103 protein-coding genes, 1 tRNA gene and 12 pseudogenes (1 of these 116 running past the window's edge) are annotated in these 111,962 nt (G+C 65.9%); 67 read left to right on the forward strand and 49 right to left on the reverse strand.

Features of this window, described 5'->3' with window-relative positions; all coding sequences use genetic code 11:
• The 11 genes and pseudogenes from C1I89_RS18975 to C1I89_RS19020 form a co-directional block, all read left to right on the forward strand.
• Positions 1-2,015: conjugative transfer ATPase (locus C1I89_RS18975; protein ID WP_102774191.1), on the forward strand; the 2,015-nt coding region annotated here is incomplete at its 5' end.
• A 24-nt stretch (positions 2,016-2,039) separates the two neighbouring features.
• On the forward strand, positions 2,040-2,804 hold the full coding sequence (locus tag C1I89_RS18980; protein WP_003149757.1) for a DsbA family protein: 765 nt from the start codon (positions 2,040-2,042) through the stop codon (positions 2,802-2,804).
• Positions 2,805-2,979: 175 nt separating this feature from the next.
• Complete coding sequence (gene radC, locus C1I89_RS18985) at positions 2,980-3,474, forward strand: RadC family protein (protein WP_003149760.1); 495 nt, start codon at positions 2,980-2,982, stop codon at positions 3,472-3,474.
• Between the two features lie 164 nt (positions 3,475-3,638).
• Positions 3,639-4,085, forward strand: coding sequence for a TIGR03757 family integrating conjugative element protein (locus tag C1I89_RS18990; RefSeq protein ID WP_102774542.1), 447 nt, complete (start codon positions 3,639-3,641; stop codon positions 4,083-4,085).
• Positions 4,086-4,198: 113 nt separating this feature from the next.
• Positions 4,199-4,834 (forward strand): annotated as a pseudogene (locus C1I89_RS18995) (TIGR03756 family integrating conjugative element protein); the annotation flags it as partial.
• Positions 4,835-5,329 (forward strand): annotated as a pseudogene (locus tag C1I89_RS35925) (integrating conjugative element protein); the annotation flags it as partial.
• Positions 5,326-5,682 carry a hypothetical protein gene (locus C1I89_RS19000; protein ID WP_003149767.1) on the forward strand — a complete coding sequence of 119 codons (357 nt, stop codon included), beginning with the start codon at positions 5,326-5,328 and terminating at the stop codon, positions 5,680-5,682. The pseudogene C1I89_RS35925 and the gene C1I89_RS19000, both read left to right, overlap by 4 nt.
• A gap of 15 nt (positions 5,683-5,697) precedes the next feature.
• Positions 5,698-6,021, forward strand: a pseudogene (locus tag C1I89_RS19005) (conjugal transfer protein TraG N-terminal domain-containing protein); the annotation flags it as partial.
• 4 nt (positions 6,022-6,025) lie between these two features.
• Positions 6,026-6,196: pseudogene (locus tag C1I89_RS19010) on the forward strand (TraU family protein); the annotation flags it as partial.
• Between the two features lie 9 nt (positions 6,197-6,205).
• A pseudogene (locus C1I89_RS19015) lies at positions 6,206-7,498 on the forward strand (integrating conjugative element protein); the annotation flags it as partial.
• Positions 7,464-8,552 (forward strand): annotated as a pseudogene (locus tag C1I89_RS19020) (conjugal transfer protein TraG N-terminal domain-containing protein); the annotation flags it as partial. The pseudogenes C1I89_RS19015 and C1I89_RS19020, both read left to right, overlap by 35 nt.
• Positions 8,553-8,567: 15 nt before the next feature.
• Here the strand turns inward: C1I89_RS19020 and C1I89_RS19025 are convergent.
• The 3 genes from C1I89_RS19025 to C1I89_RS19035 all read right to left on the reverse strand — a co-directional run bounded on the left by C1I89_RS19025 (position 8,568) and on the right by C1I89_RS19035 (position 10,272).
• On the reverse strand, positions 8,568-8,927 hold the full coding sequence (locus C1I89_RS19025) for a DUF3742 family protein (RefSeq protein WP_003149770.1): 360 nt from the start codon (positions 8,925-8,927) through the stop codon (positions 8,568-8,570).
• 73 nt (positions 8,928-9,000) lie between these two features.
• Complete coding sequence (locus tag C1I89_RS19030) at positions 9,001-9,633, reverse strand: RES family NAD+ phosphorylase (protein WP_003149772.1); 633 nt, start codon at positions 9,631-9,633, stop codon at positions 9,001-9,003.
• Between the two features lie 12 nt (positions 9,634-9,645).
• A complete protein-coding gene (locus C1I89_RS19035) occupies positions 9,646-10,272 on the reverse strand; it encodes a hypothetical protein (RefSeq protein ID WP_003149774.1) in 627 nt (208 codons plus the stop codon).
• A gap of 315 nt (positions 10,273-10,587) precedes the next feature.
• On the opposite strand from C1I89_RS19035, the gene mobH reads away from it, so the two are divergent.
• Entirely contained in the window at positions 10,588-12,480 is a 1,893-nt protein-coding gene (gene mobH / locus C1I89_RS19040; protein ID WP_102774192.1) for a MobH family relaxase, read from the forward strand.
• A gap of 47 nt (positions 12,481-12,527) precedes the next feature.
• Here mobH and C1I89_RS19045 read toward each other — a convergent pair whose 3' ends face one another.
• Complete coding sequence (locus C1I89_RS19045; RefSeq protein ID WP_004350625.1) at positions 12,528-13,523, reverse strand: AraC family transcriptional regulator; 996 nt, start codon at positions 13,521-13,523, stop codon at positions 12,528-12,530.
• Between the two features lie 411 nt (positions 13,524-13,934).
• Between C1I89_RS19045 and C1I89_RS19050 the strand changes: the two genes are divergently transcribed.
• On the forward strand, positions 13,935-14,729 hold the full coding sequence (locus C1I89_RS19050) for a crotonase/enoyl-CoA hydratase family protein (protein ID WP_004350627.1): 795 nt from the start codon (positions 13,935-13,937) through the stop codon (positions 14,727-14,729).
• A gap of 59 nt (positions 14,730-14,788) precedes the next feature.
• Here C1I89_RS19050 and C1I89_RS19055 read toward each other — a convergent pair whose 3' ends face one another.
• The 3 genes from C1I89_RS19055 to C1I89_RS19065 form a co-directional block, all read right to left on the reverse strand.
• Positions 14,789-15,160 (reverse strand): DsrE family protein, encoded by a 372-nt coding sequence (locus C1I89_RS19055; RefSeq protein ID WP_003149783.1) that lies wholly within the window; start codon positions 15,158-15,160, stop codon positions 14,789-14,791.
• Between the two features lie 110 nt (positions 15,161-15,270).
• Positions 15,271-15,648: a carboxymuconolactone decarboxylase family protein gene (locus C1I89_RS19060; RefSeq protein ID WP_004350630.1), complete on the reverse strand. Its 378-nt coding sequence runs from the start codon at positions 15,646-15,648 to the stop codon at positions 15,271-15,273.
• 76 nt (positions 15,649-15,724) lie between these two features.
• Positions 15,725-16,951 carry an MFS transporter gene (locus tag C1I89_RS19065; protein WP_004350634.1) on the reverse strand — a complete coding sequence of 409 codons (1,227 nt, stop codon included), beginning with the start codon at positions 16,949-16,951 and terminating at the stop codon, positions 15,725-15,727.
• A gap of 149 nt (positions 16,952-17,100) precedes the next feature.
• Here C1I89_RS19065 and C1I89_RS19070 point away from each other — a divergent pair, with 149 nt between their 5' ends.
• The 10 genes from C1I89_RS19070 (at position 17,101) to lnt (ending at position 29,335) form a co-directional block, all read left to right on the forward strand.
• The gene (locus C1I89_RS19070) at positions 17,101-17,412 is read left to right on the forward strand and encodes an ArsR/SmtB family transcription factor (protein WP_003149789.1); all 312 of its coding nucleotides are present in this window, start codon (positions 17,101-17,103) and stop codon (positions 17,410-17,412) included.
• 22 nt (positions 17,413-17,434) lie between these two features.
• Entirely contained in the window at positions 17,435-17,962 is a 528-nt protein-coding gene (locus C1I89_RS19075; RefSeq protein ID WP_004350638.1) for a rhodanese family protein, read from the forward strand.
• Positions 17,963-18,149: 187 nt separating this feature from the next.
• A complete protein-coding gene (locus tag C1I89_RS35325) occupies positions 18,150-19,145 on the forward strand; it encodes an MBL fold metallo-hydrolase (protein WP_258231480.1) in 996 nt (331 codons plus the stop codon).
• 48 nt (positions 19,146-19,193) lie between these two features.
• Positions 19,194-20,864, forward strand: a complete 1,671-nt coding sequence (locus C1I89_RS19090; protein ID WP_004350643.1) for a bifunctional protein tyrosine phosphatase family protein/NAD(P)/FAD-dependent oxidoreductase — start codon at positions 19,194-19,196, stop codon at positions 20,862-20,864.
• A gap of 518 nt (positions 20,865-21,382) precedes the next feature.
• The gene (locus tag C1I89_RS19095) at positions 21,383-22,939 is read left to right on the forward strand and encodes a cbb3-type cytochrome c oxidase subunit I (protein ID WP_003149798.1); all 1,557 of its coding nucleotides are present in this window, start codon (positions 21,383-21,385) and stop codon (positions 22,937-22,939) included.
• The gene (locus tag C1I89_RS19100; RefSeq protein ID WP_003149800.1) at positions 22,936-23,577 is read left to right on the forward strand and encodes a cbb3-type cytochrome c oxidase subunit II; all 642 of its coding nucleotides are present in this window, start codon (positions 22,936-22,938) and stop codon (positions 23,575-23,577) included. Before C1I89_RS19095 ends, C1I89_RS19100 begins: the two co-directional genes overlap by 4 nt.
• 8 nt (positions 23,578-23,585) lie before the next feature.
• Positions 23,586-24,392 (forward strand): c-type cytochrome, encoded by an 807-nt coding sequence (locus C1I89_RS19105; protein WP_023120493.1) that lies wholly within the window; start codon positions 23,586-23,588, stop codon positions 24,390-24,392.
• The gene (locus tag C1I89_RS19110) at positions 24,376-25,473 is read left to right on the forward strand and encodes a c-type cytochrome (protein ID WP_004350647.1); all 1,098 of its coding nucleotides are present in this window, start codon (positions 24,376-24,378) and stop codon (positions 25,471-25,473) included. The genes C1I89_RS19105 and C1I89_RS19110 overlap by 17 nt, the downstream gene beginning before the upstream one ends.
• Before the next feature lie 46 nt (positions 25,474-25,519).
• Positions 25,520-27,712: a heavy metal translocating P-type ATPase gene (locus C1I89_RS19115; RefSeq protein ID WP_223813029.1), complete on the forward strand. Its 2,193-nt coding sequence runs from the start codon at positions 25,520-25,522 to the stop codon at positions 27,710-27,712.
• A gap of 24 nt (positions 27,713-27,736) precedes the next feature.
• The gene (lnt, locus tag C1I89_RS19120; RefSeq protein ID WP_003149811.1) at positions 27,737-29,335 is read left to right on the forward strand and encodes an apolipoprotein N-acyltransferase; all 1,599 of its coding nucleotides are present in this window, start codon (positions 27,737-27,739) and stop codon (positions 29,333-29,335) included.
• Positions 29,336-29,488: 153 nt separating this feature from the next.
• On the opposite strand, the gene C1I89_RS19125 is transcribed toward lnt, so the two are convergent.
• Both C1I89_RS19125 and C1I89_RS19130 read right to left on the reverse strand, forming a co-directional pair.
• Positions 29,489-30,874, reverse strand: coding sequence for an ATP-binding protein (locus C1I89_RS19125; protein WP_003149813.1), 1,386 nt, complete (start codon positions 30,872-30,874; stop codon positions 29,489-29,491).
• Positions 30,871-31,539, reverse strand: a complete 669-nt coding sequence (locus tag C1I89_RS19130; protein WP_003149815.1) for a response regulator — start codon at positions 31,537-31,539, stop codon at positions 30,871-30,873. The genes C1I89_RS19125 and C1I89_RS19130 overlap by 4 nt, the downstream gene beginning before the upstream one ends.
• 180 nt (positions 31,540-31,719) lie before the next feature.
• Between C1I89_RS19130 and ccmA the strand changes: the two genes are divergently transcribed.
• From ccmA to C1I89_RS19210, 16 genes are all read left to right on the forward strand, one after another.
• Positions 31,720-32,331, forward strand: coding sequence for a cytochrome c biogenesis heme-transporting ATPase CcmA (gene ccmA / locus C1I89_RS19135; RefSeq protein ID WP_004350655.1), 612 nt, complete (start codon positions 31,720-31,722; stop codon positions 32,329-32,331).
• Complete coding sequence (gene ccmB, locus C1I89_RS19140; protein ID WP_003149819.1) at positions 32,328-33,014, forward strand: heme exporter protein CcmB; 687 nt, start codon at positions 32,328-32,330, stop codon at positions 33,012-33,014. The genes ccmA and ccmB overlap by 4 nt, the downstream gene beginning before the upstream one ends.
• Positions 33,015-33,026: 12 nt before the next feature.
• Positions 33,027-33,764: a heme ABC transporter permease CcmC gene (gene ccmC / locus C1I89_RS19145; protein ID WP_003149822.1), complete on the forward strand. Its 738-nt coding sequence runs from the start codon at positions 33,027-33,029 to the stop codon at positions 33,762-33,764.
• A complete protein-coding gene (gene ccmD, locus C1I89_RS19150) occupies positions 33,761-33,952 on the forward strand; it encodes a heme exporter protein CcmD (protein ID WP_003149824.1) in 192 nt (63 codons plus the stop codon). The genes ccmC and ccmD overlap by 4 nt, the downstream gene beginning before the upstream one ends.
• Positions 33,936-34,382 (forward strand): cytochrome c maturation protein CcmE, encoded by a 447-nt coding sequence (gene ccmE, locus C1I89_RS19155; protein WP_003149827.1) that lies wholly within the window; start codon positions 33,936-33,938, stop codon positions 34,380-34,382. Before ccmD ends, ccmE begins: the two co-directional genes overlap by 17 nt.
• A 3-nt stretch (positions 34,383-34,385) precedes the next feature.
• Complete coding sequence (locus tag C1I89_RS19160) at positions 34,386-36,347, forward strand: heme lyase CcmF/NrfE family subunit (protein ID WP_003149828.1); 1,962 nt, start codon at positions 34,386-34,388, stop codon at positions 36,345-36,347.
• Positions 36,344-36,868 (forward strand): DsbE family thiol:disulfide interchange protein, encoded by a 525-nt coding sequence (locus C1I89_RS19165; protein WP_003149830.1) that lies wholly within the window; start codon positions 36,344-36,346, stop codon positions 36,866-36,868. The genes C1I89_RS19160 and C1I89_RS19165 overlap by 4 nt, the downstream gene beginning before the upstream one ends.
• On the forward strand, positions 36,865-37,320 hold the full coding sequence (locus C1I89_RS19170; RefSeq protein ID WP_003149833.1) for a cytochrome c-type biogenesis protein: 456 nt from the start codon (positions 36,865-36,867) through the stop codon (positions 37,318-37,320). The genes C1I89_RS19165 and C1I89_RS19170 overlap by 4 nt, the downstream gene beginning before the upstream one ends.
• Positions 37,317-38,198: a c-type cytochrome biogenesis protein CcmI gene (gene ccmI, locus C1I89_RS19175; protein WP_003149835.1), complete on the forward strand. Its 882-nt coding sequence runs from the start codon at positions 37,317-37,319 to the stop codon at positions 38,196-38,198. The genes C1I89_RS19170 and ccmI overlap by 4 nt, the downstream gene beginning before the upstream one ends.
• A gap of 82 nt (positions 38,199-38,280) precedes the next feature.
• Positions 38,281-40,134, forward strand: coding sequence for a protein-disulfide reductase DsbD (dsbD, locus tag C1I89_RS19180; protein ID WP_004350664.1), 1,854 nt, complete (start codon positions 38,281-38,283; stop codon positions 40,132-40,134).
• A complete protein-coding gene (locus tag C1I89_RS19185) occupies positions 40,134-40,970 on the forward strand; it encodes a TlpA disulfide reductase family protein (protein WP_004350666.1) in 837 nt (278 codons plus the stop codon). Before dsbD ends, C1I89_RS19185 begins: the two co-directional genes overlap by 1 nt.
• 2 nt (positions 40,971-40,972) lie before the next feature.
• Positions 40,973-41,746 (forward strand): thiol:disulfide interchange protein DsbG, encoded by a 774-nt coding sequence (gene dsbG, locus C1I89_RS19190; RefSeq protein ID WP_003149839.1) that lies wholly within the window; start codon positions 40,973-40,975, stop codon positions 41,744-41,746.
• A 90-nt stretch (positions 41,747-41,836) separates the two neighbouring features.
• Positions 41,837-42,643: a sulfite exporter TauE/SafE family protein gene (locus C1I89_RS19195; protein ID WP_004350669.1), complete on the forward strand. Its 807-nt coding sequence runs from the start codon at positions 41,837-41,839 to the stop codon at positions 42,641-42,643.
• 42 nt (positions 42,644-42,685) lie between these two features.
• Positions 42,686-44,062, forward strand: coding sequence for a dihydrolipoyl dehydrogenase (locus C1I89_RS19200; RefSeq protein WP_004350672.1), 1,377 nt, complete (start codon positions 42,686-42,688; stop codon positions 44,060-44,062).
• Between the two features lie 31 nt (positions 44,063-44,093).
• The gene (locus C1I89_RS19205) at positions 44,094-44,417 is read left to right on the forward strand and encodes a hypothetical protein (protein WP_003149844.1); all 324 of its coding nucleotides are present in this window, start codon (positions 44,094-44,096) and stop codon (positions 44,415-44,417) included.
• A gap of 37 nt (positions 44,418-44,454) precedes the next feature.
• Positions 44,455-45,345 (forward strand): LysR family transcriptional regulator, encoded by an 891-nt coding sequence (locus tag C1I89_RS19210; RefSeq protein ID WP_004350675.1) that lies wholly within the window; start codon positions 44,455-44,457, stop codon positions 45,343-45,345.
• Positions 45,346-45,366: 21 nt separating this feature from the next.
• Here the strand turns inward: C1I89_RS19210 and C1I89_RS19215 are convergent, their stop codons facing one another.
• Positions 45,367-45,660 (reverse strand): helix-turn-helix domain-containing protein, encoded by a 294-nt coding sequence (locus C1I89_RS19215; protein WP_003149846.1) that lies wholly within the window; start codon positions 45,658-45,660, stop codon positions 45,367-45,369.
• Between the two features lie 119 nt (positions 45,661-45,779).
• Here C1I89_RS19215 and C1I89_RS19220 point away from each other — a divergent pair, with 119 nt between their 5' ends.
• Positions 45,780-46,436: a substrate-binding domain-containing protein gene (locus tag C1I89_RS19220; RefSeq protein ID WP_003149848.1), complete on the forward strand. Its 657-nt coding sequence runs from the start codon at positions 45,780-45,782 to the stop codon at positions 46,434-46,436.
• Between the two features lie 199 nt (positions 46,437-46,635).
• On the opposite strand, the pseudogene C1I89_RS19230 reads toward C1I89_RS19220, so the two are convergent.
• The 3 genes and pseudogenes from C1I89_RS19230 to C1I89_RS19240 form a co-directional block, all read right to left on the reverse strand.
• A pseudogene (locus C1I89_RS19230) lies at positions 46,636-48,228 on the reverse strand (tyrosine-type recombinase/integrase); the annotation flags it as partial.
• An 8-nt stretch (positions 48,229-48,236) separates the two neighbouring features.
• Positions 48,237-49,931, reverse strand: a pseudogene (locus C1I89_RS19235) (tyrosine-type recombinase/integrase); the annotation flags it as partial.
• 228 nt (positions 49,932-50,159) lie between these two features.
• Positions 50,160-50,235, reverse strand: a tRNA-Gly gene (locus tag C1I89_RS19240).
• A 244-nt stretch (positions 50,236-50,479) separates the two neighbouring features.
• On the opposite strand from C1I89_RS19240, the gene murB reads away from it, so the two are divergent.
• Complete coding sequence (gene murB / locus C1I89_RS19245; protein WP_102774193.1) at positions 50,480-51,526, forward strand: UDP-N-acetylmuramate dehydrogenase; 1,047 nt, start codon at positions 50,480-50,482, stop codon at positions 51,524-51,526.
• Between the two features lie 63 nt (positions 51,527-51,589).
• Here murB and dapB read toward each other — a convergent pair whose 3' ends face one another.
• Together dapB and C1I89_RS19255 are read right to left on the reverse strand one after the other, a co-directional pair.
• Positions 51,590-52,381 (reverse strand): 4-hydroxy-tetrahydrodipicolinate reductase, encoded by a 792-nt coding sequence (gene dapB, locus C1I89_RS19250; protein WP_102774194.1) that lies wholly within the window; start codon positions 52,379-52,381, stop codon positions 51,590-51,592.
• 16 nt (positions 52,382-52,397) lie between these two features.
• On the reverse strand, positions 52,398-52,934 hold the full coding sequence (locus tag C1I89_RS19255; protein ID WP_102774195.1) for an outer membrane protein assembly factor BamE: 537 nt from the start codon (positions 52,932-52,934) through the stop codon (positions 52,398-52,400).
• Between the two features lie 153 nt (positions 52,935-53,087).
• On the opposite strand from C1I89_RS19255, the gene fur reads away from it, so the two are divergent.
• A complete protein-coding gene (fur, locus tag C1I89_RS19260) occupies positions 53,088-53,507 on the forward strand; it encodes a ferric iron uptake transcriptional regulator (protein WP_062679813.1) in 420 nt (139 codons plus the stop codon).
• A gap of 102 nt (positions 53,508-53,609) precedes the next feature.
• Here fur and recN read toward each other — a convergent pair whose 3' ends face one another.
• Positions 53,610-55,271 carry a DNA repair protein RecN gene (gene recN, locus C1I89_RS19265; protein ID WP_102774196.1) on the reverse strand — a complete coding sequence of 554 codons (1,662 nt, stop codon included), beginning with the start codon at positions 55,269-55,271 and terminating at the stop codon, positions 53,610-53,612.
• 13 nt (positions 55,272-55,284) lie between these two features.
• Positions 55,285-56,184, reverse strand: coding sequence for an NAD kinase (locus C1I89_RS19270; RefSeq protein WP_102774197.1), 900 nt, complete (start codon positions 56,182-56,184; stop codon positions 55,285-55,287).
• A 140-nt stretch (positions 56,185-56,324) separates the two neighbouring features.
• Between C1I89_RS19270 and hrcA the strand changes: the two genes are divergently transcribed.
• The 7 genes from hrcA (at position 56,325) to dnaJ (ending at position 63,025) form a co-directional block, all read left to right on the forward strand.
• Positions 56,325-57,329: a heat-inducible transcriptional repressor HrcA gene (gene hrcA, locus C1I89_RS19275; RefSeq protein WP_102774198.1), complete on the forward strand. Its 1,005-nt coding sequence runs from the start codon at positions 56,325-56,327 to the stop codon at positions 57,327-57,329.
• A 45-nt stretch (positions 57,330-57,374) separates the two neighbouring features.
• Complete coding sequence (gene hemH, locus C1I89_RS19280) at positions 57,375-58,490, forward strand: ferrochelatase (protein WP_102774543.1); 1,116 nt, start codon at positions 57,375-57,377, stop codon at positions 58,488-58,490.
• The gene (locus C1I89_RS19285) at positions 58,480-58,716 is read left to right on the forward strand and encodes a hypothetical protein (protein ID WP_102774199.1); all 237 of its coding nucleotides are present in this window, start codon (positions 58,480-58,482) and stop codon (positions 58,714-58,716) included. The genes hemH and C1I89_RS19285 overlap by 11 nt, the downstream gene beginning before the upstream one ends.
• A 99-nt stretch (positions 58,717-58,815) precedes the next feature.
• A complete protein-coding gene (gene grpE / locus C1I89_RS19290) occupies positions 58,816-59,373 on the forward strand; it encodes a nucleotide exchange factor GrpE (protein ID WP_102774200.1) in 558 nt (185 codons plus the stop codon).
• An 8-nt stretch (positions 59,374-59,381) separates the two neighbouring features.
• Positions 59,382-59,786 (forward strand): thioredoxin family protein, encoded by a 405-nt coding sequence (locus tag C1I89_RS19295; protein WP_102774201.1) that lies wholly within the window; start codon positions 59,382-59,384, stop codon positions 59,784-59,786.
• A gap of 80 nt (positions 59,787-59,866) precedes the next feature.
• A complete protein-coding gene (dnaK, locus tag C1I89_RS19300; protein ID WP_102774202.1) occupies positions 59,867-61,792 on the forward strand; it encodes a molecular chaperone DnaK in 1,926 nt (641 codons plus the stop codon).
• A gap of 108 nt (positions 61,793-61,900) precedes the next feature.
• Positions 61,901-63,025 (forward strand): molecular chaperone DnaJ, encoded by a 1,125-nt coding sequence (gene dnaJ / locus C1I89_RS19305; protein WP_043543720.1) that lies wholly within the window; start codon positions 61,901-61,903, stop codon positions 63,023-63,025.
• 236 nt (positions 63,026-63,261) lie between these two features.
• Here the strand turns inward: dnaJ and C1I89_RS19310 are convergent, their stop codons facing one another.
• Both C1I89_RS19310 and C1I89_RS19315 read right to left on the reverse strand, forming a co-directional pair.
• Complete coding sequence (locus C1I89_RS19310) at positions 63,262-63,651, reverse strand: DUF4148 domain-containing protein (RefSeq protein ID WP_102774203.1); 390 nt, start codon at positions 63,649-63,651, stop codon at positions 63,262-63,264.
• A gap of 278 nt (positions 63,652-63,929) precedes the next feature.
• Complete coding sequence (locus C1I89_RS19315) at positions 63,930-66,686, reverse strand: M16 family metallopeptidase (RefSeq protein ID WP_102774204.1); 2,757 nt, start codon at positions 66,684-66,686, stop codon at positions 63,930-63,932.
• Between the two features lie 126 nt (positions 66,687-66,812).
• On the opposite strand from C1I89_RS19315, the gene C1I89_RS19320 reads away from it, so the two are divergent.
• From C1I89_RS19320 to C1I89_RS19330, 3 genes are all read left to right on the forward strand, one after another.
• On the forward strand, positions 66,813-67,412 hold the full coding sequence (locus C1I89_RS19320; protein ID WP_102774205.1) for a GNAT family N-acetyltransferase: 600 nt from the start codon (positions 66,813-66,815) through the stop codon (positions 67,410-67,412).
• Positions 67,413-67,602: 190 nt separating this feature from the next.
• Positions 67,603-67,980 (forward strand): hypothetical protein, encoded by a 378-nt coding sequence (locus C1I89_RS19325; RefSeq protein WP_102774206.1) that lies wholly within the window; start codon positions 67,603-67,605, stop codon positions 67,978-67,980.
• A 121-nt stretch (positions 67,981-68,101) separates the two neighbouring features.
• On the forward strand, positions 68,102-68,659 hold the full coding sequence (locus tag C1I89_RS19330; RefSeq protein WP_102774207.1) for a GNAT family N-acetyltransferase: 558 nt from the start codon (positions 68,102-68,104) through the stop codon (positions 68,657-68,659).
• A 311-nt stretch (positions 68,660-68,970) separates the two neighbouring features.
• Here C1I89_RS19330 and C1I89_RS19335 read toward each other — a convergent pair whose 3' ends face one another.
• Together C1I89_RS19335 and C1I89_RS19340 are read right to left on the reverse strand one after the other, a co-directional pair.
• Positions 68,971-70,143, reverse strand: a complete 1,173-nt coding sequence (locus C1I89_RS19335) for a vWA domain-containing protein (RefSeq protein ID WP_102774208.1) — start codon at positions 70,141-70,143, stop codon at positions 68,971-68,973.
• Between the two features lie 29 nt (positions 70,144-70,172).
• The gene (locus C1I89_RS19340) at positions 70,173-71,054 is read right to left on the reverse strand and encodes an AAA family ATPase (RefSeq protein ID WP_102774209.1); all 882 of its coding nucleotides are present in this window, start codon (positions 71,052-71,054) and stop codon (positions 70,173-70,175) included.
• A gap of 174 nt (positions 71,055-71,228) precedes the next feature.
• Between C1I89_RS19340 and C1I89_RS19345 the strand changes: the two genes are divergently transcribed.
• Positions 71,229-71,585 carry a c-type cytochrome gene (locus tag C1I89_RS19345; RefSeq protein ID WP_102774210.1) on the forward strand — a complete coding sequence of 119 codons (357 nt, stop codon included), beginning with the start codon at positions 71,229-71,231 and terminating at the stop codon, positions 71,583-71,585.
• Positions 71,586-71,594: 9 nt separating this feature from the next.
• Positions 71,595-71,957: a c-type cytochrome gene (locus tag C1I89_RS19350; protein ID WP_102774211.1), complete on the forward strand. Its 363-nt coding sequence runs from the start codon at positions 71,595-71,597 to the stop codon at positions 71,955-71,957.
• Positions 71,958-72,027: 70 nt separating this feature from the next.
• Here C1I89_RS19350 and C1I89_RS19355 read toward each other — a convergent pair whose 3' ends face one another.
• Positions 72,028-72,453: a DUF1841 family protein gene (locus tag C1I89_RS19355; RefSeq protein WP_102774212.1), complete on the reverse strand. Its 426-nt coding sequence runs from the start codon at positions 72,451-72,453 to the stop codon at positions 72,028-72,030.
• A gap of 202 nt (positions 72,454-72,655) precedes the next feature.
• Between C1I89_RS19355 and icd the strand changes: the two genes are divergently transcribed.
• Both icd and C1I89_RS19365 read left to right on the forward strand, forming a co-directional pair.
• Positions 72,656-73,912 carry an NADP-dependent isocitrate dehydrogenase gene (icd, locus tag C1I89_RS19360; protein ID WP_102774213.1) on the forward strand — a complete coding sequence of 419 codons (1,257 nt, stop codon included), beginning with the start codon at positions 72,656-72,658 and terminating at the stop codon, positions 73,910-73,912.
• A 122-nt stretch (positions 73,913-74,034) separates the two neighbouring features.
• Positions 74,035-75,288, forward strand: a complete 1,254-nt coding sequence (locus tag C1I89_RS19365; protein ID WP_102774214.1) for an O-antigen ligase family protein — start codon at positions 74,035-74,037, stop codon at positions 75,286-75,288.
• A gap of 13 nt (positions 75,289-75,301) precedes the next feature.
• On the opposite strand, the gene C1I89_RS19370 is transcribed toward C1I89_RS19365, so the two are convergent.
• From C1I89_RS19370 to kdpF, 10 genes and pseudogenes are all read right to left on the reverse strand, one after another.
• The gene (locus C1I89_RS19370) at positions 75,302-76,201 is read right to left on the reverse strand and encodes a 4-hydroxy-tetrahydrodipicolinate synthase family protein (RefSeq protein WP_102774215.1); all 900 of its coding nucleotides are present in this window, start codon (positions 76,199-76,201) and stop codon (positions 75,302-75,304) included.
• Between the two features lie 3 nt (positions 76,202-76,204).
• Positions 76,205-76,504, reverse strand: a complete 300-nt coding sequence (locus tag C1I89_RS19375; protein ID WP_102774216.1) for a hypothetical protein — start codon at positions 76,502-76,504, stop codon at positions 76,205-76,207.
• 142 nt (positions 76,505-76,646) lie between these two features.
• Positions 76,647-77,411, reverse strand: a complete 765-nt coding sequence (locus tag C1I89_RS19380; RefSeq protein WP_102774217.1) for a TorF family putative porin — start codon at positions 77,409-77,411, stop codon at positions 76,647-76,649.
• A gap of 110 nt (positions 77,412-77,521) precedes the next feature.
• Complete coding sequence (gene kdpE / locus C1I89_RS19385; protein ID WP_102774218.1) at positions 77,522-78,214, reverse strand: two-component system response regulator KdpE; 693 nt, start codon at positions 78,212-78,214, stop codon at positions 77,522-77,524.
• Positions 78,215-78,226: 12 nt separating this feature from the next.
• A pseudogene (locus C1I89_RS19390) lies at positions 78,227-79,099 on the reverse strand (ATP-binding protein); the annotation flags it as partial.
• A 34-nt stretch (positions 79,100-79,133) separates the two neighbouring features.
• Positions 79,134-81,170, reverse strand: a pseudogene (locus C1I89_RS19395) (DUF4118 domain-containing protein); the annotation flags it as partial.
• Positions 81,171-81,215: 45 nt separating this feature from the next.
• Positions 81,216-81,824, reverse strand: coding sequence for a potassium-transporting ATPase subunit KdpC (gene kdpC, locus C1I89_RS19400; protein WP_102774219.1), 609 nt, complete (start codon positions 81,822-81,824; stop codon positions 81,216-81,218).
• A 27-nt stretch (positions 81,825-81,851) separates the two neighbouring features.
• Positions 81,852-84,011 (reverse strand): potassium-transporting ATPase subunit KdpB, encoded by a 2,160-nt coding sequence (kdpB, locus tag C1I89_RS19405; RefSeq protein ID WP_102774220.1) that lies wholly within the window; start codon positions 84,009-84,011, stop codon positions 81,852-81,854.
• Positions 84,012-84,034: 23 nt separating this feature from the next.
• Positions 84,035-85,726 carry a potassium-transporting ATPase subunit KdpA gene (gene kdpA, locus C1I89_RS19410; RefSeq protein ID WP_102774221.1) on the reverse strand — a complete coding sequence of 564 codons (1,692 nt, stop codon included), beginning with the start codon at positions 85,724-85,726 and terminating at the stop codon, positions 84,035-84,037.
• Positions 85,726-85,815: a K(+)-transporting ATPase subunit F gene (gene kdpF, locus C1I89_RS19415; protein ID WP_102774222.1), complete on the reverse strand. Its 90-nt coding sequence runs from the start codon at positions 85,813-85,815 to the stop codon at positions 85,726-85,728. The genes kdpA and kdpF overlap by 1 nt, the downstream gene beginning before the upstream one ends.
• A 576-nt stretch (positions 85,816-86,391) precedes the next feature.
• Here kdpF and C1I89_RS19420 point away from each other — a divergent pair.
• Both C1I89_RS19420 and C1I89_RS19425 read left to right on the forward strand, forming a co-directional pair.
• Complete coding sequence (locus C1I89_RS19420) at positions 86,392-86,670, forward strand: DUF4212 domain-containing protein (protein WP_102774223.1); 279 nt, start codon at positions 86,392-86,394, stop codon at positions 86,668-86,670.
• Positions 86,670-88,760: a sodium:solute symporter family protein gene (locus C1I89_RS19425; protein WP_102774224.1), complete on the forward strand. Its 2,091-nt coding sequence runs from the start codon at positions 86,670-86,672 to the stop codon at positions 88,758-88,760. Before C1I89_RS19420 ends, C1I89_RS19425 begins: the two co-directional genes overlap by 1 nt.
• On the opposite strand, the gene C1I89_RS19430 is transcribed toward C1I89_RS19425, so the two are convergent.
• From C1I89_RS19430 to trxB, 5 genes are read right to left on the reverse strand one after another with little or no spacing between them, the layout of a single operon-like run.
• Positions 88,757-89,854, reverse strand: a complete 1,098-nt coding sequence (locus C1I89_RS19430; protein WP_102774225.1) for a hypothetical protein — start codon at positions 89,852-89,854, stop codon at positions 88,757-88,759. The genes C1I89_RS19425 and C1I89_RS19430 overlap by 4 nt on opposite strands.
• Complete coding sequence (locus C1I89_RS19435; protein ID WP_247747636.1) at positions 89,841-90,476, reverse strand: hypothetical protein; 636 nt, start codon at positions 90,474-90,476, stop codon at positions 89,841-89,843. The genes C1I89_RS19430 and C1I89_RS19435 overlap by 14 nt, the downstream gene beginning before the upstream one ends.
• Positions 90,473-90,802 carry a DMT family transporter gene (locus tag C1I89_RS19440; protein WP_102774226.1) on the reverse strand — a complete coding sequence of 110 codons (330 nt, stop codon included), beginning with the start codon at positions 90,800-90,802 and terminating at the stop codon, positions 90,473-90,475. The genes C1I89_RS19435 and C1I89_RS19440 overlap by 4 nt, the downstream gene beginning before the upstream one ends.
• Positions 90,799-91,473, reverse strand: coding sequence for a Smr/MutS family protein (locus C1I89_RS19445; protein WP_102774227.1), 675 nt, complete (start codon positions 91,471-91,473; stop codon positions 90,799-90,801). Before C1I89_RS19445 ends, C1I89_RS19440 begins: the two co-directional genes overlap by 4 nt.
• On the reverse strand, positions 91,460-92,419 hold the full coding sequence (trxB, locus tag C1I89_RS19450) for a thioredoxin-disulfide reductase (protein ID WP_102774228.1): 960 nt from the start codon (positions 92,417-92,419) through the stop codon (positions 91,460-91,462). The genes C1I89_RS19445 and trxB overlap by 14 nt, the downstream gene beginning before the upstream one ends.
• A 54-nt stretch (positions 92,420-92,473) precedes the next feature.
• Between trxB and C1I89_RS19455 the strand changes: the two genes are divergently transcribed.
• Positions 92,474-94,852 (forward strand): DNA translocase FtsK, encoded by a 2,379-nt coding sequence (locus C1I89_RS19455; protein WP_102774229.1) that lies wholly within the window; start codon positions 92,474-92,476, stop codon positions 94,850-94,852.
• Entirely contained in the window at positions 94,852-95,475 is a 624-nt protein-coding gene (gene lolA / locus C1I89_RS19460; protein ID WP_102774230.1) for an outer membrane lipoprotein chaperone LolA, read from the forward strand. The genes C1I89_RS19455 and lolA overlap by 1 nt, the downstream gene beginning before the upstream one ends.
• Before the next feature lie 42 nt (positions 95,476-95,517).
• Here lolA and C1I89_RS19465 read toward each other — a convergent pair whose 3' ends face one another.
• The 10 genes and pseudogenes from C1I89_RS19465 to C1I89_RS19510 all read right to left on the reverse strand — a co-directional run bounded on the left by C1I89_RS19465 (position 95,518) and on the right by C1I89_RS19510 (position 105,235).
• The gene (locus tag C1I89_RS19465; protein WP_102774231.1) at positions 95,518-95,934 is read right to left on the reverse strand and encodes a RidA family protein; all 417 of its coding nucleotides are present in this window, start codon (positions 95,932-95,934) and stop codon (positions 95,518-95,520) included.
• A gap of 29 nt (positions 95,935-95,963) precedes the next feature.
• Positions 95,964-97,418: an N-acyl-D-amino-acid deacylase family protein gene (locus tag C1I89_RS19470; RefSeq protein ID WP_102774232.1), complete on the reverse strand. Its 1,455-nt coding sequence runs from the start codon at positions 97,416-97,418 to the stop codon at positions 95,964-95,966.
• A 13-nt stretch (positions 97,419-97,431) separates the two neighbouring features.
• The gene (locus C1I89_RS19475; protein ID WP_102774233.1) at positions 97,432-98,304 is read right to left on the reverse strand and encodes a MurR/RpiR family transcriptional regulator; all 873 of its coding nucleotides are present in this window, start codon (positions 98,302-98,304) and stop codon (positions 97,432-97,434) included.
• Between the two features lie 13 nt (positions 98,305-98,317).
• A complete protein-coding gene (locus C1I89_RS19480; protein ID WP_102774234.1) occupies positions 98,318-99,319 on the reverse strand; it encodes an ABC transporter ATP-binding protein in 1,002 nt (333 codons plus the stop codon).
• Positions 99,316-100,323 carry an ABC transporter ATP-binding protein gene (locus tag C1I89_RS19485; RefSeq protein WP_102774235.1) on the reverse strand — a complete coding sequence of 336 codons (1,008 nt, stop codon included), beginning with the start codon at positions 100,321-100,323 and terminating at the stop codon, positions 99,316-99,318. The genes C1I89_RS19480 and C1I89_RS19485 overlap by 4 nt, the downstream gene beginning before the upstream one ends.
• A 2-nt stretch (positions 100,324-100,325) precedes the next feature.
• Positions 100,326-101,195: an ABC transporter permease gene (locus C1I89_RS19490; RefSeq protein ID WP_102774236.1), complete on the reverse strand. Its 870-nt coding sequence runs from the start codon at positions 101,193-101,195 to the stop codon at positions 100,326-100,328.
• Positions 101,196-101,201: 6 nt separating this feature from the next.
• Positions 101,202-101,999: pseudogene (locus tag C1I89_RS19495) on the reverse strand (ABC transporter permease); the annotation flags it as partial.
• Positions 102,000-102,090: 91 nt separating this feature from the next.
• Positions 102,091-102,315 (reverse strand): annotated as a pseudogene (locus C1I89_RS35610) (hypothetical protein); the annotation flags it as partial.
• A 21-nt stretch (positions 102,316-102,336) separates the two neighbouring features.
• The gene (locus C1I89_RS19505) at positions 102,337-103,896 is read right to left on the reverse strand and encodes an ABC transporter substrate-binding protein (RefSeq protein WP_102774237.1); all 1,560 of its coding nucleotides are present in this window, start codon (positions 103,894-103,896) and stop codon (positions 102,337-102,339) included.
• A 73-nt stretch (positions 103,897-103,969) separates the two neighbouring features.
• Entirely contained in the window at positions 103,970-105,235 is a 1,266-nt protein-coding gene (locus C1I89_RS19510) for an amino acid deaminase (protein ID WP_102774545.1), read from the reverse strand.
• Between the two features lie 146 nt (positions 105,236-105,381).
• Between C1I89_RS19510 and C1I89_RS19515 the strand changes: the two genes are divergently transcribed.
• The 5 genes from C1I89_RS19515 to C1I89_RS34585 all read left to right on the forward strand — a co-directional run bounded on the left by C1I89_RS19515 (position 105,382) and on the right by C1I89_RS34585 (position 109,576).
• Positions 105,382-106,173 (forward strand): deaminated glutathione amidase, encoded by a 792-nt coding sequence (locus C1I89_RS19515; RefSeq protein ID WP_102774238.1) that lies wholly within the window; start codon positions 105,382-105,384, stop codon positions 106,171-106,173.
• A 59-nt stretch (positions 106,174-106,232) separates the two neighbouring features.
• Complete coding sequence (locus C1I89_RS19520; protein WP_102774239.1) at positions 106,233-107,573, forward strand: replication-associated recombination protein A; 1,341 nt, start codon at positions 106,233-106,235, stop codon at positions 107,571-107,573.
• A gap of 42 nt (positions 107,574-107,615) precedes the next feature.
• A complete protein-coding gene (serS, locus tag C1I89_RS19525; protein WP_102774240.1) occupies positions 107,616-108,962 on the forward strand; it encodes a serine--tRNA ligase in 1,347 nt (448 codons plus the stop codon).
• Positions 108,963-109,182: 220 nt separating this feature from the next.
• Positions 109,183-109,431, forward strand: coding sequence for a hypothetical protein (locus C1I89_RS19530; protein WP_102774241.1), 249 nt, complete (start codon positions 109,183-109,185; stop codon positions 109,429-109,431).
• Positions 109,418-109,576, forward strand: coding sequence for a hypothetical protein (locus tag C1I89_RS34585; protein WP_168202239.1), 159 nt, complete (start codon positions 109,418-109,420; stop codon positions 109,574-109,576). The genes C1I89_RS19530 and C1I89_RS34585 overlap by 14 nt, the downstream gene beginning before the upstream one ends.
• 109 nt (positions 109,577-109,685) lie before the next feature.
• Here the strand turns inward: C1I89_RS34585 and C1I89_RS19535 are convergent, their stop codons facing one another.
• Entirely contained in the window at positions 109,686-110,006 is a 321-nt protein-coding gene (locus C1I89_RS19535) for a virulence factor (protein WP_102774242.1), read from the reverse strand.
• 302 nt (positions 110,007-110,308) lie between these two features.
• Positions 110,309-110,803, reverse strand: a complete 495-nt coding sequence (locus C1I89_RS19540; RefSeq protein ID WP_102774243.1) for a hypothetical protein — start codon at positions 110,801-110,803, stop codon at positions 110,309-110,311.
• A 184-nt stretch (positions 110,804-110,987) separates the two neighbouring features.
• Between C1I89_RS19540 and C1I89_RS19545 the strand changes: the two genes are divergently transcribed.
• On the forward strand, positions 110,988-111,185 hold the full coding sequence (locus C1I89_RS19545; RefSeq protein ID WP_181391022.1) for a hypothetical protein: 198 nt from the start codon (positions 110,988-110,990) through the stop codon (positions 111,183-111,185).
• 21 nt (positions 111,186-111,206) lie between these two features.
• Positions 111,207-111,962, forward strand: the 5' portion of a protein-coding gene (locus C1I89_RS19550) for an amidohydrolase family protein (protein WP_102774244.1). 426 nt of this gene lie beyond the right edge of the window; the window shows 756 of its 1,182 coding nt (coding positions 1-756); it begins with the start codon at positions 111,207-111,209; the stop codon falls past the right edge of the window.

The raw sequence follows: 111,962 nt of genomic DNA on the forward strand, positions 1-111,962 counted from the left end.
TTGCAGCGGACGTTCACGACTGGCTGCTGCGATGGTTCAACCCGCGCCCCACGCTGCTCGGTCCTGGGGCGGAGGACCGGGAGCGCTTCTACTCGCTGGCGCGCTACCCGGACGAGACCGAGGCCGGCGAGATCGAGTTGGCGAGCGGGCGGGATTTCAGCCAGCGGTTGTTCTTCGGGCAGCCGCGCTCGGACGTGGCGCAAGGGGCCTGGTACTTCGACGGCATGCCGCACCGCGTGCTGATCACCGACCGGCTGCGCATGCCGCCCGGCACGGGGCACCTGACCGGCGAGACCCGCAAGGGGGACGCGATCAACACGCTGTTCGACCAGATGCCCGAGGACACCTTGATGTGTCTCACGATGGTCGCCACGCCGCAGGATGTCCTGGAATCGGATCTGAACCACCTGGCGAAGAAGGCCGTGGGCGAGACGCTGGCGTCGGAGCAGACCCTCAAGGACGTGCACGAGGCCCGCTCCCTGATCGGCAGCGCGCACAAGCTCTACCGGGGCACGCTGGCGTTCTACCTGCGCGGGCGCGACGAGGCGGAACTGGATCGGCGCGGCCTGGACCTGGCGAACGTCATGCTCAACGCCGGCTTGCAACCGGTGCGCGAGGACGACGAGGTGGCGCCGCTCAACAGCTACCTGCGCTGGCTGCCGTGCTGCTACAACCCCGGCAAGGATCGGCGCCGCTGGTACACGCAGCTGATGTTCGCCCAGCACGCGGCGAACCTGTCGCCGGTGTGGGGCCGCGCCCAGGGCACGGGGCACCCCGGCATCACGATGTTCAATCGCGGAGGCGGCCCGATTACGTTCGACCCCTTGAACAGGTTGGATCGGCAGATGAATGCCCATCTGTTTCTGTTTGGCCCTACGGGCTCGGGCAAGTCCGCCACGCTCAACAACCTGCTGAACCAGGTGACGGCCATCTACCGGCCGCGGCTTTTCATCGTGGAAGCCGGCAACAGCTTCGGCCTGTTCAGCGACTTCGCGCGGCGCCTGGGCCTGACCGTGAACCGGGTCAAGCTGGCCCCCGGATCGGGCATCAGCCTGGCGCCGTTCGCCGACGCACGCCGGCTGATCGAAACGCCCAGCGACGTGCAGACGCTCGATGCCGATGCCCTGGACGAAGACCAGCCACCGGATGCCTCGGCCATGGAGGCGGATGAGCAGNNNGCCGCCGAACATTGCGTGGCGGAGAAGCGCACCGTGCTCACGCGCGATGTGCGCAATGCACTGCGCATCCGTGGCCAGGACCCGACGTTGCCCGAGATGCGCCGTGCGCGGCTGCTGGAGATGGCGGACGCGATGGACATGTTCTGCCAAGGCACGGACGGCGAGATGTTCGACCGCGACGGCACGCCGTGGCCCGAGGCCGACATCACGCTGGTCGATCTGGCGACCTATGCCCGCGAGGGCTACAACGCGCAGCTCTCCATCGCCTACATCAGCCTGATCAGCACGGTGAACAACATCGCCGAGCGCGACCAGTACCTGGGACGGCCGATCGTCAACGTGACCGACGAAGGTCACATCATCACCAAGAACCCGCTGCTCGCGCCCTATGTCGTGAAAATTACAAAAATGTGGCGCAAGTTGGGCGCCTGGTTCTGGCTGGCGACGCAGAACATCGACGACCTGCCACGTGCAGCGGAGCCGATGCTCAACATGATCGAGTGGTGGGTGTGCCTGTCGATGCCGCCGGACGAGGTGGAGAAGATCGCGCGCTTCCGCGAACTCTCGCCGGCGCAGAAGGCGCTGATGCTCTCCGCACGCAAGGAAGCGGGCAAGTTCACCGAGGGCGTCATCCTCTCCAAGAGCATGGAAGTGCTGTTCCGCGCCGTGCCGCCAAGTCTCTACCTCGCGCTCGCGCAAACCGAGCCCGAGGAGAAGGCAGAACGCTACCAACTCATGCAGCAGCACGGCGTCAGCGAGCTGGATGCCGCCTTCAAGGTGGCTGAGAAGATCGACCGGGCACGTGGCATCGAGTCGCCGACCCTGGACCTGCCCTGAATCTGCCGTACACCGGAGAACGCCATGGAACAGAAACGCCCATCCATTCCGATGCAGGTCCAGGCGTTCCGTCGTCGGCGCTGGCAGTTCCGCTGGCCCTGGGCATTGGCCGCGGTGCTGGTTGCGCTGCTGCTGATCTGGCTCGTGTCACGTTCGCCAGGCGGGTCCACACCTCAGACTTCGGCGCCAGTCAGCGACACGCAGGTGGCTGGGCCTCCGTGGCAGATGGGCAATCCGGAAGGGCGTTTCACGCTGACGCTCTACGCGGACCTCGAATGCCCGTTCTGCCGGTCCTATTTTCCAGTGCTCAAGCGTTGGGTGGCCGGCAATGCGGACGTGACCTTGCAATGGCACCACCTGCCGTTGGCCGCGCATGAGCCAGCCGCGTCCGCCGAAGCGCGCCTGGCGGAATGCGCGGGCGAAGCCGGCAGCCATGCCGCCTTTTGGCAGGCCGTCGAATGGGTCTATGCCCACACGCGGAGCGACGGCCAGGGCTTGCCTGAAGGGCTGCGCTACCCCGACCTCACTCCAGCGATCGAGCAGTGTCTGGCGAGCGAGCGGCCCGATGCACCGATCCGCGCCCAGACGGCGGAAGCCACGAACAGCGGCGTGATCGCCACGCCATCGCTGCGGCTGCACGATCGCGAAACCGGCAAGGCGATCCTGCTGCAGGGCCCGATCGAGGGCGATGCCTTGCTGTCGGCCATGGACATGCTCGCGGCCGGCGATCCCGCCGCCATACCCACATCGGAAATGCCTGCCGACGTCGTCGGCGACATGCCCAGGTAGCCCCGGTCTTCAAGGCTACGGCGCAGTCCGCTGCGCTGACCGCAACCCGTTCGCCTCGCATCCTGGCCGCGAACGATCACCGCCACCGCGGTGATGGATGCACCTTGTTCGTTCCCCAGGAGGGCTTGCCCTCCCCGGGCGCGCGCCCTCCGATCTCACCATTTGGAGGTTCGCCATGTCTTTCGTCGTCAATGACTCCTGCCTGGAGTCGCTTTCCGCCATCGCTGCCCAGCACGAGGACTGGATCATCCAGCAAGCCATTGCGCTGCTGGAGAAGCGGGTTTTCAAAGCGGGTCCGAAACTCCTCGACCCCACGGCCGTGCGCGACTACCTGCGCGTGAAGCTGGTGGCCGAGCCCAACGAAATATTCGTCGCTGTGTTCCTGGACAGCATGCACCAGGTACTGGCCTACGAGCCGCTGTTCAGGGGCACGATCAACGCGACTTCGGTCTATCCGCGTGTCGTTGTGCAGCGTGTTCTGCAGTTGAATGCGGCCGCGGTGGTCTTCGCGCACCAGCACCCCTCGGGCATTTCCGAGCCGTCGAGCGCGGATCGCATGCTGACCCAGCAACTGCAGGCCGCGCTGGCGCTCATCGATGTGCGGGTACTGGACCACATCATCGTCGGCCAGGGTGCCCCGTTCTCCTTTGCGGAGTCCGGCCTGCTGTAAGGGTTGTACTGCTTCGTTGATCAGCGCGGAGGCTTCGGCCTCCGCATTTTTCTGCGCGGCGACACAAGCAGGTATGCGGGGTGGCCGCGATGCGCATTGTTTGTTGGGGCCGCATGGGGTTCGGCGTTTGACTATGGCCCTGATCAACTTCCGGGGTGCAAGACATGCCAGGAGCTTTTACCCGGTTCGCACCAGGCTGGCGAACCCTTGGCCTGGCCATCGTGCTGCCGGCGTCGTTCGCGGCATTCAGCCCGGCCGCGTTCGCCGCCGACGTGGTGGTCGTCACCGACAGCCGCCACCCGGTCAAGACCATGGGCGGCGAGCGGCTGATCGAGCTGGACCGGGCATCCGGGCTCGAAGCAGAGCTTTCCGCAGATCTGCCAGCCGACCCCGATCGCGCAGCAGCCATCGTCCGGCAACGCCTGAACCAAGGCGGCACCGACCTTCAGCGCCGCATTGGCACCGCCTACCAGGGCATCACCGACGCATGGAGTTTGGGTGTCACGACCATCCCGGCCGTCGTGGTGGACCAACGCTATGTGGTCTATGGCGAGCCTGACGTGGCCCGGGCCGTGTCCTGCATCGAGCAGCACCGGAGGAGGCAACCGTGACCTATCGCCCATTCGACCTGCTGCGCCGCCTGCGCGTCGCCGTGGCCTCGCTGCTGCTGGTCAGCGCCACGGGCAGCTACGCCCTGAACACCGTCACCATCGTGTCCTCCGTCATGTCGCCGGACTGCCTGGAGTACCGGGTGGTGGGCATCTGCTACTGGCTGTATTGCACCTATGGCGGCTGCTCGGTGCGCACGTCCACCAAGGTCCGGCACTACGTCCCCGATGCGGTCGTCTCCAGCTACAGCAACACCGGAGAGAACCCCTGGGTCGAAGTGCGAGCGATGAGCATGCCGAACGCCTCGGCCCAGGCAGGCGGCGACGGCACCACCAACGAAGACCACGAAAACAACCTCGCCAAATTCAAGAACGCCGATGTCATCGGCCATCCCGGCGGCGAGGTGTTCAACCAGTTCGCCTCGTCCTCGGGCTATTTTTGCCAAGGCGCGGGAACGGCCTTCATGCCGTATCTGCTCAGCACCTTGGACACGCTGGCCTGGCGCTACAACGTGCCCGAGATGGCCTACCCGGAGGCGCTGATCCCGGGCCGGCGCGAGGTCGGTGCGCGCACCACGATGAACCTCTGGGGCAATGTCTATCCGCGCGGCGGCTTCCTGCACCAGACCGACGACCACAAATCCGGGGCGGTCGTGGCTCAGCGCGCCGGTGACGTCGTCACGCGGCGCGGGCAGTTGCACGTGTACCAGCCGCTGCTCGCCAACGCGCGTGATGGCTACTGGCCGGCCGGCGCGCNAGAGTACGAGGCGAAGCTGGAGGTCCTTCAGGAGCTGGTTTCCGGCACGCGCACTACCACCTTTGAGAACCTGCGCGAGGCTGGCAGCACGTCGCTGCCAATCACGCGTGGCGTGATCGAGGCGCTGCGCGACGAGCCGGACCAGGACCTTCTGGCGCGGCGCCTCGCGTCGGAGGTGGCGCTGTCGTCGGTGCTGGAAAAAGCGCTGCTGCTCCAGCGCACGCTGCTCACGGGCAAGAAGGAGCCCAACGTCGCAGCCAACGAACTCGCGGTCAAGGCCGTGAACCACGAGAGCGACACGCTCGACCGGGAGATCCGCAACCTGAAGACGGAGCTGGAGCTTCGGCGCGAGCTGGCAAACAACTCACCGATGGCCATCATCCAGCGGCACGGTACGCGCGCGGCAGGCTCGCGCGGCATCTACGAGGGTGATCCGGTACCCGACCGCCTCGACCAGTTGCAGAAGGGCAATCCAGGAGCCAGGCCATGAGCGCGGCGCGCATGACTTGGCGCCCCTTGCGCTGGCTGTTCAGCCGGCGCGCGGCGAAGGCGCTGCTGTGGACGGTGCTGATCGTTGCCGCCGCGGTCGCGGCCAACATCGCCGGCATCTACCTGGTCGGCAGCGTTGCCGGCTGGGAGCGGTGGCTCGCCGCCGCTGCGGGTTACTTATTCGTGTGGCGGCTGTGTCTATACGGGGCGACGGTGTACGGGTGGATCTGGATGCGCCGCCGGCTGCTGGTACGTGAGGACGACGCCCAGGCGCGGCACCGCCTGGTGCGCACCGAGATCGCAGGCGTCGTCGCCATCGTGGCGCTGGAAGCCAGCCTGTTGATGCAGGGCTGAGAGGAGATTCGGGCCATGACTCTGTTCACGACCGACTACCTGGAGTATTACCTTACGCTGGTGTCCTGGATCGTCAACAACGGCATCTGGGCCGTGCTGGTATCCAGCGGCGTCTTCGCGCTGCCTTTCGTGGCGATCATCGTGCAGGAGTGGTTGAAGGCCCGTGCAGAAGGCGCCGACGAGGGCAATAAAGGCGTGCTGAGCGCCGCCCGCATCGAGAACCGGGTCTTCGTCGCCATCGTGGTGGTGATGTTCGCGGGCATCCCGTTCATCGACGTGGACCTCAACACCATCCAGTACGACAGCTCGCGCTCGGCGCAATGCCAGGTCAGTGTGCCGCANCGGCAAGTGGCAGGAACTGACGCCGCGCCTGTCGAACACCTGCGTGGTGTTCCCCCACAGCGGCACGCTGACCCAAGCCCAGCAAGGCGACTACGCGTGGGCGCTGTGGCGTCCGTATGCGTGCTGCGAACGCCGGGGCCAGGTGTTCCTCGGCAGCGTCGATTTCCTCTGAGGTGCCACGATGAAGCGTCCTGAACCGAAGAACCTGTCCACCAAGGCGTGCCGCCTGCTGCGCCCGACGGCACTGGCCGGCACGCTCGCCCTGGTCTGCGGCCTGGCGTGGGCACAGGTCGGATACCAGAACAGCGGCCCCGTCATTGGCGATGACGTCATGTACTCGATCGGCGGCGGCAGCGCGGTGTCCATGGGCCGCGCGGCCGGCATGCGCTCCATCGGGGTCGGTGTGGGGTGGAACAGCAACCTGATCTGCGGCGACATGAGCATCCAGACCACGCTGCGCAATCAGCTCAACGGCATCACGAACGGCTTTCAGCAGATCATGAGCAACGTAATCCAGAGCGCCACCAGCGCGGTAGCGTCCCTGCCGGCGCTGATCATTCAGCGCGCCGATCCGGGCCTGTACAACCTGCTGACCAACGGCGTGCTGCAGGCGCGGCTGGACTTCGACCGCTCCAAGCTGACGTGCCGCGCCATGGCGGAGAAGATGGCCGAGACAGCGGGTGGCCAGCTTGGCTGGAGCCAGATGGCCGAAGGCATGGCCTTGCGTGACGCGGTTGGCAGCAACGATGCCGTGTCGGCCGTCGAGCAGGCCGAGACGCGCCGCGGCAACGACGGCGTGCCCTGGGTGGGTGGCAGCAATGCTGGTGGCGCAGGCCAGTCCGCCATCCGGGTGGTCGGCGACGTCACCCGCGCGGGCTACAACCTGGTCAACGGTCGTGGCGTGACGGACACATCCTCCATCGCGTCCGCCAGTTGTGCGAGCCTGTCCTGCCAGACCTGGACGTCGCCGCAGCAGGCGACCGAATGGGCCACGCGGGTCCTCGGAGAGCAGGTGCAGCGCACCTGCGACTCCTGCACCAAGACCGAGACGGTGCCCGGCGTCGGGCTGACGCCGCTGATCCAGGAAGAGTACGAGGCGAAGCTGGAGGTCCTTCAGGAGCTGGTTTCCGGCACGCGCACTACCACCTTTGAGAACCTGCGCGAGGCTGGCAGCACGTCGCTGCCAATCACGCGTGGCGTGATCGAGGCGCTGCGCGACGAGCCGGACCAGGACCTTCTGGCGCGGCGCCTCGCGTCGGAGGTGGCGCTGTCGTCGGTGCTGGAAAAAGCGCTGCTGCTCCAGCGCACGCTGCTCACGGGCAAGAAGGAGCCCAACGTCGCAGCCAACGAACTCGCGGTCAAGGCCGTGAACCACGAGAGCGACACGCTCGACCGGGAGATCCGCAACCTGAAGACGGAGCTGGAGCTTCGGCGCGANCGGCACGGACCTGCGGCAGATGCGCATGGAGATCGACGCGACTCGCATTGACGACCCAGTGTTGGCTCAGGAAGTAGCGGATTTCTCGCGGGATTGCTATGGGGCTGCGCGGGCGAAATTGTTCATGCAGCGGCCTCAACTCGATGAGCAGCAGCTGCACGACGTAACCTGGATCGGCTCACGCTTCTTCACGGACACGAACGGCTACTACGACACATACCGTTCCAGCACCCCGCGCGAGGACTGGCCCTATGACAGCACGCGCGACGCAGGGCTTGCGCAGGTGGCCAGCGGCGGCGGCTATCCGACCTGCAGGCAATGGTGGGCCGATGGCAGCAATGGACTGCGGGCACGCTTGCTGGGTCAGGTGGACCCGAGCCTGCTCAATCGCCTGGCGGGCTGGGCTGGCTTCCTGAGCCGTGCCGAGGTGGACGATTCGGTGATCCGCGCGATCGCGTCACCGCGACAGCAGAAGCTGAACCAAGGCAGCGTCTATACGGACTACGGTGGCCAGATCGAAATGACCGACCCAAACATCATCACCCGGGCGGCGGCCGACGTAGGACTGGCGGTAGGCTCGCTGGGCTACTTCCCCTCCATGGATGCAATGCGCCAGGCTCTTCCGATGGTGCTGGCGCTCTTGAAGATGGCGCTGGTTGTCTGCATTCCGGTGGTGCTCATGGTTAGCACCTACAACCTGAAAACACTCGTGACGGTCAGCGTGGTGCAGTTTGCGCTGTTCTTCGTGGATTTCTGGTTCCAACTCGCGCGCTGGATCGACAGCACCATTCTGGACGCGCTCTACGGATGGGGCTGGGGATGGAACCGGCCGCATACGAATTTCGATCCGGTCATGGGCCTCAACAATGCCTTCGGAGACATGCTGTTGAATTTCGTCATGGCGACGATGTTCATCGTGCTGCCCTTGTTCTGGGTAACCGCCTTGGGATGGGCGGGCTACGCCGTGGGGGGCATGTTGCAAGGGCTTGCTGCTGGTACGGCAGGCGCCAAAGCGGCCGGCGGCAAAGCCGCCGACATGGCCTTTGGCGGCGCTATGAAGTGGGCATCGACACCCAGCAAGAGGAAGTAGTGCCTTGCTTCTTCGCTAGGTCTCATCAGATGGATCATGTGAATCTATCCGATACTCATCGTGGGTATAGAGGCCAAAACCGGCGTGCCCGTGCCGCCACTCTGGTTCGGGCGGCTCCCATTCGACGGTATCGTGCCCCCGGGCCACAAACACCAGCGCGACCAGCAGCAACGCCAGCCAGAAAGCAACGTAGAGCAGCAGCCCCAGGACAGCCAGTTTGCCGGCCCACAGCAGCGCGGCGGCGGCAGCCAACGGCACACCCTTGGACACCAACCAGTTCGACGCCCGACGTTCGCTGCGCGCATAGGCGCGCCACCCGCGGCCAAGGGCGCGGCCGAGGCGTTCCGCAGTGCTGATGCGGGTCGTGGTGCTCATGGTCGTCTCCTGCTACTGAGGGATGCCTATTCCAATTTGGTCCATTTCATTCTGCTGCGGGCTTCAAAGTGCTTCATGACGCTTCGTCATCCGGTTCCACCGGGCCGGGGTCAGGCTCCACGTCGACGCGATACGTGGCAACGAAGTGCGGCCAGTCCACATGGTCCACCAGGTCGATGTCATCGACAACGCCTACCTTTGCTGCCGCACGCTCGAACAGGGCGATGCTCTTGGCGGGATAGTTGTTGCGCGACGGATAGAGCACCCCGTCGAACAGCGCTTGGCCGTCGTCTCCGAGAATTGCATGCACCTGGGCGGACACTTGCTGCGTGTGCGTGTAGTCGCGGCTGGCCAACTGCTCCAGGTTCAGGCCGAAGTAGCCCGCCATGACGCCCGGCGCCGTGAGGTCGGCCAAGAGCACATCGTCCATCACGCCTACTGCGCGCACCATCCGGGCCTGGACTTCTTTCAGCGCGATCGAGCGCTTCGTGTCCGCAAGCCACTGGTGCTTATGAAACACCGACTCCATCAGCGCCGTGGGCAGGTCGCGCCCCAGGTAGAGCACGCCGTAGGCCCGCGCCGGGTCATCGTAGCGATTGGTGCTGCTGCGGCCATAGTACAGCGGGCTGCCCCGATAGACGACGCGGCTCACATGCTGGAGCAGTTCACCGGCATCGATCAGGAACGAAGGCAGCTCGTGGCTCATGGCGATCTCGCTTCAATGCACCTGAACGCCCAGTACGTTGAACACGGCATCGGCCACGTCATCGATCGTGCTGTGCGTCACCGCATCCACCGGCGAGCGGCCGCCCAAGCCTTCGAGCGGTTCGGACAGCGCGCGGTAGATCGTCCAGGGGTCGATGCCCTCGACCTCCTGAAGCACGGTTTGGGTCAACTGCTGCTTTACCGGGTCGAGCTGCCAGTCGGGCAGCTTCTGACCGCGCGGCCCCACGTTCAGCGCCAACAGCCGACGGGCGAGGATGTCCTTGTAGATCTGCTGGCGCGACTTGTCCGCCAGCTTGGCGTACTCGGGGATCGGCAGGTTATGCGGCTGGTTGAAGGCTTCCAGCAACACGGCGCGGCCTCGCTGGACGTCGGTTTCAGTCGGTGCCCAGCGCGTTTCGGTGCGCAGCGCGGCCGCCTTGCGTGCCAGGGCCTGCCCCACCGTCTCTCCGTCCAAGTTGGCGGGCAGCTTCACCGCCTCCACGCGCTCGTGAATGAAAGCCTGCAACTCGGCCGCGAAAGCCGGCGCATCCCGGATTTCGACGGTATCCGCGAAGCGGCGCACATCCTCCACCGTGACGCGCGGCAGGCGATCGGCAATGAATTCAATGGCATTGGGCATGGTGATCTCCCAGGCAGGTTTGAGACAGGATTCACTCTAGTCTCTATTGTCGCTTTTGTCAACTTTGTCGCCTTTCGAGAACCTGCCCGGCGGAAGCGGCGTCCACTCAGCATAGAGCGCGACCAGCACCGGCTCGCCGTCCAATCCATTCCACCGAGTTCCCCATTGACGCTGGAATCGCATCCCGTGCCCCGCTATACCGAAACGGTGAAAGGCCAGAGGGCCGAAATGGCAAGGGAACGGGGTGCAAGGGGAAAGGCCCTACCTCGAAAAGGCCAAAAGGCCTCCCGATCGGCCCGTCATCAGGACACCCACATGCTTTCCCTGTTCCAGCGAAAACGGCCCGCGGTCGCTACCGCTCCAACGCCACCACCCGCATCCGACCTCCCGAAAGGGTTGATGCGGCCCGAGTCGGCCGCATCGCTGCTGGCCACCCCGCGTCGGCAGAAGCTGCTGGAGCACATCTGGCAGCGCACGTCTCTGTCGCGCAAGCAGTTCGCCGTCCTGTACCGCGCGCCGCTGGAGCGCTACGCCGAACTGGTTCAGGCCTTCCCGGCTTCCGAATCGCATCATCATGCGTACCCGGGCGGGATGCTCGACCATGGCCTGGAGATCGTTGCCTATGCCCTCAAGCTGCGGCAGTCCCATCTGCTTCCCATCGGCGCAAGCCCCGAGGACCAAGCTGCGCAGGCTGAAGCCTGGACTGCTGCGGTCGCCTATGCCGCGTTGTTGCACGACATCGGCAAGATCGCCGTCGATCTGCACGTCGAACTGGCCGATGGCTCGCTGTGGCACCCGTGGTACGGTCCGCTGCACCAGCCGTACCGCTTCCGCTACCGCGACGATCGCGAATACCGCCTGCACAGCGCGGCGACGGGCTTGCTCTACCGCCAACTGCTGGACACCCAACTCCTGGACTGGCTCAGTGACTATCGCGACCTGTGGGGACCGCTGCTCTACGTCCTGGCCGGCCAGTACGAGCATGCCGGTGTGCTGGGCGAACTCGTGGTGCAGGCCGACCGCGCCTCCGTGGCCCAGGAACTGGGCGGCGATCCGGCGCGCGCCATGGCCGCGCCCAAGCACGCGCTGCAACGCAAGCCGCTTGACGGGTTGCGCTACCTGCTCAAGGAAGAGTTGAAGTTGAATCAGCCCGAGGCCTCCGATGGCTGGCTCACCGAGGATGCCTTGTGGCTGGTGAGCAAGACGGTCTCGGACAAGCTGCGCGCGCACCTGTTATCGCAGGGCATCGATGGCATCCCTGCGAACAACACCGCCGTCTTCAACGTGCTGCAGGACCACGGCATGTTGCAGCCCACACTGGACGGGAAGGCGGTCTGGCGGGCGACCGTGACCAGCAACGCCGGCTGGACCCACTCATTCACGCTGCTGCGCCTCGCACCTGCGCTGATCTGGGAGGCTGGCGAGCGACCGGCGCCGTTCGCCGGGACGGTAGCGATCGACACGTCACCTGTCGAGAAGCACGCCGCTGCGGCATCGTCGCCGGAGGTCGCGGCGAAACCGACCCCAGGAGGTCAGGAATCGCCGCCATGGGAAGGCGGCAGCGCTGCTGACCCAATTATCGCCCCCCTGGCTGAGGCCATGCCCGACGTCATGGAGGATCTGCTGACGATGGTAGGAATGGGCGATTCGTCCGCCACACAGCAGGATGAGTCAACCATCCCCACCGAACTCTCTGCCACACGCCCTGAAGCACCACCACCATCGATCGTGGCATCTTCACCCTCATCACCGGCGCCCGCGGCCACACCAGCAGCGACAACGGTGCAGCCATCTGGCGAGCACTTCATGGCATGGCTGAAACAGGGGATTGCCTCGCGTCGGCTCATCATCAATGACGCGAAGGCACTCGTGCATACCGTCAGCGATACCGCATACTTGGTCAGCCCAGGAGTGTTCCAGCGATACGCTCAAGAGCATCCGCAGTTGGCAGCCATTGCCCGCCAGGAAAAACTGGAGCCGTGGCAGTGGGCACAAAAGCGCTTCGAGAAGCTGGCCGCGCACCGCAAGCAGGCCAGCGGCCTGAACATCTGGACTTGTCACGTCTCAGGGCCGCGCAAATCGCGGCAGTTGCACGGCTACCTGTTGACGCAGCCCGGTGCGTTGTTCGAGCGAGTGCCGCCCAACAACCCCTACTTGTGCCTCTTCAACGAGGAGGCGGGGCGTGAAGTCTCGCTGGCTGCGAAATGAGGATATCCAGTGGGCGCGGTCCGGATGCCCGCTCTTCGGTGCACAGGTCAGAGCGTAACCCCATGGGAAATGCCCTGCTGCGCCGCCCGGTATCGTCCGGGGGTCATACCCGTCCAGTGGCGGAACGCGCGGTGGAAGACGGCAGGGGCACTGAAGCCCAAAGCATCGGATATCTCCTCCAGTGAGCTGTCGTTGCGCACAAGGTGGAGGATGGCCAGATCCCTGCGCAACTCATCCTTGATGCCCTGGAACGACAGCCCTTCCTGCTGCAGCTTGCGCATCAATGTCCGCGAGGACATGTGCAGCCGGCTGGAAACATCGTCCAGCGTCCGTCCGAGATCCACATGCAGCAGCTCACGCACCTTCAGCCGGAGGGCGTGCTGGTGGTAGGAGGTGAAAATCCAGTCGCGCGGCGCCCGCTCCAGGAAGCTGCGCGCGTCGGACGCGCTGCGTTTCGGCCGGACCTTTGCGAGTTCGGCGTGAAAGGTGATCTGAGAGAGGGGTCCGCAGAAATCGATCGGGGCCGGAAACAGGATCGAATAGTCGGCTGCAAATGATGGGCGTGGAAAAGCGAAGGCCACACTGCGCACCGGGACCTCTCGGCCGGCGAGCCATGACACGATGCCGTGCGTCAGCTTCAGCATCAGTGCGTGCCCGAATCGGTTCCCCCCCGCTTTGGAAGACCGCGGGACAAGTTCCAAGCGCAAGGAGGCGTCTGCCTTCGTGAGACTCAGCCTGTAGTCGTCCAGCAGCAGGTTCCAGACCTGCGTGAAGCGATACAGCGCTACCTCGATGCTTGGCGCGTCCATGACCGCTCGGACGATGTACTTCAAAGCGCCGGTCCGTATGGGCCGGCTCCACAGTCCCATCATTTCATCGCCGGTGGCAGCGGCGCTTCGTCGGTACAGCCCGACCAGTTGATCGTGCGTCAGACGCGAGCCGGGGTGGCTGATGAATGCCTTCACGATGCCGGCCTGCTGCAGGCAGCGATCCAGGGCCTGGTCCGAGCACAGCGAGCGCAGGCTGCGCAGCAGGTCCTCCACCAGATCGCATGAGACCGTGGCCGCCGCGACGGCATTTGGGCTCGCAGGAAGTCCTCTTGGCGGCCTGACGAGATTGTCAGTTTTTGCAAATTTCACGGCGCTATTGGCAATTGAGCCCAGCATCCCCGGTAAGTAATCTACGGGCATGGAAAAGGTAAAGGCCCCTCAATAGTATCGGCTGCGAGGTTCGACCGCGATTCCGGCGGTCTCTCTGCACTTCGCGCCCAGGCCAGGCTCAGTGCGCAAGAATTGGCAACATTGGCATAGATCCTCGGCCTTGAACGGATGGTCCGCTTCAGTGCGGGCCATGCCGTCACCGCAGCGGCGAGGCGGCCGATGCCTGCCGGACCGAGCATATCGACCTGCCCGCCGCAGACCACCATGTTCATGACCCACTGCAAGGAGAACTTCATGTCCGAGCCCATTCTGCTGACCTCCGAACAAGACAACATCGGCATCGTCACGCTCAACATGGCGCACAAGCGCAACGCGCTCAATGAGGAAGCGATCGCCGCCATCGACGCCTATTTCTCAGCGGTGCCCAGCCACATCCGGGCCATCCTCCTGACGGCCAAGGGCGATCACTTCTGTGCCGGCCTGGACCTCAAGGAACATCACGACAAGGCACGCAGCGGCGTCGAGTTCATGCGCGTCTGCCAGGGCTGGCACCGCGCGTTCGACAAGATCCAGCATGGCGGCATTCCCGTGGTCGCCTGCCTGCAGGGAGCGGTCGTGGGCGGCGGGCTGGAACTGGCCAGCGCAGCCCACGTGCGCGTTGCCGACAGCCGCACCTTCTTCGCACTGCCCGAGGGCACCCGAGGCATCTTCACGGGCGGCGGCGCCACGGTGCGCACTGCGCGGATCATCTCCGCCCCTCGCATGGTGGAGATGATGCTCACCGGACGGGTCCTCGATGCGCGGGAGGGCCGCGAACTGGGTTTGGCCCACTACGTATGCGACATCGCGAAAGGCGACACGCCCGCACCCGAGTTCGCCCTGACCCTCGCAAAGAAGATCGCGGGCAATGCGCCCCTTTCAAACTACGCCATCGTCAGCGCCATCAGCCGCATCGCCGACATGTCGGCCACGGACGGGCTGTTCACCGAGGGGCTGGTGATGGCCATGATCCAGCAGGGTGACGATGTGCAGGAGCGCCTGGGCGATTTCGTGAACAAGAAGGCGCACAAGGTCCAACTGAATGCTTGATCTTCAAGACGCGCGCTACCGGCCTCGGCCAGCGATGCGCGACCGCGTCATGGCTGGGCTCAGGTCACTTGCAAGGACCCCCTGGCGCCCATCAGCAACTCCACCACATCGGGTGCGTTGATGACGCTAAAACGCGGGTCCATCTGCGCGGCGGTCATACCGTTGTGGATCATGCACGAGCCGCAGATGGCAATGCGACCTCCCTTTTCCAAGAATTTCTCCAGCAGATCGGCAACGGGTTCGAAAGGCTTGCCGATGTCCAATCCAGCGGCCGCGCCGGGTTGTCCCAGTTCCACGGCTTCCACCATCAGGATGATGGTCGCCGTATGTCCCTTGAGCAGCGCGTTGAGCGCCATGATGAAGGTCACGGTCACCTTGTTGGGATTGCTTCTTCCGTCAAAAATGGTCGCAACGAAGTCGGTGGTCTGCATGGCTAGGTCCTTGTGATAAACAGCGACTGTGGGGATGCGAGTTGGAGGGTGCAAAGCTCTGGCACCGGATGCAGGCGGTCCGCGGCGCCGCACGACGGACCGGGCCCAGGCTACGGGGCGCTGGCCGGCGCGCCCGGAATGCTGGACAGCGCCGCGAACTCGTTGAAGGCGGCCACCGCGTTCGATGCGTACATCGCCGACGGACCCCCTCCCATATAGATGGCCACGCCCAGGGCCTCATGGACCTCCGCAGCCGTCGCGCCGAGCTTGACCAATGCCTTGGCATGAAAGCCGATGCAGCCATCGCACCGCGCGGCCACGCCGATCGCCAACGCGATCAGCTCTTTCGTCTTGGCGTCGAGTGCGCCGTCGGCGATCGCTGCCTTGCCCATCTCACCAAAACTCTTCATGACCTGCGGCACTCCCTTGTGCAGGGGCGCCAGGTGAGCCACCACGTCCTGCGTCAGTTGCCGGTAACTTGTCGTCATCGCGAACTCCTCATGGTTTTGGAACATCGAATATGAAACCGGGTTGACCCGCACGCTCGACCGGACCCAGACGGCTTCATGGCGCAGCGGCCGCCGCCGACTGCCGGCGGTTGCGCCAAGCCAGCCAACCCAGCAGGGCCAGCACGAGCGCGATGAGGGGCAGCATCAGGCCGTTGATGGTTTCCCAGCCCGAGGTGTTCAGCAGCCGGCCCGACCCGAACGAGGCGACGGCCACGGTGCCGAACACCAGGAAATCGTTGAGTGCCTGCACCTTGGCGCGCTCGGGCGCGGTGTAGCAGTCGGTCACCAGCGCCGTGGCGCCGATGAAGCCGAAATTCCAGCCCACGCCCAGCAGGATCAGCGAGCCCCAGAAGTGCAGAAGTTCGAGGCCGGCCAGGGCCAGCAGGCCAGAGGTGCCGATCAACACCAGTCCGCACGCCGTGATGGCGGTCTTGCCGAAACGCGCGATCAGGTGGCCGGTGAAGAAGCTCGGCGCAAACATGGCGAGCACGTGCCACTGGATGCCCAGCGCCGCCTCGCCCACGGTGTGGCCGCAACCCACCATGGCCATCGGCGCGGCCGTCATGATGAAAGCCATCAGGCCGTAGGACACGATGCCCGCCGTGACGGCCACGACGAAGCCTGGACTGCGCGCGATCACTGCCAGCGGGCGCGCCGCGCCCACGACGGCGGACGCCTGGGGCGGCGGCATGCGCAGCATCAGCAGCAGCGGCAAGGCCAGCAGCGCCAGGCCCGCCTGCCCGAGGAAGCTGCCAGCGAACGGCGCCATGGGCCAGGCGTCGCGCGTCCAGATGACGACCTGCGGGCCGATGACCGCGGCGATCAGGCCGCCGATCATGATGCGCGAGATGACGGTGGCGCGCTGCGGCGGCGGCACCGCATCGCTGGCCGCGAAGCGGTAGCTCTGCACGCACGCGCCGTAGAAGCCAGCCATCGCCGTGCCCACGCAGAAGGTCTCGAAACTGCCCCACAGGACGCCCAATGCGGCGATGAGCCCGGACACCGAACCCAGCAGCGCCCCCAACGCATAGGCCGCGCGCCGGCCCAGACGACGCATCAGCAGGGCCGCAGGGATGGTCGACAGCGCCAGCCCCAGGTTGTAGAGGCTGACCGGCAGTGTGGCCAGCGAAGGGTTGCTGGCCAGCATCTGACCCACGATGCCGCCCAGCGAAATGATGATGGGTGGCGCGGCGCCGCCCAGCGATTGGGCGGCCATCAGCAGGCCCACATTGCGGCGGGCATCTGTCGCAGCGGGCGGTGGCAGCGAAGCAGGTGGCGTCATGAACGAATCAGGAATGAGGTGTCAGGCGAACCCACGCCGCAGCATGAGAACACCGGCAGGAAGACCTGCCGCACTTCCTGCCTTCGAGGAAGTGCCTTGATATTTTATTAGCTTATGCTAAATTAGATACATGTTAAATACAAGCTGCCATGATGGTTGACAAGAAAGACCAGTCGTTTCTACAGGACGGCGCGGCCAAGGCTGCGGCCATGCTGCGGACGGTCGGCAATGAGCATCGCCTGCTCGTTCTCTGCCTGCTGATCGAGCATGGCGAGATGACCGTCGGTGCCCTGCACGAAAACGTGGCGCTGAGCCAGTCCGCCTTGTCCCAGCACCTGGCCAAGATGCGCGAGGAAGGCCTGGTGACCTATCGGCGAGAGTCGCAGACCCTGCACTACCGTATCGACAACCCCGACGTGGCCAAGCTCATCGCCACGCTCAAGGCCATCTTCTGTCCCTGATCCACCCTCGGAGGCCATTGCCATGTCCCTGAAATCCATCTCGCCCCAAGCTGCCAGCGAACTCATGAACCAGGGTGCCGTTCTGGTGGACATCCGTGCGGCGGACGAACATGCCCGTGAGCGCATCGCGCAGGCACGCCATGTGCCGATGGACCGCTTGCGAAGCGGCGGCCTGCCGCTCGACGGCGCTTCGGCAATCATCTTCCACTGCCGCTCGGGCAACCGGACGCGGGTGAACGCCCCGACGCTGGGGGCATGCACGGCCTGCGAGGCCTACGTGCTTGAAGGCGGGCTGGACGCCTGGAAGAAGGCCGGCCTGCCCGTCGTGGCGGACGCCTCTCAACCCCTGGAGCTGCAACGGCAGGTGCAGATTGTTGCGGGGTCCTTGATCGTGCTGGGTGCCGTGCTGGGCGCCACGATTTCGCCATGGTTCCATGTGCTTTCGGGCTTCGTGGGCGCGGGGCTGGTCTTCGCCGGTGTCTCGGGGTTCTGTGGGCTCGCGCGCGTGCTGATGCGCATGCCCTGGAACCGCCGCGCGCTGGCCGGCTGAGTCTACGGGTGGGGAAGCGATTTCTTCACTCGGCCGCCGGTCGGCAAGAACATGCGACGGCAAGTTTTTAATTTTGAGTTAATTCGACCCGGACACCATCTGGCATGTGAGAACGACCCACAAACATCCGATCAAGGGAGCTTGGGCGACAACAGACGGGTCATACATTCAGCGAGGCAAAGACACCGTGAAGATCGAACCCTTCTTTGACGAGGACACCAGCACCTTCAGCTACATCGTGCTGGACACGAAAAGCGGTCAGTGCGCCATCATCGACAGCGTGCTCGGCTACGATCCTAAATCCGGCCGCACCTCGCGCGCCGGCGCGGACCGCATGGCCGAGCGCGTGCGGGAACTGGGGGCGAGCGTCCAGTGGATTCTGGAGACGCATGTGCACGCAGATCACCTGAGCGCCGCGCCGTATCTCCATTCGTGCCTGGGCGGCCGAACCGGCATTGGGGCGAACATCCGTACCGTACAGCAGGTGTTCGGCCAGCTCTTCAACGCCGAGCCGGCCTTCGCGCGTGACGGCCGGCAGTTTGATCGTCTGTTCGACGACGGCGAGACCTTCATGCTCGGCACGCTGCAGGTGCGGGCCATGCATACCCCCGGCCATACGCCCGCTTGCATGACCTATCTGGTCCAGGACAACGCCACACCTGAAGCGCCTGCCGCAGCCTTCGTGGGCGACACGCTGTTCATGCCCGACTATGGCACGGCGCGTTGCGACTTTCCGGGTGGCGACGCGCGCACACTGTTCCGCTCGATCGGCCGCGTGCTGTCGCTGCCGCCGGAGACCGTGCTCTACATGTGCCACGACTACCGNTATGGCACGGCGCGTTGCGACTTTCCGGGTGGCGACGCGCGCACACTGTTCCGCTCGATCGGCCGCGTGCTGTCGCTGCCGCCGGAGACCGTGCTCTACATGTGCCACGACTACCGCCCCGGGGGGCGCGAGCTTCAATGGAAGACCACCGTGGCCGAGGAGCGTGCGCACAACATCCATGTGCGTGACGGCATCAGCGAGGATGACTTCGCGGCCACGCGCGAGCAGCGCGACGCCACGCTGGCGATGCCCGTGCTTCTGCTGCCCTCCGTGCAGGTGAACATGCGGGCCGGCGAGTTGCCGCCTGCCGAATCCAACGGCGTCCACTACCTCAAGATTCCCATCGATGCCCTCTGAGAGCGGCACCGACCGGCTGAAAGGACAATTTCCGGGCAGGAGACCCTCATGGACATCAAAGCCTTGGACCAGGGACTGGCCGTCAGCGGCCAGATCGCTGCCACCGACCTGCAGGCCATCGCCGAGGCTGGCTACCGCTCGGTGATCTGCAATCGGCCCGATGGAGAAGCGGGCGATCAGCCCGGCTTCAGCGAAATCGAGCAGGCCGCCCAGTCACTGGGTATGGCGGCGACCTACCTGCCCGTCGAGTCCGGCAAAGTGACCGACCAGCAGGCCCAGGCCTTCGGGACGCTGATGACGCAACTGCCCGGCCCGGTGTTCGCCTACTGCCGCACCGGCACGCGCTCGGCCACGCTGTGGGCGCTGAGCCAGGCGCAGCGTCAGCCGTTGGCCTCCATCCTCGAAGCCGCGCGCGGTGCCGGCTACGACCTGTCCGGCGTGGCCCGGCGCATCGCCAACGGCGGGCGCACACCCACCGAAGTCGTGGACGCCACGCATGACATCGTGATCGTCGGCGCGGGCGCGGCGGGCATCGCGGTGGCGTCCAGCCTGCTCGCGCGCAAGCCGGACGCGGACATCGCCGTCATCGACCCGGCGGATGTGCACTACTACCAGCCGGGGTGGACGATGGTGGGCGCGGGCATCTTTCCGCCTGCGCACACGGCGCGCACGATGGCGAGCGTGCTTCCGCGCGGCGTCAAGTGGATCAAGATGGCCGTCGCCGCGTTCGAGCCCGAGCGCGACGCCCTCGTGCTCGATGGCTGCCGCGTCGTCAAGTACCAGCAGCTCGTGGTCTGCCCGGGCCTGAAACTCGACTGGAACGGCATCGAGGGCCTACCTGAAACACTGGGCCGCAACGGCGTCACCTCCAACTACCGCTACGACCTCGCGCCCTACACCTGGGAACTGGTGCAGAACCTCAAGAGCGGCCAGGCCCTGTTCACGCAGCCGCCCATGCCCATCAAATGCGCGGGTGCGCCGCAGAAGGCGATGTACCTCTCGGCCGATCACTGGAAGCGGCAGGGCGTGCTCAAGAACATCCACATCGAGTTCTGCAACGCGGGAGGCGTGCTCTTCGGCGTGCCGGACTACGTGCCCGCGCTCATGGAGTACGTGAAGGCTTATGGCATCGATCTGCAATTCAGCAACCAGCTCGTGGCCGTCGATGGCGCAGCGCATGAAGCCACCTTCATCCGCACGAACGCCGACGGCACCAAGGAGCGCGTCACCCGTCCATTTGACCTGCTGCACGCCGTGCCGCCACAGAAGGCGCCGGACTTCATCCGAGTGAGCCCGCTGGCGGACGCTGCGGGCTGGGTGGACGTGGACCCGTCGAGCCTGCGCCACAAGAAGTACGCCAACGTCTTCGCACTCGGCGACTGCACCAACACCACCAATGCCAAGACTGCTGCGGCCGCACGCAAGCAGGCGCCGGTGGTCGCGCACAACCTGCTCGCCGCCCGGAGCGGGTCCACGCGCCTGGCCAGCTATGACGGCTATGGCTCCTGCCCGCTCACTGTCGAGCGCGGCAAGATCGTGCTGGCGGAATTTGCCTACGGCGGCAAGCTGGCGCCTTCGTTTCCGAAATGGTTCATCGACGGCAAGCGGCCGTCATCGCTGGCGTGGCTGCTGAAGGAACGCATCCTGCCGCCGGTCTATTGGGACGGCATGCTCAAGGGCCGCGAATGGCTCGCGCATCCTGTCCTCTCGGACGGGTGAGCCGCCGCATGCGTCATCGCCGGGACATGGGAAACCGACGCTCATAGTGCGGGCGAAAGGAGGAGCGGCATTCGGCCCTCCGAGCCTCAACAGCGGCTATCCCTGCCAGGGGAGACTGTCCTTCGGGATGCGGGTGGTTATAACGGATACGTGCGTCCACTGTGATTTCCTGGCACTAGGCGAACAAGCGATCGTCCCGCCCCCTGCCGATGCTGACCCCAGGCGCAGCGCCGGTGTCTGCCGCGAGGCGGCCGAGACCTTCGCGTCACGACGATTCGAATATCCGGGCCGACTGTATTTGGATCTCGCCATCCAGACAGTCCACGGTCAAAGAGCGCGGGGCACCTCGAAAAACACTCTTAACTTTCGCTTAATCGAGGCTGACCATCATTCCCGTGATTCACATGCGACATTCATAAAAACAATGCTGAGGCAAGCCCTGATGGAACACTATCGCCAACACCAGTGGTTGGCATCGGAACCAATTCGGATGGTTGCGCGCCATTTCTGGAGCGCCCATGAATGAAAGCCTAGGGTTTCTCCTTGCTCTGAGCTTTATCGTCTCGCTGGCGGCTCTGGGCGCGTTGATCTGGTCCATCGTGACGCGCCAGATCCATGCGGGAAAGAAGGAGGCTTCGACCATATTTCTGGAGGGCGAGGCCGGCTCCCCGGATGATCCATCTTCATTCGATGAAGGGGCGGCCGAGCATCGATTCGACGCCTTGCGTGCCGGCGTCGACGCCCCGGGTCGGAACGTCGTACTGGTCCTGTCCATCGCTTCCTTCCTGTTCCTGATCGTTGGCTCGCTGTTCGGGATGATCGCCTCGCTGAAGTTGCACTGGCCCGACTGGCTGGCGAGTCAGGCGTTCACCACCTTCGGGCGCGCGCGCACCGTCCATCTGAATCTGGTCGCGTACGGCTGGCTGTCCACAGGGGGCATAGCGGTCGCGCTCTGGATCATCCCTCGCATGTTTCATACGCCCCTGCGAAGGCCCGCAATGGCGATGGTGGGCGCGGTGCTGTGGGCCCTCGGCGTGGCGGCCGGTGCCATTGCCATTGCCAATGGATGGAGCGACGGCCTGGAGTGGCTCGAAATCCCATGGCAGATCGACATCGTCCTGGCCCTCGGCGGCTTCTTCATCGCATGGTCCGCCATCGCGACGACCCGAAAACGCAACGTTCACCACATCTACGTCAGCGGCTGGTACTACCTCGCGGGACTGGCATGGTTCCCCATTCTGTTCTTCATCGCGAATATCCCGGGCCTGCATTCAGGCGTGCAGCAAGCCACCACCAACTGGTGGTTCGCGCATAACGTGCTTGGCCTCTGGCTGACACCGCTGGGGCTGGGTGCTGCCTATTACCTGATTCCCAAGATCATCGGCAAGCCGATCTATTCGTATAGCGTTTCGCTGCTGGGCTTCTGGGGCCTTGCCTTGTTCTACAGCCAGGTGGGTATTCATCACCTGATCGGTGGGCCCGTGCCGACGTGGGTGGTCACGCTGTCGATCGTGCACAGCGTCATGATGTTCATTCCTGTCATCGCGGTGGCGATCAATCAGCACGTGACGGTCGCGCAGAATTTCTGGGCGTTCAAGGAGTCCATGGCGCTGCGCTTCGTGTCCACGGGCGCATTGATGTACACGGCCGCATCCTTCCAGGGATCGCTGGAGGCTGTACGGGCCATCAACTCGATCACCCACTTCACGCACTACACGGTGGGGCATGCGCACCTGGGAGCTTACGCATTCGTCTCCATCGTGCTGTTCGGCGCCTTCTACTATCTCTTGCCCTACCTGACGGGCAAGAACTGGCCCTGTCCGCGACTCATCGCCATCCACTATTGGCTGACGGTCCTGGGTTTTCTGATCTATTTCCTGTCATTGACCATCGGCGGTTTCCTGCAAGGCATGTCGCTGCTCGATCCACAGACCAGTTTCGCTGACATCACCCGCAACATCGTGCCGTATCTCGAAGGTCGATCGGTGGGCGGCGGCATGATGACGCTGGGACACTTCGTCTTTGCCTTCCATGCGATGGCCCTACTCTGGTCGAAACGGCGAGGTGACGCATGAACCGGCTGATTCCATTGTTCGTCGGCGCTGTCGGAATCTTGGTGTTCGCGACCGTCATGCTCGTGGTGCTCCCCGGCCTGCAGGTCCGTACGGTCCAGGCACCTGCGCAGTTGCAGAACTACACGATCGAACAGCTAAGAGGCCGTGCGCAGTACGTGGCCAATGGCTGTGTCTACTGTCACAGCCAGCAGCCTCGTTCGAGTGGCCAGACGCTGGCGGATCAGGCCCGGGGCTGGGGAAGGCCGTCCACGCCGGGCGACTACGCCTACGACGCTCCCCAACTGCTCGGGACGATGCGCACCGGCCCCGATTTGCTGAATGTCGGGGTGCGCCTGCCGAGCCGGGACTGGCAATTGACCCACCTGTACCAGCCCAGGGCCATCTTCGACTGGAGCATCATGCCTTCGTACCCCTTCCTCTTCGAGGTCAAGGAGAAGGCCGCGCCCGGCGAGGTCGTGGTCAAGTTGCCGCAGGAGTACCGTCCCGCGGACGGGAAAGTGGTGGTGGCCCGACAGGAGGCGCTCGACCTGGTCGCGTACCTGTTGAGCCTGGACCGTTCCTACCCCGTCAGCGCCAAAGAGGCGACATTGCGTGATCGTGGCTACGATCCGAAAACTCAGAAGGGCCCGCGTCAATGAGGGGCGAGATGAAATCCGAGCTGAGCGGCAAGGGGCGTCGTGTTCAAGACGTAGACCCGACATTCGACCCCTGGGAGCAATCGCGTCCCATTCCCTTGTTTGTGCTGGCCATCTTCCTGGCGCTGGCGATCTGGGGCGCTTTGAGCTACATCGCCGACCTGGCGCCGAATCGCGGGGCGGCGATTGGCGGGACCGTTGCGCCGAAGCAGCAGGCGCCCGCAGTTCCCGATGACGCGCCGGTGCTCGTCTTTCAGGGCAACGACATCGTCTGGGCCTGCGCGTCATGTCACGGCGACCACGGTGCTGGCGCGGGGCTGACGCCCGCGCTGGCCGGCCTGTCCGAAGCCTACATCGCGAAGCAACTCCACGACTTCGCTACCGGAAGCCGCCCCAACGAGTCCATGCGGTACGTGGCCAGTGCAATGAGCGCCGAGGAGATCGGGCAAGTCTCGGCCTATTACGCTGCGCTGCCGCACGTTGCCGGGCCGCCCGTCGATCTGGGCGGAGACGCGGCGCGTGGAGAGGCACTGAGCCGAACGGGCGACTGGAAAAAGGATATCCCGGCGTGCGTGACCTGTCATGGCCAGCAGGGTGAGGGTGTCGGCGGCCATTTCCCTGCGCTGGCGGGTCAGCAGCCCGAGTACATCTTCCACCAGTTGGTCTCATGGAAAGGCGGCCATCGCCACAATTCGCCGCAATCCTTGATGGATGACATCGCGTCGCGCATGTCGGACCAAGACATGCGCGATGTGGCTCAGTATTTCGGATCTTTGCGTCCGGGCAGCAAAGGAGGCAATCATGACGAACAACGGTGATCGCCGCTCTGCGCACACGGGGACACTCCGGCGTGCCGGTTATGCTGCGGCGCTGGGTCTCCTGCTGTTTTCGGCAGGTTACGGCGTCTACGAGAGCGGCGTGATGGGGTATCTGTACAGCGCGATCAGCGGCAAAACGGTCACGATTCCTTCGGCCGCGCCCTATTCGAGAGCAGATATGGAAGCTGCTCGCAAGGCCTACGCAAAAGACGCCAAGGCGTCTCCGCCCGGTATGCCCGTCGGTGCGGACGGCTACTACCTCCCGCCTGCGGAGGATGACATTCCGAAAGGACCCTATGGCGATGCCATCCGGCGAGGAATGAAAATCTTCACCGACACTGGCGCCATGGTCAAAGACCACGTGGGCAATTCGCTGGCCTGCGCGAACTGCCACCTCGACTCGGGACGGCGAGAGAATGCCGCACCGATGTGGGCGGCCTATGCGTCCTACCCCGCTTTTCGCAGCAAGACCGGGACCATCAGCACGCTCGAAGACCGGATCATGGGCTGTTTCACCTATTCGATGAACGCCCAGGCGTCGTCCTCCGGGAAACCGCCGCCCGCTGGCAGCGATGTGTACCGCGATCTCATGACCTATATGGCCTGGATGGCCGATGGGCTGCCCGCCGGCAACAAGCCGCGCGGAGCGCTCTATCCCAAGGTGCCGAAACCAAAGGACGACTACGACGTGGGCCGAGGTCTGGCGGTCTATCAACAAAATTGCGCACTGTGCCATGGTCCTGATGGACAGGGCACGCGGGAGGAAAACGGCAAGATGAGATTTCCCCCGCTTTGGGGACCCGAGTCGTACAACTGGGGCGCCGGCATGGCCCGCATCGATACTGCAGCGGGCTTTATCTGGGCGAACATGCCGCTTGGAAAGCCATACAGTCTGACAGAACAGGAGGCCTGGGACGTGGCGGCATTCATCAACAGCCACGAACGCCCCAAGGACACACGCCAGACCGGAACCGTGGCTGAGGCGCTGGAGAAATACCACGAAGGTGAGCAAAGCTACTACGGGAAGGTCGTGGGCGGAAAACTGCTTGGGGTTGGAACGGATGCCAAGAGCGGACCGTAGTTCCGGTGGGGATTTCGACTATGAGCAGGCCCGTGTGGCGGGCCGGATGGTGTTTTTCGTAGACGGGCTTTGGTGCGTGAGCTGTGCGATGGCCTTGCAGCGCGTCCTGCAGCGTGTGCCCGGCGTGGTCTCGGCGACGGTGAATTTCACCTCCGGTTCGGCGCTGGTGACCTGGGTCCCGGAGTCGATCGACTTCCCCTTGCTGCTGCGAAAGGCCGAGGGTCTGGGCTACGCACTGTCCCCGTTGAAAGGCAGCGACGAGCTGGAAGCGGCCCTGCAGCGGCAGGCCAGGAAGATCCGCTTGCAGTTGACCGTCGCGGTCGTCTTCGGGATGTGGAGCATGCTGGGCTCATGGGTGCTTTACCTGAACGCCGACGAGGCGGCGGCGCTCGTCATCGCCTGGGCCAGCGTCGTAGCAAGCCTTCCCGTCGTCGGATATTCGGCGTGGGATTTCTACCGCGCCGCCGCCCGTTCGCTGCGCGCCGGGATCGCAGGGATGGACGTCTTTGCCTCTGTTGCTGTCCTTGGCTCCCTCTTTGTGTCGGTCGGGTCCCTGGCCATGGGGTCCGTGGCGATTTACACCGACGCCGCCACCATGTTGATCACTTTTCTGCTGATCGGAAGATTGATCGAAATCCATGCCCGGCAGGAGAGCGGACTTGCCGTACAAGCATTGCGCAGCCTTGCGCCGGAAACCGCGACGAAGCTGACTTCTGCCGGCGGCGAAAAGGCCGAGAGCACCGTCCTGCTGGCAGAGCTCGCGCCCGGTGATACCGTTTTGATACGCGCCAACGAGCGCATCGCGGTCGATGGCATCGTCGTAGCGGGACAGTCGGCCGTCGATCTCTCGCTGCTGCAAGGCGAGTCCGCGCCTCGCAGCGTTCAGCCTGGCGAACGGGTCTTCGCCGGGTCCGTGAACCTGCGCGGACCTCTGACGGTCCACGTGACCGCCGGTGCGGGGGACCGACGATTGGACGTGCTCGGCCTGCGCATGCTTGAGCTGTTTGGCGCTCGTTCGTCGTTGTCCGAGACGGCCGAGCGCTTCGTCCGGATACTGCTCCCGGTCGTGGTGACGGCATCTCTGCTCGCCTTCGTCCATTACCTGTGGAACGGCTCAAGCGCAGACCAGGCGTTGCTCGGTGCGCTGAGCCTTCTGGTCGCAGCCTGCCCTTGCGCGGTCGGTCTGGCGATGCCGCTGGCCTACGCCTTTACCTGCCGCGAGGCCGCGCGGCGCGGCGTCCTCCTGAGAGACTCCGCGAGCGTCGAAGCGCTCGCCAGGGCAAGGATCATGGCGTTCGACAAGACCGGCACATTGACGTGCGGTCAGATGCGTATCGTCAGCATCCAGACGCGGCACGGGGGGGCCGAACAGGACCTCATCGACCTTGCGGCAAGGGCCGAGGCCGGCGTCGCGCACCCCATTGCACACGCGGTGGTCCTCGCGGCCCGGCAGTCTGGAATGAGCAGCGCGTGCGAGCCCGACGGATGCCAGGTGACGGCGTGCGCGAAAGGCGTGACGATGCATGTCCCCGGCGGCGAGACCGTGTGGGTGGGTGAAAGGCATTGGCTGCTCGCCGCGGGAGTCGAGGGCATGCCGCCGGAAGATGGCCTGCCAGGGCTGGTACACGTAGCCAATGGCCGGGATTGGCTCGGCTCCTTGCGTCTGCAGGATGCCCCTCGCGACGACGCCCGTTCGTCACTGCAGCGGTTACGTGCGCAGGGATTGAAACTCTGGTTGCTGACCGGGGATTCCAGCGCAGCGTCCGAACGCCTGACGGCTGACCTGGGCATAGACTTCGACCGGGTCGAGGCCGATTGCTCTCCGGAAGAAAAAGCCGACATCGTGGCAAAGAGCCCAGCGCCTGTCGCATTCGTGGGCGACGGCGCCAACGATGGCCTGGTCCTGGCCCAGGCAGCCTGCGGAATCGCCATCCCAGGATCGAGTTCCGTGGCTGTTTCCGCAGCCGGGGTGGTGATCGCGCACGGCAGCGTGGGCGCTGTCGTCGAGACCCGTGAGTTGGCTCGCAAGTTTGATCGCATCGTCCGGCAGAATCTCGCATTTTCCGTCGTGTACAACCTCGCCGTGATTGTCGTGCTGTTCGAAGCAGGCGTGACGCCCTTTGCCGCCGCGCTCGCCATGCTGGCCAGCAGCGCGTCGGTGCTCCTGAACACCTGCAGGCTGCTGCAGGGCCGCGTCGTCTGTGACAAGTCGATGCAGGCCAAGCCGGCTGCGTCCTGAAAGGAGCACTGGAATGCTCAGGCTGTGAGCAGGCTTGCGCGGTGGCGAAATGCCGCGACCTTGGCGTTTGCCGGTAGCGCACATGCGTTGACGTTCGCCCCGGATCCGTTGCCCCAGTGGTCGCTGCCCATCGTTCAAATCCTCGCGCTGGCGGTGCTGGCACGCGCCAGCTTTGCCGCCGAGCGCGGCCGGCAGGCATTCCTTCGCGGATGGGCGTTCGGCTTCGTCAATTTTGCGGTCGGCTTGTACTGGCTGTTCATCAGCATCCATGACTACGGTGGTTTGTCCGCGCCACTGGCCGGTGCGAGCGTCGTGGCGCTGTCTGCCTTTCTCGCGCTGTTTCCCGCTCTTGCCTGCGCGATCAGCAAGTGGCTGCAGTCTCGCACTCGGCGGGGAGCAGCGCTGTCACAAGTGCTGGTCTGGTCAGCTGTCTGGGCCGCCTCGGAATGGCTGCGCGGCGTGCTGTTCTCGGGCTTTCCGTGGCTGAACATTGGCTACGCCCATGTGGACAGCCCCTTGGTCGGCTGGGCGCCGTTGCTGGGCGTGCATGGCGTCGCGCTGCTCGCGGCGTGCGCCTCGGGGACCGTGGCGTTCCTGTCGCGTCCGGCCGCGGCTTCCATGCGCTCGAACGTGTCTTTGCTGGCGACGGTGCTGATCCTGATCGCCACGGGATGGACACTTACTCGCCTCGATTGGTCGACGGCCGAAGGCGAGCCGCTGCATCTGAGGCTAGTGCAGGGAAACATCGATCAATCGCAGAAGTTCGACCCGACCCTGCTTGAAGACGGCATCGCCAGTCACTTGCGGCTGGCCGCACAGCCACCGGGCCCCGGAGAGCCGCATCCGGACCTGATCGTCTTGCCAGAGACCGTCGTGCCCGTATTCCAAGACCAGCTCGACCCGATGATTTGGAAAACCTGGCTCGACGTAGCGGCGAACCAGCGCAGCACGATCGCGATGGGCGTCCCTTTGCACAGCATGGCGGCCGACGGCAGTTCGCGCTACACCAACAGCGCCATCGGCTTCGACTCCGGCACGCCGTTGCAGCAGCTTGTCGACGCCTCCGTGCCGCTACGCTACGACAAGCACCACCTCGTGCCCTGGGGCGAATATGTACCGGCTGGGTTCGAGTGGTTCACGCGGATGCTGAAAATGCCGCTGGGTGACTTCGATCGTGGAGCCCCGGTCCAGAGACCATTCTCGGTGAATGATCAGCATTTGGCGTTCAACATTTGCTACGAGGATGTTTTCGGTTCCGAGCTGCTCCCGTCGCTCCTGCCGACCCCAGGCGCAGGACCCGGCGCGAGCGTGCTCGTGAACTTGAGCAACCTCGCTTGGTTCGGCCAGACCTGGGCGCTTCGCCAGCATCTGCAGATCGGGCGGTTGCGCAGCATCGAGACCGCTCGGCCTATGGTGACCTCCACGAATACAGGCATCACGGCCTCGATCGATCCGAAAGGACGGGTCGTTGCCGCTCTGCCGCCACATCGGCCGGGCGTGTTGTCCGCGACCGTACAAGGCATGAGCGGCCTGACGCCGTATGTTCGCTATGGCGACCAGCCGGTCCTGTTGCTGGTAGGGATAGTATTGGCTGCTCTCGTACGGCGCCCGACCCCACGGTAGTCGCAAGAGCGGCAGCCGCACGAGCACCGCCATGCGCCTGATCCCTGGCGGATGCCTACTCCGAAGTCAGGCGCTGGATCGAACGAAGGCGAACCACATCAGCACGCCTGCGTCCATTGGCTGTGACCGCGCTATCCCTGGCAGGGTCCGAACCTACGGTTTTGAATCCAAGCCACGCCCTGCAGGCCTAGCTTGACCTTTTTTGGGTGCGGGGTCGGTGGGCACGAGAAATTTCGCAACCAGGCCTCCGCCTTCCCGGGGTTCGAGATTCAGGGCCCCACCAAATCTCTCTGCAATGGCCCGAACGATCGAAATGCCCAGGCCCGCCCCGTCCTTGCTCTTTCGGCCCTGATCACCGCGCCAGAAACGTTGGCCAATTTGGCATGCCTGCTCGGCAGTCAGCCCGGGGCCACGGTCCGACACGCTAATCACACACTGCTGTGCATTCGGATCCAGGAACACGCCCACCTCGATGGCCGTATCTCGCGGCGAATAGCGCATCGCGTTGTCAACCAGATTGCGAACCGCCGTTTCCAGCATCGACTTGGGCACCGGGGTTCCGATGTCCTCGCCGCTGACGTTCAACGACAAGCGCTCTTTTTCTGCGGCCTTCCACTGTTCCAGCACGCCGCCGACGGAAGCGACCACCGAAGTGCAACCATCCGCCTTGTCGGCAGACGTCTCGGCGCGGGCCAGTATCATCATCTGGTCCAAGGTGCGCCTCAGCCGCTTCACGCCTTCCTCTGCACTGGAAAGAGAGGACGCCACCTCGTCGCCTTCACTGATCCGGGCCACCTGCAGGTGCGTATCGATCACGGTCAACGGCGTGCGCAGCTCGTGCGCCGCGGCGTCGGTGAATGCCCGTTGGCTGGCGAGTGTCCGTGCCAGGCGCTTGAGAAGCCCATTCATTGCGTCCAGAACCGGGCGCAGTTCCGAGGGTGAATGGTTGACGGCGATCGGGGACGTGTCGTCCGCGTGTTTGTCGCGCAATTGCTGCGACAGAGCCTCCAGGGGGGCGAGCCCCCGTCCGATGCCGATCCAAAGGGCAGCCAGGCCGCCCAGGAAGGCAATCAAGAAGGGCACGCCAGCCACGCTTAGCAATTCGTTGATCAGCATATCCCGCTGATCCACGCGATCCGCCGTCGTGATCTGGTAGCCATTGGCACGAAGAACGTAGACCCTCCACTGATGTCCCAAAACGTCCCGCGTGCTGAAGCCGGCCGGCAGTGACTCGAACTCCGAGTGAGGTCCGGTGGTCGTTCGTGCCAGGATCTCTCCCTGCAAAGACCGGATTTCGCATGCGATGCCCTCCTTGCCGCTGACGCGCACCGCCTCGGTGAAGTCGTTGGACGCTGCATTCGGAGCCAGCGCGGCGCGTTCAAGAAGCCCCGACACCATGCGTGCCGACATGGCAAGACGACCGTCGAGGGTCCGGTCGAGATTGGAATGAACGCCGCGCATCATCCAGCCGGCGGCAGCGCCCCACAGAACCAACAGCGAAATGCCGGCGATCAGAACGGCGCGCAGCCGCAGGCTCATGATGCAAGCCTCCAGCCCAGCCGATAGCCGAGCCCACGGACCGTCTCGATGGCTTCGGCGCCGAGCTTGCGGCGGATGTTGTGGATATGCACATTCAGCGCGTTGCTGCCGATCTCTTCCCCGAGGCCGTACAAGCGCTCGTTGAGCATGTCGGGCGGGACCCACCGGCCATCGGCGTTGGCGAGATGGGCCAGCAGATCGACCTCGCGGCGCGACAAGGAGACGGGCTCGCCCTGGAACCAGGCCAGCCCGCTCTCCGGCTCCAGCCGCAGGGGACCGGCCGAGATGACCTGGGCCGCACGGCCTTGCGTGCGTCTGACCAGCGCATGCAACCGGGCTGCGAGTTCACGCAGGTCGAACGGTTTGATCATGTAGTCGTCGGCACCTTCATGCAGCCCTTTGAGCCTGTGTTCGATGGCGTCCCGCGCCGTGAGGATCAGGACGGGCAATTGAGGTTCGACGGCCCGCATGCTGGCCAGCAACTCCATGCCGTCCCGGTCAGGCAGCCCGAGATCGAGCACCAGGGCATGGAAGGTGTCTTCCGCATGCGTGGCTTCGGCTTCTTCTGCGGTGCCGACGTGATGCACCGCGATGCCGTGCTTGTGCAGACCGGCCACGATCCCCCGTCCGATCAGTTTGTCGTCTTCCACCAACAGTATTCGCATGGCGCCTACCAACCTGAATTTGCTTGTTTGACACGCTCATGTTAGGCCAGAAATGACAGCAAGGTAGGACGCAAGTTCCCGCTAATTCTCAGTTAATCGGGAGAAGACATGATTTTGAAGATTGCCCCTTGAGGGCGCACCTTCCAGGGATGCCCATGTGCATGAACTATGACCCGGCCCATGCTTGAAGCTCTCGATCTCGCGGGCGTTCGCGGGGAGCGCCGCCTGTTTGACCATTTGACTTTCCGGATCGTGCCGGGCGAGTGCCTGTCGGTGCACGGCGAGAACGGCAGCGGGAAGACCACGCTATTGCGAACGCTTGCAGGGTTCGCTACGCCTGCTGCTGGCAGAGTCTTGTGGAAAGGAAAGCCGCTGCGCAACCAGTGGAGTGAATACCAACGCGAACTGGTTTACAACGGCCATGGCATTGGACTCAAAGAAGACCTGAATGCCTTGGACAACCTGCTTGCCGCGGCCGCCATCGCTGGTGAGCCGGTCACCACGGAATGCGTGGAATCAGCGTTGGACGAAGTTGGCTTGGCCGAGCACAGGCACTTGCCGTTCCGGATGTTGTCACAAGGCCAAAAGCGTCGTGCAAGCCTGGCTCGATTGCTCCTCTACAGGAGGAAGTTGTGGATTCTCGATGAGCCCTCCACAGCGCTGGACCAATTCGGTGCGCGATGGCTTGGTGAACTGATCCATCGGCACCAGTCACGCGGCGGCATGGTCGTTCTGACGAGTCACCAGGAGCTGGCCTTGAAAACTTCTCAGACCGTCCGGATGGGGGCATGAGCCGGCCCCTCGTTGCCAATCCGGTATTTGTCGTGATGCGCCGGGACTTGAAGCTCGCCTTGCTCCGAAGGTCAGACGCGCTGATACCTCTTTGCTTCTTTGTCGTGGTCGTCAGTCTGTTTCCATTGGGTATCGGCCCCGAGCGCGAAATGCTCCGACGGATCGCTCCGGGCGTCCTGTGGGTATCGGCGTTGCTGGCCAGCATGCTTTCGCTCAATCGCCTGTTCGAGCAGGATCACGCCGATGGCACGCTGGAGCAGATGATGCTGTCGCCAGCGCCGTTGGCCATGTTGGTCGTCGGCAAGATCGCGGCGCATTGGCTGTTGTCCGGTTTGCCCTTGGCCTTGCTTGCGCCCGCGCTGGCATTGCAGTTCGACCTGCCTGCCTTGTCCCTCTGGATTTTGACCGCATCGCTCGTTATCGGTACGCCGGTGCTCAGCCTCATCGGCGCCGTCGGCGCGGGGCTGACGCTGGGCGTACGCGCAGGGGGTGTCCTCGTTGCTGTGCTGGTGCTGCCGCTCTACATCCCGGTGCTGATCTTCGGTGCCGGCGCGGTCGATGCGTCGATCATCGGTCAGGGAGCGTCGGCCAACCTCTCTTTGCTCGCCGCCGTGTTCGTCTTGGCGGCGTTCTTCACGCCATTCGCAGCGAGTGCATCGCTGCGCATCGCACTGGAGTACTGAGGAGCGAAGCGTATGGTCAACTGGTTCAAGTTTTCATCTCCCAAGGCGTTCTACCCACTCGCGGGGAAGCTCGTCCCTTGGCTCGGCGTGACCGCCGCGGCGCTGTCGCTCGCGGGCGTCTATGTGGGGTTCTTCTTGGCACCCACCGACGCCCAGCAGGGAGAGGGGTATCGCATCATCTTCCTGCACGTGCCGGTTTCATGGATGTCCATGGTCATCTATCTGGCGATGGCGTTCTGGGCCGGCATTGGCCTGGTGTTCAACAGCCGCCTGTCGGCAATGATGGCCTCGGCGCTGGCCCCCACGGGTGCACTGTTCACCTTCCTTTCTCTGTGGACCGGCGCCTTGTGGGGAAAGCCGATGTGGGGAACCTGGTGGGTCTGGGATGCGCGGCTGACCTCTGAACTAGTCCTGCTGTTTCTGTACATCGGTTTCATCGCACTCCAGTCGGCGATCGAAGATCGTCGCCGTGCCGACCGGGCAGGCGCCGTGCTGGCACTGGTCGGCGTGGTGAACATCCCTGTGATCTATTTCTCCGTGCAGTGGTGGAACACCTTGCACCAGGGCGCCTCGGTATCGCTGACTCGTTCGCCCTCCATGGCGACGGTCATGTTGTTGGGCATGCTGATCATGGTTCTTGCGGCCTGGGCTTACACGGCTGCGGCGGCGCTGGCGCGTGTGCGCTGCATCATCCTGGAACGCGAACATCACGCCGGCTGGCTGCAGGACATCGAGGAGGTGAAGCGATGAACTGGGCCAGTGTGGGTGAGTTCCTGGCGATGGGCGGATATGGCGTGTACGTTTGGGGATCCGTCCTGACGACGGTGGTGTTGCTCTGGACTGAATGCCGAATGCTCCGGCGCCGGCGCCGAGCAGCGCTATGGCGCATCCAGTCGGAATTGCTGGGCAAGGAGGCGCGGCGTGAAGCCACGAAATAGACGCATCGCACTCATCGTCGCCGGGCTATCCGCCCTCGGCATCGCCACCGCGCTGGTGCTCAATGCCTTTCAGAGCAACCTTGTGTTCTTCTTCACGCCCTCGCAGGTCAGTGCCGGGGAGGCACCACTGGAGCGCACCTTTCGAGTCGGCGGCATGGTGGAACGAGGTAGTCTGAAGCGCCAGCGTGGTGAGCTTGCCGTGCAGTTCGTCATCACCGATACGGTCAAAGCAATCCCGGTCACGTATTCGGGCATCTTGCCTGACCTGTTCAGTGAAGGAAAAGGGGTGGTTGTTCAAGGACGGCTGGACAGTGCCGGCCTCTTTCGCGCCGAGGAGGTGCTGGCCAAGCACGACGAGAACTACATGCCGCCCGAGGCCCAGCATGCGCTGGACGAAGTCCAGAAGAAGCCGGCTTCAAGGAAGCCTTGACCCATGATTCCAGAAATCGGCCACCTCGCCCTCATCGCTGCCTTGTTCGTGGCACTCGCTCAAGGTGTTCTTGCCCTGGCCGGCGCGGCGCGAGCCAACCTCACCTGGATCGCGTTCGCCCGCCCCGCTGCACGCGCTCAATTCCTGTTGGTGATGGTCGGTTTTGCCGCGCTCACCTGGGCCTTTGTCGCGAAGGACTACTCGGTCGCCTACGTCGCTCAAAACTCCAATTCTCAGCTCCCGCTGGGCTACAGAATGGCCGCGGTCTGGGGCGGACATGAGGGTTCGCTCCTGCTCTGGCTGCTGATGCAGACCGGCTGGGCCTATGCGGTCAGCCGGTTGTCGAAACAGCTTCCGGATGCCATGGTGGCGCGCGTTCTGGGCGTGCTCGGCCTGGTGACGGCCGGCTTCCTGCTGTTCGTCCTGTTGACCTCCAATCCCTTCGAGCGACTTTTCCCGGTACCGCAAGATGGATGGGATCTGAATCCGCTCCTGCAGGATATCGGCTTGATCTTTCATCCACCGCTGCTTTACATGGGGTACGTCGGATTTTCGGTGGCCTTCGCATTCGCGATTGCTGCATTGCTTGCCGGACAACTGGACTCGACGTGGGCACGCTGGTCTCGTCCCTGGGCCACCGCAGCCTGGGCAAATCTGACGGTCGGAATCGCCTTGGGGAGTTGGTGGGCCTACTACGAGTTGGGCTGGGGGGGCTGGTGGTTTTGGGACCCGGTCGAGAACTCGTCGTTCATCCCCTGGCTGGTGGGCACCGCCTTGATCCACTCTTTGGCGGTGACGGAAAAGCGGGCCAGTTTCAAGAACTGGACGGTGCTGCTCTCGATCGGCGCATTTTCTTGCTCGCTTTTGGGTGCCTTTCTGGTGCGCTCGGGCGTACTGACTTCTGTGCATGCATTTGCCACCGATCCGCGACGCGGGTTATTCATTCTGATTCTGCTGACGGTCATTGTGGGCACGTCGCTCGCTTTGTTCGCATGGCGAGCCCCTAAGGTCGGCATGGGAGGACGGTTCGACATGGTCTCCAGGGAGTCCTTGCTGCTGGTCAACAATGTGCTGTTGGTCGTCACTGCCGGCGCTGTCGCGCTCGGTACGCTGTACCCACTGCTCGTCGATGCGCTGGGCCTGGGCAAGCTCTCCGTGGGGCCGCCATACTTCAATGCGGTGTTCGTGCCATTGATGATCCCCGCGTTGCTTCTGATTGCGGTAGGACCCGCCGCCAATTGGAAGGCCGCCCAGTTCGGTGCCATCTTCAGGCAGTTGCGCGTGCCGATGATTGCTGCACCCCTGGTGGGCCTGACCGCCCCGTTCGTGCTGGGGCACTGGTCAGCTTCTGCGGCGTTGGGCTTGATGCTCGCCACGTGGATTGCGGTGTCGGTGGTGACGGGCATCTTCGGCCGAATGCGCGCCACCCGCGGCGGGTTGCGTGCCCAGCCACGCAGTTGGCTTGGGATGCATATGGCGCATCTGGGCATCGCGGTATTCGTGACTGGCGTGACCATCGTCAGTGGGTATGAGACCGAGCGAGACGTTCGATTGGCCCAGGGCGAGTCCGTCAGCATCGGCGGCTACGACCTCACTTTGATCGGCGTCAGAAGCACGCGGGGGCCCAACTACGTGGCGCAGATAGGCGATATCGAACTGTCGCGCGACGGCAAGGTCTTGCGTCGGCTGCATCCGGAAAAGCGCAATTACCCGGCCTCGCAGATGCCGATGACCGAGGTGGCGATCGATGCAAACGGACTGCGCCACGTCTACGCGGCGCTCGGCGAACCGCTCGGCGACGGTGTTTGGAGCGTTCGTGTCTACCACAAGCCATTCGTTGACTGGATCTGGATCGGCTGCATCCTGATGGCGCTTGGCGGTGGCTTGGCCATCAGCGATCGTCGATACCGTCTGAAGCCTCGCCGTCAACACGTCGCTCCGCCATTGCCCGAGGCCGCATCATGAACCGTTTCCTATGGCCGCTGCTCGGATTCCTTGTCTTGGTGTCGTTCCTCGCAGTGGGCCTGACGCTCAAGCCCAGCGAGGTGCCATCGCCCTTGATCAACAAGCCCGCGCCGCGCTTCAGCCTTCCGCAACTGCAAGCTCCGGACCTGACCTTCTCATCCGAGAGCATGATCGGGAAAGTTTGGGTACTGAACGTGTGGGCTTCCTGGTGCGCGCCCTGTCTTGAGGAGCATCCTGTCATCACCGAATTGGCCAGCAGGCATGCTGTTTCGGTGGTCGGCATGAACTACAAGGACACGCCCCAGAACGCCATCGCCTGGCTACGGCGCAATGGCAATGCCTTTGAAACGACGGTCTCCGATGCGCATGGGGCGGTCGGCATCGACTTCGGGGTGTACGGCGTGCCGGAAACCTATGTGATCGATAAGGCAGGCATCATTCGCTACAAGCACACCGGGGCGATTGACGCGGGGGAAATGCGCGGCGAGCTGCTGCCGCTGGTGCGGGAGCTTGAGAAATGATTCTCTGGCGGGTGGCATTGTTTTTCTTTCTGTTCACGGCTCCGGTCTGGGCCAGCGACCAAGCGGCCGAGGACCGAATGCTGGGCATTGCATCCGAGTTACGTTGCCTGGTTTGCCAGAATGAATCGATTGCAGCTTCGCAGGCCGATCTTGCCGCTGACTTGCGCCAACAGATCCGCGAGCAGATCCGTGCCGGCAAGAGCGATGACGACATCCGGACTTATATGGTCGAGCGATACGGCGATTTCGTGCTCTATCGCCCGCCCTTGAAGCCGACAACGATGTTGCTTTGGTTTGGCCCGTTCGTGGTGCTTGCCTTGGGCATTGTGGTCTTGGTCATGAATCTGCGCAGCCGAAACCGCAAGCCGAAGCATGCTGCACTCAATGAAGAGGAGCGCAGACACGCGGACGCGCTGCTGGCTCCGCCACACAATGTACTGGACGAAACATGAGCATCGTTTTCCTGACTCTGGCGTCGGTGCTCGTGGGAGGCGTCTCGATATGGCTTTCTTTCGTTCTCTGGCGAGGGGGACATGGTGCGAGCGACCAAGTTGCCCCTGAAAGCGTGAACGTCGCGGTACTGCGCGATCAATGGGCGGAGTTGGAGAGAGACCACATCAATGGCACGTTGTCGGCCAATGAATTGGCCGATGCAAGATCTGATCTTCAGCGGCGAGCGCTGAATGAAACTGCTGCTCCTCCGTTGAAATTGGGGCCGCCTGCTGGAAGCAAGCGGGCAGCGATCACTGTCGCCATTCTGCTGCCGATCGCGACAGCGCTCACCTATTCGTACCTGGGAAATCCGGCCGCCACGGACCCGTCACAGGTTCGCAGCGCGAGCATGACGACGCAAACCGATGTGCAAGCAATGGTGGCCTCTCTTCAGGCACGGCTGGCCCAGCACCCCGATGATCCTGGAGGCTGGCTCATGCTGGCGCGTTCCTACCGTTACTTCGGCGATCATGAGCAAGCCGTCAATGCCTTCACCCACGCCAATGAGCTGGTCCAGAACGATCCACAGGCGTTGGCGGAGTACGCGGAGTCGCTGTCCAGAATCCGTGGCTCCGGTTTTGAGGGAGAGCCCACTCGTCTGCTTGAGCGCGCCTTGTCGCTCGATCCCAATGCAGCCCTGCCTCTGACTCTGGCCGGCGCTGCTGCGGTGCAGCGCCGGGACTATCAAACGGCCATCGCGCACTGGGAGAAGCTGCTCGGGATGATGCCCCCCGATTCCGAGGCGGCGAAAGTCGTCGCGGCCGGGATTGAACGGGCCCGGACGGAGCAGGCGGAACTCGCCCATGGTCGATCACCAGAGCCAAGCGCAAAGCCTTGATGGCATCCCCGTCCCCCACGGGCCATTGGGGGGACCTTTAGTTTCGCTTAATCGGGTCATCGCATGATCCAGGCAGCTTTGCTTGGAGGACTCGGATTTGGCTTTTTATCGGCGCATCGTAGCGATCTTTCTCCTGTGTGGTTGTGCGGTCGGCAGTGCGTGGGCGGACGGCCTTTTTCCCTCCTGGGGCCGCAGCGAGCGGCAATTTCTGGACGTTGCCGAAGTTCTCAAGCTGGACGCTGTGCAGCAGCAGGGCGATTCGTTCTCGGCCGCTGGACACGTTGCCGATGGCTACTACGTTTATCGCCATGCCATCAAGTTGGTCGATGCGCAGGGCCATGAAGTCAGCCTGACGCTTCCGGCAGGAACAGCCAAACACGACGAATTCTTTGGCGATACGGAAATCTATACGGGCGATGCCCTCAATCTGCGCTTTCCCGCCACCGCCCCCGGCCCGCTGACACTGCATTGGCAAGGGTGCGCGGAGGCAGGTATCTGCTATCCGCCGCAGACCATGAATGTGGCATTGCCGGCAGTGGTGGCCGGCACATCCCCGACCGGCAATGACTCCGTACAGCGGAGTTCGGCTTTGACCTCCACCAACACAGTCAGCTTGGGCGGAGCTACCGAGGTGGCAGAGGATCAAGCGGCAGCGCAGCGCCTAGCAGCATTGGGCCCCGTGTGGGGAACACTGCTGTTTTTTGGCTTCGGCTTGCTGCTCGCTTTCACACCATGCTCGCTCCCGATGATCCCCATCGTCTCCACCATGGTCGTCGGCAGCCAGGCCAAGCCGCGGCGGGCTTTCTTCCTCTCTCTGTCCTATGTCCTGGCGATGGCGGGCACCTACGCCGCGGTGGGCGTGGCCGCTGGCTTGGCCGGGGCCAACCTGCAAGCCACACTGCAATCGCCTTGGCTGCTCGGAGCGTTTGCAGCCTTGTTCCTGGTCCTGGCGAGTTCACTGTTCGGCCTGTTCGAGCTGCAGATGCCCTCGGCGCTGATCAATCGGGTCGAATCCGCCGGTAGAGATCGCTCGGGCGGGAGCATCTCCGGCGCGGCGGCGCTGGGCTTCCTCTCGGCGCTTCTGGTCGGGCCTTGCATGACCGCTCCATTGGCAGGCGCATTGCTGTACATCGGGCAGACCGGCAGCGCGGTCTACGGTGGCATGGCCTTGTTCGCGCTGGGTTTGGGCATGGGACTGCCCCTGCTGGCCATCGCCGTGTTCGGTGCCCGGGTCCTGCCACGGCCTGGCGCGTGGATGGACCGCGTGCGCGTGGCATTCGGCTACGTCATGGTGGGCATGGCCGTGATGATGCTGACGCGCTTCCTGCCCGGCACGGTCAGCCTGGTTCTGTGGGGCGCATGGGTCTTGTCGGTGGCGATTGGCCTGATCGCGTGGGGCCAGGCCGTGGCAGCGAAGCATCGGCTGGCATGGTCGCTGCGGTCCGGCGCCGTCTTCGCCGGCTTGTGGTCCATCCTGATGCTGGTCGGCGCGGCCTCTGGCGGCGAATCGGCATTGCAGCCGCTGGCCCACCTGCGCGGTGGTTCGACTTCGCCAGCACCGGCGGCGGGCGGCGTCGCTTACCTGCAGGCGAAATCGGTCGAGGACGTGGATGCGCATTTGGCACAGGCCGCTTCGCGCGGCCAATGGACCCTGATCGACTTCTACGCCGACTGGTGCGTCAGTTGCCATGTGATCGAACGCAACGTATTCGGCGACCCCGCCGTCGCGTCCCGCCTGGCCCGGATGCAGGTCGTGCGACCAGATGTGACGCGCAATGATGCGACCGATCAGGCCTTGCTCAAGCATTGGGGTGTCATGGGGCCGCCCACGCTCATTCTGGTTGGCCCGGACGGTACGGAACGCCGGGACCTGCGCGTCGTCGGTGAGATCGATGCCCGCGCCTTCCTGGTGCGCTTGGACAAGGCAGGTTCCTGATGATCAGCGTAGGTCCGTTCTCCGTCCAAGTCGTTGCCGTCTTCCTGGCCGTCCTGCTGGCCTGGGCGGTGGCGCGCATGGTTGCCAAGCGGTTGCCCGACTCTCCGTACAAGGCGGCCGGCGGAATGTTGCTGGACGCCGCTTTTGTGGGGTTTGTGGCGGCTCGCCTCGGCTACATCGCGCAATGGTGGGAAGAGTACGCGCAGTCGCCGATGTCCATGATTTCCATTGGCGACCAAGGCTTTTCGTGGTGGGTCGGTGTCCTGGCAGCGCTGGCGCTCATCTGGTGGCGCACCCGTGCGGTTCGGGCATTGCGCCGGCCTGTATTGGCGGGAGTTGCGGTCGGACTCGCAGCCTGGTTTGCTACCGGGGGCGTACTGGCTCTGCTGCAGCGCTCGGCACCGCCGTTGCCAGCGTTGACGCTCGCAACGCTCGATGAACAGCCAGTCGTCCTGAATTCCTATGCTGGGCGGCCCGTCGTGCTCAACCTCTGGGCGTCGTGGTGTCCACCATGCCGTCGCGAGATGCCGGTGTTCGAGCAGGCACAAGCGCAGTATCCCGATATCGCTTTTGTCATGGTCAACCAGGGAGAGAGCGCCCAGCAAGCCCGCGCCTTTCTTGAGAGCGAACGCCTGCATCTCAAGGATGTGCTGCTCGACCCCGCTTCCCAGACCATGCAGGCCGTCGCATCGCGAGGCCTGCCCACCACCTTGTTCTTCGATGAGCAAGGACGCCTGGTGGATACCCATCTGGGCGAACTCACGATGGCCAGCCTCAAACACACGGTGTCGCGCCGATTCGCGCCAGCCCAACAGATCAAGACAGACAAGGAGTAACCATGTTTGCACAACGCTCGCACATTTCGTTCCTGCTGGCCGCCAGCTTCATGGTGGTCACCGGCTGCAGCAAGGCAGAGACGGCTGACAAGCCGGCCGTCCTCAAGGCGCTGGAAGGTCAGGGCCTGACCGTCACGCAGGAATTCAAGGTCGGCGGCGGTCTGCGCGCCTTCGCTGCCGTCGCGGGTGACCGGCCCATTGCCGTGTACATCACGAGCGATGGCAATGCCATCGTGGGAACTCGCCTGAACGCCAAGGGCGAGCCAATGGACGAAGCGGACCTGGAAAAGCTGGCCGCCAAGCCGGTCAGCGACAAGGAATGGTCGCAGCTGCAGTCGTCCACCTGGGTGCTGGACGGCAAGGCAGATGCGCCGCGCGTCATCTACACCTTCAGCGATGCCAACTGCCCCTATTGCAACGCCTTCTGGGAAGCTGCACGCCCCTGGGTGGATTCCGGCAAGGTCCAGTTGCGGCACATTCTGGTAGGCATCATCAAGGATGACAGCCCGGCCAAAGCCGCGGCCATTCTTGGCGCGCCTGACCGGAGTGCGGCGTTGTTGACGAACGAGCGGCAGTTTGGCCAGGGCGGGATTACGCCAGCCAAGAGCGTGCCTGCCGATGTGCGCAAGATCCTCGATGACAACCTGGCACTCATGGCGAGCACCGGCTTCCGGGGGACGCCCGGCATCGTTGTACGCGGCCCCAATGGGATCCTCAAGAAGTACAACGGCATGCCGCGAGGGGCGCAATTGGGTGAAGTGCTGGGGCCGCGCTGAACCAGCCGCCCAGGCGCCGAACCTGATGGCCGCTTCTCTCAGCCCGCATCTCAGGCTGCTCAACGGAAATTGCACAAAGGATCATTCACTATGCTCTCGCTGACGGGTGGAGTGCTGGGCCTCATCATCGGAGCCGTGCTGGGATTGACTGGCGCCGGCGGCGGCATCTTCGCGGTGCCGGCGCTGGTGTTCGGCCTGGGCATGGACATCCGTCAGGCCGCGCCCGTGGCGCTGCTCGCCGTGGGAGCAGCGGCGACCCTGGGCGCTTTGCAGGGCTTGCGCCAGGGGGTAGTTCGGTACAAGGCAGCGATGATGTTGGCGGCTGCCGGCGCCGTGACGGCTCCGCTGGGCGTGCAGTTTGCCCACTGGCTTTCGCCTCGATGGCTGAACCTGATCTTCGTCGCCATCATGCTCGTGGTGGCCTACCGGATGTTCATGTCATCTCGCGGCAGCCAGACGCAGGACGATCTGGCTGACGAGCCAGCCCGGGTCTGCAAGATCTCCAAGGACACCGGCCGCTTCGTCTGGAACGTGCGAACAGCGACCACGCTGGGGAGCATCGGCATCGTCTCCGGTTTGGCCACGGGCATGTTGGGGGTGGGCGGCGGATTCATCATCGTCCCGGCTCTGGCGCATTTCAGCGAGCTGCGCATGCACAGCATCGTCGCGACCTCGCTCATGGTGATCGCGCTGCTGTCCGCTGTAACCGTGTTCATCGCGTGGAGTCATGGCATGACGCTCACCGCGCCCGCCTGGACATTCGTTCTCACGGCGCTCGTGGGCATGTCGCTCGGCCGTGTTCTGGCACGCAGGATTCCCTCAAAGATGCTCCAGCGGGTGTTTTCGATCACCTGCGTGGCCGTGGCGGCCCTCATGCTCATGCGCAATGTTGGCTAGAGGTCCGATGTTCGATTAATTGATTGTGGACGGGAAAATTCAATGCAGACAAGGAAAGTAGATGTCGCCATCATTGGCGCGGGAACCGCTGGCAGCACCGCATTCCATGCGCTGAAAGCGACAGGCAAACAGGTGGTTCTGATCGATCGGGGGCCATTGGGGACGACCTGCGCGCGCGTCGGATGCATGCCCTCGAAGGCGGCCCTGCATGCCGGCATGCACTGGAAGGTCGCCAAGGCACTGGCAGCGAGCGCCACGCCATCGACCCAAGGGCCGCAGGCCTTATGGTCCCACGCCCGCCAGACCAGGGATGCGCTGGCCGGCGCCGCCGCGGAGCGCACGCGCAAGGCGGCTGGCGAGAGCCTGATCATGGCCGAAGCGCGCTTCGTCGCGCCGGGCATCTTGCAGGCAGGTGAACAACGGATCGAGGCCAGCGCCTTCATCGTGGCGACGGGCTCTCGCCCGGTGGTCCCCAAAGCGCTCGACGGCGTTGCCTCCCGCATCCTGACCACCGATACCCTGTTCGACCTGGGCGTCCTGCCCGCACGGATGGGAATCCTGGGACTGGGCGCCATCGGGCTGGAACTCGGCCTGGCCCTGTCTCGCTTGGATGTGCAGGTGGTCGCGGCAGACCAGAAAGACGCCATCGGCGGCATCCAGGACCCCGATGTCCTGGAGCGGGCGATCGCCAGGTTCGAGACCGAGTTGCCGATGTGGTTGGGCGCCGCCGTCGAAGTCAGCCTTGAAGGCGACCAGGTGCGCATGCGCGCCGGCGAGCGCGACGCGCTCGTGGATCGGCTTCTCGTCGTGACGGGACGACAACCCAATACCGAGGCGCTCGATCTCGCCGCGGCCGGCATCTCCTTGGATCAGGCTGGCCGACCGAGCATCGACCCCGCGACCATGCAGGCCTGCGGGCCGTCCCAGGTGCCGATTTTCTTCGCAGGCGATGTGCAGCCGGATCGCCCTCTGATGCACGAGGCCGCGGACGAGGGTCAGATGGCAGCGCAAGCCGCACTGGCGAGCTTGCGCGGCGAAAGTTGGCCGGGCGCATCCCGGCGCGTGCCGATCACGATCCTGTTCACCGACCCGGATGCGTGCGCAGTCGGCATGACCTACGAGGCGGCGGTGCAGGAAGGCGCGGTCGTCGGCACCGCGGAAGGCAGCGGCAACGGGCGCTCCAAGATTCTTGGTGCTCCGGAAAACCTGCTGCACATCTATGCCGACCCCGGCTCAGGCGCCTTGCTCGGTGCCAGCATGCTCCTGACGCAAGGCGAGCACCTGGCGCACCTGATCGCTTGGGCGATCCAGGCGAAGCAGACCGTCAACGATCTGCTGGCCATGCCGTACTACCACCCCTCCATCGAGGAGATGCTGCAAAGCGCCTTGAAATCCGCATCCCAGCAGATGCGCCCGTGAACAACCCTTCTGACTGCACCACCGACCGACCATGACCCAAGACACCCAGCGCCCCACATTGAAAGTGATCCTCCACGCACCGACGGCAGAAGCCTTTGAGCGTGCGCGAAGCAATGCAACCAATCTCAAGCGCGCGGCGCCCGATGCCGATGTGCGCATCGTTGCGAACGCGCAAGCCGTCGCCGCCGCCCTGGACACGGCACCTTCCGACCTCGACGCGCTCACCTGGGTATGCCCGAACACACTTTCGCGGATCGGCAGGGACAACAGAGAGCCGCTCGAAGTACTGGACGGGCCTGCTGTTATCGAGATGGCGCGCATGCAGCAAGCGGGATGGATCTACATACGGGCGTAGCACGCGACTGCCGGTTCGGCATGGGGGGGCTGAGACCATGGAATTACGACATCTGCGCTATTTCATGGCCCTGGCTGAAGAGTTGCATTTCACGCGCGCCGCCGAGCGCCTGCACATCGAACAGCCCCCCTTGTCCCGTGCCATCAAAGAACTGGAGGACGAGCTAGGGGTCGTGCTGTTCGACCGGAACCGCCGTGGAACCGTGCTGACGTCGGCGGGTGTTGTCTTTCTTCAAGATATCCGCAGATTGTTCACCGTGCTCGAACAGGCACGCGAAAACGCCCAGGCCGTGGCAGCAGGTTTGCGAGGCAGTCTGCGCATCGCGATTTCCGACGGGGCAATCGATGCTCGCCTGTCGGCATTTCTGGCCCGGTGCCGCGCGGAGGAGCCGGAGATCGAGATACGGCTGTCCGAGGTTCCGCTGGCCGAGCAGTTGCGCGGCCTGCGGTCCGGGGATTTCATGATCGGATTCGCGCATACGGCCGACGTCGGCGACGACATACGGGCTGAGCCCATCTGGCGAGATCCATTGGTCATTGCCGTGCCGGCACGGCACGCACTGCTCGCCCACAAAAAGGTCCCGCTCCAAGAAGTCGGGATCCATCCACTGGTCTTGTGCGATCCCCATGCGTGCGAGGGCTACTGCCGGGAACTGACACGACTGCTGCAGGTGCTTGAGCACAAGTTGAACGTCGTCGAGGAGGTGTCCTCGCTGGACATGATGCTCACCTTGGTCGGTGCTGGTTACGGTATCGGCTTTCTCGCGGCGAGCAAGATTCCGGTTTGCCAACGCCCGGACGTGGTGATCCGTCCCCTGGCCATCGATTCAGCCGTCATCACGACTTACTTGCTGCGGGCCGACAGCAGTGATTTGTCGGCTTCGCTGGAGCGGTTCATCGTTCGCCTACGTGACTCTGCGAGCGGCTGAAGGCCCCGCTGGCAGACACCCTCAAAGATCGGTTTCGGCACGAAGATTGCGCTCGGTGGCCGCCATCAATTCAGCCGCGCTTATCCCAAGTGCTACTGAAATTTTCAGTATGAGGGGCAGCGTGGGCACGTGCTCTCCACGCTCGATCTTGCCCATGTGCGAGCGCGAAATGCCTGCCCGAGATGCGAACTCGTCTTGCGCGACTCCTTGTGCGACGCGCGCAGCGCGCACGGCCTGTCCGAAAGCTGTCGCCGCTGCGGATTCATACGTTGTTGTGCCAGAAGGACGGCCTGGCTGAATGGTTGATTTCTGCATTAGCAGAAGCGTCAAACAATCTGCCAAAATTAACCACGTTAAAGATAACGGCGTTAAACTTCACTCTTGACCACGATGCAAGTTCACCTACTCGGCCAGAACACTTTTTGGGGGCTCGCATGCATGATGCCACCAGCCAGTTTCCCCATCTCAGGCTTGCGATAGCACCTGGGGTGCCATCCTCATGCTTCTCCTCGCTTCTCGCCCTGCAACGCGCGGAAGAGCCGGAAATCACTATCGCGTTCTTTGAGACATCAAGTGACGACCTGGTGACGGGCATTGATGAAGGTCGTTACGACGCAGGAATGTCGCTTCGGGCCGTAAGCGCTCCGTCTCTGAAAAGCCAACCCTTGTGGATCGAGAACATCGCTGTTGCCATGCCATTGTGGTCCCCCTTGCTCGCCCAGACAAAGCTTACGATCGCCGAACTTTTGGACTACCCCGTGTTTCGCTGGCCGGCAGAAAGCTGCTCACTACTGGATCAGCGGCTGTCATCCCTCCCGTCTTTAAGCCGGCAGAGCGTCCAGCATGTGACCTCGTTCGACATGTTGGCGCTATGGGTCGGCGCTGGCTATGGTGTCGGGATCACCGCGCAATCGCGCATCGAGCGCGCTGATGCATGGGGGATCACCGCCCGGCCGCTGGCCGAGGGGCCCTACGAGGTCGTGACTCATCTGCAGCGCCTCAAAGGACGAACTAACGCGGTTTCTGAGCGGTTCGAGCGCAGAGCGATGCAGGTAGCCAAGGATAGTGCAGTCCAATCGAATACCCGATAGCGCGCCCGCGCTGAGCGTTCCCTGATGTGCAGACGCCAGGCGTCCGGCGATCTGCTGGACATGCATGATCGTCTGCTCGATTTCTCGACGGCGCATACCGGCGCCGTGTCCTTCGCTCCCGCACAGCGTGCTGAGCGAACTCATGCAGGCGGTGCAGATGTAGCGCGGGGGCCGTAAGGCCCCCGCGAGGGCTGTAACCCTATGCGCCGTCCAAGGCGACAGCGCTCTCCATCAGCCGGCGAACACTCTGGCGCACCTCTTCGGAGATAGGCCGCGGCGGTACGACCTCGGGAGCATTCGCATGTGGCTCGCTGCCTGCGATGATCTGTACCACCATGCCCAGATTGCTTGGCGTCACGATGTCGATGGCCGCGCGGTCACCCAGGTCGGGATGTGGCTGGGTCAGCATGCGGTAAAGCTCCCATGAATCCGCCTGGGGGTACTGGCGCATGAGCACCTGGGCCAGCTTGTGTTTGAGCGGCACCAGTTGCCAATCGGGAACTCGCTGCCCCCGGTTGCCCAGGCTGATGGAGAGCAGCTTGCCCGCCTTCAACTCGCGGTTGATCTGGTCCTTGGACTTTCCAGCCAACTTGCCGAACAGGGGCACCGGCAGACTGCTCGGCGATTCGTAGATGGCCAGCATTTCCTCGCGCTCGCGCTGGATGGCCGACACCTCGGGTTCTGGCGCATGAGTCGGGGATGGCGGCACCTGCGACAACCGTTGGAAGGTGATGCCCCCTTCGTTCGGCGTCACGACGATGGGGGTGGCCACCACCGGCGGAACGGGAGGCGCAGAGGAAGCTGCAACGATGGCGTCGGGCTTGTCCTCCTCCGCCATGGCCGGTACGCCCTCGATGTGGATAGTGAGGTGCGCGCTGGCCGCTTCGACTTGGCCCTGTTCGAGCAAGTCGAGGCGGTCGGCCCAGTCCTGCATCATCCGGCGGCGCGGTTCCACGTACTTGGCGTGGTTGTAGGCCGAACTCACCTTGTTTGGGTCGGAATGCGAAAGCTGCGCGTCCACCCAAATCTTGGGATAGCCGATCTCGTTGAGTGCCGTCGAGATGGTTCCACGAATACCGTGGCCGGTCAGTTTGTCCTCGTAGCCCATCCGCTTCAAGGCGGCGTTGAGCGTGTTCTCGCTGATGCGCTTCTTGAGTTCGCTGCGGTGCGTCAGCAGGTGGCGCTGGGCGGGCCGCATCACCCCCAGGAGGTAGCGCACGATCTCGATGGCCTGAAGGGACAGCGGCACGATGTAGGGCGGTACGTCCTGCGGCCGCTTCCCCGCTTTGCGCATCTCGTCCTGAAGCTGCTTGACGATCTGCGGGGGGATGATCCAAAGCCCACGGTCGAGGTCGAACTGATCCGGGGTCGCCAGCCGCAGTTCGCCGGTGCGCACGCCGGTCAAGAACAGCAGGCGGATACCGAGCTGGGTTTGCCAGCCGCGCGGGTTGTAGAGCCTGAGCTTCTGGAGGAACTCGGGAAGCTCGGGCAGGTGCAGGTAGGGGTTATGGGTCACCGCGGGCTTGGGCTCGGCCACTACGTCCAGGTCCGTGGCCGGATTGGCCTCCATGCCCTCGACGATGACGAGCGCATAGCGGAATAGCTGCCCCAGCCAGGTCCGGACCTTTTCGGCAGTGGTGAAGGCCTCGCGCTTCTCGATCCGCGCCAGGACGCCCAGGAGTTGCGGCCTGCGAATGTCATAGATCGACATCTGCTTGAGGCTGGGCAGCACGTCTTTCTCGAAGATCCGCTTGATCTGCGACAGTGTGCTGTTCCGGCCTTCCTTGAGTTCCTNGCCTGGGGGTACTGGCGCATGAGCACCTGGGCCAGCTTGTGTTTGAGCGGCACCAGTTGCCAATCGGGAACTCGCTGCCCCCGGTTGCCCAGGCTGATGGAGAGCAGCTTGCCCGCCTTCAACTCGCGGTTGATCTGGTCCTTGGACTTTCCAGCCAACTTGCCGAACAGGGGCACCGGCAGACTGCTCGGCGATTCGTAGATGGCCAGCATTTCCTCGCGCTCGCGCTGGATGGCCGACACCTCGGGTTCTGGCGCATGAGTCGGGGATGGCGGCACCTGCGACAACCGTTGGAAGGTGATGCCCCCTTCGTTCGGCGTCACGACGATGGGGGTGGCCACCACCGGCGGAACGGGAGGCGCAGAGGAAGCTGCAACGATGGCGTCGGGCTTGTCCTCCTCCGCCATGGCCGGTACGCCCTCGATGTGGATAGTGAGGTGCGCGCTGGCCGCTTCGACTTGGCCCTGTTCGAGCAAGTCGAGGCGGTCGGCCCAGTCCTGCATCATCCGGCGGCGCGGTTCCACGTACTTGGCGTGGTTGTAGGCCGAACTCACCTTGTTTGGGTCGGAATGCGAAAGCTGCGCGTCCACCCAAATCTTGGGATAGCCGATCTCGTTGAGTGCCGTCGAGATGGTTCCACGAATACCGTGGCCGGTCAGTTTGTCCTCGTAGCCCATCCGCTTCAAGGCGGCGTTGAGCGTGTTCTCGCTGATGCGCTTCTTGAGTTCGCTGCGGTGCGTCAGCAGGTGGCGCTGGGCGGGCCGCATCACCCCCAGGAGGTAGCGCACGATCTCGATGGCCTGAAGGGACAGCGGCACGATGTAGGGCGGTACGTCCTGCGGCCGCTTCCCCGCTTTGCGCATCTCGTCCTGAAGCTGCTTGACGATCTGCGGGGGGATGATCCAAAGCCCACGGTCGAGGTCGAACTGATCCGGGGTCGCCAGCCGCAGTTCGCCGGTGCGCACGCCGGTCAAGAACAGCAGGCGGATACCGAGCTGGGTTTGCCAGCCGCGCGGGTTGTAGAGCCTGAGCTTCTGGAGGAACTCGGGAAGCTCGGGCAGGTGCAGGTAGGGGTTATGGGTCACCGCGGGCTTGGGCTCGGCCACTACGTCCAGGTCCGTGGCCGGATTGGCCTCCATGCCCTCGACGATGACGAGCGCATAGCGGAATAGCTGCCCCAGCCAGGTCCGGACCTTTTCGGCAGTGGTGAAGGCCTCGCGCTTCTCGATCCGCGCCAGGACGCCCAGGAGTTGCGGCCTGCGAATGTCATAGATCGACATCTGCTTGAGGCTGGGCAGCACGTCTTTCTCGAAGATCCGCTTGATCTGCGACAGTGTGCTGTTCCGGCCTTCCTTGAGTTCCTTGGCGCGGTGCTCGACCCAAGCATCGAAGACTGCCTTGAATGTGTAGTCCGAGGCCAGCTTGACCGCATGCCGTTTCTGCTTGCGGTCGGTGTGGGGGTTGATGCCTTGGGCCAGGAGCGCCCTGGCTTCGTCGCGCAAGGTGCGGGCTTCGCGCAGGCCGATCTCGGGATAGTTGCCCAGGGATATGCGTTTTTGCTTGCCGAGCCAGTAGTAGCGCAGGTGCCACGATTTGCCGCCGGTGGGGGCGACCACCAGGCCGAGGCCATCGGTATCGGGGATGCTGTAGGTTTTCTTGGCGGCCTTGGCTTGCCGCACGGTCAGATCAGAGAGTGCCATCATCAAACTCCTAAGTCGTGAGACTTAGGCTCAATGCTGCTGGTCATCCCGATCCAACCCCAGCAACAACCCGGAACCGGCACCACCCGCATTCTCTGGCCTCAATTTTGGCCTCAAAAACGCTGGCTGTCGGTGGATTTCCGTGGCTTTGGCTGGAATGAAAAAAGGGGCCGAAGCCCCTAATTTCAATGACTTACAGACGTCAGTGGAAGTCTGTAGATCAAAACTTGGAGCGGGAGACGAGTCTCGAACTCGCGACCTCAACCTTGGCAAGGTTGCGCTCTACCAACTGAGCTACTCCCGCGTGGGTTTCGTGCCATCACACTCTGCAATGCCGAAACCGGTTTCTTATTCACTCCGATCAACTTGGTTATCGATCGGAAGGCGCGCATTCTACATGATTTTTTTGAGCTTGTCATTTGATCTGTGCCGTCCAGTCTTGTTCACTGCACGGGGTGCGGATAAGACAAGGCAGGCAAAAGCCAGATCAAACACTCAATCAAGTAATATGAGCGAAGACAGAAACTATAGCATACACAGTCGTGCCCATGTCAAATTCCTCCGCTGACGCCGTCGCGCCGATTTCCATGTCTCCGGTCAGCCAGGATCTCACCCGGCTCAATACGCTGGGCCTGGCGTCGCGGGCCGAGGCCTTCGTCACGCTGGACGATCCGGCCCAGCTGCCGGCGCTGTCGCGCCTGGCGCGGCAGGCGTCGTCGCTGCTGGTGCTGGGCGGCGGCAGCAACCTGGTGCTGCCCGAGCGGGTGCCGGGGCTGGTGGCGCGGGTCGGGTTCAAGGGCGTGCGTCCGCTGCAGGCGGGGCCGGATGCCTGGCTGGTCGAGGCGGCGGGCGGTGAAAACTGGCATGGCTTCGTGCAGACCTGCATCGAACAGGGCTGGGACGGGCTGGAGAATCTGGCGCTGATACCCGGCACCGTGGGGGCGGCGCCGGTGCAGAACATCGGCGCCTACGGCGTCGAGCTGCAGGAGCGTTTCCACGGGCTGACCGCCTGGGACGTGCGCGAGGCGCGCTACGTCGACATGGACGCGGCGGCTTGCCGGTTTTCGTACCGCGACAGCGTGTTCAAGCATGACGAGCCGGGGCGCTGGATCATCGTGAGCGTGCGTTTCGCCTTGCCGCGGCCCTGGCGGCCGGTGCTGAACTACCCCGACCTGCAGCGCCATGCGCGGCTGGCGGCGCAGGCGCCGACGGCGCGCGCGATTTTCGACGCGGTGTGCGAGATCCGCCGCGCCAAGCTGCCCGATCCGGTGGTCACCGGCAACGCCGGCAGCTTTTTCAAGAATCCCATCGTGCCGGCCGACGTGCGCGACGCGCTGGCCGAACGCCACGCGGGCCTGGTGTCCTACGCGCAGCCGGACGGCCGCTACAAGCTGGCTGCGGGCTGGCTGATCGACCAATGCGGGTGGAAGGGGCGGGCGCTGGGCGCCGCCGGCGTGCACGACCGCCAGGCCCTGGTGCTGGTCAACCGGGGAGGCGCCGGCGCGGCCGACATCATGGCCCTGGCGCGCGCGATCCAGGAGTCGGTGTTCGAGCGCTACGGCGTGCGGCTGGAGCCCGAGCCGGTCGTCGTGTGATCCGGCTGGTTCCGGGCAGAAAAAAAGGACCTTTGCAGGTCCTTTTTTTGTCGGGGCGTGGGCTCAGAGGCCGAGCACCGATTGCATGTCGTACAGGCCGTTGTGCTTGTCTTCGAGGAAGCGCGCCGCGCGCAGCGCGCCCTGGGCGTAGGTGGCGCGGCTGGAAGAACGGTGCGTGATCTCGATGCGTTCGCCGATGCCGCAGAAGGACACGGTGTGATCGCCCACGATGTCGCCGCCGCGCAGCACGGAAAAGCCGATGGTGCCGGGCTTGCGCACGCCGGTGTCGCCGTGGCGGCTCCAGGTGGCGACGTCGGGCAGCGCGACGTCCCAGGCCGAGGCGATGGTCTCGCCCATCTTGAGGGCGGTGCCGGAGGGCGCGTCGACCTTGTTGCGGTGGTGGGCTTCGAAGACTTCGACGTCGTAGCCGGCGTTCAGGATGCGGGCGGCCATGTCGAGCAGCTTGAGCGTGGCGTTGACGCCGACGCTCATGTTGGGCGCGAACACGATGCCGGTCTTCTGCGCGGCGACTTCGATCGCGGCGCGGCCATTGTCGTCGAAGCCGGTGGTGCCGATGACGGCCTTGACGCCGTGCTTGACGCAGGCCTGCAGGTGTTCGAGCGTGCCTTCCGGACGGGTGAAGTCGATCAGGCAGTCGGCCTGGGCCAGCGCGTCGAGGTCGTCGGTGATGGCCACGCCCGTCTGCTTGCCCAGCGTGGCGCCGGCGTCCTGGCCCAGCGCGGTCGAGCCGGCGCGGTCGAGCGCGACCGTGAGCTCCAGGTCGGGGGCGTTCAGGACGGCGTCGATCAGCATCTGGCCCATACGGCCGCTGGCGCCGGCAATTGCAATACGCATGGCGGGGTCCTTGGAATTAGTTGAGCGGCTGGGGCGCGTTGCCCGGCTGGCCGGGGTACTGGTTCAGCGGGCTGACGGGCGCATCGGCCTCGCGCCGGCTCTCGGCTTCGTCCTGTTTCTGGCGGGCCTCGTCCTCGCTCAGGCGCTTTTCCGCCTTCTCGTCGGCGGCGGCGTCGGGCGTGTTGATCTGGTAGGGCTGCAGGTCGGGCTGCTTGTCGCCTTCCCACCGGACCAGGCGGTCGTTTTCGAACCAGACGGTGAACTTGCGCTCCTGGGCGTCGCCGTAGCCGGGCTTGAAGTAGTAGGGGTAGTCCCAGCGATTGGCGTGCAGCACGCTGGTCAGCGTCGGGCTGCCCAGCGCGAAGCGCACCTGTTCCCGCGTCATGCCCGGCTGCAGCAGGGCGACCTGTTCCTGGGTGATCCAGTTTCCTTGCTGGACGGGGGCCTTGTAGGGGAAGCCCCACTTGTCGCCCGAGCATCCGGCCAGGGCGACGGCCAGGGCGGCGACAGCCAGGCCGGTCTTCAGCGAACGGGAGGGAATTCGTGCAATCATGGACACTACGCGCCCCTATTATTTGGAAGCAGACAAAACCGTTATCATAAAGGTTTCATAAGGATAGTTCCGCGTGGCGGCATGAATTCGGTGAGCCGGCTCGCGGTGAACCCATCCTTGCCCATGCCAACGCGGACGGAGAGCGATTACACCATGAGCGACCAAAGCGAATTGAAGAACATGGGTTTGAAGGCGACTTTCCCGCGCCTGAAAATTCTTGATATTTTCCGCAAATCAGACCAACGGCACCTCAGCGCCGAAGACGTCTATCGCGCCCTGATCGGCGAAAACGTCGAAATCGGCCTGGCCACCGTGTACCGCGTGCTGACGCAGTTCGAGCAGGCCGGCATTCTTGCCCGCAGCCAGTTCGACAGCGGCAAGGCAGTGTTCGAACTCAACGACGGCGATCACCACGATCACCTGATCTGCACGAATTGCGGCAAGGTGGTGGAGTTCTCGGATCCGGAAATCGAAAAGCGCCAGCAGAAGATTGCCAAGGACAACGCCTTTGCCCTGGAAAGCCACGCCATGGTGCTTTACGGCATCTGCGGCAGCTGCCTGAAAGGACGCTGATCCGATCCTCCGGCCCGTGGCTGCGCTCGCGGCGGGCCAGTGAGTTCCAAAACCCCTTCAAATTGAAGGGGTTTTTTTATTGCAGGCGGTATTGCCGACGGGTCAGGCCGGCGCCTGCCCGAAGCCCTGGAGCATCTCGCGCGCATGTTCGCGCGTAGTGGCGGTGAGCTTGATGCCGCCCAGCATCCGGGCGATTTCCTCGACGCGGGCCGACGGGTCCAGCTCTTCGATGCTGGAGCGCGTGGTGCCGCGCGATTCGGCCTTGCTGACCAGGAACTGGTTGTTGGCGCAGGCCGCGACCTGCGGCAGGTGGGTCACGCACAGCACCTGGTGGCGTTCGCCGAGTTCGCGCAGCAGCTTGCCCACGACTTCGGCGACCGCGCCGCCCACGCCGCTGTCGACTTCGTCGAAGATCAGCGTGGGCACGCGCGCGGCGCGGCTGGCGATGACCGACAGCGCCAGCGAGATGCGCGACAGTTCGCCGCCCGAGGCCACCTTGGCCAGGGCGCGCGGGGTGGTGCCGGCATGGCCGGCCACCAGGAATTCGACCTGCTCGTTGCCGTGGGCGGAGGGCGCGGCGGGCGCCAGCGTGGGCTCGAACCGGCCGCCCTGCATGGCCAGCGTCTGCATGGCCTGGGTGACCAGCTTGCCGAGATCGCGGGCGGTCTTGCGGCGGGCCGTGGTGAGCTTGGCGGCGGCGGCGTCGTACTGGGCCTGGGCGGCCTGCGCTTGCGCCCGCAGCGCCTCGACGTCGCCGGCGGCCTGCAGGGCCGCGAGCTGGGCGTGCAGGTTTTCGCGCAGTTCGCACAGGGCGTCGGGCTCGGTGCGGAACTTGCGGGCGGTCTCGAACACCAGGCCCAGGCGGCTTTCCACGGCGCCAAGGCGTTGCGGATCGAGATCGACGCGGCTGACGTAGTTGTTCAGGTCGGAGACGGCCTCGCTGATCGCGATGCGCGCGGATTCGAGTTCGTCGTACACCCCTTGCAGCCCGGGGTCGTGGCGCAGCATCTGCTGGATGCGCTGGTTGGCCTGGGTGACCCGGTGGTGCGCCGAATCGCCTTCGCCGTCCAGGGCTTCGAGAATCTGGCTGGCGCCGTCGAGCAGCGATTGCGCGTGCGACAGGCGCGTGTGCTCGGTCTGCAGCGCGTCCCATTCGTCCGGGCCGAGGGCCAGCTGGTCGAGTTCGTCCACCTGCCATTGCAGGCGGTCGCGTTCGGTCGCCAGGCTGGCGGCGTCTTTTTCGGCGGATTCCAGCTGGCGCGCCAGCGCGCGCCATTGCTTCCAGGCCTGCGACACGGCCTGGCGCAGCTCGCCATGGCCGCCGTGGGCGTCGAGCAGGTCGCGCTGCGCGTCGGCGCGCATCAGGCTCTGGTGCGCGTGCTGGCCGTGGATGTCGACCAGGCTGTCGCCCAGTTCGCGCAACTGCGCGACGGTGGCGGGCGTGCCGTTGATGTAGGCGCGGCTGCGCCCCTGGGCGTCGATCACGCGGCGCAAGGCGAGTTCGTCGTCGGCGTCGATCTCGCGTTCTTCGAGCCAGGCGTGCAGCGTCTTGGGCGTGTCGAAGACGGCGGTGATGTCGGCGCGCGCCGCGCCTTCGCGCAGCATGCTGGCGTCGCCGCGCTCGCCCAGCGCCAGCGCCAGCGCGTCCACCAGGATGGACTTGCCTGCGCCGGTCTCGCCGGAGAAGACGGTGAAGCCGGGGCCGAAATGGATCTCGGTCTGTTCGACGATGACGAAGTCGCGGATATGCAGGGTGCGCAGCATGTCGGGGCGCTTACTACTCTACGTTGTCGGTGGCCTGGGGCATCAGGTTCCAGTGCAGCTTGCGGCGCAGCGTGGAGAAGAAGCTGTAGCCTTCCGGATGCACGAAACGGATGACGTAAGGGGCGCGCTGCACGACGATGCGGTCGCCCGGCTGCAGGTCGGACCAGGTCTGCATGTCGAAATGCACGCTGGCGCCGACCTCCACGCGGCCCATGGCCGTGAGCGTCATGTTGAGCACGCCCGTGTCGGGAATCACGATGGGGCGGTTCGACAGCGTCTGCGGGGCCACGGGCACCAGCACCATGGCGTTCATGCCGGGGTGCAGGATGGGGCCGTTGGCCGACAGCGCGTAGGCGGTCGAGCCGGTAGGGGTGGCGATGATGAGGCCGTCGGCGCGCTGCGTGTACATGAAGGCGCCGTCGAGTTCGACCCGGACCTCGATCATGCCGCCGCGTCCGGCGCGGTTCAGGACCACGTCGTTCAGGGCGGTGGCGGAATACATCTGCTGGTCGCCGCGCCACACGCTGCCTTGCAGCAGCGTGCGTTCCTCGATCTGGAAGCTGCCTTCGAGCACGCGCGCCAGCGCGCCGTGCGCGTCCTGCAGCGCGATGTCGGTGATGAAGCCCAGGCGGCCGTGGTTGATGCCGATCAGCGGCACGCCGTAGGGCGCCAGGTGGCGGCCCGCGCCCAGCACGGTGCCGTCGCCGCCCATGACGACGGCCAGCGAGGCGGTCTGGCCGATTTCCTCGAGCGTGGCCACGGGGTATTCGGTCAGCCCGGTATTGCGCGCCGTGTCGGCGTCGATGAGCACATGCCGGCCGGCCTGCGCCAGCGCATGGGCGAGGGCTCTCAGCGGTGTGTCCAGGCCGGTGTCCTGGTATCTGCCGATCAGGGCGACGGTAGGAAAGTGCATGGCTGCTTGCGTATCCAGAAAGGGCGGGCGCGGGCCGAAATCCGCCCGGAATGTGCTATTAAGCCGATTATATGGGGCCGCATATTGGCTTGCGGGACAAAAATCGCCTCAATCGGAAAAGTTTCCCTAAAATACCTGTTATGGATGACCGTGCACGCGCCCTACTGAAGGCGTTGATCGAACGCTATATCGCCGATGGGCAGCCAGTCGGCTCGCGGACGCTATCGAAAGTATTCGATCTGTCTCCGGCCACGATCCGCAACGTCATGGCGGACCTCGAAGAACTGGGCCTGATCCACAGCCCGCATACCTCCGCCGGCCGCGTGCCCACGCCGCGGGGCTATCGCATGTTCGTCGATTCGCTGCTGGCGGTGCAGTCCTACCAGCTCGAGCCCCACAACATGGGCGAGATGCTGGCGGCGGCCGAGCCCACCCGCGCCGTCAACGCCGCGGCGGCGCTGCTGTCGAACCTCACCCAGTTCGCCGGGGTGGTGCTCACGCCCAAGCGCGCGCAGGTGTTCCGCCAGATCGAATTCATCCGCCTGTCCGACAAGCGCGTGCTGCTCATCATCGTCACGCCCGACGGCGACGTCCAGAACCGCATCCTGTTCGTCCAGCGCGATTACTCCGAGACGGAATTGCTGGAAGCCGGCAATTTCTTCAACATGCATTTCGCCGGCAAGTCCTTCAACGTGGTGCGCCAGACCCTGTCGACCGAGCTGGCCCAGCTGCGCGAAGACATTTCGCGCCTGATGCAGGCCGCCGTCGAGGCCAGCGCCGAGGCGGCCGAGGACGGCGACGCCATGGTGATCTCCGGCGAGCGCAAGCTGCTCGACGTGACCGACATCGCCTCCGACATGGACCGGCTGCGCAAGATGTTCTCGCTGTTCGAGAAAAAAACCGACCTGCTGCAGCTGCTGGACGTCTCCAGCCGCGCGCAGGGCGTGCAGATCTACATCGGCGGCGATTCGCAGCTGGTGCCCATGGAGGAAGTGTCCGTCATCACCGCGCCCTACGGGGTCGACGGCAAGGTGGTGGGCACGCTGGGCGTGATCGGCCCGACCCGCATGGCGTACGAGCGCGTCATTCCCATCGTGGACATCACGGCGCGCCTGTTGTCCAACGCCCTCAGCCACAACCAGTAGGCCCATTCAAAACGACATCCTCCTTGCGGAGGAAGGGGAGTGTTTGTGTTTCTTCGCCTGTTCAAGTACTTGTGGCCTGAACGGTATCTGCCCGAGCCCGAGCAGGACGACCCCTTCGACGAAGATCCGCCGCCGCGCGAGGCCGGGCGGGTCGGCGTGCTGCTGGTGAACCTGGGCACGCCCGATACGCCGGGCAGGAAGGACATCCGCAAGTACCTGGGCGAATTCCTGTCCGATCCGCGCGTGATCGAGATTCCCCGCTACCTCTGGAAGCCGATACTGCACGGGCTGGTGCTGACCATGCGGCCCAAGAAGCTGGAGCCGCGCTACGCCGGCGTCTGGCTGCAGGAAGGTTCGCCGCTGATGGTGTACAGCCGGCGCCAGGCCGACGGCGTGCGCGCCGCCCTGCGGGCCGCGGGCGTCGACGCCGTGGTCGAGCTGGGCATGCGCTACGGCAATCCTTCCATCCCGGACGCCATCGCGCGCCTGCGCGCCCAGGGCTGCGAGCGCATCCTGACCGTTCCGCTCTATCCGCAATACGCGGCCAGCACCACGGCCACGGCGGTGGACGCGGTCACCCGGCATGCCGGCCGGCTGCGCGACCAGCCGGAGCTGCGCTTCATCAAGCGCTTCCACGAAGAGCCGGCCTACCTGGACGCGCTGGCCGGCCATATCGAACGCTATTGGCAGGAGCACGGCAAGCCCCAGAAGCTGGTCATGAGCTTTCACGGCCTGCCGCGCTATTCGATCGAGCTGGGCGACCCTTACTACCGCGACTGCGTGGAAACCGCGCGCCTGCTGTGCCAGCGATTGTCGCTGCCGCGCGCCCAGATCGAGGTGACTTTCCAGAGCCGTTTCGGCTCGGCCCGCTGGCTCGAACCCTATACGGAACCGACCCTCAAGGCGCTGGCCGCCTCGGGTACGACGGAGGTCGATGTGGTGTGCCCGGGTTTTGTGGCAGACTGTCTGGAAACCCTGGAAGAGATCAGCCTGGAATGCCGCGACGCCTTCATGGCGGCGGGCGGCAAGCGCTTCCGCTACATTTCCGCGCTCAACGACGATCCGGCCTGGATCGCGGGGCTGGCCGGCCTGGTGGAACGGCACTTGCAGGGATGGCCCACGCAGTCCACCGACTTGAAGGAGAAGGCGCATGCACCATGATCCCAAGACTGGCAAGACGGCAAAAAAGGGGACGGTTAGCACTCCGGTAGACGAGGATCAGGTCGAGCACGAACTCGACGAGGCGCTTGCGGAGACCTTTCCGGCCAGCGATCCCATTGCGGTCAACCCCGAGCCCGACGATGAAGAGGAGCGCATGGACCGCGCGCTCAAGGAGAGTTTCCCGGCCAGCGATCCGGCCGCGCCGGCGCAGCCTCCCAAGAAATAGCGGGGAGGCGTCGGGGAATATTTCGTTTTCCCGGGCTTGAAATAGGGGTATTGGCCCCCATTCATGTCTGCGAAAGCCATTCTTTTTGGAGGATTCCCCATGACGGCACCCCACGAGCCTGCGGACCAGGCGCCCGAGATCGGCCAGAACGCCGACGCGGCTCCCGCCGGACAGGACGCCGCGCAGGCCGAGCTGAACGAGTTGCGCGCCCAGCTGGACGCCGCCCAGGCTACCGTCAATGAACAGCGCGACCAGGTGCTGCGCGCGCACGCCGAAGTCGAGAACATGCGCCGCCGCGCCCAGGAAGACGTGTCCAAGGCGCGCAAGTTCGGCATCGAGTCGTTCGCCGAAAGCCTGGTCCCGGTGAAAGACAGCCTGGAAGCCGCCCTGGCCCAGCCCGACCAGACGGTCGAGGCGCTGCGCGAAGGCGTGGAAGTCACCCTCAAGCAGCTGTCTGCCGCCTTCGAGCGCAACCTGCTCAAGGAAATCGCGCCGGCGCAGGGCGACAAGTTCGACCCGCACCTGCACCAGGCCATTTCATCCATTCCCAACGAGCAGCCCGCCAATACCGTGGTGCAGCTGCTGCAGAAAGGCTATTCCATCGCCGACCGGACGCTGCGCCCGGCGCTGGTGGTGGTGTCGGCCGGCCAGGGCTGAGGCATCCCATGAACGATCCCCGCTTCGACCCCGCCCAGGTATTCCAGGTGTTCGGCATGCGTCATGTCGACTCCGATGGATTCGACCGGGCGGTGATCGAGGCGCCGGGAACGGATTTGCGCTGCGTGTTCCTGTGGGGCCAGGATTGCTACAACTGCAACCTGTTCAAGCAGGCCGCGCTGCTGCACCGGGAGACCCTGCTGGGGCTGGGCCTGACGTGGTTCGAGGCCGACGTCTACGCCGACGAACCCCTGGGCCGGCGCTTTTCCCTGCATGGCGTCCCCACTTTTGTGCTGTATCGCGCCGGCAAGCGGCTGGGGCGCATCACCGGCTGGCCCGGGCTGCCCCAGTTCACCGAGGCGATCCGGCGCCAGCAGGAAACGGCCGCGGAAAATTCTGGCCCGGCGTCTTGAAAAACCTTACGGGCAGCCCCAGTTATGTGGGGACAAGACGTTTCCCCCTATTTACACAGATTCAATCAAGGTAACCCACCATGAGCAAGATTATCGGCATTGACCTGGGCACGACCAACAGCTGCGTGGCTGTCATGGACGGCGGGCAGGTCAAAATCATCGAAAACGCGGAAGGCGCGCGCACCACCCCCTCCATCGTCGCCTACATGGACGACGGCGAAACGCTGGTCGGCGCCCCGGCCAAGCGCCAGGCGGTGACCAACCCCAAGAACACCCTGTACGCGGTGAAGCGCCTGATCGGCCGCAAGTTCGAAGAAAAGGCGGTGCAGAAGGACATCAACCTGATGCCCTACGCCATCGTCAAGGCCGACAACGGCGACGCCTGGGTGGAAGTGCGCGGCAAGAAGATGGCGCCTCCCCAAGTGTCGGCCGACGTGCTGCGCAAGATGAAGAAGACCGCCGAGGACTACCTGGGCGAAGAAGTGACCGAGGCCGTCATCACCGTGCCCGCGTACTTCAACGACAGCCAGCGCCAGGCCACTAAGGACGCCGGCCGCATCGCCGGCCTGGACGTCAAGCGCATCATCAACGAACCCACCGCCGCCGCGCTGGCGTTCGGCCTGGACAAGACCGAAAAGGGCGACCGCAAGATCGCCGTCTATGACCTGGGCGGCGGCACGTTCGACGTGTCCATCATCGAAATCGCCGACGTCGATGGCGAGAAGCAGTTCGAAGTGCTGTCGACCAACGGCGACACCTTCCTGGGCGGCGAAGACTTCGACCAGCGCATCATCGACTACATCATCGGCGAGTTCAAGAAGGAACAGGGCGTCGACCTGTCCAAGGACGTGCTGGCCCTGCAGCGCCTGAAGGAAGCCGCCGAAAAGGCCAAGATCGAGTTGTCCTCGGCCCAGCAGACCGAAATCAACCTGCCGTACATCACGGCCGACGCCTCGGGTCCGAAGCACTTGAACCTGAAGATCACGCGCGCCAAGCTGGAAGCGCTGGTCGAAGAACTGATCGAACGCACGATCGAGCCCTGCCGCGTGGCCATCAAGGACGCCGGCGTGAAGGTTTCCGACATCGACGACGTGATCCTGGTCGGCGGCATGACCCGCATGCCCAAGGTCCAGGAAAAGGTGAAGGAATTCTTCGGCAAGGATCCGCGCAAGGACGTGAACCCCGATGAAGCCGTCGCCGCCGGCGCCGCGATCCAGGGTTCCGTGCTGTCGGGCGACCGCAAGGACGTGCTGCTGCTGGACGTCACCCCCCTGTCCCTGGGCATCGAAACCCTGGGCGGCGTGATGACCAAGATGATCCAGAAGAACACGACGATCCCGACCCGGTTCTCGCAGACCTTCTCGACCGCCGACGACAACCAGCCGGCCGTGACGATCAAGGTGTTCCAGGGCGAGCGTGAAATCGCCGCGGGCAACAAGGCCCTGGGCGAGTTCAACCTCGAAGGAATCCCGCCGTCGCCTCGCGGCATGCCGCAGATCGAAGTCACGTTCGACATCGACGCCAACGGCATCCTGCACGTGTCGGCCAAGGACAAGGGCACCGGCAAGGAAAACAAGATCACCATCAAGGCCAACTCGGGTCTGTCGGAAGACGAGATCCAGCGCATGGTCAAGGATGCCGAGGCCAACGCCGAGGAAGATCACCGCGTCGCCGAACTGGCCCAGGCGCGCAACCAGGCCGACGCGCTGGTGCACGCCACCCGCAAGTCGCTGACCGAGTATGGCGATAAGCTCGAAGCCTCCGAAAAGGAAGGCATCGAAGCCGCCATCAAGGAACTGGAAGACACGCTGAAGGACGGCGACAAGGCCGCCATCGACGCCAAGGTGGAAGCCCTGTCCACGGCCTCGCAGAAGCTGGGCGAGAAGATGTACGCCGACATGCAGGCGCAGCAGGCTGCCGGCCAGCAACAGGCCGCTGACAACGCGAAGCCGGTGGACGACAACGTGGTCGACGCCGACTTCAAGGAAGTCAAGCGCGACCAATAATGGCCAGGCGCTGACCTGCCTCTGCCGCCCGGTAGCCGGAGAAATCCGGCTACCGGGCGCACTCATTCTGTAGCACTGAAAAGAAGGCTCGATTCGAGCCCACGGATCATGGCAAAACGTGACTATTACGACGTTCTGGGCGTGGCGAAGAACGCCTCGGACGACGAACTCAAGAAGGCCTATCGAAAGCTGGCCATGAAATACCATCCGGACCGCAATCCGGACAGCAAAGAAGCCGAAGAGAAGTTCAAGGAAGCCAAGGAAGCCTACGAGGTCCTGGGCGATGAACAAAAACGCGCCGCCTACGACCGCTACGGCCACGCGGGGGTGGACCCCAACGCCGCCGGCATGGGCGGGGGCATGGGCGGCGGTTTCGCCGACGCCTTCGGCGATATTTTCGGCGAGATCTTCGGCGGCGGCGGCGGCCGTCGCGGCGGCGGTCCGCAGGTCTATCGCGGCGCCGACCTCAAGTACGCGCTGGAGATCACGCTGGAGCAGGCCGCGGCCGGCTTCGACACCGAGATCCGCGTGCCCAGCTGGGAAAACTGCGACACCTGCCACGGCTCGGGCGCCAAGCCCGGCACCTCGCCCAAGACCTGCCGCACCTGCGGCGGCTCGGGCGCCGTGCGCATGCAGCAGGGCTTTTTCAGCGTCCAGCAGACCTGCCCGACCTGCCACGGCAACGGCAAGGAGATCACCGATCCCTGCCAGGCCTGCGACGGCGTCGGCCGCATCCGCCGCAACAAGACCCTGCAGGTCAAGATTCCGGCCGGCATCGACGACGGCATGCGCATCCGCTCCAGCGGCAATGGCGAACCCGGCATCAACGGCGGGCCTCCGGGCGACCTGTATGTGGAAATCCACATCAAGCAGCACAAGATCTTCCAGCGCGACGGCGACGACCTGCACTGCGAACTGACCATCCCGTTCACCACCGCGGCCCTGGGCGGAGAGCTCCAGGTCCCGACGCTGGGCGGCAAGGCCGAGATCTCCATCCCCGAAGGCACCCAGTCCGGCAAGACCTTCCGCCTGCGCGGCAAGGGCATCCGCGGCGTGCGCGGCAGCTACCCGGGCGACCTGTACTGCCATGTCGTGGTGGAAACGCCGGTGCGCCTGAGCGACGACCAGAAGAACATCCTGCGCCAGTTCGAGGCCTCGCTCAACGACGGCGGCGACCGCCATTCGCCGCAGAGCAAGTCCTGGACGGACCGCGTCAAGGAATTCTTCAGCTGAGGCCGCGCCCGAGGCGCCAGGAACGCAAAAAGCCGCGACAGCCGTCGCGGCTTTTTCTTTGCGCGCAAGAAAAAACCGCGGCTTGCGCCGCGGTTCGTACTGCTACTGCTACTTCAACTTCAACTTCAACTTCTACTGCTGCTACTTCTACTGCTACTTCAAGCGCCGCTGTCGCCGGAAAATACCGGCCTCAAGCCATGATGCCGCCTGAGGCCGGTCGGGCCACAGCAAGCAGCTCACCGGGAGATCGGCGGGTATTCCAGCTCGCCGAACGTGTATTGGCCGTTGGCCTTGGCCTGGGCCAGCTCGGCCTGGACCTCGGCGCGCGTGAGGCCGGCGGCAGCGGGCTTCGCGGCGGGCGGGTATTCCAGTTCACCGAACGTGTACTGGCCGTTGAACTTGGCTTCCTGCAGCTCGGCCCGGACCTGATCCGAACTCAGGCTGGCGGCCTGCGGCCGGGCGGGCGGATAATCCAGTTCACCGAAGGTGTATTGGCCGTTGGCCTTGGCTTCCTGCAGTTCGGTCGCCACTTGGGCGCGGGTCTTGGCCTGCTCGATGCCGGCTGCCTGGGCGCCGACGCCGGCCAGGGCCAGGGAAAGCAGGAGAGTGGTGGCTAGGGTTTTCATGGTTGACCTCCAATTCGTTTTGGGTGGGGACCGAATCCGGCGGCCTTCCGTCGTGGTTCGTTGTCTGTTCCCGATGACTGAATTCTGCGCGTTATCCCACCTGGGATAAACCCTGATTAGCTGAAAACATCTTTTCAAATTCATGGCTAATCGGATTTTATTTATCGATTGCCCCCATGGGTGGCATGGTGGCCATGAATTCAGACGGCTCCAGCGCGGGCCGGCAATAAAAAACCCGCCGGCGGGCGGCGGGTTGGAAGCCGGGAGGCGGGGACGGATCAGGGGGCGGCGTTCTTCTTGAAGTCGCCGGCCACCGCCGTGCTGAAGCCGTCGGCGCGCAGGTACTTGCGCAGGGCGGCGTTGACCGCCTCGGGCGTGAGCGCGGAGATCTTCTGGTCCATTTCGGCCGACCAGGCGAACGTGCGGCCGCGCTGCAGGTAGTCCAGCCAGGTGCTGGCCAGGATGTCGTCCTGGGCGCGGGCCAGGTTGCGGTAGTTCAGCAGCGCGTGCTTGCCGTCGGCGATTTCCTTGTCGGTGAAGCCGTCTTTCAGGACCCGGGCCAGCTCTTCGCCGATCGCCTTTTCCAGGCGTTCGCGGTTCTGCGGCGCGTAGATGGCGTACATGGTCCAGCTGGCGGTGGGTTCGAACGACGAGACCGACAGCGAGCTGCGCACGTTGTAGGACAGGCCTTCGGTCTCGCGCACCCGGTTCCACAGGCGCGAGGTTTCCGAGGCGCCGAACAGGTAGTTGGCCAGGTACAGCGCGGCGTAGTCCGGGTCCGTGTCCTGCAGCTTCAGCGGCATGCGCGAGATGTAGAAGGCGTTGGCCTTGTCGGGCGTGGCGATCTCGAACTGCTTGGCGGCGATGTCGCGGTACGGATTGGGCACGCGGGTGTAGGCGGGAGCCTTCTTCCAGCCGGCCAGGCCGGTCTTGAGCGCCTTCTCGACGGCCGCGGGCTCGAAGTCGCCGACGGCCGCGTATTCGATGTCGCCGGCGCCGTAGAAGCGCGAATGGAACTTGACCAGGGCGTCGCGGGACAGGCCCTGCGCGCTGGCCAGCGCTTCATCGAAGGTCGGCACGTAGCGTACGTCGTCGACGGGCCAGGGGTTGTCCTGGCGCGCCAGGGCGCGTCCGGCCAGGGCCGAGGGCTCGGTCATGGCGTTGCGGATCGAGGTTTCGAGCTGGCGCTGGTATTCCTCGAGCTGCTCTTGGGGGAAATTGGCGTTGCGCACGATGTCCAGCGCCAGTTCGGTGAGCGCGGGCAGGTTCTCGCCCTTGGTCGACATGGCGACCTTGAGCGTGGTGCCGCTGCCGCTGAAGCCCAGCTCGGCCTGCAGCGCGTCCAGGCGGTCCTGGATGTCCTGGCGCGACAGCCTGGGCGTGCCGCGCATCAGCAGATCGGCCGTGGCGTCGGCGTTCACGCGCTGGCCGCGCAGATCCTTTTCGTTGCCGAACTGGATCAGCATCTGCGCCTGCACCCGGCTGCCGCGCGTGGCCTTGGGCAGCAGCGCCAGCTGCACCGGGCCGTTGGGCAGATCGAGCTTGCGGCGCTGGGTCAGCTTGTCGATGTTCTCGGGCGAGGGATCGAAGGCCGAGGCGGCCTTGAAGTCCGGGTCGCCCTTGTAGTCCTTGAACACGGCCGTCAGGTCCACGCGCTGCGCCTGCGGGGCGCGCACGGGTTTTTCCGTGGGGATGTAGCGGCCTTCGATGCGGTTGCTCTGGACCAGGTAGGCGGTGGCGGCCTGCTGCACTTCGGTCAGCGTGGCCTTGCGGGCGCGGTCGCGCTGCAGGAAAAAGAGGCGCCAGTCGCCGGCGGCGATGGCTTCGGACAGCGCCACCCCGACCTGTTCGGGATCGCTGTACGTCTGCTCCCAGGCGGTCAGCCACTTGCTGCGGGCGCGGTCCAGCTCCTGCTGGGTGAAAGGCTTCTTGGCCAGCGATTCCAGCGTGCCGGTCAGCGCCTTCATCGCGGCGTCCATGTCCTTGCCCGGGGTCAGTTGGGCGGCGAACATCGCCAGGCCCGGGTCCAGGTTCTCCATGGTGAAGCCGAACACGCCCGAGGCCAGCTTGGTCGGGACCAGGGCATGGTACAGGCGGCCCGAAGGCGTGTCGGCCAGGATGGTGGCGGCCAGGTCCAGCGGCACGTAGTCGGGGCTGCCGGCGGCGGGGATGTGGTACATGGCGGCCACCAGCGGCGTGCCGCCGGCGCGGCGCAGCGTCACCGCGCGTTCGCCGTCCTGCGCGGGCTCGACGGTGTATTCGGGCGGCAGCTTGCGATCGGGCTTGGGCAGCTTGCCCAGCGTGGCCTCGATGTCGGCCAGCGTGGTCTGCGGATCGAACTTGCCGGCCACGATCAGCACCGCGTTATCGGGCTGGTAGTACTCGTGGTAGAACGCGCGCAGCTGGCCGATGTCGACGTTTTCGACGTCGGAGCGCGCGCCGATAGTGGTCTTGCCGTAGCTGTGCCACTGGAACGCCGCCGACTGCATCTTCTGCATCAGGATGCGGAAAGGGCTGTTCTCGCCGCTTTCCATCTCGTTGCGGACCACGGTCATTTCCGAATCCAGGTCTTCCTTGGCGATCAGGGAATTGACCATGGCGTCGGCCTGCCAGCCCAGGTACCACTTGAGCGTGTCGGGGTTGGCGGCGAAGCTGGCGAAGTAATTGGTGCGGTCGCTGGAGGTCGAGCCGTTGGCCTGCAGGCCGCGGCGCGAGAACTCGCCCATCGCGTTGCGCGTGGTCGAGGTGCCTTTGAACAGCATGTGCTCCAGCAGGTGGGCCATGCCCGTCTGCCCGTAGTTCTCGTTGCGCGAGCCCACCAGATAAGTCATGTTGACGGTGGTGGAGGGCTTGGATTCATCGGGTACCAGCAGCACCCGCAGGCCGTTGGCCAGGCGATACTCGGTGATGCCTTCGATCGAGGCGGCCTCCGAGACGCCGGCCGGCAGGCTGGCGGCCCCGGCCTGAAAGGCCAGGAAGGAGGTGAACAGCAGCGCGCCCAGCGGACGCGGCAGCTTCGACAGGGAAAGGCGCATGGCAGATAATTCCTTAGGCATGGCAGAATCCGTTGGAGTGTATACGCTGGCAATGGTTCAGGCGCGCCCGGCCAGGGGCGCCCGGCCAGGGGCGCCGCTGGCCCCCAAGACTCAAGGAAACCCCGCATGTCCCTGTCCGTCGACGTCGAAACGCCGCGCCTGCTGCTGCGGCAGTGGCTTGCGGCCGACCGCGAACCTTTCGCGGCGCTGAACGCGGACCCCGAGGTCACCCGATACCTGCTGCCGCTGGCCAGGCCCGAGAGCGACGCGCTGGCCGACCGCCTGGCCGCCGGCATCGACGAGCACGGCTGGGGTTTCTGGGCGGTCGAGGCGCCGGGCGTCGCGCCCTTCATCGGCTTCGCGGGCATCAAGCCGCTGGCTCCCGCGCTGCCGTTCGCGCCCGGCGTGGAGATCGGCTGGCGCCTGGCGCGGCCATACTGGGGCAGGGGCTACGCCTGCGAGGCGGCGCAGGCCGCGCTGAAGGTGGGGTTCGAGCAGGTGGGGCTGGACGAGATCGTGGCGTTCACGGCCACCGGCAACCTGCGCTCGCGCGCCGTGATGGAGCGCCTTGCGATGCGCGCGGACGCGGCGCCCTTCGACCATCCCGCCGTGCCGCCGGGCCATCCGCTGCGCGAGCACGTGCTCTACCGCATCGCCCGCCGGGACTGGCGCGCGCGGGAAAATGGTGACACGGACCCCGGCGACGCCCCGGTGGCGGCCGCCTGATTTGAGGCGTTTGGGCTTGCGGGTGTAAGATTTTCAGCACGTAGTAGCTGTCCGCCGACGGGATGCGCGATAGCCGCCTACAGGCTTCCCGTCCAACGCCAGGCGCCGCCCCTTGCGCGCGGCGCCGGCGCTTGTCGTTCGCGCCTTCGCTGCCGGCATTCTGCCGGCGCATCTTTCGGAGGAACGACCCATGCTGACCGAGATCGTCACGCGTGCGCTGTCCCAATTGACCGGAACCCCCCTGAGCGTCGACGGAATCAAAGGGCAGTTTCAGTACGCCTATGCCAGCGATGACGGCCAATTCGTGGCCATACTGACCCACGACATGACCACCTACGTGGTGGACTTGAACACGCAACGATATTTTGCCGAGTGCGGCGGTTCGCCCAGGGGGTTTGCCGGGCACGTACTCGAGATGGAAGGCACCGCGGCGCGCAGCCACCCCTGGCCCGCGGCCAACGACCTGTTCGACCTGGACATGGACGCCGACGAGCTGTCGTGGCGCAAGTGCCCGGGCCTGCGGCGCACGCCGCCGGCCGACCGATCAGTGGAGAGCCGCGCCGCCTGAGAGTGGCCAGAAGCGGCAACAAAGTTCATTGAACCGGCGCTTGCGCCGGTTTTTTTGTCGCCGGCGTGCGCAGTATGGGGGCATCTCCTATCGGTGCGGCCGGCTCGCTAAAATTAGCGCCATGACTACGCCCGCCCCAACCCGCGCGCCCGAAGGCGCCATCCTGGTCGATTGCACGCACGAGCGCCATGCCGACCAGATCCTCGCCATTTTCAACGAGGCCATCGCCACCTCCACCGCGCTGTACGACTACAAGCCGCGGCCGCGCGAGGCGATGGCGGGCTGGTTCCAGGCCAAGCGGCAGGGCGGCTTTCCGGTGGTGGGCTACGAAAACGCCGAAGGCGAGTTGATGGCGTTCGCCAGCTACGGCACGTTCCGCGCCTGGCCGGCCTACAAGTATTCGGTCGAGCATTCCGTGTACGTCGACAACCGCTTTCGCGGCCGCGGCCTGGGCATTGCGCTGATGCGCGAACTCATCGAACGCGCGCGCGCCCAGCAGGTGCACGTGCTGGTCGGCGGCATCGACGCGGCCAACCAGGGCAGCATCGCGCTGCACGAGAAGCTCGGCTTCACGCACGCAGGCACCATCCGCGAGGCCGGCTTCAAGTTCGGCCGCTGGCTGGACCTGGCGTTTTATCAGCTGGTGCTGGAGACGCCGGAACAGCCGGTGGATGGGTGATCCGGTGCTTGAGGTGGGAAATGGGCCGATGGGTTACGCGCGTTGTATGTCGAGGTTCTTGTTCAAGGGGGTCTCGCGCTGCACCCATCCTACGCTCATGGATCGGATCGTAGGATGGGTGTAGCGCGAGACATCCGCGATAAGAAACAGATCGCCGAACGCGCGTAACCCATCGGCCGGCATTCATTATTTCGACAGCACCCGCATGGCCTGTTCCAGNTCATGGATCGGATCGTAGGATGGGTGTAGCGCGAGACATCCGCGATAAGAAACAGATCGCCGAACGCGCGTAACCCATCGGCCGGCATTCATTATTTCGACAGCACCCGCATGGCCTGTTCCAGGCCGGCGACGGTGACCGGGTACATGCGGTCCTGCATGATGTCGCGCAACAGCGCGATGGACTGGCGGTACTGCCAGGACGCGGTGGGCTCGGGATTGAGCCAGACCGATTTGGGCCAGGCTTCCAGCAGGCGGCGCAGCCATTCGGCGCCGGGTTCCTTGTTGTAGTGCTCGACCGAGCCGCCCGGCTGCAGGATTTCGTACGGGCTCATGGTGGCGTCGCCGACGATGATCAGGCGCCAGTCGGGGTTGTACTTGCGCAGCACGTCCCAGGTGTCGAAGCGTTCGCTCTGGCGCCGGCGGTTGCTTTGCCACAGGCTTTCGTACGGGCAGTTGTGGAAGTAATAGACCTCGAGGTGGCGGAACTCGCTGCGGGCCGCCGAGAACAGTTCCTCGACGCGCGCGATGTGGTCGTCCATGCTGCCGCCCACGTCCAGCAGCATCAGCACCTTGACCGTGTTGTGGCGCTCCGGGACCATGCGCAGGTCCAGGTGGCCGGCGTTGCGCGCGGTGCTGGCGATGGTGTCGTCCAGGTCCAGCTCCATGTCGGCGCCCTGGCGCGCGAAGCGCCGCAGGCGGCGCAGCGCGACCTTGAAGTTGCGCGTGCCCAGCTCGACCTGGTCGTCGTAGTCCTTGAACTGGCGCATGTCCCAGACCTTGACCGCGGTGCGGTTGCCGGCCGACGCGCCGCCCACGCGGATGCCTTCCGGGTGGTAGCCGCCGTTGCCGAAGGGCGAGGTGCCGCCGGTGCCGATCCACTTGCTGCCGCCGGCATGGCGTTCCTTCTGCTCTTCCATGCGCTCCTTGAAAAGCTCCATCAGCTTGTCCCAGCCGTGCTTTTCGATGGCGGCCTTTTCTTCCGGCGTCAGGCTTTTCTCGAACTGCTTGATGAGCCAGTCCAGCGGGATTTCCTTGCCCGCCGGCAGGGCGGCCGCGATGCCGCGGTAGTAGGCGCCGAAAGCCTGGTCGTAGCGGTCGTAGAGCGCTTCGTCCTTGACCAGCGCGGCGCGCGCCAGGAAGTAGAAATCGTCCAGCGTCGGCGCCATGAGGTTGTGGCGCAGGGCGTCCACCAGGGTCAGGTATTCCTTGACCGAGACGGGCAGCTTGTGCGCCCTGAGGTGGTAGAAGAAGTCGATCAGCATGTGCGAACCGCCACGGATGGTGCGCCGGATCAGCGGCGCTGGCCGCCGCGCGTCATGGCCGCCAGGCGCTCCAGCAGATGCACGTCCTGCTCGTTCTTGAGCAGGGCGCCGGCCATCAGCGGCACCGCCGTGGCGGTGTGCGCGTCGATCTCGGCGGCGCTGGCGCCTTCGGCCAGCAGCAGGCGCAGCCAGTCCAGCAGTTCGGAGGTGGAGGGCTTTTTCTTCAGGCCCGGCGCCTCGCGCAGCGCGAAGAAGGTGTCCAGCGCCGCGCGCAGCACGTCCTGCTTGAGGTCGGGATAGTGCACGGCGACGATGTCGCGCATCGTCTCGCGGTCGGGGAAGCGGATGTAGTGGAAGAAGCAGCGCCGCAGGAACGCGTCGGGCAGGTCCTTCTCGTTGTTGGAGGTGATGATGACCAGCGGGCGGTGCCGCGCCGAGATGGTCTCGCGCGTTTCGTAGACATGGAATTCCATGCGGTCCAGCTCGCGCAGCAGGTCGTTGGGGAATTCGATGTCGGCCTTGTCGATCTCGTCGATGAGCAGCACCGCCGGCTCCGGCGACTGGAAGGCCTGCCACAGCGTGCCCTGTACGATGTAGTTGCGGATGTCGCGGACTTTCTCGTCGCCCAGCTGCGAGTCGCGCAGGCGCGAGACGGCGTCGTATTCGTACAGGCCCTGGTGCGCCTTGGTGGTGGACTTGATGTGCCATTGCAGCAGCGGCCGGCCCAGCGCGCGGGCGACCTCGTCGGCAAGCATGGTCTTGCCGGTGCCGGGTTCACCCTTGATGAGGAGCGGGCGCTGCAGGATCAGCGCGGCGTTGACGGCGAGTTTCAGGTCATCGGTGGCGACATAACTGTCGGTCCCGTCGAAGCGGTCAGGCGTGGCGGAAGTGGCGGGCTGAGCTGCGGACATGGTTCGATGGCATCCGGGTTTTGATGATGGTCAATACCATATTAAGGTATTAATCCTGAGCAAGTATCGTACAATCAGGCGGTTTTGCTTTGGGTTCGACCCGCAACATGTTTGCCGAGGGCCTTTCTTGCATGCAGGCCCTAGTCCTTAGCCATACGAAGAAGAGCCACTCCAATGAAGTTGCGAACCTCTCTGAAGTACAAGCTATCCCTGTTGGCCGCAGCGGCATCCTGTGCGATCGCCGGCCAGGCCGTCGCGGCGGAAGCCGCCGCCGTGGTCGGTAATGTACAGAACGCCCGCGACAAGGTCTCGATGTGCATCGGTTGCCACGGAATCGAAGGCTACAAGGCGACGTTTCCCGAGCTCTACCACGTTCCGATGATTGCCGGCCAGAACGCCAAATACATCGAAACCGCCCTCAACGAGTATAAGAAAGGCGCGCGCAGCCATCCCACGATGGACGCCATCGCCGGCAGCCTGTCGGACCAGGACATCGCCGACCTGGCCGCGTATTACTCGAATCTCAAATAAGGGGCACACATGAATCGCACCATGCTTGCCCTCGCGGGCGCGACCCTGGCCGTGGCGGGCGCCGCGGCCCAGGCCCAGGACCTGGCGGCCGGCAAGGCCGTGTTCGACAAATTCAATTGCGCGTCCTGCCACGGCGCCGACGCCAAGACGGCCGTGGACCCGGCGTACCCGACCCTGGCCGGGCAGCACGCGGACTACCTGGCCCATGCCCTGAAGGCCTACAAGCGCGGCGCCTCCGGCAGCGCGGCCACGGCCAACGTGCGCAAGAACCCGATCATGGGCGCCTTCGCCACGCAGCTGTCCGACCAGGACATCACCAACGTCGCGGCCTGGCTGTCCACGCTGCCCAGCGACCTGGGCGTGCGTAAATAACGGCCCAAAGCAAAGGTCCGAAAAAAGGCGGCACCCAGAAAAAACCCCGGCACGATGACCGGGGTTTTTTTCAGCGTCCCGCGCGCTGGCGGATCAGGTCGATGTAGGTGTCGCTGTCCAGCGGCGTGCCCAGCCGCTGGGCTTCCCAGACCACCTGGCCCAGGCATTCCATGATCTCGTGCGCCGCCTGGTGCGCGTCGCTGCGCGCCACCAGCTGCTGGTAGGCGTTGCGGATGCCCGGCGGATGGTCGATGGACAGCTGCTCGGCGATGGCCAGGTGCATGGACAGGTGCAGAAACGGGTTGGTGCGCCCCTTCTCCACGGAGTATTCCGCGGTCATGGCGTCGGGGCTTTCCAGGTCGCCGTGGTATTCCGGATGTTCGATGATCCAGTCCAGCGCGATGGCCTCGAGCGGGGTCAGCACCTCGGCCGCGCGGTGCTTGCGCCAGGTTTCGATGAAGAATTCGCGGACTTGGTCGCGGGAGGGATTGAACATCTGGAAGGGACGGAAAGCGGGCTGAGGATGCATTATTTTACCGCCCGGCGCGGCCCGCCGGGCCGGCCGGCCCCGTTGCGATATAGAATGGGTTGCTATCCGCCATCCGGTGTGCGGTTCCCCAGGACGGGTTTCCCCGGGAGCCGGACGCTTCCCGATGCCGGCGCGTGCAGAAAAATCACCCGGAGCAAATGGAGCATTCATGTCCTACCAACATATCAAGGTTCCCGCCGGCGGCCAGAAGATCACGGTCAACGCCGATTTCTCGCTGAATGTGCCCGAACAGCCCATCGTTCCCTACATCGAGGGCGATGGCACGGGCGCCGATATCACCCCCGTGATGATCAAGGTCGTCGACGCGGCGGTGCAGAAGGCCTATGGCGGCAAGCGCAAGATCCACTGGATGGAAGTCTATGCCGGCGAAAAGGCCACCAAGGTCTACGGCCCGGACGTGTGGCTGCCCGATGAAACCCTGGATGTCGTCAAAGACTATGTGGTGTCCATCAAGGGCCCGCTGACCACCCCGGTCGGCGGCGGCATCCGCTCGCTCAACGTGGCGCTGCGCCAACAGCTGGACCTGTATGTCTGCCTGCGCCCGGTGCGCTATTTCAAGGGCGTGCCCTCGCCGGTGCGCGAGCCCGAAAAGACCGACATGGTGATCTTCCGCGAGAACTCCGAAGACATCTACGCCGGCATCGAATACATGGCCGAAGGCGAGCAGGCCAAGGAACTGATCCAGTTCCTGCAGACCAAGCTCGGCGTGAAGAAGATCCGTTTCCCGAACACCTCGTCCATCGGCATCAAGCCGGTCTCGCGCGAAGGCACCGAGCGCCTGGTGCGCAAGGCCCTGCAGTACGCCATCGACAACGACCGCAGCTCGGTCACGCTGGTGCACAAGGGCAATATCATGAAGTTCACCGAGGGCGGGTTCCGCGACTGGGGCTATGCCCTGGCGCAGAAGGAATTCGGCGCGCAGCTCATCGACGGCGGCCCGTGGTGCAAGTTCAAGAACCCCAAGACGGGCCGCGAAATCACCGTCAAGGATTCGATCGCCGACGCCTTCCTGCAGCAGATCCTGCTGCGTCCGGCCGAATACGACGTGATCGCCACGCTCAACCTCAACGGCGACTACATCTCCGACGCGCTGGCCGCGCAGGTGGGCGGCATCGGCATCGCCCCGGGCGCCAACCTGTCCGATTCGGTGGCCATGTTCGAAGCCACCCACGGCACCGCGCCGAAGTACGCGGGCAAGGACTACGTGAACCCCGGTTCCGAAATCCTGTCGGCCGAAATGATGCTGCGCCACATGGGCTGGACCGAAGCCGCCGACCTGATCATCTCCAGCATGGAGAAATCCATCCTGTCCAAGAAGGTCACGTATGACTTCGCCCGCCTGCTCGAAGGCGCGACCCAGGTGTCGTGCTCGGGCTTCGGTCAGGTCATGATCGAAAACATGTAACCCTCGATAGGCCACTTGCGAGCAAGTCCTGGACGAAATCCGCCCGCCGTCATGGCGGGCGGTTTTGTCTGCATGCTCGGCAGGGCGCAGATGTTCCGCTACGTTTTTCCAGGTTGATTGTTGTGCCCCGACTGTACGTTTCCTTGGCCACCTGGCTGGTGTTGCTGATTCCCGCGCTGGCGTTGACCAGTCCCGTGGGCGGGCCGGCCATTATTTATCTCACCGGCCTGATCGCGCTGGCGGCGCTCGCCGCCAATGCGATCAAGCGCTATGAACCGATGGATTTCCAGGCCCTGTGGCCGATCGCCCTGGCGCTGCTGCTGCCGCTGGCCTGTATGTTCATCACCTCCGCTGTGCGGGGCGTGTGGAGCGGCTCCGAACTCGAGAAACTGCTGCGCTTCGCGCTGGCGGTGCCGGTCCTGTGGCTGTTGCTGAGAGCGCCCCAGCAATGGCTCAGGCAGATCCAGTGGAGCCTGCTCATCGGCGCGCTCGCCGGCTCGATCATGCTGATCGTCACCATGACCTGGTGGGAGCGCGCCACCGTGGCGGAGATCGGCGGGCGCTATAACGCCGTGGCCTTCGCCAACCTGACGCTGCTGTTCGGCATGATGTCGCTGCTGTCCATAGGCTGGGGCGCGACCACGCGCTGGCCGCGCGCCGAAGCCGCCGTCAAGGTGCTGGTGGCCGTGCTGAGCGTGTGGGGCACCTGGGTGTCCGAGACGCGCAGCAGCTGGATGCTGCTGCCCATCCTGGCCGTGGTGTTCCTGCTGGGCCTGCGCGGCTGGCGGCGGCGCCACAAGGTGTACTGCGCGCTGGGGCTGGCCGTGGCGCTGGCGGTCTCCGCGGTCGGCATCTGGAACTTCAGCAGCCGCATGCACGAGATCCAGAGCGACCTGCATGGTTTCACCACGTCGAGCAACCGCGACACCTCGTTCGGCATCCGCCTGCAGTTGTGGGAAGCCTCGCTGCTGATGTTCGAGAAAAGCCCGGTGGTGGGGCTGGGGCCGAACCAGTTCCGCAGCGAACTGCTGGCGCTGGAGAAGCAGGGCGTGGTGACGCGCGAGGTCGTCGACGGCTTCGGCGAGCCGCATAACGACATGCTCGCGGCCCTGGCGGGCTACGGGCTGCTGGGCCTGGCGAGCATCCTCACCCTCTACCTGCTGCCGGCGGCGGTGTTCCTGCGCAGGATGGCCAGCGACGACCGCGTGATACGCGTTGGCGCCCAGATGGGCCTGTTGTTCTGCCTGGGCTATTGCGCCTACAGCCTGACCGAAATGATGTTCCGCAACATGCGCAGCGTGCCTACCTATGCGCTGATCATGGTGGCGCTGATCGCGCTGACCACGCCGCGTCCGGCCGCGCCGCGCCAGCCCTGAGCCGGGCCCCGGTTCAGGCCGTCTGCAGCCGGCCGGGGCTTGCGTGCAGCGCGCCCATCGCCCGTTGCAGGCGTGCGCCCAGTTCGCGGCTGGCGCTGGTCATGGGCAGGCGCAATTCGTCGGCGATCAGCCCCTGCATGGCGAGCGCGCGCTTGATCGGCGCCGGATTCGGTTCGGCGTACAGCAGCCGGATCAGGCCGCGCAGCGGCTCGAACAGTTCGCGCGCGGCCTCGGCATCGCCGTCGCGGGCCAGCTGTGCGATTGCGACGTAGCGCTCGGGATACAGATGCGCGGCGGCCGGGATGGCGCCGCGGCCGCCGGCCAGGAAGTGGTCCAGCAGCGCGGGTTCCGTGCCGCACAGCGCCGGCAACGCGCCGCGCGCATTCAGCGCCGCCAGCACCGATGGATTGCATTCCTTGACCGCGCTGAAGCCGGGCAGGGACGCCAGCGCCTCCATGGTCTCCACCGTCATCGCGACGCCGGCGCGCTTGGGGATGTTGTACAGGATGATGGGCTGCCGCGTGGCCCACGCGATCTGCCGGTAATGCCACAGGATGCCGGCCTGGGACGGACCCAGGTAGTAGGGCGGCGGCACCAGATAGCCGGCGGGCCGGTACTTGTCCAGGCGGCGGATCGCGGCGGCCACCCCGCGCGTGTCCACGCCGCCCGCGCCGAACACCAGCGGCAGCGCGTGGGGGTCGCTGGAGATCGCCTCGATCATCTCGATCTTCTCCGGCAGGCTCAACAGGCTGCCTTCGCCCGTGGAGCCGAACAGCACCAGGCCCGCCATGCCGGCGTTACGGTAGTAGCGCGCCAGCGCCTGCGCGGCGTCCAGGTCCACGCGGCCGGCGCGCATCGGCGTGACCATGGGCAGCCAGATGCCCTCGAAGGCGGTCTTGGTCGGCATGTCCATGGCTCAACGCGCCGTGTACGCGGGGGCGGCGAGCACCGGGCCGAATTCCGCGCGCGGCAATCCGGACATGACCGCATGCATCAGCGCGTCCAGCTGGCCGCGGCCGCATTGCAGCTGCAGCGCGCAGCGCGCGCCGGCGCCATCGACCGACAGCACATAGACGCCAATGCGCTCGCCCAGCGCGCGGTGCAGGGCCAGGCGCAGATTGAGGGCGTCGAGCGTGTCTATCGTGACGGTCAGCGCGACCCGGTCGTTGCGCGGGGCGGGCAGGGGGCGGCGGCGCGGTTGCAGTCTGGGGATCATGGCGGGGGCGGGATGGACGCGCCGCTGGCGGCGCTTCGGTATCCGGTTGGTTGATGACGGTTTCACTATAGGAAGCGCGCCATAAAAGCTGCCGATAAATGCGAACGGGACGCGTAAAAAACGCGTCAATGCCCGCGGCGGATCAGAACGTCTTGGTCACGGACAGCAGGCCCGCGGCGCGGCCCATGTCGCGCCCGCGCGTGTTGGTGTAGACGGCGCGGTCGGCGTCGGTGTCCAGATAGGCCAGCGACACCGACAGGCCCTGGCCGAAGTCTTTCGTCAGCCCCAGCTTCCAGTCGGTGTACGAGCCGTCGTCCACGTTGCGCACCAGTTGGCGGCCGACGTGGGCATTGAGCGTCAGGCCCCAGATGCCGGTATCGATATTGCCGGACAGGTCGAAGTACTGGCTGTACTTGCTGTCGGCGAATCCGAACAGGTTGGTCATGGCGATGGAGTACTTGAACGTGAGCGGGCCATAGCCGATGCCGGCGTACAGCTCGGTGGTATCGGGGCTGGTGTAGTGCGACGGGTAATCGCCGGGGTAGTAGTACTGCAGGACGCCCAGGTCGACGGGCACGTCCTGCGCCAGATTGGCTTTGTAGCCTCCGTAGAAATCCATTTCCACGGGCGCGGAGACGCGGCTGTCCGCGTCGTTGAGCCAGCTGATGCTGGAGTTCCAGTTGCCGAGGTAGAAGCCGCTGGCGTGGACCACATCGAATCCGCCCTGGATGGCGGGCTTGTTGTTGGACTGCATCAGACCGCGATAACGGTACTGGCTGGCCAGCGTGACGTTCGCGGTCAGCGTAAAAGCGGGCGCGGCGGGCGGCGCTTCGGCGGCGCACGCATGGCCGGCGTGCGCGGCGGCAAGGGTCAGCAGCGCGGCCGCGGCGTGTGAGTGGCGGGGCATCGGAATCTCCTGTTGTTGGATGGGACCGCAACAATAGGATCAACCGCATAAAGGCCGAGACAACACTTGCCGGCCGCGCGTAAACGCGGCGTCAACGCCAGGCGCGCGTTTCAGCCCGCGAAGCGGTAGCCGACGCCGATCTCGGTCAGCAGATAGACGGGCTGGGCGGGATCGGCCTCCAGCTTCTGGCGCAGGTGGCCCATGTAGATCCGCAGGTAGTGGTTGCTTTCGACGTGCGAAGGCCCCCATACCTCGCGCAGCAGTTCGCGGTGCGTCATGACCTTGCCGCGATGCGCCAGCAGCGCCGCCAGCAGCCGGTACTCCATCGCGGTCAGGTGCACGTGGCGCCCGCCGCGCTCGACCACGCGGCGGGCGAAATCCACGCGCACGTCGCCGAACGCGATCTCCGCCGCATTGCCCGCGCCGCCGCGGGCGTGGCGCCGCAGCAGCACGCGCAGGCGCGCCAGCAGTTCGCTGACGCCGAACGGTTTGGTCAGGTAGTCGTCCGCGCCGGCATCCAGCGCGGCGACCTTGTCGGCCTCGGCGCTGCGCGCCGACAGCACCAGCACCGGCACCTCGGTCCAGCCGCGCAGTTCGCGGATCAGGGTCATGCCGTCCTCGTCCGGCAGGCCCAGATCCAGCACCACCGCGTCGGGCTGGCGGGTGCCGGCCTCGATCAGGCCGCGCCTGACGGTGTCGGCCTCATGCACGACGCAGCCCTCGGTTTCCAGGGCCTGGCGCACGAAGCGCCGGATATGGGCGTCATCCTCGATGAGCAGGAGGGTCGGCTGGTAATCGAACATGCGGGGCGGCGCTCAGGCGGTTTCGGGTTGGATCGGGGGCGGCGTGCCCAGCGGGAGCGTGAAGACGAACTGCGCGCCGGCCTGCTGGCCCGGCGCGTGCTCGACCCAGATTCTGCCACGGTGGGCGGCGACGATGGCCTCGCAGACGGCCAGGCCCAGGCCCACGCCGGGCGTGGCGGACTCGCGTTCGCCGCGCGTGAATTTCTCGAAGATGCGGCGTTCGGCGCCCGGCGGCACGCCGGGGCCGTTGTCGCAGACGGCCACGCGCAGCTCGCCGTCGCCGGCCGCCGCCGACAGGCGCAGCGTGCTGCCGGGCGGCGTGTACTTGGCCGCGTTCTCCAGCAGGTTGCACAGCACCCGCTCGATCAGCACGCCGTCGCATTCCACCAGCGGCAGCTGCGACAGGCTGTCGACGACGACCCGGTGCGCGGCCAGCGGCTCGCGCATGGCGGCCAGCGCCGCGCCCACCAGTTCCTCGATGGACTGCCATTCCAGCCGCAGCGGCGTGTCGCGGTTCTGCAGCCGCGCCATGTCCAGCAGGTTGGCGACCAGCGCGTGCATGCGCTGGGCCTGGTCGCGCATGGCGCGGATGGTGTCGTGCACGTCGGGCGGCAGCGCCGCCTGCTGGCGCATCAGCGTGTCTGTCATGCCGACCAGGCTGGTCAGCGGGGTGCGCAGGTCGTGCGACACCGCGGCCAGCAGCGAGTTGCGCAGCTTCTCGGATTCCATGCTGACCAGCGCCTGCTGCGCGACCTCCACGTAATGCAGGCGTTCGAGAGCGATGGCGATCAGGGTGGCGTAGGCTTCGATCTGGCGGCGCGAATCGGGGTCGGAAAACAGGCTGCGCCGCGCCGCCGCCAGCGCCAGGCCGCCGCGGATGCGCATGNTCGGATTCCATGCTGACCAGCGCCTGCTGCGCGACCTCCACGTAATGCAGGCGTTCGAGAGCGATGGCGATCAGGGTGGCGTAGGCTTCGATCTGGCGGCGCGAATCGGGGTCGGAAAACAGGCTGCGCCGCGCCGCCGCCAGCGCCAGCACGCCGCGGATGCGCATGGGCGCTTTCAGCGGCAGGTACAGCAGCGCGCCGTGCGCCAGCGTGGCGGTGCCCGCGCCGGCCGGCTGGCCGTGGTCGTAGACCCATAGGGCCACGGCGGATTCCGGCGGCGGCATGTCGGGCTCGGGCGGCGAGGCCAGTTGCAGGCGCTCGTCCATGCCCAGGATGTACAGCGCGCAGCGCGAGCCGAAGGTGGCGTGCACGAACGCGCCGGCCAGCGCGACGATCTGTTCGGGCAGCAGCGCCGACGAGAGTTCGCGCGCGAATTCGTAAAGGCTGCGGGCGTCGGCTTCGCGCTTGACCGAGGCCTGCGCCTGCAGGCGCAGCCCGGCCGTCAGCTGCCCGATCAGCAGGCCCACCGACAGCAGCACGCCGAAGGTCAGCAGGTACTGCACGTCCGACACGGCGAAGGACGCCAGCGGCTGCACGAAAAAGAAATCGAACAGCCCCACGCTGACCACCGAGGCCAGCGCCGCCGGCCCGCGGCCGTGGCGCAGCGCCACGGCCACCACCGCCAGCAGGAACAGCATGACGATGTTGGTCTGGTGCAGGGTGGGAAAGGCCAAGGCAGACAGCGCGGTGGCGCCGGCGCAATAGCACAGCGCCCAGGCGTAGCCGGCCAGCGGGCGCGCGCCGCGCTCGTCGCCGCGCCCCTTCGGCGCCGGCGCGTCGCGCACCGAGGCGGCGCTGGCGGGCAGGGGCGGAGCGCCCAGGCGGATCACATCGATCTCGGGGCAGCCGGCCGCCAGCATGTCGGCGAAGCTGTGGCGGCGCCAGAGCCAGCCCGGCGCGAGGGCGCTGGTCAGCGCGGCCGACAGCGACAGGCGCAGGCGCTGCAGGCCGGCGGCGCGGGTGCGGCCGATGACGGCCTTGGTGATGTTGTGGCGGCGCACGTAGCGCACCACCGCGTCGACCATGTCGTCGCCGGCCAGCGTTTCGCTGCGCGCGCCCAGCGAATCCGCCAGGGCCAGGCTGCGCTGCATGCGTTCGCGTTCGGCCTGCGGCGGCGGGGCCGCGCGCGGCGTGTCGATGGTGACCACGTGCAGGTCGCAGTCCAGCTGCCGGCTCAGCTGGTGGGCGCTGCGGATCACGTACTCGGCGTCGATGTCCGGGCCGATGCAGGCGACCACGGCCTCGCGCGTGCGCCATACGGATTCGATGGCGCGGTCGCGCCGGTAGGCCTGGACGTCGTCGTCCACGTGGTCGGCCGTGCGGCGCAGCGCCAGCTCGCGCAGCGCGATCAGGTTGCCCTTGCGGAAGAAGTTGCGGGTGGCGTGGCGCGCCTGCTCGGGCACGTAGACCTTGCCTTCTTTCAGGCGGCGCAGCAGCTCGTCGGCCGACAGGTCGACCAGGATCACTTCGTCGGCCGAATCGAAGACCGCGTCCGGCACGGTCTCCCAGACCCGCACCCCGGTGATGCTGCCGACCGCCATGTTCTGGCTGTCCAGGTGCTGCACGTTCAGCGTGGTCCAGACGTCGATGCCGGCCGTCAGCAGTTCTTCGATGTCCTGCCAGCGCTTGGCGTGGCGCGAGCCGGGCGCGTTCGAATGCGCCAGCTCGTCCACCAGCACCAGGTCCGGGCGCCGCGCCAGCGCGCCGTCCAGGTCGAATTCCTTCAGCAGGTGGCCGCGGTACGGCGCCTCCTTGAGCGGGAGGACGGGCAGGCCTTCGAGCAGCGCCGCGGTTTCGCGCCGGCCGTGGGTTTCGACCACGCCGGCCAGCACGTGCGCGCCCTGCGCGGCCTGGGCGCGGGCCGCCACCAGCATGGCGTAGGTCTTGCCCACGCCGGCCGAAGACCCGAAGTAGATGCGCAGCCGGCCGCGCGCCGCCTGGCGCGCGGCATCGTCCAGCGTCTTCAAGAGCGCGTCGGGGTCCGGACGCGCGCCGGCGGTATCAGCCATGAAAATAGTGTGGGGTGACGGCTGGCAATACTATACGCCGCGCCATCAGCGCGCCGGCGCCAGCCGGTCCAGCGCCAGGTTCAGCGTCAGCACATTGACCGCGGGCTCGCCCAGCACGCCCAGCCAGGGCTTTTCGGTATGCGCCTGGATCAGCGCGTCGACCTGCGCGCGCGGCAGATGGCGCGCGCGCGCCACGCGCGCGGCCTGGTAGGCCGCCGCGGCCGGGCTGATGTGCGGGTCCAGTCCGCTGCCGGACGCGGTGACCAGGTCCACCGGCACGGGCACGGGGTTGTCGGGATCGGCCGCCTTCAAGGCGGCGATGCGCGCCTGGATGGCCTCGGCCAGCGCCGGATTGCGCGGCCCCAGGTTCGAGCCGCCGGAGTTGGCGCCGTTGTATGGCGCGGGCCCGGTGGCCGACGGCCGGCCCCAGAAGTCGCCGGGCGCGCTGAACGATTGGCCGATCAGTTCGGAGCCGACGACGCGGCCGTCCTGCTCGATGAGCGAGCCGGCCGCTTCGCGCGGAAACACGGCGGCGGCGATGCCGGTGGTCAGGAACGGATAGGCCAGACCAGTCACCAGCGACAGTGCGGCGAAGACGACCAGCGCCGGGCGCAGGATGCCGGCTTGGCGCGGCAGGGTAGCGGAGGATTTCATGATTGGTTCCTTGGAATAAGCCCGGGCCTAGGCCCAGCCCAGCGCGGCCAGCACCATGTCGATCAGCTTGATGCCAGCGAACGGCACCAGCAGTCCGCCCAGGCCGTAGATCAGCAGGTTGCGGCGCAGCAGCGTCGCCGCGCCCAGCGGGCGGTAGCGCACGCCTTTGAGCGCCAGCGGAATCAGCGCCACGATGATCAGCGCATTGAAGATCACGGCCGACAGGATGGCCGAGGCCGGCGTGGCCAGGCCCATCACGTTCAGCACCTGCAGCTGCGGATACACGGCGGCGAAGGCGGCGGGAATGATGGCGAAGTACTTGGCCACGTCGTTGGCCACGCTGAAGGTGGTGAGCGCGCCGCGGGTCATCAGCATCTGCTTGCCGATCTCCACGATCTCGATCAGCTTGGTGGGGTTGGAGTCCAGGTCCACCATGTTGCCGGCCTCCTTGGCCGCCTGGGTGCCCGAATTCATCGCCACCGCCACGTCGGCCTGCGCCAGCGCGGGTGCGTCGTTGGTGCCGTCGCCCGTCATCGCCACCAGCCGGCCTTCGGCCTGGTAGGTGCGGATCAGCTTGAGCTTGGCCTCGGGCGTGGCCTCGGCCAGGAAGTCGTCGACGCCGGCCTCGGCGGCGATGGAAGCCGCCGTGAGCTTGTTGTCGCCGGTGATCATGACGGTCTTGATCCCCATGCGGCGCAGCGCCGCGAAGCGTGACTGGATGCCGGGCTTGACGATGTCCTTCAGTTCGACCACGCCGAGCGCGCGGCTGCCGTCGCTGACCATCAGCGGCGTGCTGCCGCGGCGCGCGACGTCCTCGGCCAGCTGGCGCGCCTGCGCCGGCACCGCCGAGTCCTGCGCCGCCAGCCAGGACTGGACCGCGTCGACCGCGCCCTTGCGGATGCTGCGGCCGCCGGCGTCCACGCCGCTCATGCGCGACTGGGCGCTGAAGGGCACGAACTGCGCGTTCGGCATGGGCGCGGCCGGCGCGCGCAGGAGCTTGTCGGCCAGGGCCACGATGCTGCGGCCCTCGGGCGTTTCGTCGGCCAGCGAGGCCAGGCGCGCGGCGTCGGCCAGTTCGCGTTCGGACACGCCGGGCGCGGGCAGAAAGGCCGAGGCCTGGCGGTTGCCGAAGGTGATGGTGCCGGTCTTGTCCAGCAGCAGCACGTCCACGTCTCCGGCGGCCTCGACCGCGCGGCCCGAGGTGGCGATGACGTTGGCGCCCATCATGCGGCTCATGCCGGCCACGCCGATGGCCGACAGCAGCCCGCCGATGGTGGTGGGGATCAGGCAGACCAGCAGCGCCACCAGCACGGTCACGGTGACCGCGGCGCCCGCGCCGGCGGCGTCGACAGCGTAGATCGAGAACGGCAGCAGGGTCGCCACCACCAGCAGGAACACCACCGTCAGGCCGACCAGCAGGATGGTGAGCGCCAGTTCGTTGGGCGTCTTCTGGCGCTTGGCGCCTTCGACCATGCCTATCATGCGGTCCAGGAAGCTCTCGCCCGGGTCGGCCTCGATGCGCACGAAGATCCAGTCAGACAGCACCCGCGTGCCGCCGGTGACCGAGGAGAAGTCGCCGCCGGACTCGCGGATCACCGGCGCGGATTCGCCGGTGATGGCGCTTTCGTCCACCGAGGCGACGCCGGCCAGCACCTGGCCGTCGCCGGGTATGGTCTCGCCGGCTTCGACCAGCACCACGTCGCCGCGGCGCAGCAGGCCGGACGGCTGGCTGACCGCCAGGCCGCGCCATTCGGCCGGCTGCGCGTGGCGCGCGTCGGCCTCGCGCCAGCCCTTGAGCAGGCGGGCGTTCACGGTGGTGCGCAGGCCGCGCAAGGCGGCGGCCTGCTGCTTGCCGCGGCCTTCGGCCAGGGCCTCGGCGAAATTGGCGAACAGCACGGTGAACCACAGCCACGCGGCGATCGCCAGGATGAAGCCGGCGGGCGCGTCGGCCATGCCGCGCAGGGCCATGACCCACAGCACGGTCGTCAGGATGCTGCCCGCGTAGACCACGAACATCACGGGGTTCTTCAACTGCGCCGCCGGCGATAGCTTGCGCAGGCTTTCCAGCAGGGCGGGGGCGACCAGCGCGCCCGACCACAGTCCGAAGCCGCGTTCCGGCGGGGCGGCGGCAGGGACGTGGGCGGCGCCGCCCGCGGCGCCGAAGGCGGAGGTTTCAATCTTGGCCATTTTCATATTCCAGTTATGCGGCGCTACCGCATCAAGTGTTCGGCGACCGGCCCCAAGGCCAGCGCGGGCACGTAGGTCAGCGCGCCCACCATCAGCACCGCGCCGATCAGCAGGGTCACGAACAGCGGACCGGTCGTGGGCATGCTGGCCGGACCGGCGGGCAGGCGGCGCTTGGCGGCCAGCGAGCCGGCCAGCGCCAGCACCGCGACGATGATGGCGAAGCGGCCGAACCACATGGCCGCGCCGAGCAGGACGTTGTAGAAGGGCGTGTTGGCCGACAGGCCGGCGAAGGCGCTGCCGTTGTTGTTCGCCGCCGAGCTGAGGGCATAGAGGATTTCCGAAAAACCGTGGATGCCCGGGTTCAGCACGCCGGCCTGGCCGGCGGCGACGGACACGGCCAGCGCCGTGCCGCCCAGCACCAGCAGCGGCGTGGCCAGGATGACGATGGACACCATCTTCATGTCGTGGGCCTCGATCTTCTTGCCCAGGTATTCGGGACTGCGGCCTATCATCAGCCCGGCGATGAACACGGCCAGGATGGCGCAGGCCAGCATGCCGTACAGGCCCGAACCCACGCCGCCGAAGACCACCTCGCCCAGCTGCATCAGCAGCATCGGCGTGAGCCCGCCCATCGCGGTGAACGAATCGTGCATGCCGTTGACCGCGCCGCAGGAGGCCGCCGTGGTGACGGTGGCGAACAGCGAGGTCGCGGCGATGCCGAAGCGGGTTTCCTTGCCTTCCATGTTGCCGCCGGACACCGAGGCGCCGGCCTGCGCGGCCATGGGATTGGGCTGCTGCTCGAAGTAGCCGGCCGACAGCGCGAACGCGCCGAACAGCAGCGTCATGGCCGCCAGGATCGCGATGCCCTGGCGCCGGCTGCCCACCATCTCGCCGAACGAGAAGCACAGCGCCGCCGGGATCGCCAGAATGGCCAGCATCTCCAGGAAGTTCGCCAGCGCCGTGGGGTTTTCGTACGGATGCGAGGAGTTGGCGTTGAAGAAGCCGCCGCCGTTGGTGCCCAGCAGTTTGATCGATTCCTGCGAGGCCACCGGGCCCATGGCAAGCGTCTGGGTCTGGCCGGCCAGGGTCTGGACTTCCTGGTAGGGGCTGAAGTTCTGGATCACGCCCTGGCTGACCAGCGCCAGCGCCAGCACCAGCGACAGCGGCAGCAGCACGTACAGCGTGCAACGCACCATGTCGGCCCAGAAATTGCCCACCGTAGTGGAGCAATGGCGCGCCAGGCCGCGCACCAAAGCGAACAGCACGGCGATGCCGGTCGCGGCCGAGACGAAGTTCTGCACCGTCAGCGCCAGCATCTGGGTCAGGTAGCTCATGGTGGACTCGCCGCCGTAGCCCTGCCAGTTGGTGTTGGTGACGAAGCTGATGGCGGTGTTCAGCGCCGAGTCCGGCGCCACCGCGCCCAGGCCGGCGGGGTTCAGGGGCAGCACGCCCTGCAGGCGCTGCAGGGCGTAGACCGCCGCGATTCCCACGATATTGAAGGCCAGCACGGCCAGGGCGTAGCGCTGCCAGCCCATTTCGGCCTGGGGGTCTATGCCGGCCAGCCGGTAAATGCCGCGTTCCAGCGGGCGGCCCCAGGCCGTCAGCCGGGACTGCGGGTTTTCCATGGCCGCGCGGATATACCGCCCCAGAAACGGCGCGACGGCCAGCAGGACCGCCAGGTAGGCGGCGAGCAATCCGATGAATTCGGCGGACATCAGAATTTCTCCGGTTTGAACAGCGCCACCAGCAGGTAGACGAACAACAGGGCGGCGGTCACGCCGCTCAGCCAATAAAGCGCGTTCATGCCCGTGCTCCCGAAGACAGGGCCAGGCAGAAGCGCAGCAGGGCGTAGGTCAGCCCCGCCAGCACGGCGAAAATGGCGATATAGAAGGCATCCACGTTTTTCTCCCGAAAGCGGACGGCCCGCGCGCCGGCAGGCGCGGCCAGGGCCGATCAGGACACCGGCAGGTTACGCAGCGGGGGGTAAAAACGGGGTATAGGTTTGGCGGGGCGGGATAAATGAAACGTAAAAACGAAAAATCCCAATATTTAGGATGTTTCGATCGAAATGCACTTATATGGTGCAGCGAATATGTAAATGAATGCTCCTTCTTAGGGCATTCCCCTAGTGTGACAATCCCGCTACTGGTGCAGAATCTCATCCCATGCAGGTGAGGAGACAAAGCCCTGCATGGGCAAATACCGGCGGCACCGGTACATAAAAAAAGTAAGCAGTACCCAGAAAAAAAGCAAAACGCACAACGGCTGGCACCTGGTAGTGCCAGCCGTTGTCGCATAAAAAGCCGGCATTGCTTCCGCAGGGGGCTTTTCAAGCGCCGCGTTTTCGCGACATTCAGGCGGAGCCCCGCTCACCCTAGTTATGCCGGAATCGCGTCATTCACACCCTGATCCCGCACCGACTCCCTATTGGCGCCGCAACCTGCGGCTGATTCTGCTGCTGCTCGCCATCTGGGCGGCGCTGACCTTCGTTCCCTCGTATTTCGCCCGCAGCCTGAGCTTCGGCTTCCTGGACTGGCCCTTCGCGTTCTGGATGGCCGCCTACGGCGCGCCGCTGGCCTATCTGGTCATCATCGCCGTCTACGCCCGGACCATGAATCGCGCCGATGAACGCGCCGACGAGGCCGGGGAGGAGCGCTGATGCCGTTTTTCAGCGGCGACACGCCCCAGCAGTTCCGCCTGCGCCTGCGGCGCATCTACGTGCTGTACACCGCCGGCTTCGCGCTGATGATCCTGCTGATGGCGCTGGCCGAGATCCTGGGCATGCCGCGCAACTGGATCGGCTACGTGTTCCTGCTGGTGACGGTCAGCCTGTACGCTGGCATCGGCATCGTCTGCCGCACCTCCGACCAGGTGGAGTACTACGTGGCCGGGCGCCGCGTGCCCGCCATCTACAACGGCATGGCCACCGCGGCCGACTGGATGTCGGTGGCTTCCTTCATCGGCGTGGCCGGTACGCTGTACCTGACCGGCTACGGCGGGCTGGCCTACATCATGGGGTGGACCGGCGGCTACGTGCTGGTGGCGATGTTGCTGGCGCCCTATCTGAGGCGCTTCGGCCAGTACACGATTCCCGACTTCATGGGCGCGCGCTACGGCGGCAACATGCCGCGCATGGCCGGCGTGGCCTGCGCGATCCTGTGTTCCTTCACCTATCTGGTGGCGCAGATCTACGGCGTGGGCATCATCACCACGCGCATGACCGGCATATCGTTCGAGCTGGGCATTTTCGTGGCGCTGGGCGGGATGCTGGTGTGCTCCTTCCTGGGCGGCATGCGCGCGGTGACCTGGACGCAGGTGGGCCAGTACATCATCCTGGTCATCGCCTACCTGGTGCCGGTGATATGGCTGTCGGTCAAGCACACCCACATGCCGGTGCCGCAGCTGTCGGCCGGCGCGGTGCTGCAGCAGGTCACCGAGAAAGAGGTGTACCTGCAGAACGACCCCTCGGAGATCGAAGTGCGGCGCCTGTGGCAGCAGCATGCCGACGACATGGCGCGGCGCGTGGCGGCCCTGCCGGAATCCTGGACCCTGGAAAAGGACAAGCTGCGCAGCCGGCTGGCCCAGCTGAACGCGAGCGAGGCGCCGATGGTCGAGATCCGTTCGGCCGAGCGCGAACTGGCCAGCTACCCGGCCAGCGTGGAAGAGGCGCGCACGGTGTGGTCGCAGGCGCGCGCCACGTTCGAGGCGCGCGCCGCGCCGCCCACCCCGCATGCCGAGCCTTTTCCGGCCAAGGACGCCGAAGAGCGGCGCAATATGCGCGTGAATTTCCTGGCGCTGGTGCTGTGCCTGATGCTGGGCACCGCCGGCATGCCGCATATCCTGATGCGCTCGTACACCACGCCCTCCATCATCGAGGCGCGCCGTTCGGTGTGCTGGTCGCTGCTGTTCATCCTGCTGCTGTATTTCATGGCGCCGGCGCTGGCGCTGCTGGTGAAGTACGAGGTCTATACCCAGGTGGTGGGCTCCAGCTTCCTCAGCCTGCCCAACTGGGTGCACGCCTGGAGCGCGGTCGACAGCAACCTGCTGGACGTCACCGACCTCAACCGCGACGGTATCGTGCAGCTGAGCGAGATCAGCATGGGGGCGGACGTGGTGGTGCTGGCCATGCCGGAGATCGGGGGGCTGCCCTATGTGATCTCGGGCCTGGTGGCGGCGGGCGGGCTGGCCGCCGCGCTGTCCACGGCCGACGGGCTGCTGCTGACCCTGTCCAACTCGCTGTCGCACGACATGTGGTATCGGATGGTGTCGCCGCGCATGTCGGCCGCGCGCCGGGTGATGGTGTCCAAGATCCTGCTGCTGCTGGTGGCGTTCGGCGCGGCCTGGGTGGCGGCGCGCAAGCCGGCGGACATCCTCTTCATGGTGTCGGCGGCGTTCTCGTTCGCCGCCTCCTCGTTCTTCCCGGCCCTGGTGATGGGCGTGTTCTGGCGGCGCGCCAACAAATGGGGGGCGACGTTCGGCATGGCGGCGGGGCTGGCGGCGACTTTCGCCTATATGACGCACACGCATCCGTGGCTGCGCGAATGGGTGCTGGGCGTGTCGCGCACGCAGCCGGTGGACCTGTGGTGGGGCATTCAGCCGATCGCCGCCGGCGTCTTCGGCGCGCCGGTGGCGTTCCTGACGATCATCGTGGTGTCCCTGCTGACGCCGGCGCCGGACAGGGCCACGCTGGCGCTGGTGGACTACCTGCGCAGCCCGGGCGCGGCCCGGCCGCAGAGCGAGAATCCCTAGCAGGCGCCGGGGTCGGGATTGCGCGGGTCGGCGCAGGCCGCCCACGCCCGTTGCGGCATGGCGGGCAGCAGCGCGTAGATCTGGCCCGGCGCCCACAGCCAGTGCACCAGGCCGGGCGACTGCCGGATTGCATCCCAGATGCGCCGGCCCTGGGCGGATGACAGCGTGAAGCGGCCGTCGCCGCCGCTGGTGCCGCTGGCGAGCACGGCGGCGGGATCGCTGGCGGCCGCGTACAGGCTGGCGTCGTCCGTGTCGCGCGTCTGCACGATGGACCAGGCGTAGCCATACGAATCCAGTGCGGGCGGCGTCCAGTCGGGGCCCGGCACGATGAGCGCGGGATTGGCGGTTTCCATGGCCCGGTACGGCAGGGCGCCGTCCTGCCGCAGATAGCGCCGGGCGGGCCGGCCCTGCTCGTCGTATACCACCACTTCCTGCGGCTGGTCGCGGCCTTCCGGATAAAGCAGGGTGCGCAGCAGACGGCCCGCCGCGTCGTGCACATAGCGGGCCTGGGGCCGCGGAGCACCGTTGCACGAGCCCTTGCCCAGTTCGGCCAGCCAGCCGTGCTCGTCGTAGCGCAGGCAGTGGCGTTCGGACTGGCTGCGGCTGCCGTCCCAGGCGCGCCAGCGCTGTTCGTAGCCGCTCAGGCGGCTGGTTTCGTCGTAGTAATAGCGGATTTCCTGGTCGGGCGCAGGCAGGCTGGCGGCGGGCGAGGCGAGCGCTTCTTCCACGGTGCGCGGGCTGTACAGGGCGATGCCGCACAGATGCCTGGCGCCGTCGGCGCCGCGTTCGTAGCGCAGCAGCGTGGTCGCGATGCGCGCGCCGGGTTCGGCGGCATAGACCGACCAGTCCACCCGTTCGGCCCAGATGTAGGGGACGGCGCGCGCGCCGGTTTCCACGCCCGCCGGGGGCTGCCAGGTCTCGATCCGCGAGCCGTCCAGGCCGAGCAGTGTATTGGTTTCGTCGAGCCGGACGTCGGCCGCCAGCGTCTCTTTATGGCCGGACGCGGCCAGCGGCGTGCACAGGGCATGGGCCAGCCCCGGGGCCAGCAGCAGCCCCGTCAAGGCGGCCAGGGCGGTTCGGTCAGAGCGCGGCATTGTGCAGATGGACGATGAGGCCCCAGAGTTCGCTGCTGACGCCGCCCAGGCGCAGCGTCCCGTCGCGCGATTCCATCAGCAGGAAGGGATAGGCCTTGCGTTCCAGCGTGCCGGCCGGCGGCAGCCGGTAAGGGGTGAAATTCTCGGGCGATTTCAGGTAAGTGTTGGCCATGTCGCCCGCGTCCACGTGCATGTACCAGACCGTCAGCTCGGGGCCTTTCAGGGCGGGGTCGGTTTCGGGATAGACGCCGCCCTGGCCGGCGGGGATGGCGTTTTGCAGCACGCCCATGAAGACCCGGCGCGGGCCGTAGCGGGCAACGTACGTGCCGTCGTCGCCGCGCTGCGTGAAAGTGCCCCGGATGAACGCCGCCGCGCGCGACCCCGGCACCACGGTGCGTGCGAACAGCGCGTCCAGCTGCGCGTCGCTGAGCGGCCGGCGGGCGGCCGACAGCCGCTCGATGTCCTGCGTGAAAGCCTGGAACCAGGCCCGGTAGCGCTTCAATTCAGCCGCCCGGTTGAACTCCTGCGCCAGAGCCGCGCGCGAAAGCAGGCCGCCCAGCCAGCCCAGGCAGAATCCGGCCGCCAGCAGCCGGCGCCGGGCCGTGTGCGCGGAGGCGTTCAATGCGCGACGGATTTGGAGAACACGTTCATCACCACCACGCCGGCGATGATGAGCCCGATGCCGATCAGGGCCGGCGCGTCCAGGTGCTGCTTGAACAGCACCGCGCCGGCGATGGAGATCAGCACGATGCCCACGCCGGACCAGATGGCGTAGGCGATGCCCACCGGGATCACGCGCAGCGTGAGCGACAGGAAATAGAACGAGATCAGGTAGCCGACCACGGTGACGATGGAGGGCGTCAGCCGGGTCAGTCCGTCGGACGCCTTGAGCGCGCTGGTCGCGAAGATTTCCGCGATGATGGCCACGGCCAGGTACAGCCACTTCATTTGCGGGCTCCTTCGGATTGGCGCAGCAGCACCAGCAGCGCGCCGGCGCCGCCTTCGCGTTCGGGCGCTTCGGAAAACGCCATGACTTCGGCCTTCTGCACCAGCCAGGTGCGCGCCTTGTCCTTGAGCACCGGCTCCAGCCCCTGCGAGCCGTAGCCCTTGCCGTGCACCACGCGCACGCAGCGGATGCCGTGTTCCAGGCATTCGTCCAGGAACGAGAGCAGGGCGTGGCGGGCCTGTTCCACGCGCAGGCCGTGCAGGTCCAGTTCGGCGCCCGCGCGCCATTGGCCGCGGCGCAGGTTGCGCGCGGTGTCGGGGGCGGCGTCGCCGCGCACGAAGGCGGTGCCGCCTTCGGACAGCAGGTGAGTGATTTCGCCGCCGTCGGAGACCCCGGCGTCGGCGCGCGCGGGCGCCTCGCCCAGCGCGTTGGCGCGGCGCAATGCCGGGGCGGGCTGCGCCGGCGGCTTGTGCGCCACGCGCGCGGATTGCGACGGCTTGAGCGGCGTGACCGACTTGAGCGTGCGCCGGAACGCGGCCAGGTCGTCCTCGGGCGCGGCTTCGGCCTTGGCCGGCGCCGCGCGCGGCGGGGCCAGGGCGGCGCGCTCGCGTTCTTCCTGGAGGTCTTTCTTCAGGCGCTTGAGGTCGGCCAGGCCGACCTTACTGCCCCGCATTCTCCAGCCACCGCTGTGCGTCCAGGGCCGCCATGCAGCCGGTGCCGGCGCTGGTGATGGCCTGGCGGTAGACGTGGTCCTGCACGTCGCCGGCGGCGAACACGCCCGGCACCGAGGTCATCGTGGCCATGCCGGACAGGCCGCTCTTGGTGACGATGTAGCCGTCCTTCATTTCGAGCTGGCCCTGGAAGATCTCGGTATTGGGCTGGTGGCCGATGGCGATGAACGCGCCGGTGGCCGCCATGTCCTCGGTGGCGCCGGTCTCGACGTGGCGCACGCGCACGCCGGTGACGCCGCCGTCGTCGCCCAGCACTTCTTCCAGCGTATGGAACAGCTTCAGTTCCATATTGCCGTTCTCGACCTTGCTCATGAGCTTGTCGACCAGGATGGGCTCGGCGCGGAACTTGTCGCGGCGGTGGATCAGGGTGACCTTGCGGCAGATGTTGGACAGGTACAGCGCCTCTTCGACGGCGGTGTTGCCGCCGCCCACCACGACCACGTCCTGGTTGCGGTAGAAGAAGCCGTCGCAGGTGGCGCAGCCCGACACGCCGCGGCCCATGAAGGCCTGCTCGGAAGGCAGGCCCAGGTACTTGGCCGACGCGCCGGTGGCGATGATGAGGGCGTCGCAGGTGTAGACCTTGCCGGTATCGCCGGTCAGGGTGAAGGGACGCTTGGAGAGATCGACCTTGGCGATGTGGTCGAACAGCATCTCGGTGTTGAAGCGCTCGGCGTGCTTCTGGAAGCGCTGCATCAGGTCCGGACCCTGCACGCCGTCGGCGTCCGCCGGCCAGTTGTCCACATCCGTGGTGGTCATGAGCTGGCCGCCTTGGGCCAGGCCTGTAACAAGTACCGGGTTCAGGTTGGCGCGTGCCGCATAGACGGCCGCCGTGTAACCGGCGGGGCCGGAACCGAGTATCAAAACTTTAGCGTGCGTGGCAGTGGACATGGGCGGGATCTTTAGCAGGTATCTTTAGGTTGACGCCCAATTATAATGAGCCGCATGCCGCGTATCTCGACTGCTTCTCCGCGCGCTTCGCGCAATACCCGTAACGGGCCTTCGCCCCTGCAGACGCGTCTGTCCGCGTTGCTGCGCGAAGCCCGATGGATTCTGTTCGCCGCCCTGGCGGCCTGGCTCACCCTGGTGCTCGCCACCTGGAGTCCGTCCGATCCTGGCTGGTCGCATTCCGTCCCCGCCGGCGCCATCCACAACCGTGGCGGCACGCTGGGCGCCTATCTGGCCGACATCCTGCTTTATCTGTTCGGTTTTTCCGCCTGGTGGTGGGTGGTGTTGCTGCTGCACCGCGTGCGCGCGGGCTACCGCCGCCTGGCCAGCCATCTCAAGGTAACGAACGGTAAGCAACCGGAAGTGCTGCCCCGCGTCCACTGGGAAGAGGGCATCGGATTCTTCCTGCTGCTGGTCGGCTCGCTGGGCATGGAGGCCCTGCGCCTGGCCAGCCACGGCACGCGCCTGCCGGGGGCGTCCGAAAACGCCAGCGGCGCCGGCGGCGTCATCGGCCAGACCCTGGCCGACCTGATCGGCCGCAGCATCGGCTTCACCGGCAGCACGCTGGCCTTCCTGGTCATGCTGGCGATCGGCCTGAGCCTGTTCTTCTCGTTCTCGTGGCTGTCGGTCGCCGAGCGCGTGGGTTCCTGGCTGGAGGGCCTGTTGCGCCGCGTGCGCGATTCCTACACCGCGCGCCAGGACCGCAAGGTCGGCGAGGTCGCCAAGGCCGTGCGCACCGAGCAGGTGGTGGCCAAGCAGGAAAAACTGGTCCACGAGCAGCCGGTGCGCATCGAGCCCGCCATCACCGTGGTGCCCAAGTCCGAACGGGTCGAAAAGGAAAAGCAGCAGTCGCTGTTCTTCGCCCCGTCGGGTGGCGCCGAGGGCGACCTGCCGGCCATCAGCCTGCTGGACCCGCCGCTGGCCAACCAGGAAACCGTGTCGGCCGAAACCATCGAATTCACCTCGCGCCTGATCGAAAAGAAGCTGGCCGACTTCGGCGTGTCCGTCACGGTGGTGGCGGCGCAGGCCGGCCCGGTCATCACGCGCTACGAAATCGAACCGGCCACCGGCGTCAAGGGCAGCCAGATCGTCAACCTGGCCAAGGACCTGGCGCGCGCGCTGAGCCTGGTCAGCATCCGCGTGGTGGAAACCATCCCCGGCAAGAACCTGATGGGCCTGGAACTGCCGAACCCGCGCCGCCAGATGGTGCGGCTGTCCGAGATCCTGGGGTCGCAGACCTACCACGCCAGCCATTCCGTCGTGACGATGGCGCTGGGCAAGGACATCGCCGGCAACCCGGTGGTGGCCGACCTGGCCAAGATGCCGCACCTGCTGGTGGCGGGCACCACCGGTTCGGGCAAGTCGGTGGGGATCAACGCCATGATCCTGTCGCTGCTGTACAAGGCCGACGCCTCCCACACCCGGCTGATCCTGATCGACCCGAAGATGCTCGAAATGAGCGTCTACGAAGGCATCCCGCACCTGCTGGCGCCGGTGGTCACCGACATGCGCCAGGCGTCGAACGCGCTGAACTGGTGCGTGGGCGAGATGGAAAAGCGCTACCGCCTGATGAGCAAGATGGGCGTGCGCAACCTGGCCGGCTACAACACCAAGATCCGCGAAGCCATCAAGCGCGAGGAACCGATCCCGAATCCGTTCTCGCTGACGCCGGACGCGCCCGAGCCGCTGTCGCCGCTGCCCACCATCGTGGTGGTCATCGACGAACTGGCCGACCTGATGATGGTCGTGGGCAAGAAGATCGAAGAGCTGATCGCGCGCCTGGCGCAGAAGGCGCGCGCGGCCGGCATCCACCTGATCCTGGCTACCCAGCGCCCCAGCGTGGACGTCATCACCGGCCTGATCAAGGCCAACATTCCCACGCGCATCGCCTTCCAGGTCTCGTCCAAGATCGACTCGCGCACCATTCTCGACCAGATGGGTGCCGAAACCCTGCTGGGCCAGGGCGACATGCTCTACATGCCGCCGGGCACCGGCCTGCCGGTGCGGGTGCACGGCGCCTTCGTGAACGACGATGAAGTCCACCGCGTGGTCGAAAGCCTGAAGTCGCAGGGCGAGCCCAACTACATCGAAGGCCTGCTCGAAGGCGGCCTGGACGGCGACGGCGAAGGCGCCAGCAGCGTCACCGGCATCGGCGGCGACGCCGAATCCGATCCGATGTACGACCAGGCCTGCGAAGTGGTGCTCAAGCACCGCCGCGCCTCGATCTCGCTGGTGCAGCGCCACCTGCGGATTGGTTACAACCGTGCGGCGCGGTTACTGGAGCAGATGGAGCAATCGGGTATGGTGTCGGCGATGCAATCCAACGGCAATCGCGAGATCCTGGTTCCCGCGGCGGCCGCCCGTGAGGAAGCCTGATGAAGACGTTACGCCGACTGGCCGCCGTGGCGGCCCTGACCCTGGCGCCCGCCGTGGCGCTGGCCGCCAGCGCGCAGGAACAGCTGCGCGCCTTCGTGGCCACGGTCTCGTCCGCCACCGGTTCGTTCTCGCAATACACCGTGAACAACCAGGGCCGCACGCAGCCGGCCCAGACCGGCGTGTTCTCGTTCCAGCGCCCCGGCAAGTTCAAATGGGCCGTGCAAAAGCCCTATGAGCAGCTGGTGGTGTCCGACGGCCGCAAGGTATCGCAGTTCGATCCCGACCTGGCCCAGGTGACCGAGCGCAAGGTCGACGCCGCCATCGGCACCTCGCCGGCGGCCATCCTGTTCGGCTCGGGCTCGCTCGAACAGTCTTTCGACGTCTCGGCGCTGCCGTCCAAGGACGGCGTCGACTGGCTGCGCGCCAAGCCGCGCACCGCGGACGCGGGGTTCTCGCGCGTGGATATCGGCATGAAGAACAACCTGCCGGTGCGCGTCGAACTGCTGGATTCCTTCGGCCAGACCACGCGCGTGGACCTGTCCGACATTTCCGCCAATCCCCAGCTTTCCGCCAAGGAATTCGAATTCGTCGCCCCGAAGGGCGTCGATGTCGTGAAGATGTGAGCGGCGCGGGGCGCGCGGCGCCCCACGACCCACGACCTTTCGTCAGCCGGCGCGCTTGTACGCCACGCAATCCACCTCGACCTTGGCGTCGACCACCAGCGACGACTGCACGCAGGCGCGGGCCGGCGGATGGTCGCCGAAGTACTCCCTGAACACCTTGTTGAACGAGGCGAAGTCGCGCGCGTCGTCCAGCCACACGCCGCAGCGCACCACGTGCTCGCGCCCGTAGCCCGCTTCGTGCAGGATGCCCAGCACCTGTTCGATGGCCTTGCGGCTCTGGGCGACGATGCCGCCTTCGATGACTTCGCCGTGTTCCATCGGCACCTGGCCGGACACGTACAGCCAGCCGTCGGCCTCGACCGCGCGGGCGAACGGCATGTGCGAGCCGCCCTGGCCGGTGCCGCCGGCGACTCCGTAGCGCTTGATGCCGTTATCGTCGGCGGTGGAAGCGTTGCTCATGGCTTTCTCCTTGGAATGATGATGCGCGGTTAAACGAAATTCCTGCGCAGGTCGCCGTTGCGCGGCAGCCAGCGGCCGGCGCGCTCGCCGGTGGGCTGGCCGTGGCGGTACGACAGCGCGCCGTTGACCCACACCGCCTCGATGCCGGCGGCGGTCTGCACCGGAGCGTCGAAGGTGGCGCGGTCGATGACCGTGGCCGGATCGAACAGCACCAGATCGGCATGATAGCCCTCGCGCAGCAGGCCGCGCTCGGCCAGGCCGAAGCGCGCCGCCGACAGGCCGGTCATCTTGTGCACCGCCTCGGCCAGCGGAAACAGGCCCACGTCGCGGCTGTAGTGGCCCAGCACGCGCGGAAACGCGCCCCACAGCCGCGGGTGCGGCATGGGATCGTTGGGCAGGCCGTCCGAGCCCACCATGGTGAGCCGGTGCGACAGCACGCGGCGCACGTCGTCCTCGTGCATGTTGTGGTAGACGGCGCCGGCCGGCTGCAGCCGCGCGGCCGCCTCCAGCAGGCTCACGCCCCAGTCGGCGGCGATGGCGGCCAGCTTGCGGCGGGCCTGCTCGGGATGCGGCACGGACCAGGTGATGTCGATGTCGAACTCGTCGGTGACCTGCTTCAGATCCAGCGTGGACGAGCTGGCCGAATAGGGATAGCAGTCGCAGCCCACGTGCTGCAGCCGTCCGGCGTTCTCCAGCGAGGACAGCACTTCGCGCGTGCGGCCCCAGTTGCCGGCGCCGGCGCATTTCAGGTGCGACACCACCACCGGCACGCGCGCATGGCGCGCGATGTCGTAGGCCTCCTGCATGGCCTCCAGGATGGCGGCGAATTCCGAGCGCAGGTGGGTGGTGTAGAGCGCGCCGAATTCGTCCAGCGCCTCGGCCAGCAGCTTGACTTCGTCGGTGTCGGCCTCGAAGGCGGAAGCGTAGGCCAGGCCGGTGCTCAGGCCGATGGCGCCGTGGGCCAGCGCGTCGCGCAATTGCGCGCGCATCGCCAGGATTTCGGCATGCGTGGCGGGCCGGTCGAGCCGGTCCATGTGGTTGCTGCGCAGGGCGGTATGGCCCACCAGCGCCGCCACGTTGACGGCGGGGCCGGCGGCCTCGATGGCGCGGGTGTAGTCGGCGAAGCTGGGGTAGCTGAAGTCTTCGCGCCCGCCCAGCAGGTTCATCGGGTCCGGCGGCTCGCCGCGCAGGGTCACGGGCGAGGCGCTGATGCCGCAGTTGCCCACCACCACGGTGGTCACGCCCTGCGACAGCTTGGGCAGCATGCCGGGCGTGCGGATGACGTTGGTGTCGTCGTGCGTGTGCACGTCGATGAAGCCGGGCGCCAGCGCCAGGCCGGCGCCGTCGATGCGCTGGCGCGCCTGCGCGCCGGGCAAGTCGCCGATGGCGGCGATGCGTCCGCCGTCCAGGGCCACGCTGGCCCGGTAGGCGGCGCCGCCGGTGCCGTCCAGGACCTGCACATTGCCGATGAGGGTGTCGTACATCTCGTGTTTCCGTTCAATCGCCCAGCGGCAGGCGGTTGGGGCCGCCCCGGTGTTCGTCCAGCACCAGCTTGATGCGGCGCAGGCGTTCGCGGTTTTCTTCCTGGTTCAGCATGGCCAGCTCGGTCGAGAGCAGGTCGATGGCCAGCATCATGGCGTAGCGCGAGGCCGAGGGCTTGTAGATGAAATCGGTTTCGTCGGTGCGGATCGGCAGCACCACGTCGGCCAGCGCGGCCAGCTCGGAGGTGGCGTCCGTGATGGCCACCAGGCGCGCGCGGTATTGCTTGACGATGCGGGCCGCGCCCACGATTTCCGGCGTCAGGCCGGAAGCCGACAGCACCAGCACCGCGTCGCGCTCGTCCAGCGTGGCCGCCACCATGCGCAGCAGCACGGCGTCGCTGTAGACCGCGATGGGATAGCCCAGCCGCACCAGGCGCGACTGCACTTCCTGCGCCAGCATGGCCGAGGCGCCGCCCATGCCGAATACGTAGATCATGCGCGCGCCGTCCAGCCTGGCGGCGGCGGCCTCGAACAGCGGCTCGGTGAAGACCGGCAGATGGGCGCGCAGCGTGCTTTCGATGTCGCCGTAGATGCGCGCGTAGAACGTGCTTTCCTCGGCCGGCGCGCTCGGGTCCAGGAAGCGGCTGCCGACCGTGCTGGCCTGGGCCAGCTTCATCTTCAGGTCGCGCGTATCGTCGCAGCCGACGGTGCGGGCGAAGCGCGAGATGGTGGCGATGCTGACGCCGGCCTTGGCCGCCAGCTGGTCGACGGTGGCGCTGGCGCTCCAGATGATGTCGTCCAGGATGGCGTCGGCCACCTTGCGCTCGGTCACGCTCAGTGCGTCGCGCCGGCTGCGTATCTGGAAGACGATGTCGCGGATGATGTTCATGGAGATTCCTGGTTTACCGGGCCAGCTCGGGATCGTCGAGGCGCGAACAGGCCGCGTAATGGCCGGGGCCCACGTTGACCGCCTGGACGGCGGTCGTCGCGCAGGCCTCGATCGCGTGCGGGCAGCGCGTGCGGAACACGCAGCCGGAGGGCGGATCGACCGGGCTGGGAATGTCGCCCTTGAGCAGGATACGCGAACGCGGGGCGCGCGGATCGGGCACGGGCGCGGCCGACAGCAGCGCGCGGGTGTAGGGATGGCGGGGGCTGGCGTAGACCTCGCGGGTCGGGCCGCGCTCCATCACGCGGCCCAGGTACATCACCACGACCTCGTCGCACAGGTAGTCCACCACCGCCAGGTCATGGGCCACGAACAGCATGGTCAGGCCCAGGTCGCGCTGCAGGTCCTGCAGCAGGTTCAGCACCTGCGCCTGCACCGACACGTCCAGGGCCGAGACCGGCTCGTCGGCCACGATGAAGTCCGGCTCCACCGCCAGCGCGCGGGCGATGCCGATGCGCTGGCGCTGGCCGCCGGAGAACTCGTGCGGATAGCGGCGGGCGTGGTCGGCGTTCAGCCCCATGCGCTCCAGCAGTTCGCCGATGCGGGCGGCGCGGCGGTGCTGCGCCAGCTTGTGGGTGTCCAGCGCCTCGCCCAGGATCTCGGCCACGGTCATGCGCGGATTGAGGCTGGCGTACGGGTCCTGGAACACGATCTGCATGCGGCGGCGCCACGGCAGCATCTGTTTTTCGGAAAGCGTGGTGATGTCCTCGCCGTCGAACAGGATGCGGCCGGCGGTGGGGGCGAACAGGCGCAGCAGCGCGCGGCCCGTGGTGGTCTTGCCCGAGCCGGATTCGCCGACCAGGCCGACGATGGTGTTGCGCGGCACGTCGAAGCTGACGCCGTCGACCGCGCGCACCACGGGCGCGTGGCGCGCCTGCGACGTGGGGAAATGGACCTTCAGGTCCTGGATCTGCACCAGCGGCGCTTCGGCGCGTACGGGAGCCGGTCGGTTCGTCATATCGGGTTCACCTTGATGCAGCGCGCGCGGTGGTCGTTCTGCACCGGCACGAGTTCGGGCACGGCCGCCAGACAGTCGTCGGCGGCCAGCGGGCAGCGCGGCGCGAACGTGCAGCCCGGCGGCAGCGACAGCACGCTGGGCACGTTGCCGGGAATGGCGCGCAGGCGCTCGCCCGAGGCCAGCAGCGCGGCGGTGGGAATGCAGGACAGCAGGCCGCGGGTGTAGGGGTGGCTGGGCTTTTCGAACAGGTCGTAGACGTCCGCGTCCTCGACCACGCGGCCCGCGTACATCACGGCCACGCGATGCGCGATCTCGGCCACCACGCCCAGGTTGTGCGTGATGAACAGGATGCTCATGTTCATCTCGGCCTGCAGCCGGCGCAGCAGGTCCAGGATCTGCGCCTGCACGGTCACGTCCAGCGCGGTGGTGGGCTCGTCGGCGATCAGCACCGCCGGATTGCAGGCCAGGGCCAGCGCGATCATCACGCGCTGGCGCATGCCGCCCGACATCTGGTGCGGATACTCCTTGACGCGCCGGTCGGCGGCCGGGATTTCGACGCGCTCCAGCATTTCGCGGGCGCGCTTGAGCGCCGCGGCGTACGAGCCGCCTTCATGCTGCAGCACGGCTTCGGCGATCTGGTCGCCCACCGTGTACAGCGGATTCAGGCTGGTCATGGGCTCCTGGAAGATCATCGCGATCTCCGCGCCGCGGATGCGGCGCAGCGTCGCCGCCGAAGCGCGGGCCAGATCGTGCTGCGCGCCCTGGCGGTCGCGAAACAGGATGCGCCCGCCTTCGATGCGGCCGGCCGGCTTGGGCAACAGGCCCATGATGGAAAGACTGGTCACGGACTTGCCGGAACCCGACTCGCCGACGATGGCCAGCGTCTCGCCGCGGGCCAGGTCGAAGGTCACGCCGTCGACCGACTTGGCGACGCCGTCGCGGCTGTGGAACCAGGTCTGCAGGCCTTCCACGGAAAGCACGATGTCTCGGGTGCTTGCGGTCATGATTACAGCTCCTTGCGCAGGCGCGGATCGAGGACGTCGCGCAGCCCGTCGCCCACCAGTTGCAGCGACAGCACGGACAGCACGATGGCGATGCCGGGGAAGATCATGATCCAGTCGGCCGAGCCCATGTACTGCTGGCCGGCGTTGATCATGGTGCCCCAGGTGGGAATGTCGGGCGATACGCCCACGCCGAGAAACGACAGCCCGGCTTCGGCCAGGATGGCGTAGGCGAAAATGAAAGTGCCCTGCACCAGCAGCGGCGAGACCAGGTTGCGCAGCACGTGCACCGTGACGATGCGCCAGGTCGGCACGCCCAGCGCGCGCGCCGCTTCCACGAAAGGCAGCTCGCGGATCACCAGCGTCGAGGCGCGCACGATGCGGGCCAGGCGCGGCGTATAGACGATGCCCAGCGCGATCACCACGTTGATCAGCGAGGGGCCGAGCGCGGCCACCAGCGAGATCGCCAGCAGGATGTCGGGAAAGGCCATCATGGCGTCGATCAGCCGCGAGACGAACTTGTCGGCCGAACGGAAGAAACCGGCGGCCAGGCCCAGCGCGATGCCCAGGATGCTGGAGACGATCACCACGGAAAAGCCCACCATCAGCGACAGCCGGCCGCCGTAGATGACGCGGCTGAACACGTCGCGGCCGAAATCGTCGGTGCCGAACCAGTGCGCCGCGCCCGGCGCCTTCAGCCGGTTCATGATGGACAGCTTGAACGGATCGTAGGGGCTGACCCATGGCGCCAGCAGCGCCGCGGCCACCAGCACGGCGATGACGATCAGGCTCACCAGCACCGTCTTGCGCGCCACCAGCAGGCGCAGCACCTGCCAGCGGTCGGCGCCGGAATTCGGGGAAGTTGCGATAGCCATATCAGATCAGTAACGCACTCGAGGATCGACCAGCAGGTACAGCAGGTCGATGAAAAGATTGATCAGGACGTAGATGGCCGCGATGATCAGCAGCGCGCCCTGGATGACGGGGTAGTCGCGGCGCAGCACCGCCGACACCACCAGGCTGCCCACGCCGGGCAGGCCGAACACGGTCTCGGTCACGACCGCGCCGCTGATCAGCAAGGCGGTGGTCAGGCCCAGCACCGTCAGGATCGGGATCAGCGCGTTGCGCACGGCGTGCTTGAGGATCACCTTGCGCTCGGGCAGGCCCTTGGCGCGCGCGGTGCGCACGTAGTCGTCGCGCAGCACGTCCAGCATGCTGGCGCGGATGAAGCGGGTGATCAGCGCCGAGTTCACCAGGCCCAGCACCACCGCCGGCAGGATCAGGTGCGACATGCGCGTGGCGAGCGAGGCGTCCGGGCCGCCGTAGCCGGCCACCGGCAGCCAGCCCAGCTTCACCGAGAACAACTGCATCAGCAGCAGCCCCAGCCAGAAGCTGGGCACGCTGGAGGTGAACATCGAGAACGACAGCACCGACTGGTCCAGCGTGGTGCCGCGCTTGACCGCCGACAGTATTCCCACCGGCAGCGCGATGGCGCTGGCGATCAGCAGCGACAGCAGCGTCAGCAGCAGCGTGGGTTCGGCGCGGTCGGCCAGCGCCGCCAGCACCGGCTTGTTCATGAAGATGGACTGGCCCAGGTCGCCCTGGGCCAGCTTGCCCAGCCACGACAGGTACTGCACCGCCATGGGCTGGTCCAGCCCCAGCTGCGCGCGCAGCGCGGCGNTTGTTCATGAAGATGGACTGGCCCAGGTCGCCCTGGGCCAGCTTGCCCAGCCACGACAGGTACTGCACCGCCATGGGCTGGTCCAGCCCCAGCTGCGCGCGCAGCGCGGCGATGTCCTGCTGGCTGGCCTGCGGGCCCAGCATCACCGCGGCGGGATCGCCCGGCGTGATGCGGATGATCACGAACACGATGGTCGCGACGATGAACATCACGGCCACCAGCCCGACCAGCCGGTTCAAGAGATAGCGCAACACGATGAAAGCCCCGAAAAAATTGGAACGCCGAAGGACGTGGAGGGCGGCGCGAACCGCCATGCCCCCCGCGCCCTCAAACCATTACTTCGCCGCCTTCCACGCATTCCAGAAGTACGGCCACGGCACGGCCCGGGTCCCTTGCAGCGACGGCGAGCGCGCGGCCTGCGCATTGAAGTCGCCGACCTTGATGAAAGGCACCTCGTCATACACCGCCTGCTGCACGTCGGCCCAGCGCTTGACGCGTTCTTCCTGCGTGCGGGCCTGGTTGAAGGCGTCCAGCACCTGGTTGCGGCGCGGCGTGTCCCACCAGCCCGGCGCGTCCTTGGACGGGAAGTCGATCAGCGCGGGCTCGGGCAGGAACGGGCTGTGGGTAATGAAGATGTCCCACAGCGCCGGGTCCTGGCGGCGCTGGGTCAGCGTGGCCCAGTCCACCACCTGCATGTCCACCGTGAAGCCGGCGGCCTTCAGGTATTCGGCGGCCACCAGCGCCATCTTGTAGTGGAACTCATACTGCTGGCTGGTCAAGATGCGGATCTTGCGGTCCTGCACCTGCGCGCCGTCCACCAGCTTCTTGGCCGCGGCGGCGTCGCCCTTGTTGTAGACCTTGCCGCCCAGCGAGGTGGCCCACGGGAAGCCTTCGGGATACAGGTCGCCGTTGAGCTTGTAGAAATCCTTGTTGCCGAACGCGGCGTACAGCATGTCCTCTTCGTTCAGCGCGAGCTGCACCGCCTGGCGCACGGCCAGGTTGGACATGATGCCCTGCTTGGTGTTGAGCACCAGCCGGGGCCAGCCGAAAGGCTTGAGCATGACCGGATCGGAACGGCCGTTCTTGAGCTTGGGCAGCGACTCCACCGGCAGGGCGTCGACGTAGTCGAACTGGCCGGCCACCGCGCTTTCGACGCGGGTATTGGCGTTGCTGACCGGCACGAAGCGGATTTCGTCCAGGTATTGCTTGCGCGCGCCGCCGTAGCCGTCGGGCTCGCCATCGCGCTGCTTGTAGCCTTCGAAGCGGACCAGCTGGATGTACTGGTCGGGCACGCGCGCCTTCAGCTGATAGGGGCCGGTGCCGACGAACTCGGTCAGGGCGGGCGCGATCTTGCCCTTGGGCATGATGATGGCGGCGCTGTTGTTCATCGCCAGCAGCGCGGTCAGCGGCGCATAGGGCTGCTTGAGCGTGATGCGGACGGTGTTGGCGTCCGGCGCCTCGATGGCGCTGATGATCTTGGCGGCCATCTTGCCGCGCGTGGCGGTTTCGGTCCAGCGCTTGAGCGAGGCCGTCACGTCGGCCGAATCCATCCTGGAGCCGTCATGGAAAGTGATGCCCTGGCGCAGGGGAATGGTGTAGACCAGCCCGTCGGGCGACACCTCGGGCATCTTGTCGGCCAGCAGCGGCGTCAGGTTCCATTTGGCGTCGAAGGTGTACAGCGTTTCGAAGAAATGCTGCGTCAGGATGCCCACCAGGTCGGCCGTGCTGGTCATCGGGTCCAGCGTCGGCGGCTCGCCGACGGTGGCCACCGAGATCGTGCCTCCCTTGACCGGCGCGGCACTCAGGGCGGGGGACGACAATGCGGTCAAACCAATTGCGCCGGCCAGCAGCAGGCTATTGAGCCTGCCGCCTCGCGGGGAGGTGCGGAAGTTCATGATGCTCTCTCCAGAGGGTAGAAAACAGGATGTCGCGTGCGGATCGGGATTGCCCCGCGAGGGGGGCGGGAGGTCAGAAGAAAGTCGCGGCCACGTCGATGACGCCGTAGTGTTCGTCGACCAGCAGCACCTGGCGCCACTTGTCGAAAGTCAGGCAGGGGTGGGAGATGTCGAAGGCGATCATGTCGCCGACCTGGATGTCGTCGTCCGCGCCGATCTGCATGAAAGCGTGCTGGTCCATCATGGCGGTAAGCTTCCAGTGCGCGGGCGCGGCGTCCGGGGCCTGCGCGCCGGGGCGGTAGCGCAGGGCGGGCGTGGGCAGGCCGGCGTCGAAGGCGGCGTCGCGCTTGCCCAGCGCGACGATGGCGCGGCCCGGTTCGGGCAGCGATTGCACATAGGCCCAGACCTGCAGCGCCGGCTGCAGGCCGGGTTCCATGCCGCGGGCCACCGGATTGTTGGCGTTGATGCGCTCGGCCGCCGAGCGGTAGATGCCCACGTCGTGCGACAGGTAGCAGCCGGGGCGCAGCACGATTTCCAGCGGCGCGCCGATATCGACCTGCGAGAATTCCTCGGCTACCACGTCGAACCAGGCCGAGCCCGCGCCCGAGATCAGGGCGGGACCGTTCCTGCGCAGCCGGCCGGCGGCCGCCAGTTCGCCGAGCGCGCCGGTGGCGCGGCGCAGGAAGGCGCGGATGGCGCTTTCTTCCTGCAGCACGCCTTCGTAGACCTCGATGCCGGCCAGCGCCAGGCCGGGCCAGCGCGCGATCTCGTCGGCCACGGCCTGCAGCTGCGCCTCGTCGCGCACGCCGGTGCGCCCGCCGGCCGGGCCCAGCTCGATCAGCACCGGCAGCACCAGGCCCTGCTCGCCGAAATAGGCGCCCAGCTGGGCGGCGTTGGCGGGCGAGTCCACGATGCAGAAGTAGGTGAAGGACGGATCGCGCAGGAGCCGCGCGATGATGGCCATGTTGGCGCGGCCCACCAGCTGGTTGGCCATCAGCACGCGGCGGATGCCGTGGCGGTAGGCGGCCAGCGTCTGCGGCGCCGTGGCCAGCGTGATGCCCCAGGCGCCGCCGTCGATCTGGCGCTGGAACAGGGCCGGACTCATGGTGGTCTTGCCGTGCGGCGCCAGCTTGACCTTGTAGGCCTCCATGAAGCGCTGCATCCATTGCAGGTTGTGCTGCACCCGCGATTCGTACAGCACGGCCACCGGCAGGCTGACGTCCTCGCGCAGCAGATTCCATTGCAGCCCGGCCACGCCGGCGGCGTCACAGGATTCGGGGAAGGCGCCCAGGCCTTTGCCGTTCGGGTCCAGCGGGGCGGGGGAGGAGGAGGGCGTCATGGCGGCTTCCTGGAAAATATTTACCTTCAAATCGGATTTTTTTCATTATCCTGAAAGAAATTTACAAGCGGCAGCTAGGAGTTTCCCGTAGTGCGCGGCGGCGCGACAATGGAACGAACGCTTGGTCTCAGGAAAAAGGAAACGTCATGCTGAAAGTCGCTTTGGGCCAGTTCGCCGTCAGTCGCGTCTGGGAAGAAAACGCGCAGGTCTGCATCGACCTGATGGAACGCGCCCGCGCCGGCGGGGCCGGGCTGCTGGTGCTGCCCGAGGGCGTGCTGGCGCGCGACATCACCGATCCGCAGATCGTCCTGAAGGCCGCGCAGCCGCTGGACGGCCCCTTCATCGGCAAGCTGCTGGAGGCCAGCCGCGGATCGCCGCTGGCGACCATGATGTGCGTGCACGTCCCGACCGGAGAAGGGCGGGTCTGGAACACGCTGGTCACCCTGCAGGACGGCCGCATCCTGTCGCAGTACCGCAAGCTGCATCTGTACGACGCCTTCACCATGAAGGAATCCACCAACGTCACCGCCGGCGACGAGATCCCGCCCCTGCTCGACATAGGCGGGCTGCGCGTCGGCCTGATGACCTGCTACGACGTGCGCTTTCCCGAATTGGCGCGCCGCCTGGCGCTGGACGGCGCCGACCTGCTGGTCCTGCCGGCCGCCTGGGTGCGCGGCCCCTTGAAGGAAAAGCACTGGGAAGTGCTGGTCACCGCGCGCGCGCTGGAGAACACCTGCTACGTGGCCGCCACCGGCGAATGCGGCGAGCGCAACATCGGCTGCAGCATGGTGGTGGACCCGCTGGGCGTGGTGACGGCGCGTGCGGGCGAGGCGCCGGCGCTGGTGTACGCCGACATCGATCCCGAGCGCCTGGCGCACGCGCGCAAGGTGCTGCCGGCGCTGGCCAACCGCCGCTTCGCGCCGCCGCAGTTGGCCTAGGGCGCGGCATGGTGTAATGCTGGATTGATTATTCGCTTTCTCCCCCCCATCTGCTGCCAATGAGCAATGATCTCTTTGCGGCCGATCCCGCGCATCGGCCCTATGTGCCCCTGGCCGAACGGCTGCGCCCGCGCACCCTGTCCGACGTGGTGGGGCAGTCGCACCTGCTGGGTCCGGACAAGCCGCTGCGCGTGGCTTTCGAATCCGGCCGTCCGCACTCCATGATCTTCTGGGGGCCGCCCGGCGTGGGCAAGACCACGCTGGCGCGCCTCATGGCCGACGGTTTCGACGCGCAGTTCATCGCCATCTCGGCGGTGCTGGGCGGTGTCAAGGACATCCGCGACGCGGTCACGGTCGCGCAGGTGGCGCAGGGCCAGGGCCGCCGCACCATCCTGTTCGTCGACGAGGTGCACCGCTTCAACAAGTCGCAGCAGGATGCCTTCCTGCCCTATGTGGAAAGCGGGCTGTTCACCTTCATCGGCGCCACCACGGAAAACCCCTCGTTCGAGGTCAACTCGGCGCTGCTGTCGCGCGCCCGCGTCTACGTGCTGCAATCGCTGACGGCCGAAGAACTGCAACTGCTGGTCGACCGCGCCGAGCAGGCGCTGAACGACGGCCGCGAGCCCGGCGAGACCATCCGCATCGAGCCCGACGCGCGCGAACAGCTGGCGGCCTGGGCCGATGGCGACGCGCGCCGCCTGATCAGCGCGGTGGAAGTGGTGGCGGAATCCGCCCAGTCGGCCGGCCGCGACAGCGTGGACGCGGCCTGGCTGGAGATTTCGCTGTCGCAGAACCTGCGCCGCTTCGACAAGGGCGGCGACGCGTTCTACGACCAGATCAGCGCCCTGCACAAATCGGTGCGCGGCTCCAATCCGGACGCCGCGCTGTACTGGTTCTGCCGCATGATCGACGGCGGCGCCGATCCGAAATACCTGGCCCGCCGCCTGGTGCGCATGGCGGTCGAAGACATCGGCCTGGCCGATCCGCGCGCCACCGACCTGGCCGTCAACGGCGCCGACATCTACGAGCGGCTGGGCTCGCCGGAAGGCGAACTGGCGCTGGCGCAGGCGGTGGTCTACATGGCCTGCGCGGCCAAGTCCAACGCCGTCTACAACGCCTACAACCAGGCGCGCAAGTTCGCCGCCGAGCACGGCAGCGCGCCGGTGCCCATCCACCTGCGCAACGCGCCCACCAAGCTGATGAAGCAGCTGGGCCACGGCAAGGCCTACCGCTACGCGCACGACGAGCCCCACGGCTACGCCGCCGCCGAGCAATATTTCCCGGATGGACTGAATCCCTCCTTCTATCGGCCGACCGATCGCGGCCTGGAGGCTAAAATCCAGCAAAAGCTGGCATTCCTGCGTGAGCTGGACGCGCAGGAACGTGCCAGGAAACGCTAACGGGCCGCGCCCGTTGTCTCTCGCAACCTCACCGACCAAACCATGCTAGACCCGATACTGCTGCGCAAAGACCTGCAAACCGTCGTAGACCGCCTCAAGACCCGCGGCGTGTCCTTCGACACGGAACGGTTCAACGACCTGGAATCCCGCCGCAAGGCCGTCCAGACCGAAACCGAATCCCTGCAAGCCCGCCGCAACGCGCTGGCCAAGCAGATCGGCCAGCTCAAGGCCAAGGGCGAGGACGCCAGCGCCGTCATGGCCGAGTCGCAGGCCGTGCCGGTGCGCCTGAAGCAGCTGGAAGAAGAACTGGCCGCGCTGCAGCAGCCGCTCAACGATCTGCTGATGTCGGTGCCCAACCTGCCGCACGCCAGCGTGCCGCAAGGCGAGTCGGCCGACGACAACGTCGAGGTGCGGCGCTGGCTGCCCGGCCCGGCCGGCGCCGATGGCAATCCGCCGGCCCTGCCGTTCGAGGCGCGCGACCACGTCGCCGTGGGCGAGCCGCTGGGGCTGGATTTCGACACGGCCGCCAAGCTGTCGGGCGCCCGTTTTTCGTTCATGCGCGGCCCCATCGCGCGCCTGCACCGCGCGCTGGCGCAGTTCATGCTGGACCTGCAAACGGGCACGCACGGCTACACCGAGTGCTACACGCCGTACATCGTCAACGCCTCGACGCTTTACGGCACGGGCCAGCTGCCCAAGTTCAAGGACGACATGTTCGCCGTGTCCAAGGGCGGCGGCGACGACGATCCGAAACAGGATGAACAGGGCAAGCCCTATGTGCGCGAAGACCAGTACCTGATCTCCACTTCCGAAATCACGCTGACCAGCGTGGCGCGGGATACCATCCAGGCCGCGGCCGACCTGCCGCTCAAGCTCACCGCCCACACGCCGTGCTTCCGTTCCGAAGCCGGCAGCGGCGGGCGCGATACGCGCGGCATGATCCGCCAGCACCAGTTCGACAAGGTCGAAATGGTGCAGATCACGCATCCGGACCAATCGTACGAGGCGCTCGAAGAGATGGTCGGCCACGCCGAGCGCGTGCTGCAGCTGCTGGGCCTGCCGTACCGCGTGATGCTGCTGTGCACCGGCGACATGGGCTTCGGCGCGGCCAAGACCTACGACCTGGAAGTGTGGCTGCCGGCCCAGAACACCTGGCGCGAGATTTCCTCGGTCTCCAATTGCGAGACCTTCCAGGCCCGCCGCATGCAGGCGCGTTTCCGCAACGCCCAGGGCAAGCCGGAATACGTGCACACGCTCAACGGTTCCGGCCTGGCGGTGGGCCGCACGCTGGTGGCGGTGCTGGAAAACTGCCAGCAGGCCGACGGCAGCGTGCTGGTGCCCGAGGCCCTGCAGCCTTATATGGGCGGCCTGACGGTCTTGAAACCTTAGGTCCATCCACCGTTTGGAGGATAAAAAGGCGGAGTCTGCGGGCTCCGTTTTTTTTTATTATGTGGACATATTCCTGTCGCCGCCGGACATTAACCTGGCGGCGCTGGTGGCTGATTTTGATGTGAACAGTTGTGTATTGCAATAAAAGGGCCGGATAGTTGAGGCACAATACGCAATGTGTTCGACACGCTTCATTCACTTAAATAAAAAGGAGTTGTCCATGACTTCAAGAATGATTGGAGATTTTCGTGTGAGATGCTCCGTGGCCCGTGAAGACGAACAGGGCTACCGCGTGCAGATATGGACTCGCCGCATCGGCGGCACTGCGCCGGAAAAATGCTGGACCGTCCCGGGGCAGGCGCCTTTCGCCAACCTGCAAGAGGCCGAGCAGCAGAGCCAGCAGTTGTTCCAGGGCATCAATGGCGTGCGTTTCAACGGTGAACCGGAGTTTGCTCATGCGTCCGCATAATGGCTGGTGGCGGGCGTCGAGTACGCCGCGCCGATGGATCGACCTCGTCCAGGAATCGCCCCGCTGGGCCGACGGCAAAACCGGCCAGGCGCCGCAGCAGCCGCCCGCGCTGGCGGCCAAACCCGCGCAGGCCCCGGCGGCCTGAAGGCAGTTCCCCGGGGGCACCGGACATGCCCCGAACGCCGCGGCTATTTCCGCGGCAAAAAAAGGCCACTCGCGAGAGTGGCCTTGGTATTTCCGGCGCTGGCGTCCGATCAGTCGCGGTCGTGTCCGCGGCCGCGATGGTGATGCTTGTAGCCGCCGTGGCGATAGTAACCGCCGCGGTCGTAGTAGCGGCCGCCGCGATAATAGACCGGCGCCGGATAGACTACCGGAGGCGCGACGTATACCGGCGCCGGACGGTAATAGACCGGGGGCGGCGGCGGCACGTACACCGGCTGGGGCGCCACGTAGACCGGCGCCGGGAAAACCACCCCGGGCACGCCGATGGAAATGCCCACGTCCACCCGGGCCAAGGCGGCGCTCGAGATCAGCAGACCCGCAGCACCGGCACCAGCGATAAGCCATTTTTTCATGTTGCACCTGCCTGCTGCATGACGCAGCAAAGTTGAGTATTCGTTGAGCCTATTTTCCGGCTTTTTCGCCGGCCATTGGTAAGCGAGCCGGCCTCAATCGCGACAATCCGCAACCGTCCCCCAACCCGCGTTCCCCGCCTTGCTGCCCTGCAGCAGCCGTCGCCCGCTATGGTGAAACGGATGATGAAATCGATTGAAATCGGCTGGAATGCGGTGTAGTGGGGCGCCACGGTTACAGGCGGTCACGATCGGCGGGCGATTTCACGCGCGGGTGTTGCAGGAATGCGCCATTGCCGCGGCCGTCAGGCCTGCTGGCAGCGGAATTCGACCACCCAGACCCAGGGATTGGCGGCCCAGGCGTGGGCGCCGTAGCGTTCGCACCAGGTCAGGGCGAAGGCGGTCTGCAGCGGCACCCCGGGCAATAGCGACGAGGATTGGTAGAGCGCCGGGATGCCTTCGGCCCGGGCGTCGGCGTCGGACAGGTTTTGCAGCCGCTGGATGCGCACGCCCACGATCACGGCCGACGTGAACGGATTGCCGGCCTCGTCGGTCAGGAGAATGCTTTCGCCCGATTTTCCGTACGGACATCGGACCCAGCTGGAAGTTTTCCGCAGCTCGGCGGGATTATCCACGGACGGCCCCATGGCCACCCATCTTCCGGAATCCGACGCGTCGGCATACCAGACGGTAGTCGGTTTGGTAGGCTGCGGTTTCAAGATACGCCGGCTCTGTACTTTATCGCCGTTCAATACAGCCTGTTTAAGCGGTTCGCTGAATTGAAGAGATTGCCTTTTCATACACTCGCGGTTCCTCTCACGATCAAGGCATGCGCCACAGCGGCATTTGCCCAGCCGGCGCATGCGAGAGCGCGGTCCGAGCCTGGCATCTTGCAGTATGCCGCCTAGCGGTCATCATGTCAGGGGCTCGCAAGGGATGTGTGTCATTTTGAATACGTTGCGAGGAAGTTTGTATACTCGAAGCATGAACACAGACCTGCACGATCTCAAGCCGGGTTACTACTGGTACACCATGGCGAACGACCCGCTGGCCATCATCCATATTCATAAGGATGGCGGCGCCACGCTGATGGGCACGGATTACCGTATCGGCGCCGAAGGCGTGGCCGATATGGTGCGCCAGGGCGAACGCTTTTTCTGGATCGAACCGCCTCAAGTCTGAGCCGCCGGCGCGCCGTCCACCATGACCGACCTCTTATTGAAAAACGTCCGGGCCGGTCGCGATCCGGTGGATGTGCTGGTGCGCGGCGGGCGCATCCGGAAAATCGGCCCGGCGCTGGAAGCCGAGCCCGGCATGGCCTTGGAAGACGGCGGCGGCGCCTTGCTGCTGCCCGGCCTGATCGAAGGCCATACCCATCTGGACAAGACTACCTGGGGCTCGCCCTGGTACGTGAACCAGGTGGGGCCTGCGCTGACCGACCGCATCCACAACGAACGGCAATGGCGCGCCAGCACCGGCCATGACGCCGCCAGCCATGCGCGCGCGCTGGCGCTGGCGTTCCTGCGCGAAGGCGCGACCCGCATCCGCACCCACGTCGACGTCGATACCGATGCCGGGCTGCGCCACCTGGACGGCGTGCATGCCACGCGCCAGGAACTGGCCGACCGCGTCGAGATCCAGACCGTGGCCTTTCCCCAGTCGGGCCTGCTGGTGCGGCCCGGCACCGCCGAGCTGCTGGACCGGGCGCTGGCGAACGGGGCCGACGTGCTGGGCGGACTGGACCCTTCGGCCATCGACCGCGATCCCGCGCGTTCGCTGGACGTGCTGTTCGGCCTGGCCGACAAGCATGGCAAGCCCGTGGACATCCATCTGCACGAACCGGGCGAACTGGGCGCGTTCACGCTGGAACTTATCCTGGACCGCACCCAGGCGCTGGGCATGAACGGCAAGGTCGTCATCAGCCACGCATTCTGCCTGGGCGGCGTGGACGCGAAGCGC

Origin of the sequence: Achromobacter pulmonis, assembly GCF_002885955.2 — a bacterium.
Taxonomy (GTDB): domain Bacteria; phylum Pseudomonadota; class Gammaproteobacteria; order Burkholderiales; family Burkholderiaceae_B; genus Achromobacter; species Achromobacter pulmonis_A.

Bases quoted from the DNA above. Each gene is read 5' to 3' on its own strand.
- C1I89_RS18980 (WP_003149757.1), top strand. From the start codon at position 2,040: ATGGAACAGAAACGCCCATCCATTCCGATGCAGGTCCAGGCGTTCCGT.
- radC (WP_003149760.1), top strand. From the start codon at position 2,980: ATGTCTTTCGTCGTCAATGACTCCTGCCTGGAGTCGCTTTCCGCCATC.
- C1I89_RS18990 (WP_102774542.1), top strand. From the start codon at position 3,639: ATGCCAGGAGCTTTTACCCGGTTCGCACCAGGCTGGCGAACCCTTGGC.
- C1I89_RS19000 (WP_003149767.1), top strand. From the start codon at position 5,326: ATGAGCGCGGCGCGCATGACTTGGCGCCCCTTGCGCTGGCTGTTCAGC.
- C1I89_RS19025 (WP_003149770.1), bottom strand. From the start codon at position 8,927: ATGAGCACCACGACCCGCATCAGCACTGCGGAACGCCTCGGCCGCGCC.
- C1I89_RS19030 (WP_003149772.1), bottom strand. From the start codon at position 9,633: ATGAGCCACGAGCTGCCTTCGTTCCTGATCGATGCCGGTGAACTGCTC.
- C1I89_RS19035 (WP_003149774.1), bottom strand. From the start codon at position 10,272: ATGCCCAATGCCATTGAATTCATTGCCGATCGCCTGCCGCGCGTCACG.
- mobH (WP_102774192.1), top strand. From the start codon at position 10,588: ATGCTTTCCCTGTTCCAGCGAAAACGGCCCGCGGTCGCTACCGCTCCA.
- C1I89_RS19050 (WP_004350627.1), top strand. From the start codon at position 13,935: ATGTCCGAGCCCATTCTGCTGACCTCCGAACAAGACAACATCGGCATC.
- C1I89_RS19055 (WP_003149783.1), bottom strand. From the start codon at position 15,160: ATGCAGACCACCGACTTCGTTGCGACCATTTTTGACGGAAGAAGCAAT.
- C1I89_RS19060 (WP_004350630.1), bottom strand. From the start codon at position 15,648: ATGACGACAAGTTACCGGCAACTGACGCAGGACGTGGTGGCTCACCTG.
- C1I89_RS19065 (WP_004350634.1), bottom strand. From the start codon at position 16,951: ATGACGCCACCTGCTTCGCTGCCACCGCCCGCTGCGACAGATGCCCGC.
- C1I89_RS19070 (WP_003149789.1), top strand. From the start codon at position 17,101: ATGATGGTTGACAAGAAAGACCAGTCGTTTCTACAGGACGGCGCGGCC.
- C1I89_RS19075 (WP_004350638.1), top strand. From the start codon at position 17,435: ATGTCCCTGAAATCCATCTCGCCCCAAGCTGCCAGCGAACTCATGAAC.
- C1I89_RS19090 (WP_004350643.1), top strand. From the start codon at position 19,194: ATGGACATCAAAGCCTTGGACCAGGGACTGGCCGTCAGCGGCCAGATC.
- C1I89_RS19095 (WP_003149798.1), top strand. From the start codon at position 21,383: ATGAATGAAAGCCTAGGGTTTCTCCTTGCTCTGAGCTTTATCGTCTCG.
- C1I89_RS19100 (WP_003149800.1), top strand. From the start codon at position 22,936: ATGAACCGGCTGATTCCATTGTTCGTCGGCGCTGTCGGAATCTTGGTG.
- C1I89_RS19105 (WP_023120493.1), top strand. From the start codon at position 23,586: ATGAAATCCGAGCTGAGCGGCAAGGGGCGTCGTGTTCAAGACGTAGAC.
- C1I89_RS19110 (WP_004350647.1), top strand. From the start codon at position 24,376: ATGACGAACAACGGTGATCGCCGCTCTGCGCACACGGGGACACTCCGG.
- C1I89_RS19115 (WP_223813029.1), top strand. From the start codon at position 25,520: ATGGTGTTTTTCGTAGACGGGCTTTGGTGCGTGAGCTGTGCGATGGCC.
- C1I89_RS19125 (WP_003149813.1), bottom strand. From the start codon at position 30,874: ATGAGCCTGCGGCTGCGCGCCGTTCTGATCGCCGGCATTTCGCTGTTG.
- C1I89_RS19130 (WP_003149815.1), bottom strand. From the start codon at position 31,539: ATGCGAATACTGTTGGTGGAAGACGACAAACTGATCGGACGGGGGATC.
- ccmA (WP_004350655.1), top strand. From the start codon at position 31,720: ATGCTTGAAGCTCTCGATCTCGCGGGCGTTCGCGGGGAGCGCCGCCTG.
- ccmB (WP_003149819.1), top strand. From the start codon at position 32,328: ATGAGCCGGCCCCTCGTTGCCAATCCGGTATTTGTCGTGATGCGCCGG.
- ccmC (WP_003149822.1), top strand. From the start codon at position 33,027: ATGGTCAACTGGTTCAAGTTTTCATCTCCCAAGGCGTTCTACCCACTC.
- ccmD (WP_003149824.1), top strand. From the start codon at position 33,761: ATGAACTGGGCCAGTGTGGGTGAGTTCCTGGCGATGGGCGGATATGGC.
- C1I89_RS19160 (WP_003149828.1), top strand. From the start codon at position 34,386: ATGATTCCAGAAATCGGCCACCTCGCCCTCATCGCTGCCTTGTTCGTG.
- C1I89_RS19165 (WP_003149830.1), top strand. From the start codon at position 36,344: ATGAACCGTTTCCTATGGCCGCTGCTCGGATTCCTTGTCTTGGTGTCG.
- C1I89_RS19170 (WP_003149833.1), top strand. From the start codon at position 36,865: ATGATTCTCTGGCGGGTGGCATTGTTTTTCTTTCTGTTCACGGCTCCG.
- ccmI (WP_003149835.1), top strand. From the start codon at position 37,317: ATGAGCATCGTTTTCCTGACTCTGGCGTCGGTGCTCGTGGGAGGCGTC.
- C1I89_RS19185 (WP_004350666.1), top strand. From the start codon at position 40,134: ATGATCAGCGTAGGTCCGTTCTCCGTCCAAGTCGTTGCCGTCTTCCTG.
- dsbG (WP_003149839.1), top strand. From the start codon at position 40,973: ATGTTTGCACAACGCTCGCACATTTCGTTCCTGCTGGCCGCCAGCTTC.
- C1I89_RS19195 (WP_004350669.1), top strand. From the start codon at position 41,837: ATGCTCTCGCTGACGGGTGGAGTGCTGGGCCTCATCATCGGAGCCGTG.
- C1I89_RS19200 (WP_004350672.1), top strand. From the start codon at position 42,686: ATGCAGACAAGGAAAGTAGATGTCGCCATCATTGGCGCGGGAACCGCT.
- C1I89_RS19205 (WP_003149844.1), top strand. From the start codon at position 44,094: ATGACCCAAGACACCCAGCGCCCCACATTGAAAGTGATCCTCCACGCA.
- C1I89_RS19210 (WP_004350675.1), top strand. From the start codon at position 44,455: ATGGAATTACGACATCTGCGCTATTTCATGGCCCTGGCTGAAGAGTTG.
- C1I89_RS19215 (WP_003149846.1), bottom strand. From the start codon at position 45,660: ATGCAGAAATCAACCATTCAGCCAGGCCGTCCTTCTGGCACAACAACG.
- C1I89_RS19220 (WP_003149848.1), top strand. From the start codon at position 45,780: ATGCATGATGCCACCAGCCAGTTTCCCCATCTCAGGCTTGCGATAGCA.
- murB (WP_102774193.1), top strand. From the start codon at position 50,480: ATGTCAAATTCCTCCGCTGACGCCGTCGCGCCGATTTCCATGTCTCCG.
- dapB (WP_102774194.1), bottom strand. From the start codon at position 52,381: ATGCGTATTGCAATTGCCGGCGCCAGCGGCCGTATGGGCCAGATGCTG.
- C1I89_RS19255 (WP_102774195.1), bottom strand. From the start codon at position 52,934: ATGATTGCACGAATTCCCTCCCGTTCGCTGAAGACCGGCCTGGCTGTC.
- fur (WP_062679813.1), top strand. From the start codon at position 53,088: ATGAGCGACCAAAGCGAATTGAAGAACATGGGTTTGAAGGCGACTTTC.
- recN (WP_102774196.1), bottom strand. From the start codon at position 55,271: ATGCTGCGCACCCTGCATATCCGCGACTTCGTCATCGTCGAACAGACC.
- C1I89_RS19270 (WP_102774197.1), bottom strand. From the start codon at position 56,184: ATGCACTTTCCTACCGTCGCCCTGATCGGCAGATACCAGGACACCGGC.
- hrcA (WP_102774198.1), top strand. From the start codon at position 56,325: ATGGATGACCGTGCACGCGCCCTACTGAAGGCGTTGATCGAACGCTAT.
- C1I89_RS19285 (WP_102774199.1), top strand. From the start codon at position 58,480: ATGCACCATGATCCCAAGACTGGCAAGACGGCAAAAAAGGGGACGGTT.
- grpE (WP_102774200.1), top strand. From the start codon at position 58,816: ATGACGGCACCCCACGAGCCTGCGGACCAGGCGCCCGAGATCGGCCAG.
- C1I89_RS19295 (WP_102774201.1), top strand. From the start codon at position 59,382: ATGAACGATCCCCGCTTCGACCCCGCCCAGGTATTCCAGGTGTTCGGC.
- dnaK (WP_102774202.1), top strand. From the start codon at position 59,867: ATGAGCAAGATTATCGGCATTGACCTGGGCACGACCAACAGCTGCGTG.
- dnaJ (WP_043543720.1), top strand. From the start codon at position 61,901: ATGGCAAAACGTGACTATTACGACGTTCTGGGCGTGGCGAAGAACGCC.
- C1I89_RS19310 (WP_102774203.1), bottom strand. From the start codon at position 63,651: ATGAAAACCCTAGCCACCACTCTCCTGCTTTCCCTGGCCCTGGCCGGC.
- C1I89_RS19315 (WP_102774204.1), bottom strand. From the start codon at position 66,686: ATGCGCCTTTCCCTGTCGAAGCTGCCGCGTCCGCTGGGCGCGCTGCTG.
- C1I89_RS19320 (WP_102774205.1), top strand. From the start codon at position 66,813: ATGTCCCTGTCCGTCGACGTCGAAACGCCGCGCCTGCTGCTGCGGCAG.
- C1I89_RS19325 (WP_102774206.1), top strand. From the start codon at position 67,603: ATGCTGACCGAGATCGTCACGCGTGCGCTGTCCCAATTGACCGGAACC.
- C1I89_RS19330 (WP_102774207.1), top strand. From the start codon at position 68,102: ATGACTACGCCCGCCCCAACCCGCGCGCCCGAAGGCGCCATCCTGGTC.
- C1I89_RS19335 (WP_102774208.1), bottom strand. From the start codon at position 70,143: ATGCTGATCGACTTCTTCTACCACCTCAGGGCGCACAAGCTGCCCGTC.
- C1I89_RS19340 (WP_102774209.1), bottom strand. From the start codon at position 71,054: ATGTCCGCAGCTCAGCCCGCCACTTCCGCCACGCCTGACCGCTTCGAC.
- C1I89_RS19345 (WP_102774210.1), top strand. From the start codon at position 71,229: ATGAAGTTGCGAACCTCTCTGAAGTACAAGCTATCCCTGTTGGCCGCA.
- C1I89_RS19350 (WP_102774211.1), top strand. From the start codon at position 71,595: ATGAATCGCACCATGCTTGCCCTCGCGGGCGCGACCCTGGCCGTGGCG.
- C1I89_RS19355 (WP_102774212.1), bottom strand. From the start codon at position 72,453: ATGTTCAATCCCTCCCGCGACCAAGTCCGCGAATTCTTCATCGAAACC.
- icd (WP_102774213.1), top strand. From the start codon at position 72,656: ATGTCCTACCAACATATCAAGGTTCCCGCCGGCGGCCAGAAGATCACG.
- C1I89_RS19370 (WP_102774215.1), bottom strand. From the start codon at position 76,201: ATGGACATGCCGACCAAGACCGCCTTCGAGGGCATCTGGCTGCCCATG.
- C1I89_RS19375 (WP_102774216.1), bottom strand. From the start codon at position 76,504: ATGATCCCCAGACTGCAACCGCGCCGCCGCCCCCTGCCCGCCCCGCGC.
- C1I89_RS19380 (WP_102774217.1), bottom strand. From the start codon at position 77,411: ATGCCCCGCCACTCACACGCCGCGGCCGCGCTGCTGACCCTTGCCGCC.
- kdpE (WP_102774218.1), bottom strand. From the start codon at position 78,214: ATGTTCGATTACCAGCCGACCCTCCTGCTCATCGAGGATGACGCCCAT.
- kdpC (WP_102774219.1), bottom strand. From the start codon at position 81,824: ATGAAATCCTCCGCTACCCTGCCGCGCCAAGCCGGCATCCTGCGCCCG.
- kdpB (WP_102774220.1), bottom strand. From the start codon at position 84,011: ATGGCCAAGATTGAAACCTCCGCCTTCGGCGCCGCGGGCGGCGCCGCC.
- kdpA (WP_102774221.1), bottom strand. From the start codon at position 85,726: ATGTCCGCCGAATTCATCGGATTGCTCGCCGCCTACCTGGCGGTCCTG.
- kdpF (WP_102774222.1), bottom strand. From the start codon at position 85,815: ATGAACGCGCTTTATTGGCTGAGCGGCGTGACCGCCGCCCTGTTGTTC.
- C1I89_RS19420 (WP_102774223.1), top strand. From the start codon at position 86,392: ATGCCGGAATCGCGTCATTCACACCCTGATCCCGCACCGACTCCCTAT.
- C1I89_RS19425 (WP_102774224.1), top strand. From the start codon at position 86,670: ATGCCGTTTTTCAGCGGCGACACGCCCCAGCAGTTCCGCCTGCGCCTG.
- C1I89_RS19430 (WP_102774225.1), bottom strand. From the start codon at position 89,854: ATGCCGCGCTCTGACCGAACCGCCCTGGCCGCCTTGACGGGGCTGCTG.
- C1I89_RS19440 (WP_102774226.1), bottom strand. From the start codon at position 90,802: ATGAAGTGGCTGTACCTGGCCGTGGCCATCATCGCGGAAATCTTCGCG.
- C1I89_RS19445 (WP_102774227.1), bottom strand. From the start codon at position 91,473: ATGCGGGGCAGTAAGGTCGGCCTGGCCGACCTCAAGCGCCTGAAGAAA.
- trxB (WP_102774228.1), bottom strand. From the start codon at position 92,419: ATGTCCACTGCCACGCACGCTAAAGTTTTGATACTCGGTTCCGGCCCC.
- C1I89_RS19455 (WP_102774229.1), top strand. From the start codon at position 92,474: ATGCCGCGTATCTCGACTGCTTCTCCGCGCGCTTCGCGCAATACCCGT.
- lolA (WP_102774230.1), top strand. From the start codon at position 94,852: ATGAAGACGTTACGCCGACTGGCCGCCGTGGCGGCCCTGACCCTGGCG.
- C1I89_RS19465 (WP_102774231.1), bottom strand. From the start codon at position 95,934: ATGAGCAACGCTTCCACCGCCGACGATAACGGCATCAAGCGCTACGGA.
- C1I89_RS19470 (WP_102774232.1), bottom strand. From the start codon at position 97,418: ATGTACGACACCCTCATCGGCAATGTGCAGGTCCTGGACGGCACCGGC.
- C1I89_RS19475 (WP_102774233.1), bottom strand. From the start codon at position 98,304: ATGAACATCATCCGCGACATCGTCTTCCAGATACGCAGCCGGCGCGAC.
- C1I89_RS19480 (WP_102774234.1), bottom strand. From the start codon at position 99,319: ATGACGAACCGACCGGCTCCCGTACGCGCCGAAGCGCCGCTGGTGCAG.
- C1I89_RS19485 (WP_102774235.1), bottom strand. From the start codon at position 100,323: ATGACCGCAAGCACCCGAGACATCGTGCTTTCCGTGGAAGGCCTGCAG.
- C1I89_RS19490 (WP_102774236.1), bottom strand. From the start codon at position 101,195: ATGGCTATCGCAACTTCCCCGAATTCCGGCGCCGACCGCTGGCAGGTG.
- C1I89_RS19505 (WP_102774237.1), bottom strand. From the start codon at position 103,896: ATGAACTTCCGCACCTCCCCGCGAGGCGGCAGGCTCAATAGCCTGCTG.
- C1I89_RS19510 (WP_102774545.1), bottom strand. From the start codon at position 105,235: ATGACGCCCTCCTCCTCCCCCGCCCCGCTGGACCCGAACGGCAAAGGC.
- C1I89_RS19515 (WP_102774238.1), top strand. From the start codon at position 105,382: ATGCTGAAAGTCGCTTTGGGCCAGTTCGCCGTCAGTCGCGTCTGGGAA.
- C1I89_RS19520 (WP_102774239.1), top strand. From the start codon at position 106,233: ATGAGCAATGATCTCTTTGCGGCCGATCCCGCGCATCGGCCCTATGTG.
- serS (WP_102774240.1), top strand. From the start codon at position 107,616: ATGCTAGACCCGATACTGCTGCGCAAAGACCTGCAAACCGTCGTAGAC.
- C1I89_RS19530 (WP_102774241.1), top strand. From the start codon at position 109,183: ATGACTTCAAGAATGATTGGAGATTTTCGTGTGAGATGCTCCGTGGCC.
- C1I89_RS34585 (WP_168202239.1), top strand. From the start codon at position 109,418: ATGCGTCCGCATAATGGCTGGTGGCGGGCGTCGAGTACGCCGCGCCGA.
- C1I89_RS19535 (WP_102774242.1), bottom strand. From the start codon at position 110,006: ATGAAAAAATGGCTTATCGCTGGTGCCGGTGCTGCGGGTCTGCTGATC.
- C1I89_RS19540 (WP_102774243.1), bottom strand. From the start codon at position 110,803: ATGAAAAGGCAATCTCTTCAATTCAGCGAACCGCTTAAACAGGCTGTA.
- C1I89_RS19545 (WP_181391022.1), top strand. From the start codon at position 110,988: ATGAACACAGACCTGCACGATCTCAAGCCGGGTTACTACTGGTACACC.